Genomic DNA, 115,343 nt, shown 5'->3' on the forward strand with positions numbered 1-115,343 from the left:
AACATGGTGCCTTGTGAGCTGACCGCCATGACTTCAGATCCGGTTTGCAACGGCGCATACGATGACGCTACGGGCATCTGGACAATCGGCGATCTTGCCATGGGCGCGTCCGTAAGCCTTGAGATCACGGCTTCCGTCAACGCCACAGGCGACTACTTCAACGTAGCCGAAGTGAGCGAAGCGAACGAAGACGACACCGACTCGACACCAGACAACGACGACGGCGACCAGTCAGAGGACGACGAGGACAGCGCGGAGACTTCTCCGAACCCGGTCATCGACCTTGAGCTGACGAAAGTCGTAGACAATAGCACGCCAAACGTCGGCGAAGAAGTGACCTTCACAGTCACCGTAGAGAACCAGGGCCCGAGCGACGCCACGGGCGTAGCGGTGCGGGACAACCTGCCGAGCGGCTACACCTTTGTGAGCAGCAACGGCGCGTACGATGACGCTACGGGCATCTGGACAATCGGTGATCTGGCCAACGGCGCGTCCGTAAGCTTAGAGGTCACGGCTTCGGTGAACGCCACAGGCGACTACTTCAACGTAGCTGAAGTGAGCGAAGCGAACGAAGACGACACCGACTCGACACCAGATAACGACGACGGCGACCAGTCTGAGGACGATGAGGACAGCGCGGAGACGACTCCAAACCCAATCATCGACCTTGAGCTGACGAAAGTCGTAGACAACGCCACGCCGAACGTCGGCGAAGAAGTGACCTTCACAGTCACGGTAGAGAACCAGGGCCCGAGCGACGCCACGGGCGTAGCAGTGCGGGACAACCTGCCGAGCGGCTACACCTTTGTGAGCAGCAACGGCGCATACGATGACGCTACGGGCATCTGGACAATCGGCGATCTTGCCAACGGCGCGTCCGTAAGCTTAGAGATCACGGCTTCAGTGAACGCCACAGGCGACTACTTCAACGTAGCCGAAGTGAGCGAAGCGAACGAAGACGACACCGACTCCACACCAGACAACGACGACGGCGACCAGTCTGAGGACGATGAGGACAGCGCGGAGACCACTCCGAACCCGATCATCGACCTTGAGCTGACGAAAGTAGTGGACAACGCTACGCCGAACGTCGGCGAGGAAGTGACCTTCACGGTCACGGTAGAGAACCAGGGCCCAAGCGACGCCACCGGCGTAGCGGTGCGGGACAACCTTCCAAGCGGCTACACTTTTGTAAGCAGCAACGGCGCGTACGATGACGCCACGGGCATCTGGACAATCGGTGATCTTGCCAACGGCGCGTCCGTAAGCCTTGAGATCACGGCTTCGGTGAACGCCACAGGCGACTACTTCAACGTAGCCGAAGTGAGCGAAGCGAACGAAGACGACACCGACTCGACACCAGATAACGACGACGGCGACCAGTCGGAGGACGATGAGGACAGCGCGGAGACGACTCCAAACCCAATCATCGACCTTGAGCTGACGAAAGTAGTGGACAACGCTACGCCGAACGTCGGCGAGGAAGTGACCTTCACGGTCACGGTAGAGAACCAGGGCCCAAGCGACGCCACCGGCGTAGCAGTGCGCGACAACCTTCCAAGCGGCTACACGTTCGTAAGCAGCAACGGCGCGTACGATGACGCCACGGGCATCTGGACAATCGGTGATCTTGCCAACGGCGCGTCCGTAAGCTTAGAGATCACAGCGAGCGTTAACGCCACAGGCGACTACTTCAACGTAGCCGAAGTGAGCGAAGCGAACGAAGACGACACCGACTCCACACCAGACAACGACGACGGCGACCAGTCAGAGGACGACGAGGACAGCGCGGAGACCACTCCAAACCCAGTCATCGACCTTGAGCTGGACAAGCGAATCAACAATCAGTTCCCGGTTATTGGTGAGGAAATCACCTTTACGATTGAAGTGGTGAACCAGGGACCAAGTACCGCCACAGGTGTGGTCGTTGAAGACAAGCTTCCAAGTGGTTATATCTACACCGGCTTCTCAGCGGACCAAGGTGACTACAATGCAAACACAGGATTGTGGAACATTGGCACACTGCCCGCAGGTGAAATGGTGACGCTGCTGATTACTGCGGAAGTGAAATTCGGTGGCAACCACCTCAACCTGGCTGAAGTAGTAGACGCTAATGAAGACGATATTGATTCTACCCCTGATAATGGAGTAGATACCGATGGAGATAACAACGTACAGAACGACCCGGATGATGAAGACGATGGTGACGGCGTGCCTGTTAACGTTCAGAAACTCATTGACCTTGAGTTGACGAAAGTGGTAGACAACCCGAATCCAACCGTTGGTGAAACGGTGGCCTTCACGCTGACCCTGATCAACCAGGGACCAGATAATGCAACCGGTATCACGGTACGTGACAACCTGCCAAGTGGCTATAACTTCGTACAGTCTGGCGGAGGTAACTATGATGCAGCTACCGGCATCTGGCAAGTGCCAAACACCCCTCCAGGTGTGGAGCGTACACTGGTTATCCTGGCAACCGTCAATGCTGATGGAGATTACTTTAACATCGCTGAAGTGGCTTCTGCGAACGAGGACGATGTGGACTCCACGCCAGACAACGACGACGGCGACCAGTCGGAAGACGATGAGGATAGCGCGGAAGTGGAAATCGATGTGGTCATTGACCTGGAGCTCGAAAAGAGCATCCTGGGCAGCAGCAACGTAGAAGCTGGTGACCTTGTAACTTTCCAGATTGATCTGGTCAACCAGGGACCAAGTGAAGCCACCGGTGTTGTGGTTACCGACCAATTGCCTTCTGGCTACACTTACAATAGCGACTCCGGTAACGGTGCATACGACGCTTCCACAGGTGACTGGGAGGTTGGAACACTGGCAGCTGGCGAATCAGTCAGCCTGACCATCACAGCAACAGTTAACCTGACCGGTGATTACATCAACCTGGCAGAAGTGACCAATGCGAACGAGGATGACATCGACTCCACGCCAGACAACGGAGTGGATACCGATGGCGATGGTGACGTTGACGATGACAACGGTGACGAAGACGATGGCGACGGTGTTGAGGTCAATGTGGACTGCGACATTGAAGTGATCATTACGGATATTACCTGTGATGACAACGGTACCTCCTCAGACCCAACTGATGATGTGTACAGCTTCACGCTCGAAGTGGTTAATAACGGTGGTGCAGGCACAACCTGGACGACTATGATCAATGGTGCAGAGGTGTCGGGAAGCTACGGCGAACCTGTAACCTTCGGCCCATACAGCATTGCTCAGATAGGTGATCAGACGTTTATGGTCAACGATGAGGATGTAAATGGCTGCCTGACCATGGCGGTTGTAGAAGCACCTGAGCCTTGTTCCAATGACTGTGCTATTCAAATCACTCAATCTTCTACGGTTTGTGATGACAACGGCACGCCATCTGACCCAAGTGACGACCTGTTCTTCTTCACCGTCAAAGCCGGAGGCAATAACCTCAGCGGTGGCTTTAGCGTAAGCGTGAACGGAGAGGTCGCTGTACCGAGCGTGAGCTATGGCGGTGGTCAAATCCTTGCGGCAAATGTAGGCCCGTACGCAATCGCTGATGGCCCAATCGAAGTAACGGTTACAGACCTTGGCGACCCGGATTGCCAGGCTTCTGTTACACTTGATCCGCCGGCAACCTGCTCCGAGGAGTGTGGTATCCTGCCTGAGCTTGTGCTGACGAAGTGCGACGATAATGGTACACCATCAGATCCGTCTGATGATGTGTTTACAGCGACTATACTGGTGAATGCCAATAACCCGGCAGGAAATACCTGGGTGGCAAGTACTGGCGCAACCGGTACTTATGGTGCAACCTTCACCACGGTTTCCTTCCCAATTGCGGCAGGCGATGTGACGATTACCTTCAGTGATCAGGCGGATCCGAACTGCGTAGGCAGCCTGACGGTGACACCACCGGAAACTTGTTCAGATGCTTGTGACATCACTTCTGCTCAGGCTGTAAATGTCGAGTGCAGTGATAACGGCACGCCTTCAGATCCAAGCGACGACACCTTCACTTTTGAGGTCATCGTGACCGGTGTGAATACTTCAGCTACCTGGACGGACAACCTGGGCAACACAGGCACTTACGGTGTGCCGGTTTCCTACGGCCCATTCAGTATCGCTGCTAACCCAACCGTCACTCTGGATATTACAGACGCAGCGGATGGTATCTGCACCGCTCAGGTGGTTGCAGTTGCGCCTCCGACCTGCTCAGACGTTTGCGACATCAACGCGACAATCGTACAGGGGCCATACTGTAATGATAATGGCACCCCATCCAACCCGAATGACGATGTCTACTTCATTGATGTGCAAGTGACTGGTAATAATACAGGCTCAGGATGGAATGCTAACGGTTCCACAGCCGGTACAACTGCCGGTGGGTACGATCAGGTGGTCACTTTTGGCCCCTATCAGCCAGGTGCGAACGTCCTGATTAACTTCACAGATACGAACGATGGCGATTGCGTGGCCACCATTATGGAGAGCATTCCGGACGAGTCTTGCTCGGAAGAGTGTAACGTCTTCATCACAAGCGTCAACACCATCTGCCTGAATAACGGAACGCCATTCAATGGCAATGACGATCAGTTCTTTGTGACCTTGATCGTGAATGGCAGCAACACCAGCAATTCCTGGAACGGAACAGGCGGCGCAAGCGGTACCTATGGTATGCCAGCTTCCTTCGGTCCATTCCCGATTAGCATGGGGCAGGTATCCATTTCGGTGAATGACTCGAACGACCCAAGCTGTAATGCATCTGTCCTTGTAACAGCGCCACCGCCTTGCATCGACTGCGAGGTGACGCCAGAGTTGCTGAGCATTGACTGTGACGATAACGGCACATCGGCTGATCCTTCCGATGACCTGTACTATGCAACGGTGGAAGTGAGCAGTCAGGGCGCAACATCAAGCCTCGGCTGGCGCTACCGGGTACTGCCTACGGGCAGCTACGTGGGCCACTTCCCATACGATCAGCCTGTACAAATTGGTCCATTCTCCATTGAGGGTGGTAACGTCAATGTTCGCATTGCAGATGCTGGAGATGGTAGCTGCAACGAAACACTGTCTCTACAGGCTCCGGCACCATGTTCCGACCTGCCTTGTGAGCTGACCGCCATGACTTCAGATCCGGTTTGCAACAACAACGGCACACCAACGGATCCAAGTGACGATACGTACAGCTTCGAGCTGACTGTCACTGCAGTCAACACGTCAGCAGCTGAATTTACAGCCACTGTAAACGGAACCACGTATACCGAACCATTTGGTACGCTGATCATCACCGGAATCCCGGCAGACGAAGACGCCATTATTACCAACATCTCGGTAGTGGGCGAAGACGACTGCTCAGCTGAGGACATTACGGTGCCGGCTACCGGCGAATGCTCTGATGATTGCCTGATCGAAGTGGTCGCGGCTGATCCGGTATGTGATTTCAACGGCACTACTGACCCAGGTGACGATACGTACAGCTTCGAACTGACGGTAACTCCTGTCAATGAGACCGGGCAATTCTGGACCGCATCCATTAACGGGCAGGTCTTCACAGAGCCTTATGGTACAATTCTGATTACCGGAATCCCGGCAGATGAGAATACTGTGATTTCAGGCCTGGCCGATCTAGACAACAGCAGCTGTGTAGTCAACGATGTCGTCGTACAGGCTACTGGCGAGTGCTCGCCGGAGGAACCCTGCGAGATCACAGCCGAGCTGATCGCAGGCTCAGAGCTGTGCGATGACAACGGCACACCGGGTGATGGCGACGACGATACCTTCACCTTCGAGGTCCTTGTGACCAATGCGGGTGCAGGCACAGGCTGGACGGCTAACGATGGAACCACGGGCATCTATGGCGATACGATCACCTTCGGCCCTTACAGTGCGGCTGATATCGGTGATGTGTTGACCTTCACGATTACCGATAACGACGAGGCTGCTTGTGCTGATGCCTTTGAAGTAACGGTGCCTAATTGTACCAACGACTGTAACCTGACGGCTGATGTGCTGAATATGTCTTGCAATGACGAAGGCACGCCAAATGACCCAACCGACGATACCTATACTTTCGATCTGATCATCCATGGTACGCACGTTGGTGATACCTGGACCGCAGACGACGGTACTACGGGTAATTTCGGTGATACGATCAGCTTCGGCCCGTACCTCATCACAGATGGCAACACGACCTTCGATGTCGTGCCGGACGCGAATGACAACTGTGTGCTCACCGTACTGGTCACTGCGCCTCAGCCTTGTTCTGAAGCCTGTGATATCGAAGCAGCCATCTCTAATGTGACCTGCGACGACAACGGTACACCTGGAGACAGCAGCGATGATACCTTCAGCTTCACCGCACTGGTTACTGGCGATGATATCAGCAACAGCTGGATTGCGCTGGACGAAAATGGTATGCCTATTCAGTTTGGCATGACAGGAATGCCCACCGTATTCAACCTGGGCAGCCTGATTGCAGACGGGCCGGTCAGCATTACCTTCCGGGATATTAGCAACCCAGACTGTGAAGTGACGGTAGAAATCACACCTCCTGCACCATGCTCCGTCGCACCATGCACCATCTCCGCGGATGTGGCAATCGAATCCTGCGACAATAACGGCAATGCAGATCCCGCTGATGACACCTTCACCTTTACTATTACGGTTAACGGTGACGATGCGGACGGCAGCTGGACGGCAGACTTTGATAACCTGAGCGGTGAATACGGAACCACCTATACCTTCGGGCCATATCCTGTGGGTACAGACCTCGACTTCACCATCTCTAATGTTGGTAATGCCCTGTGCAGCTCGAATGTGTTGGTTGATGCACCAGATGAATGTCCTGAAACACTGGATTGTGACATCATCTCCGCATCTGCTTTCAATATCGAGTGTGATGACATGGGTACAGCAGCGCCTGAAGATGACATCTTTGTCTTCCAGGTACTGGTAGCCGCACTGGATGAGAATGGCATACCATCAACGGGGGCCTGGGCGATCGATTTCGCAGGCAGCACTTTCGAAGGTATTTACAATGTGCCTTCTCAGGTATTCGAAATCCCGGTTGATGCGACTTCTTCCGAGGCAGTAGACCTGAATGTAGTGGATGCGCTGTCTGAAGATTGCTTCACCAGCCTGTCGCTCATACTGCCGATTGTACCTGAAATTGACTGTCCGGACGATACCGACTTCGCTGTGCGCACACAGGATGTACAGTACATCGACGGGCAACTGAATACAGATGACGATACGCTGAGTACGATCTGCTGGGCTGAAGACCTGGCAGAAGGGCTCCGCTACTACGATACGACAACAGTAGTTGCTGAAGCTTCCGACATGTTCACCTTCGTATTGCTGAGCGATATGAACCAGGTGGTGGATATGGATGGCTACGGTGCCATTTTCGACGGAGTATACAACCACCTGATGCCTTGCTGCAACCTGGCGGATACCACACACCTGCCAGACCTCGACAATGAGCTGCTCAATCCAATGATTGACTTCAGCTCTTACAACCTGGGCGGCCTTGTGCCCGTGGGCAGTATGTCTGTGCAGCTGACAGGTGAAGTAGCGCATACCCTGATGGTGACCACCGTAACGGCCGCAGAGACGGGCAACTACCGCTGGTTGGTCTTCAGCCAGAATGGTACACAGCTACTGGATACGAATGGTCTGCCTTATCCGGCAGAAGCGACGCAAGTCAATTACGACCTGCTTTGCACAGATGTTGATTCCCTCATTAACAACCCACTGAGCCTGGTGCTCACTGGAGAAGCAACGGTTGAAGCGTTCTGCGGCATTGATAGCCTCTTCTTCACCGATCAGCTTGCCCCGGCTAGCGAAGATTGCCTGCCTAATGTCATTAACCGCAGTTTTGTGGTCACTGATGTCCGGGGCAACAGCTTCTCCTGTGCACAGGAAATTCAGATACAGGTGCCGGCACTGGAGGATGTGAAAATGCCTAAGCTTGCCGCTATGTTCGACTGCGAAGCGGAGTTCACCGGCGATGCCAATGGCAACCCCCACCCAAGTCTGACGGGCTACCCTTACGTTCAGTCTGCCTTCGATGTGCACCTGCTCAATGAGCCGTTCTGCAACATCTCTGCAGATTACGAAGACAGCGACCGCGAAGACATCTGCGCGGGTACCTACAGCTTCGAGCGGACCTGGACAATCACGGATCTTTGCACGCCTGATTCTGTACGGACCTTCGTACAAACGATCAAGGTAGGCGACCTGACCGGCCCGGTGGTAAGCTGCCCAATCAGCGACCACTATTGCCCGGTAGTCGAAGAGGACATCATGTTGTTCTCCACAGATCCGTTCGATTGCACCGCTACGATCGAAGTGCCAATGCCAGAAGTAACCGATGCCTGCTCTGATGAGTGGACCGTCATCACCGAAGTAGTCAGTGTGGATATGAGCAATGATACGGTCATATACACCATCATTGACACCCTTCTGGAAGACGACCTGCGCCTGATCACCGGGCTGGAAATTGGCGAGTACAAGTTCCGCTACACCGTAACGGACGACTGTGGCAACAGCACACAGCAACTCTGCCACTTCCGCGTAGCCGACCTGTCTGAGCCGGTAGCCATCTGTACAGGTGCACTCAATGTGTCTGTAGGCGGCTTTGGCCTGGCAAGGTTGTTTACGCACCACATCGATGCAGGCAGCTATGACAACTGCGGTATCGACAGTATGATGGTCCGCCGCGTTTACGAGCGCGATCCGGAAGATTGCAGCGACCTGAGCACACCGTACTACTCCGCATGGGGCAACTACGTGGAGTTCAACTGCTGCGATGCCGGCACCTATGTGACCGTCGAGCTCCGCGTAGTAGATGCCGCTGGCAATGTCAACATCTGCTGGCTGGATGTACTGGTGGAAGACAAGACAGCGCCACAGTGCATTGGACTGGAAGATGTGACGGTAGGCTGTGGCGACTTGCCGGAAGGCTTCGATCCATTCAGCCTTAACCAACTGGACAGCCTCTTCGGTGAGGTGCATGTGGTCGACAACTGCTCAGCAGATGCTATCGTCCTTGACCCGATCGTGGACATCAGCACTTGCGGCAGCGGTACCATCACACGCCGCTTCCTGGCAATCGACCTGGTGGGCAACATCTCTATGGATACCCTCACACAAGTGATCACTATTGGTGGAACCGGAGGCTTCAACGTACGCTTCCCCGCTGACATACAGGTATCTGCCGATGTTTATGCGACGGATACGCTGGAAGGCGTGGCCATCACTAACCTGGGTTGCGATTCCCTCTCCATAAGCTACACCGACTCGCTGGTGGCAGCCGTAGATGGCGAGTGTTCCCGCATCCTGCGTACCTGGGAGGTAACTAACTGGTGCGACTACGATGCGATTGACACCGCAGTGGTCATCCGCCGCGATGAAGATTGCGATGGCCTGATGGGCGAAGAGGATGTATGGCTCCTGGGCCGTCCGGATTCTATCTACGTCGATGCCGACAGTTCGGTACTGAACACCTTCCCAATGGCGGGTGTGAAAGATACCCTCTGTGACGGTACAACCAACCCGGAAGGCTACTGGAGAACAGTTGATAACACAGGACGCTGGGTTTACACGCAGGTGATCCGCATCGAAGACAACGGATTTGATGCTTACGCTATCTACCTGCCAGCAGACAGTACAGTATTCTGTGACGATCTGTCTGCGGATTCTGTCCGGGTGTACGGTTCAGCTTGTGACTCCATTACCATCAGCCATACGGATACGCTGATTGCGGGTGAGGGCGAAGCTTGCTACCGCATCCTGCGCACCTGGGAGGTGACCAACTGGGACGAGTACGATGGACTGTCTGATGCCATCAGTATCCGCCGCGATGAAGATTGTGACGGACAGCTGGGCGAAGATACCACATGGGTGCTCCGTCAGCTCGACACCACGTACGTTGATGCCGACAGCTTATTCCTGAACAACTTCCCGCTAGCGGGCGTTAAGGATACTATTTGCGACAGCACGACCAATCCGGAAGGCTACTGGCGTACAAGCGCCTCCACTGGCCGCTGGATTTACACCCAGATCCTGCACGTGATAGATGAGGAGGCACCGGTAGTAGCCTTCGAGCAGCCAGATCCATTCTGCAGCTTTGAAGGAGACACCTGCGATGCTAACGTTATCTATCCATTCGCATTGGACGGCAAGTGCCTGCCAGATACCCTGCTGCCAGACTCCATGGTGGAGATGACCTTCCGGGTATTCCTGGATGCAGGAGCTGATGGCATGCTGGATATGGATGTGACAGACTCTGTGGACATTACAGGCAGCTATCCGGATTACGTGATCAATGGCAAGTTCCCAATGGGCGAACATATCCTGGAACTTAACGTAGTGGATGCCTGCGGCAACTTCACAGCAGTGAACCTGCCATTCGAGGTGGTAGACTGCTTCGTGCGCGCACCACAGTGTTTCGATGACCTGTCTGTAGAACTGCAGCCGCTTGCCGAACCTATTGACATAGACGGTGACGGAACGATAGACCAGGCATTTGCTGATATTACGCTGGAATACCTGCTTGAAGCCATGCCAACAGATGATTGCAACGGTCCTGTGGGTTACGCCATGAATTTCATGGGCGAAGCCTTCAGTATGGAGCAGAACAAGCTCACGTTGACTTGCTCGGACAATGATACCTACGAGGTTGAGGTATGGGCATTCGATAAAGCAGAAAACCCATACGCACTGCAGCCCGATGGTTCTGTAGGAGGCCGCAACTCAGAGCGTTGTGTTACCCTCATCACCGTTACGAATTCTGATGCTTGTCTGGCAGGCTTGGCCGGAGCAGATAAGGATGAAGAAAAAGGCGTGGCGGCTGAGCAAGACGTTGCACCCGCACTGTACCAAAACGTGCCTAACCCGTTTGTTGACGCGACGCTGATTGACTTCTACCTGCCTCAGGCAGATGAAGTACAGTTTGAGGTACGCAATGCTGCCGGACAGGTAATGAAAGTAGTACAGGGATGGTACGATGCAGGCACGCATCAGGTACGCCTCGACCGCAGCGATTTGATAGCAACCGGAATTTACTACTACACCTTGCGCACCAGCAAGGGGGTACTGACGAAGCAGCTCATTATTGCTGAATAGTCAATAAAGGCATTACATTCCCCGTTTTAGATCTGAGGATTTGGTCCAATCGGACCATTTCCTCGGGCTTCGGGGAAAGAAAAAAGCAGCACCTGAAATGATCAGGCACTGCTCGTAAGAATTTTGTGCATATTTGTTTTTGTTGATGGGGTAGAGCTCAATGTTCTACCCCTCTTTTTTATTTTAGCGCGGCCTCCTTTACCGCATCGGCTACTTTCCAGGCTACCTGTTCCTGCAATGAAGCCGGAATGATCGACTCCCGGGTAGGGTTGGGGATGAAGTCTGCAATAGCGTACGCAGCAGCCAGCTTCATCGCCGGGGTGATCCGTTTGGCTCTTGCATCAAGTGCGCCCCTGAAAATGCCGGGGAAGCCAAGGACGTTATTGACCTGATTCGGTAAATCACTACGCCCGGTACCCACAATTGCCGCACCGCCCTTGTAAGCGTCTTCCGGCATGATCTCCGGATCGGGGTTCGCCAGAGCGAAGATGATGGAGTCTTTGGCCATGGTTTTGATATCCGCTGTAGTGAGCAGGTTGCCTACACTTACGCCGATGAATACATCAGCATCGACGATAGCGTCTTTCACCGAACCGGTTCTGTTGTTGGGGTTCGTAAAGGTGAGCACCTCCTGCTTGGAGCTGTTGAGATTGTCACGGCCGCTATGGAGGATACCCTTGCTGTCGCACATAATGACTTCCCGCACGGCAATGCATTCAGAAGAATTCTGATGATCCACACATTTCAGTAGCTTTGCGATGGCTACGCCGGCAGCCCCGGCCCCGTTGATCACAACCTTGAGGTCGAATAGGCTTTTGCCTACAAGTTTGGCTGCATTGATCAGCCCGGCCAGCACCACGATAGCCGTACCATGCTGGTCATCGTGGAATACCGGAATGCCAATATCCTGTAGCCGTTGCTCAATTTCAAAACTGCGGGGTGCCGAAATATCTTCCAGATTGATGCCCCCAAAGACCGGCGCGATCAGCTTCACGGTTTCGATGATCTTTTCTGTATCCTGCGTGTCCAGGCAAATCGGGAAGGCATCAATATTAGCAAAGCGCTTAAAAAGCATAGCTTTTCCTTCCATAACCGGGATGGCCGCATGTGGGCCAATATTGCCCAGCCCCAATACGGCTGAGCCATCAGAAACAATAGCTACGGTATTACTTTTGATGGTGTAATCATACACCTTTTCGGGATCGGCAGCGATGGCCCGGCAAGGCTCTGCAACACCCGGCGAGTACACCAAAGACAAGTCCTCTTTAGAGCGGACATCCATCTTGGGCGTCATCCTGATTTTCCCTTTCAGGTATTGGTGGAGGTACAGGGATTCTTTGAAGTAGTCCATATGTTTTGGTAATCTATGGTTACAAATTTGGTTACAGCACAATTAAAGGTAGCAGATTTTTAGAATTCCGGCCATCCCCATGACGTATTGAGCGGATAGCATGCCGCAATCAGTGCGCGGAAAATATTTACCTTGTGCGTTTCGTTATTTTCTTTTTGCAACTACATACCGAACATGATTAGAACGATTACGACTACTGTACTACTACTGCTGTTTTGTACACTGAATGCCTTTGCTCAGCCAGCCCGGGCTACTATAAATGTAAGTGGGCAGCAGGCTAATGCCAGCATCCGCATACCTCTGGCCAACCCTCAGCCCTTTCTGGCCTTTTCTGCCGTATGGAAAGGGCAGGAAGGCACCCTGAATGCCCGGTTTTCTCCTGATGGAGAGCGCTGGGGGGATTGGGTGGCTTTGGGAATGGATGGCCACGCTGAGCAGTCCTCTGAAAAATACATAAGTGAACTGCACTTTGCTCCTGCGGGTAGCCAATGGGTGGAAGTTCAGCCCGCTATTGGCATGGAAAATCTAGTCTTGCACTTTTTTAACCCCGGCCGTACAGACGAACTGGAACGCACAGGGTATCCCCCAGCCGTTACAGAGCGCTCCCCGGTCTACTGCCCCTGTGATCAGCCTGATTTTGAAGGCCGCGAGGACTGGTGCCCCGATGGCACCTGCCCGCCTGATGCAACACCCGTTGGTACCAATCCAACCCACCTGATCATCCATCATGCTGCCGGGACGAACAGCTCCAATGACTGGGCCGCTGTCGTCCGCGCCATATGGGATTTCCATACCGGCGTAAATGGCTGGGATGATGTAGGCTATAACTGGCTAATTGATCCCAACGGAGTGCTGTATGAAGGCCGGGGCGATGACCGCCTGGGCGCCCACTTCTGCGGTACCAATGGCGCTACGATGGGGGTCTGCATGCTCGGCGATTACACCAGCATTACACCTACTGCGGCAGCACGGGGCACCCTGGCTCACCTCATGGCCTGGAAGAGTTGTGATATTGGCGTAGATCCACTTGGAACAGCCTTTCACAGCAACTCCGGCCTGCAGCTGATGCGCATCTCCGGCCATCGCGATGGCTGCGCGACGGCCTGCCCTGGTGATGCTTTTTACCCACAATTACCCGATGTACGCAACGACGTTGTGGACTTCATCGCTAATCAGTGTGCGGCTATTGCGCCACCCCAGAACCTCACCGCACAAATGACTGCCGATACCGCCGTCCTACTGGAATGGGTGGATGAATCGGATAACGAAACCGCATTCCTCGTAGAACGGTCCAACTCTTTCTTTGGCACTTACGTACAAATTGGGGAAGCTCCTGCTAACGCGACGACCTATGAGGACTTCGATATAGAAATCGGGACCGGTTATTACTATCAGGTGAGGGCGACTACAGGTACGGATACTTCACTCTATACCAACAAGGCATTTGTGTTTACCAATGTGGTGAGCACGGACAATCTGCTACAGGGCCAAACGGTAAAGGTCTTCCCTAACCCGACTTCCGGTGCCCTGCAGTTGCAGTGGTCAACACCGCTTGATGGACAGGTCATGCTCCGGGTCTTAGACAGCAGAGGAGTGCCCGTACAAAGTCAGCAATTGCCCGGTCACCAACTTCAGCATCAGCTGGACCTGGGCGCGTTGCCTTCCGGGCTTTACATGGTAGAGCTCATCAATGAGTCGGAGCAGGCCATTTACCGGGTCTTCAGAAAATAATCTGGTCCGCCACACGTTTAAACCCTTTCCTACGGAGGTGCAAACGAACATCTATCCTAAGGAAAAGTTAGAATAGGAGGGACGAGTATTAAAAAGTGTTAACGCAAGCGGCGAATTTTCAGTTACCAGCGTTACTTGTTCCAGATGCCACGTCTATATGAGATGTAGGCATATCTACAAAAAACCGAAAACAATTTATTTTAAACAAAATCAAAATCCATCATGCAAAAATTGTTTCTGAAATTTTCCGGAGCTGCGATCCTGCTTACTCTTTTGATCGCTACCGGTTGCGGTGAAGATGATCCAATCGATCCAATCACTCAGCTGCCACCTGAGGTACGTCTGGTTGATGGTGTAGGATTTACTTCCACTGACGCTACCCTGGCTCCCGGAGAAACATTTACAGTGAATGTGGAGATACTAACGGGCGATAACCCACTTGAAACTTTCACCTTCCTGGTAGATGGTACTGCTATCAACAACACAAACATTGCTAACTACTACGCCAACGGTGAATTCGAAGTAGACGGAAGCGTGGAAACGGCCAACAACCCGGTCACGCTTTTTGGTGATGCGAAGCAGGGCGCTTCAATCGTAATTGAAGTCGTGCCATTCGAACAAATGGATGGTGAAGTCCGGACCTACACCTTCGAAGCTGCTGATGAAGCTGGCAACGTAGGTACTATTTCACTGGACATCACTGTTGTAGATCCTACCACACCAATTGATGCTACCCTAACTGGCGTACTCTTCAATCAGGCTGGCCCTACCGGTACCGGTGGTCTTAACCTCGATAACGGTGAAGGTACAGGCAGTGCCGATGCAGAGGCTGAAATCCGCGACCTTGGCCTGGATTGTACAGTTCCGGCTCCTGGCCTGAACTGGCGCCGTCAGATCGGTACCGTCAATGGTGCAGATATGGTAAAGGTAGACGAGACTCAGGTTGAAAACTTCACCTTCGATAACGTTTCTGTTAAGGAAGAAATCGAAGCTGCTTACGCTACAGGTGTAGAGCTGAGCGATGGTGCTTCCCGGAACTGCGCAACTGGCACCGACACCCCGGTTACAGATGTGACGGACGAATTGGTCGTAGGCGATATGTTTGTCGTCTTTGCCAACGATACCCACTATCTGATCCGCATTGACGCCATCAATGAGACAGATAACAATAACGCAGATAACTACGAGCTGTCCATCAAGTACTAAGCAACAACGCTTATCAACTACAGGAGAGCGCAGTTTCGGTCCGTCGAAGCTGCGCTCTTCCTGTTTTAAGATGCAATTATCAATTTCCACCTTCGTTTCATGTTGGTGAGTTCTGTACTTTTGTGGTCAAACCAGGAATGGCACCGTATGATGAAGAAGATTTTTTCCTACCTGTTACTGATTGGCACCCTCGGATTCTTGCTGCCACAAGCCTTGCAGGCGCAGTGTGAGTTCGCTGCAGATACTATAGACCCGTTCGATAGCACACGCCTGATCATTTCCAAGCCCATGCCCATCGGCTTGCTGATTCCAAGCCTCTACGAAACGGTGGATGGCCCTAAGATTATTGAGGAAGCGGAAGTCGCCTTTTCATTCATGGAAGGTGATGTGGACAATATCAATTCTTTTTTCCTCACCATTGCTACGCCGGAGTATGATTTCCAGAAAATCGAGGCCGGGCGCAACGTTATCATTGCTTTTGAGGACACCTCTGCCGTGCAGTTACTGAATTACCCGGACCGTGGCGTTTTCAGCAAGGAAACGAATATGCGCATTTACCAACATACCTGTATCGTGCCCATTGATGTGTTATACCGAATGGCCGGCTATGATATCTTAGGCATCCGAATAAGGTACGAAGGCAAAAAGCGCACGATTATGCTGAATGAAGCTCAACAGAAGGCACTCCGTCAGGCCGTAATCTGTGCCAGTGAAGCTGCCGGATTTTCCCCTTTAAATCCCTGACGAAACAAAAAAGATTAAATAATATTTTTTAACACCGTGCCCACGGTGTAACCAAGGCTGGCGTAACCAAAACCTATTACAAATGACTACTCCGAAAAGGATGGAAAAATTGTGAAAGAGCAGTTCTTCTATTCCTGGCCAGGATAGAATCTAACCGATTAAGCAAGTGTGGAGCGCTCTATCTGATGCCGGGTAAAGCGCTCCTTTCTTATGTCAGGATTGATGTCCAATGATAGCCTGCACACCAAGCGCATAGCCCTGTAGCCCCAGCCCCACGATAATGCCTGCACAGTGAGCAGAAAGGTAAGAATGATGCCGGAAAGCTTCCCGCCGGTGTACATTGGAAATATGCACTTCAATAACTGGCGTGGAAATTCCGGCTATCGCATCGCCCAGCGCAACGGAGGTGTGCGTGTAAGCGCCCGCATTAAACACAATCCCGTCGTAGGAAAAGCCCACCTCGTGTAGTTTGTCCAGCAGGGCCCCCTCATGATTGCTTTGAAAATACTCCAGCTTATGCTCATGGAACTGCGCCTGAAGCTCCCCGAAGTAGTCCTCAAAAGCCTTACGGCCATAGATTTCCGGCTCTCGCTTGCCCAGCAAGTTTAGGTTCGGCCCGTTCAGGATGAGAATACGCATTAGTTGGCTTTGTCAGACATGAACTTAATGCGGACGAGCTGTATCTCTTCCATCGTAATGTCTTCGTCCTGAAGCTCTTTGTAGGCTTCTTCAAGGGCATCGGTCTCTGCATCCATGAAGTAGTCCTCAATCTCTTCCCGCGCGTACTCATCCAGGTTTTCGTCAATGTAATAATCGATATTCACCTTTGTACCGGAAAGTACGATAGCGTACATCTCCTGATAGAGCTCCTCCATTGAGAGGTTATTGGCTTCGGCCAAATCTTCCATAGGCACCTTGCGGTCGATGCCCTGAATGATATTGATTTTGACTTTAGACTTATTGGCCACCTGCTTCATCACGAAGTCATTCGGGCGGTCAATATTGTTTTCTTCTACGTATTGCTTAATCAGTTCCAGGAAAGGACGCCCGTAGCGCATCGCTTTACCCTTGCTCACGCCTGAGATATTGCTCATATCATCCATCGTGATAGGGTAGTGGGTGGCCATATCCTCCAGAGAGGGATCCTGAAAGATTACAAATGGTGGTACATCATGTCGCTTGGACTCTTTACGGCGCAGGTCGCGCAGCATTTTGATCAGCGTCTCGTCGAGGACAGCGGAACTACCTTTAGATTCCTCTATATCTGCCGCTACCTCTGCATCGTAGTTGTGGTCGATAGGGATGTTGAATGGCTGTGGGTTTTTCAGAAAAGCTTTCCCTTCTTCGGTAATCTTGAGTAGCCCGTAGGTCTCGATGTCTTTGCGGAGGAGGTCGTTGAGAATGGTCTGCCGGAAAACGGAGCTCCAGTAGGTCGCGTCCTGTGCTTTGCCCGCTGCATAGAGGGGGCGTTTGTCAAAGCTGAAGTCTTTTATCACCTTCGAGGCATGCCCCCGGACGAAGTCCACCATTACCTTGATGTCGTAGTTTTCGTCCAGTTCATTCACGGCCTTGATGGCTAATACCACGTCCTCTTTAACATCGATCCGTTCTTTTGGATGCCGGCAATTGTCGCACATCTGGCTGCAATTGTCCTCGTCAAATTGCTCCCCAAAGTAGTGCAGCAGGAAGCGGCGGCGGCAGGAGGTGGTCTCAGAGTAAGACATCACTTCCTGCATCAACTGCATGCCCATTTCGCGTTCAGCCACGGGCTTGTCGCGCAGGAACTTCTCCAGGCGCAGAATATCCTTGTAGGAATAGAACGCCACACAGCGCCCTTCCAGCCCGTCCCGCCCGGCACGCCCGGTCTCCTGATAGTAATTTTCAATACTCTTCGGGATGTCATAGTGGATGACAAACCGCACATCGGGCTTATCAATACCCATGCCAAAGGCAATCGTGGCCACAATGACATCCACTTCCTCCATCAGGAAGTCATCCTGGGTTTTACTACGGGTTTTGGCATCCAAACCGGCATGGTAAGGTGCGGCTTTGATGTCATTCACCTTCAATGCCCCGGCAATCTCAGCTGCTGACTTTCGGCTTTGCACATAGATGATGCCCGACTGATCTGGTATTTCCTTAATGATCTGTACGATCTGCTTCAGCGTCTGCTCCTTTTTAAGCTTCGGACGCACCTCGTAGTAGAGGTTCTCCCGGTTGAAGGAGGAGATGAAGGTGTTGTGGTCCGTCATGTGAAGGTTCTTCACGATATCAGACTGTACCTTCGGCGTCGCTGTCGCGGTCAGGGCCACCACCGGGATATCGCCACCAATAGAATCAAGCATAACGCGGATACGGCGGTATTCCGGCCGGAAGTCATGCCCCCATTCTGAAATACAGTGGGCTTCATCAACGGCAACAAAGGATAAGTTGACCTGCTTAAAGAACTCAATATTCTCTTCCTTAGTCAGGGTCTCCGGTGCGATAAAGAGGAGCTTGGTCTTATTGTCCATAATGTCCTGCCGCACCTGTTTCATCTGAGATTTGGTGAGGGAGGAGTTCAGGAAGTGGGCCACATCATCGCTTTGGCTGTACCCGCGAATGGAGTCCACCTGATTTTTCATTAATGCGATCAGTGGCGAAATGACGATAGCCGTACCCTCCAGCATAAGCGCAGGCAGCTGGTAGCAAAGCGATTTGCCACCGCCGGTAGGCATAATGACAAAGGTGTCTTTGCCACCCAGTACACTCTTGATGATAGACTCCTGTCGGCCTTTAAAGCTATCAAAACCGAAGTATTGATGAAGGGCATCGTAAAGCGTTTCTTTCGTCGTCGTCATGGTTCGCCAGTTCTTTTTTACTTAGTTTTGCATCGGTTGTTTTGGGCAATCCGTCCTAATTTAGCCAATATTTTTCAGTTGGAATGGGTATTCAGAGCTTTTTCGACTTCCAGGAACAACTACAGGACCGATTCGTTCGATTAGGCGCTTTTTTCAAAAGCTTTCAAAAATACAAAAATCACGTGATAAGCGAAGGATTAATACGGAAAACTGCGCTGCGGACGCTGGAAATCGAGATGAAGGCGCTCCGGGCACTGCAGGAGAGCATCGATGGGGAGTTTGAGGCGTGTGTGAATGCAGTTTTTGCTTGTCAGGGGCGGTTGGTAGTGACAGGGATCGGCAAGAGTGCGCTGGTAGGTCAGAAAATCGTAGCTACCCTAAACTCCACAGGCACGCCGGCTCTGTTTATGCACGCTGCTGACGCCATCCACGGAGACCTCGGTATGATTCAGCCGGGAGACTTCGTCCTCTGCCTGTCCAAAAGCGGGGAGACACCTGAAATACGCGTACTGGTCCCGCTGCTCAAGAACCTTGGCAATCCCATTATAGGTATGGTGGGCAACCGGGCTTCTTACCTGGGCAGGCACGCAAGTTATGTGCTTTGCACGCCGGTGGATCAGGAGGCAGACCCCAATAATCTGGCACCTACCGCAAGCACTACCGCACAAATGGCGCTGGGGGATGCGCTGGCCACTTCCTTACTGGCATTACGCGGCTTTTCTCCTCAGGATTTCGCACAGTTCCATCCGGGGGGCGCACTCGGCAAGCAGCTCTATTTGCGCGTAAGCGACCTCTACCCACAGAATGAACGCCCTGCTGTACAGGAAGAAGACTCGCTGCAGCAAACCATTCTCGAAATGACTTCCAAACGCCTGGGCGCAACCGCCGTCCTGAACCCAACCGGGCAGCTTTCCGGAATCGTTACCGATGGCGACCTCCGCCGTATGCTCGAACGGGGCAATGGCTTCGACAACCTCCTGGCAAGAGATATCATGACTTCGGGCCCTAAAACCATTACCGAAAATGCGATGGCCGTCAAAGCGTTGCAGGTCATGCGCAAAAACAGCATCACGCAGCTGGTGGTCACCGATGAAGCAGGCACCTACAAAGGCTTTGTCCATTTGCATGACCTGATCCGGGAGGGGCTGATATGATCCGGTGGCTGAAATATGCATTCACCGGTGCTGTACTGCTCCTGCTGAGTGGGTGCCGTACGCCCTCCACTGCCACGGTGCATCCTGCCTTTTACCATTGGAAAACCACCTTCGACCCGGCGCCTGAGGCCCGGCAACTGGTGCGCGGACTGGCTACGGAGCGCATCTATTTGCGGTTGTTTGATGTAGACTGGGACGAAAACCTGAAGGCTCCGGCGCCCCTCGCTTACCTGGAGCCCAAGCAACCGCTGAACACCTTTGAGGTAGAGTGGGTGCCTACCATATTCATCACCAACCGCAGCCTCACCCTTCTGCCTGTACAGGATGTACCCCCTTTCGCAGAAAAGCTGGTCAGCAAAGTGCTGGAGCTCACCGAAACCTTCAACCTATCGGCCGTGCCCGAGGTGCAGCTGGACTGTGACTGGACGCAGAGTACCCGGGAGGTTTACTTTCGCCTGCTGAAAATCTGCCGGGAGCGGCTCTCAGAGCAGGGCATTGCGCTGTCTGCTACTATACGGCTGCATCAGCTGCGTTATCCGGAGCAGACCGGTGTGCCTCCAGTCGACCGCGGCATGCTCATGTACTACAATATGGGGGAGGTCCGCCAATGGGAGGAGCCCAATTCCATCCTCAATCCCGCGGCGGCTGCCCCTTATTTGCAAGCCCGTCCCTATGCGCTGCCCCTTGATCTGGCCCTGCCTGCTTTTCAGTGGGGCGTCTTGTTCCGGGAGGGCGCCATGATCCGCCTGTTGAGCGGCCTTTCGGCCAATGACTTGTCGGACCCGGAGCGTTTCTATGACATGAAAGGCGGGCGGTATGAAGTGGTGCAGGGGACTTTCCTTCAAGGTCACTATCTGTACGAAGGCGACCTCATCCGGTTGGAAACGGTAACGCAGGAAGCGCTGCACATTGCGGTGGAGCAGCTTCAGCGCTTTGAATGGCCAGAAAAAGTGTACCTCACGTTTTACGAGCTTGACAGCGCACCTGAGCTTGGGTTGGACGCTGCGGCTTTGGAGGCGGTAATCAAGGCATTTGAGGGGGAGTAGTTTGATGCTTCAAGGTCTTTTCCCGCCGGGTGCACTCGCCGTTCGACGTAGTTTTACAACGAAGTCGATTCCTTCACCCGGCGTGCTTAAAAACGAAACAGTTCATTCCTGTACGATCGGGCTGATTGAATTTATTTGTTTAAATTATTTTGGACCCTATTACAAGGTTTTGTATCTTAAGGGCGCTTAATCTCTGTACCATGCCCTCGAGACCCAAAATACATCAACCCGATGACCGCTTCTTCCGCCACGCTATGAGCAAGCCGGAGGTAGCAAAGCGGTATATTGAGCACTTCTATCCGGACATTGCCCGCATCACCGACCTTGGGAGCCTGAAGCTGGAAAGCAGCCTTAGCATTCAGCCCAACCTAAGAGAATTCCAAGCCGATGTCATCTACCGCTGCCGCCTCCTACAAGACGGGGAGAAGCATCTGTACTTTTGCCTGCTGCTTGAGCACAAATCACAGCCCGATAAATACGTGTCCGTACAGGTCGGGCTATACATCATGGAGCTGATGCTGCGCTCCGTAAAAGAAGCCGGGCGGGAACTGGAGCTGGTGCTCCCCATCATATGCTACAACGGGAAAGAAAAATGGCAGCCCCTGACGCTCGCAGAGCTTTTTGCCGGCCATCCGCAGCTCGGCCTGCTGCAACCCTATATCCCGAATTTCAGTTTTGTATTTCAGGACGTCTCCCAGCTCAGCACGGAGGAGCTGCTGCAGCTTGACCTGAGCTTTTTCAGGAGCGCCATCATGGCGTTATCCTTACGGCATCAGCCCTACTTGATTGTTAAATATCTTAGGCTTATTTTTGAAGGGGCAGACGGCAAGGCCAGTATCAGCGCACTGACCCATTACATCCTCGGGGTGGCAGAGCGCTCCGAACAAGAATTCAAAGCAATTATTGAAAATACGGACCTCGATATAATACCAGATGTCATGAGCACACTAGAGCAAATCCTGATCCGCGGCCGCAAAGAAGGCATGGAAAAGGGCATGGAAAAGGGTATGGAAAAAGGCAAACAAAAGGAGCGCATCTTCCACCTTTTGAAGACAGCACTCAAATTTCCGGAAATGTCGGCCGTTGACCTCGCCGACTTCACCGGGCTGCCTCAGGAAACAGTGCAGGATTTTATCGATATCACTGCAAAAGGCGACAAAGGCAAGCTCCTCAAATATGTGCAGGAAGAACTACTTGCCGATATCCCGCTCAATTCAGAAGAAATGGAGAAGCTGCAGGAGCTGGTGGAAAAGCTGCTGGCAGGCACAGACAGGTAAAGCCAAATTCTGATATTTCAGTCCCCCTATGGTAGCCCGACTTCGTAGAACCTGTCTACCCGGCGCAGGCAGGTAGAGCCGCATCCTAATCTCTCAGCCCCCCTATGACAGCCCGACTTCGTAGAAGTCACATCTTGATCTTTCAGGCATCCAAGGCAGCTCGACTTCGTAGAGTCGCATGTAGAACCCAGCCAGAACCAATGCTCCACCTACCCCCACCCAAACCCCAAAAAAACAACAATGTTTTCACGCCGCAACCTTGACATTACCACGGCCAAGTCGTATATTACCAATCCATTGCACGAATCACTGCGCGCAGCAACATAAAAACCGGCGCTCCCTGTGTAACCGCCACACTTATACCGACGATTAAGTGGTTTGCCGAGTCAAACCCACTTAATGCTTGCCCGTGTCTCATCGCCTTTAGGCTTTGACCACCTTAAAGGCAGGAGGGTCGGCATATACGCCTTGAAGCGGTATGCCTTGGAATAGCATACCACTTCGTCATGCGTATACTTGAACAAAAAACATAACCGCCCTGCTAAAGCCTTGAGCTATAGCAGTACTATTGGTACTGGCATTAAACAGATATGCCTGGGACAGCCGGTAGCTGAGTCCCTGCCCGTGCTATGCCCCGCTGGGCGCTTCCGGAAGCGCTACTTGCTACAGCGCCGTGACACGGGGTGCCCGTAGGGCGGGGGGGGATCCAAGTCAATTTCTATTTTTTAACACATAAAAACCTTTTCTCGCCGGGTGCACTACCTTCACCCGGCGTGCTTTTAAATCTTTTCTCGTCAGGTGCACTCGCCGCTCGACATAGTCTAACAACGAAGTCGATGTCCTTCACCCGGCGTACTAAAAAAATGAAACAGGCAATTCCTATTTATTCACACATAAAACCTTTCACTTATGAAAAACAAACTCCTACTCCTCACCTGGCTGCTCGCCGTGCCCCTGCTGTGGGTCGGGTGCAACAAGCCACTCTTTAAGACCGATGAAGCCTCCATCGCACAGCCCGATGAGCTGCCGCCCATCACCACGACCGGAGAGGGCACCTTCGCCTGCAAAATCAATGGGGTGAACTGGCAGCGCTGTGGGGGCGGGTTCCTTCAGAGTAGTATACTTGGAGAGTGGCACCCGGTTTATAAGATTTTTTAGATTTTTGGGATGAGACGAAGCTGTGAGGGCTTTGATGATTCGGTTTATATCGCTGCGTATGTAGATAGTGTAGGTAGATATAGCTTGCACGATGCATTCTATAACGATCGAAATCATCCTTGTCAAGAGTCAAGTGACCCTTCACGTCTGTTGGAAGGTGCTGACAACTGGGTAGAGATCCTCAATCTGGGCACCGAAGAATTTATCGTCTCTGGCACCTTTCAGTGCACAGTGGTCGATGATAACTGTGGCGACACGCTCTTTATCACCGATGGCCGTTTCGACTTCGATTGGGCTAACTAATTGAATTCATTTGTTTAATTTATTTTGGTTTTAATACAGTGTTATGTATTTTTAGGGTGTGCTTAACCTCTGTATCATGCCCCAAAACATAAATGTCCATCAACCGGATGACCGCTTCTTCAAGTCGGCTATGAGCGACCCGGAGGTGGTCAAAGCTTATCTTCAGCATTTCTATCCTAAAATTGCAACTATTGCAGATCTTGCAAGCTGGAAGCTGGAAAACAGTGTCAGTCTGCGCCCCAGCCTGAAGCGGTTCGAAGCGGACATCATTTACCGCTGCCGGTTTCAGGGAGAGGCGGATGACCACTTCTATTTCTGTTTGCTATTTGAGCACAAGTCCAAGCCCGATAAGTACGTTGCGGTGCAGGTTGGGCTGTACATCATGGAACTCTTATCGAGCATGGTGAAAAAACAGAGCAGGGAACTGGAGCCTGTACTGCCACTCATCTTTTACAATGGCAAGGAGAAGTGGGTGCCGCAAACCTTGGGCCAACTGTTCAAAGAGCACCCGCACCATGCTGTTTTGGAACCCTACATCCCCGACTTTCGTTTCCTTTTTCAGGACGCCACACGATTAAGCACGGAGGAGCTGCTAGAGCTTGTTGGGGTTTTGCTTTTGGAGCGAACGCAGCCAAATTTCGTTCTGATCGAGGCGCGATAAGGGAGAATAGCCATAGCTATGTGACCGAAGAGCAACGAAGAGCAGGGCGAAATTTGGCAAGAGCAGCCCAAAGGGTAAAATCCTAACAAGCTCTTTAAGCTTGACCTGAGCTACTTCCGCAGCGTACTGATGACGATGGCTTTCCGGCACCGGCAGCACTTGATATTCAAGTACCTTCAGCTTATCTTTGAAGGGACGGACGGGAAAGAAAAAGTCAGCGCAGTGACGACCTACATCCTGGGGGTGGCAGAGCGTTCGGAAGAAGAGTTCCTAAAGCAAATCCAAGACACAAAATTCACGATAAAACCAGAAGTCATGAGTACGTTGGAGCAAATTTTGGAAAGAGGTCGAAAAGAAGGGCTGGAGAAAGGCATGGAGAAGGGCATAGAAAAAGGCATGGACAGGGGGGCATACAAAAATAGTATTTTCAACCTGCTCAAAACCGCTGTGCGTTTTCCTCAACTAACTACCGAAGAGCTGTCTGATTTTACTGAAGTGGATTTAGAAACCGTCAACAAGTTACTGTCTGTCAAAGCACAGGGCGATGCAGCTGCGCTAAGCAATTACGTCCGCGAAGACCTGCTTGCCGATACCCCACTGAAGGCCGAAGATGAAGAAAAGCTGGATCAGCTGGTCGGGCAATTGATGGACATGTAGTGCGGGGACAAGCCATTTTTGTGAATAGCGGTCTTTTCCCTGTGACCCTTTTGAAACTACCCAGGATACTGGTGATTTTTTACGCTTTTCCCTCCTCCAGGCACTACATTTTTCTGCCTTTCTGAATGTGTACTTATTGTAAAAAGTACGGTAACAAAAATCACCCCCCAAAATGCCAAACCTTCCTTCCCTTTTATGCGCTTTATAAGTACTTTCGGCCAAACGGAATGAAATAATTACCATGAAATTTAATCCATCCTACACCGCTGTCAGCCCCGAGGAAGCGGTCGCATTAGTCAAAACCGGGGACAAGATTTTTATTCACAGTGCTACCGCAGCCCCCAAGACATTAATTGAGGCACTGGCCAAACGGTCAGAGGAGCTCCGGAATATCCAAATCATGCACCTGCATACTGATGCGCCGGCGCCTTACGCCGATGAAGGTATGGAAGACTCCTTCCGGGTGAATAACCTCTTCGTGGGAGGGAATCTGCGGAAAGCCGTACAAGCCGGCCGGGCAGATTATATCCCGATCTTCCTGAGTGAAGTGCCCCTGTTGTTCCGCCGAAAAATCCTTCCGTTAGATGTGGCGATGCTGCAGGTCTCTCCTCCGGATAAAAATGGTTTCTGTACACTCGGTGTTTCTGTGGATGCCAGCCTCGCCGCTGCGCAATCCGCCAAGACCGTGATCGCGGAGATCAATCCTCAAATGCCACGCACTCACGGTGATGGCGTTATTCATATCAGCAAGTTCGACCGGGTGACAGAGGTGGACTATGCACTCCCGCAAATTGCCCTGCCTGAGCCTACCGATATCGAAAAACGCATTGGTCAGCATATCGCCAACCTCGTTGAAGATGGCTCCACCCTTCAAATGGGCATTGGTACCATCCCCAATGCCGCGCTGGCTGCCATGAAAAACCATAAAGAACTGGGTATCCACACCGAGATGTTCTCCGATGGCGTCATTGAGCTGGTAGAGAAAGGGGTTATTACCAATCAGCATAAGGTAAAGCACCGCAACCACATCGTAACGGGCTTTCTGATGGGTACACAAAAAGTCTACGATTTCGTAGATGACAACCCTCTGGTCCGCTTCCTGGACATCGCTTATGTGAACGATACGGCTGTGATCCGCCAAAACCCCAAAGTTGTGGCCATCAACAGCGCCATTGAAATAGACCTGACCGGTCAGGTGTGTGCGGACTCGATCGGTACGCGCGTGTATTCCGGTGTGGGCGGGCAGATGGACTTTATACGGGGGGCTTCTCTTTCAGAGGGCGGTAAGCCGATTATTGCATTGCCTTCTGCGACCAACAAAGGCATCAGCCGTATCACTTGTATGCTGAAGCCAGGTGCAGGCGTTGTGACGACCCGTGCGCACGTGCACTATATCGTTACGGAATATGGCGTAGCCGAAATGTTCGGCCGCAACCTCCGTCAGCGGGCTCGTCAGCTGATTTCCATTGCGCACCCCGACCACCGGGAAGAGCTGGAGAAGCAGGCTTACGAGCATTTGCACCTGAAGACCTGGAAGTAGCCTACACTTTCCAGTCCTGACTTTTTCGGTACACCGTACCTTTAAATATTGCAGCCAATTGCCCATCGGCCTTACGGACTTCCACCCGGTAAAGGCCGATGCGGCGGCTGCACTGTTCTTCCGTAGCTGTGGCAGTAATGATATCTCCTGCCTTTAGGGGAGCCGTATGTGAAATGGAAGTTTCAATACTCAGCGCATGTCTGCCCTGTGAGTTGGAGGCAAAAGCCAGCGCGCTATCCGCAAGGCTGTAGCTGATCCCACCGTGCGCGATGCCAAAACCGTTGAGCATGGTTTCCCGTACCTCCATCCTTAGCACACAGTGGCCTGCTGCTACCGCTACTACTTCGATGCCCAACCACTGACTAAAAGCATCCTTACTGTACATCTGATCAACGATTCGTTCCGCTTTTTCCATAGTCATTGTTTTGTCCGGAGCCACCCCAGGTCCGGAGGCATAGGGAAAATATTGATTTGTTCCAGCATAATACCATAATATTCTGTATCTTGAGTTATATTTTTTTGAATATCCAGGCAGCGTTTCCCCTGACCAAGCCATCTTAATGATAGGTTTCGCCAAGCTTAACCTCCCGCTAACCTGGGTATTTTGAACAAACTATGGGTTCCTACATTAGGGGAAAATGCAGTGGTGTAGGGCGTATAGCTCAATAATTTCCTGTGACGGAAAAAGAGATTGTTCAAGGCTGTATAAAAGAAGACCGGCATTGTCAGCAAGCGCTTTTTGTGCGCTACGCTGGGAAGATGCTAGCGGTATGCATGCGGTATACCCGTCACCGGATGGAGGCGGAGGATATACTGCAGGACGCTTTCGTGAAGGTCTTTGATAATATCCATAAATTCCAATTCAAAGGCTCCTTTGAAGGCTGGATCCGGCGAATTGTCATCAACACCGCCCTGAAAAACTACAGCAAGAAAAGCTTTCAGCAAGAACAAATCGGTCTGGAAAACCAGCCCGAATATTCAACGGAACCAGAATCCTACAAAAACTTAGAACAAGAAGAAATGCTTCGCCTGATCAATCAGCTACCGGAAGGGTACCTCGTGGTCTTCAACCTCTACGCTATTGAGGGGTACAGCCACAAGGAAATTTCCGATATGCTGGGTATTCAGGAAAGCACATCACGATCCCAATTAGTCAAGGCCAGAAAAATGCTTCAAGGCATGATTGTTAAAATTCAAAAAATTGCAGTATGAACCGACAACATCCCCTGGATGATGCGTTTCGGGACAAATTGCAGGACCTGACCACCGAAACGCCAATGCATCTTTGGGAGCAAATAGACCAAAAACGCAATTGGAAGCACCGTTTCCTAAATCAGATCCGGCATTACAGACCATTCGCAACTGTGCTGGCCTCAATGGCCGCCGCAGGGGTAGCTCTGTTGCTTTGGAACAATCAGCAGCCCACACTCACTGCTTTTCCTGTTCTCGCAACACCACACCAACCACAGGTCGCCCTCCGGGCAGCGGCCTCACCTTCTGTTACAAAAACGATTGAACAACACAAAGAAACTGAAAGCACCGCTTTCGCAAACACCTCACGCCCTGCGGCGCGCAGCCCGCAATCCACACTCAACATTTCTGATGAGCCGTCCGTCATAGCAGTGCCTAAGGCTACTGTTGCCCAATCGGCAGCCATCACTACTCAACAATCCACTCAGCCATTGGCTTCTGCTGTATTGGATTATTCTAAAACGGAAGCCAACCCGCTAGCCACAGCGGAACAGACCACCCTTGCCGTTTCTGCATCGGTCCTGCCAAAGCCTGCGCATGAAGCGGCACTGCCCGGCATCGCTGCCGTATACGAGCGGGAGCAGAAGGCGGTGTTGCCTGCGCTGTTCAATCCTGAGCCTAAGTGCGCACAGTTTGGCAATGGCAATTGGGGGATTTACGTCGACCTGATGGTGTCGCCTGACCTGGCTTTTAGTGATCTCGAAGCCCGCAATGCCAACTTCGAAGACTATGCCAAGAGCCGGCGGGAAACGGAGTCTTTTGTCTTCGCCTACAGCGGTGGGGTACGCCTCTCCCTCGAAGCAGCAAACGGGCTGGCTTTCCGTACCGGGATCAACTACTCGCAGGTCAACGAAAAATTCACCTACTTTAATGGTACAGAACGCCGGGAAATCACCGAGCCGGTCCGTGACAATCAGGGGAATATCATTGGGTATGATACGATCGTAACGGTGGGCGAGCGCTACAAAGTGAGCCGCAATACCTACCGCATGCTCGATATCCCGTTTATCGTGGGCTACGAAATGGATATGGGCAAGTTTGGGCTGTCGGTTAACGGCGGTGCGTACCTGAACCTGCTCTTCCGCCAAAGTGGCGACTTCCTTTCACCGGAAACACTTACGCCCACTCCGCTTAACCCGGAGGACCCCAATACAGTTAGTGTATTCAAGCGGCAGGCTGGTGTAGGCTACTATGGTAGCGTTGCCCTGACCTATGCTACGAAGTCAGGACTTGAACTGCTGATTGAACCGCACTTCAAGATGTTCCCGAACTCGGTCACTCAAGATCAGTTCGCTGTGCAGCAGCGCCATATGAATGCGGGTATATTTATGGGCATTCGGAAACACCTGTAGGCTATCATTCATAAAGAGTAAAAATAGCAGCGCTGGTTTCAAACTACTGAAGCCAGCGCTGTTTGTGTTATATAACTTTCCTAAATTCGCTTTCTAACTGATAACACATCAATGAAGTATTCAGAACTTGGCCGCACCGGCCTTAAGGTGAGCAAAATTTGCCTGGGCACTATGACTTTTGGTGAGCAGAATACCGAAGCAGAAGGGCACGAGCAACTCAGTTACGCCGTTGATCAGGGCGTCAATTTTATCGATACTGCTGAAATGTACAGTGTGCCGGGCCGCCCGGAAACGCAGGGCAGCACTGAACGCATCATCGGCACCTGGCTCAAAGGCAGGGGCACGCGTGATGACGTTATCATAGCCACCAAGGTAACGGGCCCTTCCACCGGGCTTAAGCACATCCGCAACCCGCTGCGCTTCACGCCGGAGCAAATCCGTACCGCTATTGAGGGCAGCCTGAGCCGCCTGCAAACCGATTACGTGGACCTATACCAGCTGCACTGGCCGGAGCGCAATACCAATTGTTTCGGCAAGCGCGGCTATAAGCACAACCCCGATGAGGCATGGGAAGACAATCTGCCGCAAGTGCTGCAAACGCTGAATGAATTAAAGGAAGAGGGGAAGATTCGCCACTACGGAGTATCTAACGAAACGCCCTGGGGCCTCATGCGCTATCACCACCTTTCGGAAGTGCATAACCTGCCCCGCATGGTGAGTATTCAGAACCCCTACAGCTTACTCAACCGTACGTTCGAGGTCGGGCTTTCAGAGGTAGCTATGCGCGAACAAACCGGGCTGCTTGCCTACTCGCCTATGGCTTTCGGGTTGCTGTCGGGCAAGTACCACCGCAAACAGGATCAGCCGCGCGACCGCATCAATAAGTTCAAGCAGCTTTCCCGGTACAATAGCCAGAATTGCCAGGAAGCGACCGCCCGCTACCTCGCCATAGCCGAAGACTACGGGCTCAACATGGCACAAATGTCCCTCGCCTTTGTCAATCAACAGCCTTTTACAACGGCGAACATCATCGGAGCGACCACGATGGAACAACTGCGGGAAAATATCAGTAGTATTGAAGTCACGCTCAGTCAGGATGTACTGAACGAGATAGAAGCGGTGCACGAGGCGATTCCTAACCCTGCACCCTAAAAGTAAGCGGGTATTGGGCATATCAATTGCTCAGTACCCGATTTTTCTACCATTCCATGTTGGGATAGGCACGCTGCACGAATTGCAGCTCAGCCAGAATGTAGCCCAGGTATTCCGTATGCATGCGGCCATCCTTGCCACCGCTTTGCATGTACTTGACTTCCGGCTTTTGGAGGGTGGCTTGCTGCAGGATTTCGTCTATTTTGGCTTGATAGGGTGCCTGAAGCGCGGTAAGGTCCGGCCCAATTCCAGCTTCGAAGATCGTCTGATCCACGGCATCCGGGGTAAGGAGCTCACCGGTGTAGATGAAAAGATCGTCCAGTGCTGTCTGTATTTTTTGGTGGCTCTCTGCCGTCCCATCGCCCAGGCGGATCATCCACTCGGAGCTGTACCGCAGGTGATAGGTGATTTCCTTTAGTGACTTTTCAGCTATAGCTTTGAGGTGTTCGTCCTTGCTGTTGACGAGGCTTTTATGGAGGAGAAAGTTAAAGGCATCAAAGAGAAACTGCCGCACGATGGTATAGGCAAAGTTTTCATTGGGCTGTTCCACCAGGAGCACATTCCGGTATTCCATGACGTCCCGCTTGTAAGCCAAATTATCTTCCGTACGCCCTTTGCCCTCAAGCTGAGCGGCATACTGCAACAAGCTGCGTGCCTGCCCCACCTGATCAAGGGCGATGTTGGTAATTGCGATGTCCTGTTCGAGGATAGGGCCATGTCCGCACCATTCGGAAAGGCGGTGGCCAAGGATGAGGGCATTATCGCCCATGCGGAGCAGGTATTGGTATTTGGCGTCGGCTAATGTCATGATCAAACGGTCTGAGACTTACAGAATCAAAGGAGGAAAAGGCAGCCCGGAAGGAGCTCCGGGCTGACAAAGCACTTACATATGTTTCACTTCGTCCGGAAGATTGTAGAAGGTTGGATGGCGGTACACCTTATCATTGGCCGGGTCGAATAGAGATTCGCTTTGGTTAGGGCTTGAGGCCGTGATATGTTCGGATTCCACCACCCATATACTTATACCTTCCATACGGCGCGTGTAAACATCGCGGGCATTTTCAATCGCCATTTCAGCATCAGCAGCGTGGAGGCTGCCTACGTGCTTGTGGTTGAGGCCATTTTTGCTGCGGATAAAGATTTCCCACAGGGGCCAGTTTTTCTTTTCGCTCATTGGTTAGGCTACTTTTTGATCTTTTTTGGCAGCTTGGCGCTGTCGGCGTTTTTCAGCATGTGCCAGAGCGGCGTCGCGCACCCACTGCCCTTCCTCGTGGGCCCGGCGGCGTGCTTTCAGGCGCTGACGGTTGCAGGGGCCCTCACCGCTGACAACCTGCCAGAACTCGTCCCAGTTGATGGGCCCAAAGTCGTAGTGACCCGTTTCTTCGTTGTATTTCAAGTGCTCATCCGGTATCGTCAAACCAATAAATTCTGCCTGTGGCGCTGTGATGTCCACAAAGCGCTGCCGGAGCTCGTCATTGGTGAAGCGCTTGATTTTCCAAGCCATCGACTGAGCGGTGTGCTTAGACTCTGCATCGTTGGGGCCAAACATCATCAATGAAGGCCACCACCAGCGGTTAAGGGCATCTTGCGCCATCTTTTTCTGCGCTTCGGTGCCCCGGGCAAGGGTCAGCATGATTTCATAACCCTGACGTTGGTGAAAACTCTCTTCCTTACAGACGCGGACCATCGCACGGGCATACGGCCCGTAAGAACAGCGGCATAGTGGCACCTGATTCATAATGGCAGCGCCGTCTACCAGCCAGCCAATTGCTCCGATGTCCGCCCAGCTTAGAGTAGGGTAGTTGAAAATACTGCTGTACTTGGCGTTGCCGGTGTGGAGCTCGTCGAGGAGGTCATCCCGCTCTGCGCCCAGGGTCTCGGCAGCACCGTAGAGGTACAAGCCATGCCCTGCCTCATCCTGTACCTTCGCCAGAAGGGCGACTTTTCGGCGCAGGGAAGGGGCGCGGGTTACCCAGTTGCCTTCGGGCAGCATCCCTACAATTTCGGAGTGGGCATGCTGTGAAATCTGCCGGATCAGCGTCTTTCGGTACTTGTCCGGCATCCAGTCTTTAGGCTCTATTTTTTCTTCGGCATCAATGCGTGCCTGAAATTGATCTTCGAGGTGTGCGTAGTCTGCTGGCGCTTTCATGTCGTCATTAGGTTATATCAGACGGCAAAATAGCCTTTGCGATATGCAAATATAATAACTTGATACTATAAAAACGAACGTTTGTTCGTTTTTGTTCGCATAAAGCGCAGCTTCGTGTAAGCATCTGTCTGTCAGGCCTGTTAAGACTTGAAAGCCGTTCGCACCACATTAAGGAAATCGGTGGCAATAAGCGCATTGGAAGCGAGCATTTCTCCACCATGCAACCAGTTGCCCCCGCCTTGAAAATCAGTCACTATCCCACCGGCTTCCTGTACGATCAGGGCGCCGCCAGCTACATCGTAGGGCTGCAGGCTGTATTCAAAAAAGCCGTCGAAGCGGCCGCAGGCTACATAAGCCAGGTCGACTGCAGCCGAGCCAAACCGGCGGATGCCCCGGGTGTGCTGCATGAAGTGCTCCAGGGCCTTCAGGTAGGCTTGTGTCTGATCATAATCGTAGTAGGGGAAGCCGGTAGCCAGGAGCGACTCCGGCAGGCTTGGCCGCTGACTCACCCGGATAGAGCGCCCGTTGAGGTAGGCCCCGCCGTCTTTCCAGGCATAGAATGCTTCGCTTTGGTTGACTTCGTAAACGATGCCGAGCACAAGTTCCCCTTCCAATTCCAGCCCCAGGCTAATGGAGAACACCGGCAGCTGAAAAAGGAAATTGGTGGTGCCGTCAAGGGGGTCTACAATCCATCGCAATTCTCCTTCCGTATTCTCCACACTGTCTTCTTCAGTTAGAAAACTACAGCCGGGAGTGATGGCTTGCAGGCCTTCCACCAGCTGGACTTCAGCAGTCTTGTCGACGTAGGAAACCAGGCTGTTGAGCGCTTTTTCTTCGATTTGACTGGTGCTGACATTGCCCAGTTCCTGGCGAAGGAAGCGGGCGGTTTGTTCTGTAAGTAACACGGCTTGCCGGCAGATGTTAGATAGGTCCATGATTAGTCTTCGAGTTGATAAATGGCAGGCAGGTTGCGGCCGAGTTCATTGTAGTCGAGCCCGTACCCCACTACGAACTTATTGGGGATTTCAAACCCGGTGTAATCGGCCTCCAATGGTTTGACCCGTGCCTCAGGCTTGGAAAGCAGTGCGGCAATGCGCACCGAAGCCGGATTTTGTGCCTGCAGCTGGGGCAGGAAAGTATGCAGGGTGCGCCCCGTGTCGATGATGTCTTCCACCAGGATAAGGTACCGCCCTTCTACAGGCGCTTTCAAGCCAATCATGGTGATGACTTCCCCTGAGGAACTCGTCCCCTCGTAGGATTTCAGGCGCACAAAGGCAAAGTCAGCATCGAAATGGCAGGCTCGGGCCAGATCAGCGGTAAACATAAATGCGCCGTTGAGGATACCAATAAAGAGCGGCTTTTTATCCTGATAGTCTGCTGCAATCTCCTGCCCGAGTTCGCGTATGCGGGCTTGTATCTGAGCTTCGCTTAGGTAGGGCTTGAAATGGAGGTCGTGCAGTTGTATGCGTTCTGCCATGTAGTGGGCCGTTTTGCTACAGTAATGACTGAAAGTTAGGAATGGTTGCGGGCAACTTCCTTACCGCCCGGCGTTTTTTTAGTCCAGGCCGTACCGGTCAATGAGATATACCAAACTGAGCATAGAGGCCGCGCCCAGCTCTAACTCTCGTTTATTGACCACATCCGGCCCGTCAATAGGGGTGTGGTGGTAATCGAAATAGCGCTGTGAGTCCGGCTTGAAGCCAAAGAGCAACCCTTTTTGGCTTTTGAGGCCGGAGATGTCGGCACCGGAACCTCCTTTCTCAAAGTCCAGCCCATAAGGCGCAAGCAGAGGGATCCACTCGATGACCCGCTTGAATTTTTTAGTAAACACCTCATCGTGCCCGTCCGCCGTGAAGCCCCGTGGGGTGAAGCCGCCCCGGTCGGATTCAATGGCTGCCGTATGGTATTCTTTCTGCTCGTTTGACCATTTCCAGTAGGCCCGCCCGCCACGCAGCCCGTTTTCTTCATTCATGAAAAGCACGCAGCGGATCGTCCGTTTGGGCTGATAGCCCATTAGCCGGATTTGGCGTAATACCTCCATCGCATGTACGCAGCCGGCGCCGTCGTCGTGTGCGCCCGTGCCTACATCCCAGGAATCCAGGTGCCCGCCCACAAGTATGATCTCTTCCGGGTATTCCGAACCGCGGATTTCACCGATCACATTATAGGAAAGGGCCTCGCCGAGCATGCGGCTGTTGTTGCGCATGTACACGCGCACAGGCTCTTCCCGGAGCAGGCGGCTGAGGAGTTCTGCATCATTCGTGCTGATCGCAATGGCCGGGATGGGATCGGCCTGATCATCGTAGACTGTGGAGCCGGTATGTGGGATATCATCCAGGCGGGTGTTCAGGGAACGCACTAATGCCCCCACTGCACCGTAACGGGCCGCCCGGGATGCGCCATACACCCGCTGCCCGGCTGCCTTGCCATATGCAGCAAAAGTATTCAGCTCAGTGGGGTCCATCGGTTGATTGAAGAAGGCGATCTTGCCACGCAGTTGCTCGCCCAGGCTGTCTACCTCATCGAGGCTGCGCAATTCCACTACCTCCGCTGTGATACCGGCAGAGCCCGTACCTACCGAATTGCCCAGAGCCAAAGCATTCAGATCTACACTGCCCATCTTCATGGAGTTGACGATGCGCACCCGTTCCGGTTCGCCCCGCTCCCAGTGCGGTACCATGACTGGTTGCAGCCATACACTATCGAGCCCGAGGGTGTCCAGCATCTGACGGGTATACTCTACCGCTGCGGCAGCCTGTGGAGAGCCCGCCAGCCGCCCCCCGATGCGCCGGGTCAGGTATTGCAGCCAGTCGTAGCACTGACTGTTGGTGAGGGTGTGGTCGTAAATTTTTCGGATGAAGAAGGCGTCCTCGTCGGTGGGACTATCCTGTGCGTGTATTAAGGGTGCTGCCAAAAGGGACAATACCAATACGCTGAGCATGATTTTGGTAGATCTCATACCTCAAAGATAATTTTTTTCATTTTTTTTCAGGAAATCTTCCGGCAAGGCAGCTGAAAATCAAACAGAACGGGGTTCGGAAATTTATTTGGTTCGAATTTAATGACCGGAATTAAATTTTAGGAGGGCGCTTATTTTTTTATTAAAATATCTAGAAACCTATATATGTGCCTCTAGAATATAGTCAAATTTGATTAGAAAAGACCTTTTGTTTTAAGTTTTATAAACCCGGGCCTGCTTTTTTAACAATTTTGTTATTGTATTTTTTACACAAAGTACTTACCTTTGTAATATCGAAAGAGAGAAAAACAGAAAAGCGCTTTAAAGCTTTTCTTTGTTATAGAAGTTATAATTTGGTTTTATTTGGTTAGGGCTGAGGTAGTGCTGTGGTAGCGCTGCCTCTTTTTTTTTGTTCTGACTTTACGGCCGCTCATTGCCATTTCGCTTCCACCTCAATTTCCTGTTTTTCGGAGAGCACCGTTTCCTGAGTGGTCACTAACCGGTATCCTTGGCCGGGCTGAAAATGTAAATCCTGACGGACATCGGCAACGAGGCTGTTGGTACGGTTCTCAATGTAAATGTCTGAGACCTTTCCCTGTTCGTATTGTACGCGCAGCAGCCGGGTTTTAAGGTCTTCTCCGGTAGCCGTGTAGGCGACTTGCTTCAATTGGCTCCCCTCAAAGGTGCTGTCGGCTTTGTATTTGTCGACCCAGGCTTTACGGTTGATATCAGAGTTGAGAAAGGTCTTTAGCTCCGTCCGGTAATCGAGGGAGTCAAATTGCTGAGTTTCCTGTTGCCCTTCCACCGAGATGGTCTTGCGGACCTTGGGCTGTTTCTGGTTCAAGTCGGAGATTTGACCTTCGATGTAAGCTTCAAGGTCGAAGAAAGGATCAGGTTGGTTGGCCACAGCGGCGACCTGTTCTTCGCAGGAAGTGTGGAGTAACGTGGTGAGCAGTGCCAAAGCAAGCAAAGGAGCATATTTCATCTTGATAAAGGTCTGACGGTTTTTCATATCCTTTGAGAACGCTTTTCCGCCCATCAGGTTGCAGCATCGATAAACGGGTAACGGATATCCGTAAGGTAGAGCCCATCCGGAGGGGCGCTGAGGCTTTTGGGCAGGCGGGTTTGCTGCTCAAGCGCGGTGCGTACAGCTTCCAGGTCGAGCTTGCCCTGTGCGACATTCAGGCACATGCCCACGATAAGCCGTACCATACCCCTCAGAAAACGATCGGCAGCAATATGGAAGACCATGCTATGGGCTTCCCGGTCTATGATCCACTCGGCCCGGCGCAGGTCACAGCGCATCGTCTTTACATCGGTATTTGACTTGCAAAACGGGTAAAACTCCTGGTACTCCAACAGTAACTGCGCGGCTTCTTGTAAAAGCTCCTCGTCCAGTTGCCCGGTAAAGGGAAAGAAATACCGGGTGTCTTTCCCGAAAGGGTTTTTCCGAAAGTCGATGTGGTATTCATAAGCCCGGTGGGTAGCATCGAAGCGGGCATGCGCTTCCGGCCCCACTTCGATAAACCGGTATATGGCAATATCCGGGGGCAGGAATTTGTTGATCCGCCGGTCGAAGCCCTGAGGGAAGCTGCCTTCGAAATCAAAGTGCAGGAAGTATTGTTTGGCATGAACGCCGGCATCCGTCCGCCCGCAGCCCACGACCTCAATAGGCGTATTGAGAATGGTGCTCAGCGCTTCCTCAATAGTGCCCTGTACACTACGCTGCCCGGGCTGGGACTGCCAGCCTACGTAATTGGTGCCGTTATATGCCAGTTCTGCGAAGTACCTCATCGAATAGCTATGCCTGGCGCAAAGCTACAATTTAATCCCAATCCCAGTAACTGCCAAACCCGCCAAACCGGAAGGTAATGCCAACCGTTGGACTGCTGAAATCCTGATTGTCCAATCCCGGCAGGCGGCTGACGCCATTCACAATCCGGTAGCCGCCGGTCAGGCCAATGCGGAAAAACCTGGTCATGTTCAGTTCTATGCCAATCTCGGGGGTAAGGACAAAAAGGCGGTCCGAAGGCAGGTCGGCTATGTCGTGTTCCAGATCGGCCCGGCCCCAGCCCACTTTCAGGCTGGAATAGAGGTGCATCTTTTGTTCGATATCCCTCACATAGCCAAACCAAAGGCCACCGTGGCCGAAGTCAATATCCGCGTCAATTTCGGTCAGCTCCCCATCGATTGCTGTTTCAAAGTTGACTTCCGGGTAGTCGGTACCCATGCCGTAGCCGCCAATAAAGAATTCATCAAGAATAATTGCGCCGCCGCCGCCAACGTCAGCTACCAGTTGGCCGTTAATGGAGCTGAACTCAAGGATAGGGCCACCAAAAGCACCAAAAGACGATACATCATCAAAGAGGGCTTCGTGCTGTGCCTGAAGCAATGTTGTGGCCAGAATGCAAAGAGTGAATAAGGTCGGGTATTTCATATTGGTTGATTTTTAATCCTTAAAGCCGGGCGCTATCCGCCCTAAACATATCCTGCTTTTATGATGTATTTTAAGAGGATATACCCCTATTGACCGATCAAACCCTTTATTCATCAATCAAGTAGAGTATGAATTTTCAAGCCGAAGTCATTGAGAAAAGCCACGAAATGCCCGTAGTGGTGGACTTTTGGGCCTCCTGGTGCGGCCCGTGCCGGGTGTTAGGCCCGACTATTGAAGCGTTAGCCGAAGAGCAGTCCGACCGTTGGGCATTGGTGAAGGTCAATACCGAAGAGGAGCAGGCCCTGGCATCAGAATATCAGATCCGCAGTATCCCTAATGTCAAAATGTTCCACAAAGGGCGGGTGATCGCTGAATTTGCCGGCGCACTGCCCCGTACGCAGATCGAAAACTGGCTGGCGAATAACCTGCCGGATGGCAGAAAGGAAACCCTGGACCTTATCCTGGAGCGCCTGGACGGCGATGGCGATCTTTCTGAGCTGGAGGCCTTTGTAGCGCAGTACCCGGACATGAAGGATGCCCGCCTGGCTTTGGCAATGGCGCTGGCGGTGAGTGCACCCGACCGGGCGGAATCCTTGCTGCAGCCCATCAAAGCAGGGGAACCTTCTGCAGAACAGGCCGAAGCAGTCCGGACCATCGCCGAATTGATGAAACACGAAGCGGACGACTCTGCGCCCGGACAGTCCATCGCCAAAGCCCAGGCTGCATTGAAGCAGCGGGACTGGGAGAACGGCATCAAAGCCATCATCGAAGCGGCCGGTAAGGACAAGTCCTATGCGAAAGACCTGCCACGACGGGCAGCTATCGCCTGTTTTCATGCCTGGGGCAACGACCATCCGCTCACGAAAACCTACCGCCGGCAATTTGATATGGTACTCTATTAGTATCTTTAACGAACAGCAGGTTTAGTGATCGAATTTGGCTTTTTGATAGGCTAAAGACTGCTTACTTTCATTTTGAAAGGGGCCCGTGCTGACTTGTTGGCATGGGTTTTTGTTTTTTGGCAGGGGCGGAATAGATCACCCAAAAATCAAAGCAGTACTGACAAAAGTCATTTCACGGCCATAACCCCGCCATTACATTTGTAGTGCTTAATAAAACAACGAGCTACATGGCAACACAATCCTATTTAATGGGCGCTATTGCAGTACTGGCATCCGTTGCCGGGCAATGGTGGCTGGCTGTTTTAGCCGCATTGATGTTGCTCTACTTTGGTGTGCTGAATGCCAAGGTTTCGGAACGTCAGTCAGACTGACTTCCCGTAGCTGCATGTTATTGAGCCACAAGTTTTTCATACTGCTTTTTTCAGGCACCATCAGCGTGCTGAAAAAAATTTAGTGTTATCGGTTTTAGATAGAGCCCTTCATGCCAGCGAAGGGCTCTGTTTTTTTTTGCAGCTATTGAAGTCTGCCCAAGAGCACATAGTATTTTTCAATCTGCTTCGTTTACCACAATTTCCCTATCTTCAACCACAGAACTAATGCTCACCTTATGCACCAACAGTGGTATGTCATCGCTAACCCCGTCTCCGGACAGGGCAAAGCGGGCAACAACTGGACCGATTTACAGCAGAAGATAGCCAGCTACCTGCCGGTTAGTGACTGGGCGGTGACCACCGAAAACGGGCATGCCACGGAGCTGACCAAACAGGCGATCGCCCAGGGCTACCGCCGTATCCTTACCGTAGGAGGCGATGGGACCAACCACGAAGTAGCCAATGGGATACTTTCTCAATCGGTGGCCCGGTCGATTGATATTCACCATGCCCTGCTTCCCGCAGGCACCGGCAACGACTGGGCACGGACCCACAGCATCCCTACCAAACCGGATGACGCCTTGTCCATGATTGCCAAAGGGCATACCGCCTTGCAGGACGTGGGCCTGATCAACTACCAAAGCCATGACAAGCCGGCTTCCCGTTACTTTGTCAATGTAGCCGGACTAGCTTATGATGGTTATCTGGTGCAGCGCTCTATGCAGCGCAAGCCCGGAGAAGGCGGTAAGTTGTTTTACCTCTCGCTGGTTACAAAATGCCTGTTTGAATACTACCTGCAGGAAGCGGTGGTGGAAGCCAACGGGCAGTCCTATCAGGACTTCTTCTACACCATCAATTTCGGGATTGGGAAGTACTCCGGGGGCGGCATGCAGCTTGTGCCCCACGCGGAGCCGGATAAAGGAGCTTTTGCGGTCACCTTGGCCGGGCAGATCAGCCGGCTGGGCGTGCTGATGAATACCTATCGGTTTTATAATGGAACCATCGGGTCACACCCCAAAGTCACAACTTTCTTTGCGGAGGAGGCCGATGTGAAAGCCACGCCCGGCGCACCGCCCACCTTGCTGGAAGCCGATGGGGAATTCCTGGGCGAGACGCCCGCTCACTTCCAAATTGTGCCGAAAGCCCTGCGGATAGTGGTGCCGGAGTAGCGTGACTTATCGGCAAGAACCCGTCCTAACACCAAAACCTTACCATAATGATTCGTTTTATCTGGATTTCCATTTTCACCATTTGTGCGCTTCCCTTTACGCAGGCGCAAGTGGTGGAGCGCAGCGTGGGCATGAGTGCCGGCGTGCAAAATGCCTTAGTTCTTGAGGTCCCCGCCGTTGATGCCGGGCTGGTTTCTGACCTTTGGAAGGACTACATGAAGGATTTCTACCGCGAAAAGCCCAAATGGCAGCGCAAAGACAAAGAATGGCTCTCTGACGATGCAGACATCGCGGCTCTGGGCATGGGCAACACGGTGGACGTCATCGCCAAAACGGAGCAAAAGGGCGATAACACCTTTATATGTATGTGGATTGATCTGGGCGGGGCCTACCTGAATTCCAGTCAACACCGCGAGCGCTATACCGAAGCCGAGAAGATGCTGGTCCGGTTTGGGCTGGAAGTGGCCCGCGCCAAAGTCAAAATTGAACTGGAAGAACAAGAGGGTATGCTCAAGGACTTCAACCGCGACCTGGAGCGCCTCGCTGCCGACAAAGAGCGCTATGAGCGGGAAATACAACGCGCCAAAGAGACTATCGCCAAAGCCGAAAAGGACATCGAGGACAACCTTAAAGCACAGGAGGAGATGGCAGCGCGTATCAAAGCTCAGGAAGGCGTGATTAAGTCTGTGCAGAAGCGGTTGAATGATTTGTAAGGCGCCGCTATCTGTGCTGAGGTTGAGGTTGAGAACAGGCTGGGGCTGCCGGAGCGGGATGAATAGCTCGCTATTCCCGGCAGGAAGCCATAGCAGAGGCGCTCAGCCTCAACCTCAGCCATGCGAATACCCTGCCCCTGATTTCATGAGCAGCAAAGCCTCGCATTTTACCACACTGCGCATATGCCCGTTGCCCGCCCGTCCCCGATTTTCACTTCAGTAGCTACTACTTTCCCTAAAGTTTGTATTTAGCCGTTAAACCAACTACATTTGCATGGATTTTCGCGAAGGTAGCTTATCTTTGCGTCTCTTTAGCGTAAAGTGGAGCATTCACAAGCCGCTTCTAAACAGAAAACGCCTGTGGATGAGTAGAATTGAAACATTGATTTTCAAAAAACATCGGTCTTAAGATGGCTTTGATAAGTAAAATTAGAAAGAATTCCTGGCTGCTGGTCGTACTGATCGCACTGGGTCTGATCGGGTTCATTGTAATGGACATGACTTCTGGTCAGCAAAGTGTATTTGGCAGCTCTCAGACTATTGTGGGCGATATTGAGGGTAAAAAGCTGGACTGGAATCAGTTTTACCGCACAGAGCAGGTCTTGTACGGCAACTCTGGTGGTGACCTGTACAGCCGCCGCAGCCAACTGTGGAACTACTTCGTAGAAGAAGCACTGGTGAAGGAAGAAGCCGAAGCCCTTGGCCTCGGTGTGAGCAAAACCGAATTGCTGGACCTTCAGTTTGGCACCAACCCAAGCCCGGTCATTCAGCAGCGTTTCCGCAACCCACAAACGGGCCAGGTGGATTTTCAGCAGCTGAATCAGATTAAGACTGCTATCGAGGACGGCTCTATTGCGGAGGACCCCCGGCTGATGTCTTACTGGGCACACCAGGAGAACGAAATCATCAAGGAGCGCCTGCAGAGCAAAATCAATACCCTGGTATCCAAGGCTATCTATACCCCAACCTGGATGGCAGAAATGGGCCATGCCGAGCAAAATGCACCCATCAGCCTCGCTTATGTAAAGGTGCCTTTTGATGAGGTGGACAATGCCGAAGTGACGCTTTCGGATGCGGACTACGAGGCCTACCTGAAGGAAAATGCGGAGCAGTATAAGAATGACGAAGAGACGCGTATCCTGGAGTACGTGGTTTTTGAAGTAAAGCCAACGGTTGAAGACTCCGCAGCACTGCGCAACCGACTGGCGGAACTGCTTCCCGAGTTTGAAACAACCGAAGACGATACCGCCTTCACGGAGCGCAATTATGGCGTGCCGCCGAGCACTTTCCTCACAGAGGATGCCATTAGCGCATCAATCAAGGATACGGTAATGAATATGCCGGAAGGCAGCGTTTACGGCCCTTACATCGATCAGGGCAAGTACCGTGCCGTGAAGCTGGTGGAGCGCCGTATGATCGCAGACTCTGCGGATACCCGCCACATCCTGATTCAGGCACAGGCACCCGAGCAGTTTGTATCGGCTGAGAAAACCATCGACAGCCTGCAAAACCTGCTGGAAACCAATCGGGCAAGCTTCGATTCTCTGGCAATCAGATTCAGTCAGGACCCAGGCAGTGCTTCCGATGGTGGTAAGTACGAGGGCGTGACTCCTGGTCAGTTCGTACCTGAATTCAACGAAGTCCTCTTCATTACTGGCGATATTGGCAAACTGTACAAAGTACGGACTTCTTATGGCTGGCACCTGGTTGAAGTACTGAGCCGCAGCGCTTCCACTACACCCCGTGTGAAGGTAGCCTACCTGGAAGAGTCTATCGTTCCACTGGAAGAGACACAAGAGAATATTGAAGCGGACGTCCTGGCCTTTATCGGTGAGAACCGCGACCTGGAAACACTGCGGGAAAACGCTGCTGCCCGTGGACTGGATATGAAGACCTCCACTGGCCTGACGCGCAATGCCTTCTCCATCGGTGAGCTGGGCGGTGGGCAGGCGAGCCGCGACATCGTTCGCTGGGCCTTCAACGCAGATGTGGGTGAAGTTTCCCCTGAGCTTTATGGCTATCAGGACCCGGTAGACTACTATACCAACAAGTATGTGGTAGTTGGTCTTCGTGCCCGTCAGGCTGCTGGCCTGCCTGCGGTGGCGAATATCAAGAGCCAAATCGAACAGCAAGTCATCAACAAGAAAAAAGCAGAAATGCTGGCCGGAAAGATTAGCGGTACTGATCTGCAATCTATTGCTCAGCAGTTTGGTACGCAGGTGGATACTGCTCGCAATGTAGCTTTCAATGCGACATTCGTACCCAGTCTGGGCTTCGAACCTAAGGTGATCGGAAAAGCATATACTATGGAGCAGGGCAGCGTTTCTGCACCAATCGAAGGCAAGACAGGCGTGTTTGTCGTGCAAGTCCTCAGCAAGCCTGCTGCAGGTCAGGCCAGCAACATCCCTGAGCTGCGCCGCACCATGTCTTCTCCGGTACAACAGCAAGTACCTGCCCGCCTGATTCAGGCGATGAAGAAAAACGCGGATATCGAGGACAACCGTTCTCGCTTTTACTAGGATTAGTCTCTTTGAGGACCGATCCGCAGAAAGCCGGCCTGTTGCCAATCAGATGCAGCAGGCCGGCTTTTTAGATTTGGCAGGCCTTGACCCTTGCTTTGTTCACCTCAATGGGCATCAAGGCGCACAGCGGACTTTGTCATTTTTAGATTTTTGTCCATCTTTGCAGGCAGAATAACCATTAACACAAAAAATAGCCATCATGGGTGATGAAATAAGAAATTCAGGAAAAAAAGGATACATGATACTCGGTGCCTTTATTTTCTTCCTGCTGTTTGTCATACTTGTCGTTAGCATCTACCAGTACAACTTCAAGTATATTGGTTAATTGGGGCCGGGCCTACAGGCTGGCTTCGGCAAGTCCGGGTAAGTATGCCCTGTCAGATGCCGCCGCTCGTTCCTGTTAATCTTTAAGTCGGTGTTAGGAAATCGCTCCAAAGGGTGAAACCCCGTCACCGTTTCCTACTGCTCAGGTCGGTATCGCATCAGGTATGCGGTACCGATTTGTTGTTAGTGACGGAAGTAAATGATCAAGTGAAGAATTACGCTTTCCCCTTCTTTTGGTAGGCATCATGCAGCCCTTCCCCGTTCATGATTTTGTCCACACACTTTTCGATACGGGAAATCCGGGTTTTGGACTGCTTGGGGGCGGAAAAATAAAGGACATACCCTCTCTGCCTGCCTGGGGTGAGCGCTTCAAAGGCGTCTTTGAGGACAGGGTCCTGCTCCAGCCACTCCTGCAGCTCTTCCGGCCAGGGCTCCGGGCTTTTATTGAGCTCGATTTGTAAGCCCGCATTTTCGATTGCAATAGCCTGTTGAATGAAATCATGGGTGGCTTCCCTTAGTGCCTCGACAGCATCCGGGCTGGTAAACTTCAGCAAGCGGGAGGCTTGGGAGTTAGGGCCGGGGGTGGAAAGGAGCCCTGCATCATCTTTGAGCAGCGCCCCTTTGAAGAAGCTGATCGCGCAGTGGTTTTTGAAAGCACTGAGCAAGAGCACGTTTTTGCCATTGAGGGTGTAGCAGGGCACGCCCCACTTTGCCGTTTCTATTAAGCCGCTTTTGGACAAGATGCCCCGGAGCGCGTGCAGTTCAGCGCTCCAGGCATGCACTTTGCATCCGGGTGTACCGCCCAACGGGCACCGGCCACAGCCTTCCGTAAGGTAACCCTCTACAGTCGTCTGCATCATGTTTAGCGCTTCCGGCGTTTGTTGCGGTTATGGCTTTTGCCGTTGTTGCCGCCACTGCCCGCAGGCACGGTTTCTTCCCGCACCCAATCCATTTCGATTTGCCGCTTGGCGAGGTCAGCCCGGGCGATGCGCACCCGTACGCGCTGTCCCATTTTGTACTCCTTTTTGGAAAAGGCCCCAACCATGCGCAGGCGGGAATCCGATACATCAAATGGTTCATCCAGCGTTTCAAAAGGCACCATGCCTTCGATCAGGCCGGCTTCCAGCTCCACAAAGAAGCCCCGGTCCATCATGCCATTGATAAAGCCATCGAATTCTTCGCCAATGTGCTTCTCAATGTACTCCACCTGCTTGTACTTGATGGACTCGCGCTCGGCGGTGATGGCGTTGCGCTCCTTTTTGGAAATGTGGCTGCACTGATCTTCCAGGCGCGATTTGTTGACGCGGTAGAAGTCGTTGTGGCTTAGGTTTGGCTCCAGCAATCGGTGCGCCAGTACATCAGAATAGCGCCGGATAGGGGAGGTGAAGTGGGTGTAATACTCAAAGCCCAGCCCGTAGTGCCCGATATTTTCGGTGGAGTAGGCGGCCTTGGCCATGGTACGGATGGCCAATGGGCTCAGCAGGCGCAGTTCAGGGCGCTTTTGTACTTCCTGTGCCAGGCGGTTGTAAGCTTTGGCAACCTGCTCCGGAGAACTGATATTCATATCGAAGCCCATCTCGCGGGCAAAGCGGGAAAGCTCCATGACTTTGTCCGGGTCAGGCTCATCGTGGATACGATAGACATAGGGGATTTCCTGGTCCCGTCCTTTCAGGCTAATAAACTGTGCCACCTCCCGGTTGGCCAGCAGCATGAAGTCCTCAATCATCATGTGCGCTTCCTTGCGCTCTTTGATATAAACCTCCACGGGAACGGCGTCTTTGTCCAGTCGGAATTTTACCTCCTCTGTCTCAAAATTGATAGCGCCTTCCTTGTAGCGTTGCTTCCGCAAATGACGGGCGAGCTTAGCCAGTTGCTGAATTTCCTGGGCAAAACTGCCGCCCTGTCCTTCAATGCGCTCCTGTGCCTCTTCGTAGGTGAACCGCTGATCCGAGTGGATGACCGTTTTGCCAAACCACCGGTTAATGATCTTATTGCTCTTATTAAAGACAAACAGAGCAGAAAAAGCCAGCCGGTCGACATTAGGGCGCAAAGAGCACAGGTCATTAGACAGGCGCTCGGGCAGCATTGGCAGCACCCGGTCCACCAGATAAACGGAGGTGGAACGGTTGAAGGCTTCCTTGTCCAGCGGATTGCCTTCCTTGACGTAGTGCGTGACATCCGCAATGTGCACGCCAACTTCTATCTCCCCGTTTTCCAGGTGGCGGATGGACAGGGCATCGTCAAAGTCCTTGGCATCCTCGGGGTCAACGGTGATAGTGGTTACCTCCCGCAGGTCGCGGCGGCGCTTGATTTCCTCTTCGCTGATCCGCGCGGGCAGGTACTCGGCTTCCCGTTTGACATCTTGCGGGAATTCCAGGTCAAAGCCGTTGTTGACCAAAATGGTCTTCATCTCAATATCGCTGCTGCCGGCTTTGCCCAGTACCGTTGTGATTGTACCTTTCGGGTTGTGCTTGTGGCGGTCGGGCCACTCGTCTATACGTACGACTACCCGGTCCTCATCGCTAGCCTGTGGCATATCCTTCATGTTCACCTCCACATCAATAGGGGGCACGATATCAATGGTTACTACCGCGTGCTTGGGGTACATCCAAAGCGTGCCGATGAAGTGGTCGCGGGCACGCTCCAGGATTTGCTCGACTTCGCCTTCCGGTTTGCGGCGGCCCGAGGGCGTCCAGGTTCGAATTTTGACTTTGTCGCCATTCATAGCTGTATTCAGGTACTTGGCAGAAACGTGGACGTCCTGCTCCTGCCCTTCACAGACAATATAAGCATCGCCACTGCGAGTCATATCCACTATGCCAGTGGCGTACTGCCCATTGCTACGGGCGGCGTGGTCCTGCCGGTTGAGCTTGAACTTGTAGTCGCCGGTGGGCTTCAGTTCGTTGCTTTCGGAAAGCTTTTCCAGCGCATCCTGCACAGAATCTCTGTTGTTGGCGACTTTTAACTTTCGGACAATCTGTTTGGGGTTCAGTTGTTTCTTTGGGTGGCGGCGGAAGAGCTTCAAAACTTCTTCGCGCAGCTGACTGGCGCTGAGTTTACGGCCAGTCTTTTTGGAGTTGTGTTTTCTGTTTTTACTCATGATATTTTTGGGTGTTTAGAAAATCGTTGTCCGGTCCTTGGCGAGGTTGGCAAGCGCAGGGCTACAGGACCGGAAATTTGTGGGTAAGTCAGTAATAAATTAAATGTGTTCTGTGATTTGCCCTTCAGGCAAGAGCTCCAAACGGTTGGCAGTGCTCTTAGCCGGGTCAAACCCTTTATTTTGATTCGCCTGGCTCTGACCAGAAACGATGTAAATCTTCCAATCGTCTTCGATTGTAGCTACTGAGGTGGTCAACGTGCCGCCCTGTGAGATGGTTCCCGCGATGACCCGTTTGTCGATTAGCTCGCCTTTTTTGTTGAAGGTCACCAGAGAATACTGATAAGACATCAGCATCGCCCGCCAGTAAATGATCGCATGAAAATCATGGGTGTCGGGGATGCGCATACAGGGCACAAACTCTGTATAGTCGTCCATCGGCTGCCCTTCAATGGGAAGGATGAACTGCTCGATCATCACGGCCGGCAGCGGATCGTTTTTCTGACTAAAAGCATGGTGGGCTTCCTCTGCGAGCGTAATGGGCAGGGGAACTTCAGGGAACTTATCTAGAAAGTGGGAAAAACTAACTTTAGGTTGCCGTTTTGGCTTGTCCATAAAAATTGTAACTATTGGCAGCCGGGGCTATTTCCTGAGGAATCGGACTGCCACGATTTTCGTTTTTTTGTCTTTATTCTATCTATAGAACGATGCCAGATAGTGTTTTTGTTTGCACCCGCCCCGAGTTTAAGCATACTAATCCTGTATAATTTGAAACGATTCTAAATAACTTTTGTGATTTAAGTCAACCAAACAATACTTGGTGGTCTTTGTCAATATCCATAGATTTTGTTACTACTTTTACGAGACTAACTAAAACGCTAAACAAGCCTCTTAGCAGGCTGCACACAACTGAAAAAGCAAAAAACATGAGCTGGTTTTCAAATTTTTTGACATCTTCAATTGGCAGGAAGGTAGTGATGAGTCTGACCGGATTGTTTCTCATCGTTTTCCTGGTCGTTCACCTTGTTGGTAACCTGCAGCTATTGGCAGGGGACGGGGGCAAGGCGTTCAACCTTTACGCCGAGTTTATGACGACCAATCCGCTAATCAAGACAACTTCCTATTTGCTGTACGCGGGTATTTTGCTCCACGCCATTCAGGGCTGGGCACTTTGGCGCAAAAACCGGAAAGCCCGGGGCGCTGAGCGTTATGCCGTGAAGGTAAACAAGGTGGCAGGCACCAACAGCTTTGCGGCAAGCAACATGGGCTGGCTGGGTACGATTATTTTTGTATTCATTGCCGTGCACATGTATCAGTTCTGGCTGCAAATGAAGCTCGGTGCAACACCAATGGCTACCTACGATGGTAAGGAAGTGAAGGACTTGTACGCGCTGGTATCCACGGCTTACGAAAATATCGGCTTTGTCATTTTTTACGTCGTATCTATGGTCGTGATCGGGTACCACCTGGTCCACGGTTTCCAGTCGGCTTTTCAGACGCTGGGCATCAACCATCGCAAGTACACCCCGTTTATTCAGGGGCTTGGCAAAGCTTACGCTATACTCATCCCACTTGGTTTCGCGGTCATTCCTATCGTGATGTACCTCAGGGGTTAATTTATCTGACAACTGCAAAACTTGATTGATATGCCTTTTCAAAGTAATACTCCTCCGGGGCCATTAGCGGAGAAATGGACGCGTTACCGCGGTACCATGAATCTGGTGGCACCCAACAACAAACGCCGCATCGAAGTCATCGTTGTCGGTACAGGTCTTGCGGGCGCTGCTGCGGCAGCTACACTGGGCGAGCTGGGCTACAAGGTGAAAGCGTTCACGTTCCACGACAGCCCCCGCCGGGCGCACAGTATCGCCGCTCAGGGTGGTATTAATGCCGCCAAAAACTACCAAAATGACGGTGATAGCGTCTATCGCCTGTTTTACGATACCATCAAGGGGGGCGACTACCGTTCCCGGGAAGCAAATGTGCACCGCCTGGCAGAGGTGAGCCGCAATATCATCGATCAGGCGGTGGCGCAGGGCGTGCCTTTCGCCCGCGAATACGGCGGACTCCTGGCCAACCGCTCTTTCGGCGGGGTGCAGGTAAGCCGGACGTTCTACGCACGGGGACAGACCGGACAGCAGCTGTTGCTCGGTGCCTATCAGTCCCTGTCGCGGCAGATTTCCAAAGGCAGCGTGAAAATGTACAACCGCCATGAAATGCTGGACGTTGTCATTCAGGATGGCAAGGCGCGGGGTATCATTGCCCGTAACCTGCTTACCGGTGAACTGGAGCGCCACGCAGCCCACTGTGTGGTGTTGGCCTCCGGTGGCTATGGCAACGTTTTCTACCTGTCTACCAACGCCATGAATTCCAACGGTACCGCCGCATGGCGTGCGGTGCGCCGCGGAGCCTACATGGCAAACCCTTGCTTTACGCAAATCCACCCGACCTGTATCCCGCAGTCTGGGGAGTATCAGTCCAAGCTGACGCTCATGTCGGAGTCGCTGCGTAATGACGGCCGGGTTTGGGTACCGAAAAAGCAGGAGGACGCACAAGCCATCCGCGAGGGTCGAAAAACCGGAAACGATATTCCGGAGGCAGACCGCGATTACTACCTGGAGCGCCGCTACCCGGCATTCGGTAACCTCGTACCACGTGACGTAGCTTCCCGCGCGGCCAAAGTAGCCTGTGACGAAGGGCTTGGCGTGGCACCAACCGGACTGGCGGTATTCCTCGATTTCGAATCGGCGATCATGCGCTACGGTCAGGCAGAAGCCAATACCAAAGGCATCAGTAATCCAAGCGAAGCTAAAATCAAAGAGCTGGGCGAAAAGGTGGTTGAGGAAAAGTACGGTAACCTCTTCGAGATGTACGAAAAGATTACCGGCGAGAATCCTTATCAAACGCCTATGAAAATCTATCCGGCAGTACACTACACCATGGGCGGTCTTTGGGTAGACTACAATCTGGAGACGAATATCCCGGGCCTCTTCGCTACCGGAGAAGCCAACTTCTCCGACCACGGTGCCAATCGCCTGGGTGCCTCCGCGCTCATGCAGGGACTGGCAGACGGTTACTTCGTACTGCCTTACACCATTGGCCAATTCCTCAGCCAGGAAATCCGTACGCCGATGATCGATCCGAACAGCCCGGAATTCGAGCAGACGGAGAAAGACGTGGAAAACCGCCTCAATCAGCTGATGAACATCAAGGGCAATCAGTCTGTAGAGAGCTTCCACCGCCGCCTGGGTAAAATCATGTGGGAATACTGCGGCATGTCGCGCAATGCAGATGGCCTCAAGAAAGCCCGCAAGATGATTCAGGAGCTGCGCGAAGAGTTTTACAAAGACGTCTTCATCCCCGGTGACGCGAAGGACTACAACCCTGAGCTGGAGAAAGCTCACCGCGTGGCGGACTTCTTTGAACTGGGCGAGTTGATGGTCGTAGATGCCCTTGACCGTCAGGAGTCCTGCGGCGGTCACTTCCGTGAGGAATACCAAACAGAAGAAGGCGAGGCACTGCGTGATGATGAGAACTACGCCTATGTGTCTGCCTGGGAGTATACCGGTTGGGACGAAGACCCGAAACTCCACAAGGAAGAGCTGGTATTTGAAAATGTAGAGTTGAAGACCCGGAGCTATAAATAAGCTTCCTGACACCCAATTGCTTCAACTACAAAATCAAAGAACATGAAACTCACATTAAAAATATGGCGCCAGAAAAGCGCCAACGCTAAGGGGAAGTTTGAAACCTACACGGTAGAGGCGACCCCCCACATGTCATTCCTGGAAATGCTGGACGTCCTTAACGAGGACCTGATCTCCAAAAAAGAGGAGCCCGTTGCCTTTGAGCACGATTGCCGGGAGGGCATCTGTGGTACCTGCAGCATGGTGATCAACGGAGAGCCGCACGGTCCTATGCAAGGTACGACTACCTGTCAGCTGCACATGCGCCACTTTAAGGACGGAGAAACCATTGTGATCGAGCCGTTCCGCGCCAGTGCATTCCCGGTCATCAAGGACCTCGTGGTTACCCGCGATTCCTTTGACCGCATCATTCAGGCAGGTGGGTACATTTCCATCAACACCGGTCAGGCACAGGACGGCAATGCCATTCCAATTGAGAAGGAAACGGCTGCCAGTGCCTTTGATGCTGCAGCGTGTATTGGCTGCGGTGCCTGTGTGGCCGCTTGCCCAAATGCTTCGGCTATGTTGTTCGTCAGTGCCAAAGTCGCGCACCTGGGCCGTTTGCCACAGGGTGAAGTAGAGGCCAAGCGCCGCGCTCAGGCGATGGTCAAGCAGATGGACGACGAAGGCTTTGGCATGTGCTCCAACATCACCGCATGTGAAGCAGAGTGCCCCAAAGGCATCTCCGTAGAGAATATCGCTAAGCTGAACCGCGAGTACCTGTCCTCCGCACTGGGGTCAGAGACCACGGTCTAGCAAGCCGACGAAAATTTAAGTGAATTCGCAGAAAAGCCGCTGTCTGTTTTGGGCAGCGGCTTTTGTTTTTGGTGTGTTACTTGGATTTAATCTTTACCCTTAGCAGCCCTACCGCTGAATCATAAGCGGAATAACGTTTTGCTCCCCTTCCGCCCGGAGGCTCAGCTGATACCAGCCTTCCGGCAAGTGGTCCAGTTGGAAGGTGGCATTGCCGCCGAAGAGCTCCAGGGTACGTTGCCAAACCGGCTGCCCAAGGGCATTAAACAGTATGGCCTCTGCCGTATTGGCTTCCGTCCAGCCGGTTTGAAGATGGATAGCCTCCCCTGACGAAGGATTGGGGAAAAGGGAAATGCCCTTCGCAGGAAGCAGTGTGCTGGAACTGTTGACAATACCTGGGTCACAGGGCTCACCTGGATTATCAATGGGCCCAAGGCGGTAGTTGGGGTAAATAGAGTTTGAATGTTGCCGCATGCCAAAAGGCAGCTGGATGGCATTTTGCTCGAAGTTGCAGTCTGTTCCTCCTTCGTCCGGATTATGGATGACGTGGATCGTAGTACAACTTGCACAGAAGACATAAATCCGGCAGTCCGGCCCTAATTGCATGTTTGAAAAGTGAGTAGGTACGGGGTAGGCGTACCCATCGTAAGTATCAATGAGAATGCGGCTGGCCTCAATATCAGGTGCCCAAAGGTCGTATTGGTACAGCTCAAACTTGTAGCTTGCGTAGAGGTACTGACCGCTCGGGGAAAAAGCAGTACCGGCCTGGAACCCGTCATCCTCAGGCATTGGAAAAAACCTGGAGTTGCTGAACAGCCCGGTAGCACGATTAAAGTCAAAAAGGCGGACTCCTTCATTTTCGTTATTGACGCAGTAGGCAAACTGAGACCAGCGATTCTCGGTTTGAAATAAAATTTGGTTAAAAAGTCAAAGAATATTAAGCTGCATCCAAAAAGTTGGATGTTTGATTACTTGACAAAACAATTGGGCCAATTTTTTGGCCAGATTAAAGACCACAGGCGTTCAAATGCGAGCTATATGCTGGCCGACGTTTTAAAAGGTGCATTTGCCATGTTTTCGCTCAAATCGCCTTCGTTGCTGATGTTTCGGCAGAATTTCCAGTGTGAAGTTCGTAAGCATAACCTGCGCACGGTCTATGGTGTTGAGCAAATACCAGAAGACACGGCTCTTCGCGAAACTATTGACGGGGTTAATCCGACGCAATTGCATCCGGCCTTCCCTGTACTCATTGATGAGTTACGCAGCGAGGGCCTTTGGGAATCTCGTCAGGTTCTTGATGGTTATACCTCTATTAGCATCGACGGCACCGGCTATTTTTGCTCTGGTAAAAAGTCCTGTCCTCATTGTTTGGTTAAAACCCTACGCAACGGAGAAAAACGTTATTATCACCAGATGTTGGGTGCCGTACAAATGCATCCAGATGTAAAGACCGTTTTTCCTGTAGGCGGCGAAGCCATTGTCCGTCAAGATGGAGCCACTAAAAATGATTGCGAGCAAAATGCAGCAAAACGCCTTATTCCAAGAATATGCAAAGAGCTAAAGCAAGATAAATTGCTCTTTGTGCTGGATGGGCTTTATGCTACTGGCCCCATGGTTAAACTGATCAAAGAACATCAGGCCAGCTTTGTTATTGCCATCAAAGAGGGCTATGTCTTGGCCCAGGCTCAGCGCCTGGCTGAGCAAAATAAGCTGGAGCAACATTCCTGGTCAAACGGAAAAACGAAGAGCACCGTTCGATTTGTCAATGGCTTGATTCTCAATGGCCAGCATCAGGAACAATTGGTCAACTATGTGGAATACCAGCAAGTAGACATCAAAACGGGTAAAACCGTTTATGCCAATAGCTGGATTACAGATATTCCAATTACTAAAGCCAATGTCAAAGAGGTCGTAGCCGTAGGTCGTTCGCGGTGGAAAATTGAAAATGAAACTTTCAACACCTTGAAAAATCAAGGGTACCATCTGGAACATAACTATGGGCATGGTAAAAAATATCTGGCTACCAATTTTGCCCTACTCATGCTACTGGCGTTTTTGGTCGACCAAATTAGTCAGGCTTTGGATTTTGTTTTTCGAAAAGCCTGGCAAAAAAGTGGTTCCAAAAAGAACCTGTGGCAAAAAGTCCGACAAGTCTTTGATCTTATGCCTGCTTTGTCAATGAACGCTATTTATAAATTTATCGCAAAAGGACCTTCTTTAGATTTCCCTTTGCTAGAATAATATTCTAAACCGAGAATCGCTGAACTGCGATAAGTCATGCGAGTAGCTCAAATCATGTTGGTTTCATTATTGTTTATAGGGTGTTATAAACCTGAAAGTAAAATCACAGGTAAATGGTATGCGCCAAATTTTGGAGTAATAACAGCATCAGATAATTTTATTGAATTTTTTGGCTCTTCGCCATATTTAGTGGATTTTCAAATCAAGTCCTCCGAGTTTGAAATAGATCATAAGGATGAAATTGTGTGGGTTCCGATAGCCTCTGGCAATTCTCTTTATTTCCTGAATCTTTAGGTTTACCCCCTCAGCGAAAGCATTATTAGCCAATCTTTTGAAGTAGGTCTTTATACCGTACCAATGGTCATGGAGCATATTGACAAACTCCTGGATGGGCTTGATCCCGCTGTCCCAAGCCATCTTTATCCACTCATTGAGCGGCTTGAGGCGCTTGGTGAACTGAGCCGCATCGAAAACTTCCCGGAATAGCTCTTTAAGACGGTAGGCCTGGCCCAGGTTAGGGAATGCTTCTTTTAACAAGTCCAGGCGCTGTTGCTGCTTTTGAGATAACTTGCTGGCATTGCGCAGCCATAAATACCGGCTGTGCTTGAGCGCCTCCTTGAACTGCTTTTGTTCTGCCCTTCGAATAGTATCAATGGCTTCATTAAGCTTTTTGACTAAATGAAAGCGGTCAAAAACCATCTCGGCTTGTGGCATGTAGGATTCGCAGGCTGCGATGTAGGAGCGTGACATATCTAGAGTCACCGACCGTACTGTGGTTCTGTCTGCGCCACGAGCTTCCATATCGATAAGTGCTTCGCCTACAGCTTTTTGGTCTTTGCCCAGAGATACGCCTACTACCTTTTTAGCTTGCCGGTCACATAGGATGGTCAGGTAGTTGTGCCCTTTCTTTCGTGAGGTCTCATCGACAGATAGGTCCTTGACCGCTCTTAGCTCCTGAGTAGCCAAAGCGTTGCTTACATGGCGGCCCACTATACGGCTAGCTATACGGGAATCAAAGCTGTAGTGGCGGCCAACTGCAGAGGCGCTCATGCCTTTATCCATAAGCTTTAGAACGTCAAGCTCAAACAAAAGGGTAAAGGAGCTGCCCGGCTCAGCCCAGGGCACAGCTACCAGGCGTACCTCTCCTGACTCCGTCTTCACCCGCGGCACACGTGCGTGCAGATAGCAGTCATGTTGGAAAAAACGCAGATGCCGCCAACTCCGCAATTGATGATCGTGCACAGGGCACAGCTCGCCCTCGTACTCAAATTTGACCCGCTTATGGTGGTCTACTTCAATATGGAGCTCCTTTTCTCCTTGTGCTGCATCTCGAAAGTCAATTTTCTTGATATACCACGGTGACTTTAGCGCTAGGGCTGCTGCAAATAGTTCGGTGTCTTTCATCTGCTAAAAATACAAAACCCACTATTAATGGCGAAGAGCCAATTTTTTCCCCTAAACACTCCTCCGGAAAAATGGATGTACGACGAAAAGACAAAGGCATACAAGTACGAGGGGACTTATTATCGACATTGTGATATCGATCAGTCCTCAAATTTATTGATAAGAGTGAAAGATGTGGATTCCCAAACCATACAATTACATGCTGAAGACAGCTGTTTGCTGGCAACTCCATTTACATCAGATTTAATTCTGCATAGAATTCCAAATGAGATAATACTTGATTTTAATTATTTATCTAATATCCAATTTGAAGATGGAAAGTTCAATGAAATTAGATTGTCTCCAAAAGATATCACCATAAGCGACACCAGCTGTGGCAGTTTTTCATTAGAAGAAAAGCTATGGATTATGTTTTCCAGCGGGGTAATTAATAACTCAAATGGAAATAGGTTTGAAACAATTGAGGTTAAACTGGTTGGTGACGGATTTATTATTAAGAAAAGGGTTAGCATCGCGGAGTTGCCATGTTATCTAAAAGGGCTCATCAACAATGTTAATCAATAGTTCTCTGGAGGTACTCTTACTCTAACCCCCACCAAGAGCTATTGACGCTTAATCCAAATTTATCTTTAGGATGTTAAGACTCATTTGCCTAATCGGACTAACGGTTTGCTTAAGTGCTTGTTATTCAGGGAGTGGAGGTGTCAATCCATTGATAGAGCAAATAATAGAAGATATTGTTATTGAGGGCAAAAGTAAGTTTAGGATAAGGAAAGACCTGGCTAAGCAGTCGTCTGCACGAATCGGTTTGGTAAATGTGTTGATACGTAAGGACTCTTCTATGCTTTCCGGTTTGCTAGGTTTATCCAACTATGACTTTTCTATATCTTCTTTTAATATTGAGGCGCTTAATGCACGATTTAAAGAGGTTGAGATTATTGAAGTCTCCGCAGATGACTTTGAGGAAAAAGGCTTTGATTACTACACGGCCTCCTTTATGATGCAAAATAGGCTGAATGCAATATTAGTATGCTCTGACCGCTATCGTATAGAAGATGCAGCAGACGATGGTACCTCATTCATTAATGCCTGCTTTTTTTGGAATAAAAACGTGCGGCTTATTCAGTATGAAGTCCTGAGTGAAAATGGGGGCTATCGATTAGGAGAGAGCAGGTTTTTGAATTGAGATACCTTTTTAGGGTTGGACAAATCTAGGGACAACTGCATTAAATTAGGCTTCAAGTCAGGTGGCGACATAAGAATCGCAACCTGACTAAGCGGTCTTAGCATAACATAATAGTGAACCCATCAGGGTGTAGCATGAAATCAGCTCAAAGCACAGTATTATGGATCATTGCCCTTCTGATCATAGTCGAGGCAGGTTGCCAATCTTCTCCTTTGCCTTCCTCGCACTGGGTATCCAGCGATTTGGCAACCCTAACCTTTTCAACCAATGAGGTGGTCATTACAGAAAACACAATTTCCAGGACTTTTCCCTACACTATTAAAGGCGGTCAGCTCCAAATTATGTATGGACAAGACACTGCGATTTTCCACTTCACCCAAACCAATGACTCCCTGTTTTTGGAGCTTTTAGCGGTCAACCCGTCCAAACACCGAAACCTGTTTGAGTACCTGGGAGGGCAACAGTTTGTAAGGTTATCCAGTTGGAACGGACAAACGAATTGGGATTCTGTTTTGGTGGAACGGCACTACTGGATTAATCAAAAGAAAGCATCACTGGCGGAAAAGATAGTGCTATATCCAAACGGACATGCACAAATACAGTCCGTGTTGAAGGAGCATTTGAAGCCAGGCACGACTATTCACACCTGCAAAGTTCGCGATGAAATAAAGGAACAACTTTCAACAGAACTGAGCCGAATCAACCCAACTACTTTCCATCTTTGGCAGGGGCCAGCCGAGGATGCATTACTGATGAATACGGTTACCCTCTACAGCTCCTCCGGGGTTGATACCTTTTCCGGCTTCGATGTGCCCTTAGCGTACCCACTGCTCCATGATTTGCTCAGCCGGATGCCGGAAATATTGTATTGTGAAAAGTAGACCCCCGTATTGAGGATCAACGCATCACCACCTTTTCCACCCATATCCCCATTTCCATCCGCGCCCGGAGAGTATAAAGCCCCGCCGGCAGCCCGCTCAAATCCAGCGTATGCTGCTCATGGAAGGGGCCCTGCGCGCGGCGAACAGCCTGTCCGGTGCTGTTCCAGACTTCCAGTTGTTCCACCTGCTGCCCGGGGAATTGTACGTGGAGCTGCCCGATGGTGGGGTTGGGGAAGAGGTGGAGGGGAGCGATTTGTTCATTATCGGTGGAGATCGGCTGTTCTTCTGTGAAAAAAGTCCGGGTATTGGCACCGAGAAGAATATACGTCCCGTCAAACATAATACCCCAAGGGTTTTTGATGCGGAATTCTACCTGGTCTCCGGGGAGGTCTTCTTCCGGGAGCAGACTTAGAAAAATCCTGATGATTTCACCGGAGAGAGGGACCGATTCGTCCGGGTGTGCTACTGCAATATCTATTGCGCCCTCTTCAATCCGTTCCCGGTAAAACAAGGTCCGGTCGGGCTCAATCCTGATGGGGAAGAAGTCTTCATCCAGATAGAGGGTTGAAATGTTTTTCACATAGCCCGTATCAAACTCCAGCGTGAAAGCCAGCGCGGCAAGCCCGGGAATCTCCCGCAAGTCAATGTTTATTTTGTTGGCTAGTTGATTGTTTTGATTAAATACATCACTCCAGGGCGGAGCGTTCCCAAATCCCTTGATGAGGAGGTCGGGACCGGAGGGGTAGTTAGCGGCAGGTGGTATATAATCTGATAGGGCCTTGCCTAGGTTGAGCCCACAAACCCGGGCGTCTTGCAGGTCAATAGTGCCATCACCATTAGCATCAGCGTGTTTGAGGTTTTGTCCCGAAACCTGTGTCCCCGACCATGGAGCCGCAAGCTGAGGCGCCCAGAAGAAGCCGCTACGCTCCGGACCTGTGGTGCCCTGCCAGGCAGCAATAGGGAGCAAGTCGTAATGGTTTGCAATACCGTCTTTATTGGTGTCTCCGGGCCAGACACAGTCTGTTTCGCAAATCTGTTGTTCACAGGCTGTTGCGAACCGGTCGGCATAACCTTCGTGTAATGCATCAAGCTGCCCGTACATCGCGTTGACATTTTCCATGTGGTTCAACCCAGGCTCCCTTACGTACAACCGGGCAGTATGCACCTCCTTTGCTTCTCCTGGTGCCAGGCTTCCGAGCCAGGTACTGCCTACACCTTTGAAGTTTGAATAATCATTGTAGATGGTTTCGGATCTCATAGACCATTCAGAAAGGTTGTTAGGGTTCCCGTAGAAAGCAAAACTGGTAACAGGTGCAGTGCCCCAATAGCCATCGCCGATAGCTGTGAGAGGTGTGCCATCCCGCCATCGGGCTGTCATATAGTTGAAGCAGTGTTGTGATTTTTTAGGTCTCGATTTTTCAGAATGCTTATTGAGGTTGTGATAAGTAAAGGATGTCATCGGATGGTTCAGAAATACTGTTGCTAAAACGGGTGGATTTTCCCCAAATCCAGGATGTTCATTTTGCCCACACTCAACAGGCTGGGTATTTTGCCAGTCGTAGGTAAAAAATGCATGATGGTCAGGAGAGGATCCAACATATTCAATTAAAGAACAGCCAATTTTAAAGGAATTGAAAATTGCCAGATGCATAGAATCCAGTGTCGTAGGACTACGATTAATGACCTTAAAGTCAACAAATATAGTCCGGTCTAGCGGATGCCCTCCGCAGCCAAGGGTCCAAACGGTGCGCTGTACCTCCATATTCATAGGTGGTGTATCTACAATACTGGATTGTCCCTGAGCATCGTTAAAGACCGTCCAGATGATTTGAGCAGGGATTGCATCTGTTGCCTCAACAGAGGGGTAGTCTCCCTCCATAGGCTCATACCATCCGTCTTCATCAAGATCAGCAAATGGAGCAAGCCCATTTTCATCTTCTGGCAGCTCAAAGCCAAACTGTTCCAAAAAATGAGGATTGCCCCGTGCGGGCCATTGTAAAATAGCATCAATGGGTTCGTCAATAATGCCATTATCTTCAAAGTCGGCAATGTGTGCCTGTATGTCCATGCCCCGGACACTCCATAGCCGGTCCCACTGCGCACAATAAGCAGAATCAAGTGGGCCTTCTCCTTGGGGAAGTGGCCCTGGGTGGTAGCCGTGCTGCCCGTTTTTTCTTCCAAAAGTTTGGGCTGCTACACGGAGTTGTCCATCGGGTGTTTTCCCTCCCAGCCAAAGAGCTTCAGACTCTAGTGGACTAGCCTGATTGAATAGTGCGGCATCGTAGAATTTAAATCCCCAAAATCCATCTCCGCCACTCTTAATCATAGCCTGCATCTCATTTCCAAACAGAAGGGCCTCGGCCTCAGGCGGGGCACACTGCGCCCGCAAAAAAGCAGGCAATAATAGCCCCAATAAAAACAAACTGTAAATTCTCATCATGCAAAGCTTACTTTATTGTATACTATCAAGGCTGTACCACCACCTTCTCTACCCGCATCCCTGTTGCCATCCGCGCCCGCAGGGTATAAAGCCCCGCCGGCAGCCCGCTCAAATCCAGCGTATGTTGCTCATGGAAGGGCCCCTGCGCGCGGCGTACAGCCTGTCCGGTGCTGTTCCAGACTTCCAGTTGTTCCACCTGCTGCCCGGGGAAGTTTACGTGCAATTGCCCGGTAGTGGGGTTGGGGAAAACCTGAAGCTGCTCTTGCGCTGGCACATCTTCTGTGTCCACAAAGACCCCGTTAAAGATCACGGGTACGGTCATGCCGCCAATGGGGATCAGGCTGCCATCTTCCCGCACTGCAACGATATCCCGAAAGCGCAGGTAGGAGGTATCTGAAGGGACTGGAATGTCGAAATATTCCCGGACTTGCATCGTGAAGAGTTCGTAGGTGCCGGTGCCCTCAATTAAGGTGCCTGGTGCCATTTTATACCGGGCGAAGCCAATAAGTCCTTCCTCATTGAGGGGCATCCTGGCGTATAGTTCTTCCGAACTGCCAGAAATAGTAGCAGGATGGATGGTCCCATCAAAGTATCGGGTATCAAATTCGATGGAAAAGGACAATCCTTTGAGCTCCGAAACGTCAGCCAGAGAAATACGCGTAAGTACGATACTACCCGCATTTACACCGTTAAAACCATTTGGGAAAGCCGGGCCAACCTGTAATTCCGGGCCTTCCACGTAAGTCGGGCTTTCCACATAGTCGGGCCGCCGCAGATTGTAGTTGAGGTGGGTGACTTCCACATCAGCGGTGTCAATACTGCCATTTCCATCGGTATCGGCATGTTTGACCAAATCGGTGGACCAGTCATCGGCTACTTTGGGGCCCCAGAACAAACCGCCATCGCGGGTAGGGCCCGTGGTTGTTGCGTTCAGCCCGATAGCGAGCAGGTCCTCCTGATTGGCAATACCATCGGCATTGGCATCCCCGGGCCAGACGCAGTCGTTGGTGCAAAGCGGCTGTTGCGGGCAGGCATCTTCAAAGCCATTGGCGTAAGCCTCGTGCAGGGCATCAAGTTCGCCGTACATAGCGGAGACGTTTTCGAGGAAGTCATTGCCGGGCACGCGGGTGTAGAGCCGGGCGGTGGCAACAGTTACCGATTCGTTTGGGCTTAAGCTGCCCAGTCGTACGCCACCTACGCCACGCCAGTCTCGACCCATAAGCTGTTCTGAATACAAAGACCATCCCTCCGGATCGTTCGGGTCATCAGGGAACATAAAAGTGGTTTCTTCTGTAGAACTCATATAACCATTGCCTCCCACAGTGATGGGTGTATCATCCAGCCATCTGCCATTCATATAATGGTAATAGCTTGTCGGCTGTCCGGGGTTGCTTGTACCAGGCGGACCATTACCGCCAGTGAAGAGTATATAGGATGACAGTGGGTGACTGAGGATAACCGAGGATTGCACGGGCGGATTTTCTCCAAAACTGTCTACGCCCTGCGGGCATGGGTTTTGGTCAATGGGATTGTCGTTGTACACAAAGAAAGCATTGTATTCGGGAGCGGAGCCGACATAATCATCGGTATAGCAACCCAGGTCAAAGTCAGTCCAAATGGCAAACCGTAAAGAGTCCAGCAATTCCACTCCGCGGTTGATGAGTTGGTACTGAACAAAAACCGTCCGGTCCAGGATGCTGCCTCCGCAACTGACGGCCCAGGAAGTCCGCTGTATCTCCATGTTTAGCGGATTTCCTAATGTCTGACCATGAACATCGCCAGCATCATTGAATACACTCCAAATCATTTGCTCAGGTGTCACCGCCACTTCTTCCAGGGCCGGATAGTCCCCCGCCATGGGGTCGTACAGCCCATCGCCATCGGTATCGGCAAAGGGGGCGAGACCGTGCTCGTCATTAGGCAGAGGGAAGCCAAACGCCTCCTCGAAGTAAGGGTTGCCCTTGCCTGGCCATTCCAGGATAGCGGGTTGGGGAGTGTCAACTGTACCGTTGTCGGCAAAGTCGGCAAGGTGAGCCTCAATTTCATACCTGCGCACACTCCAGGTGCGGTCCCAGTTGGCACAGGCATCGGCATCGATGGCGCCACCGCTAGGCAATGGGCCCGGAAAGTAATCGCTCTCTCCACTGGCTCTGCCATAGGTTTGAGCAGATACCTTCAGGTTGCCGGCGGGGTCAATACCGCCCAGCCACAGCCCTTCCGCAAAAATAGTACTGGGCATACCCGGAGTGCTTGTAATGCGAAATCTCGCATCGTTGCCATCCCAAAACAGGTCGCCACCCGTAGTGATCCGGGCCTGGATTTCATTCCCAAACAAGTCGCTCATATTTTCAGGCGGCCCGCACTGTGCATTCAGGAGGTGGTGCAAGCCTAAGGCGGTAAGAAGTAGAAGTATCCGGGTCTGCATACGCTGGTATTTTTGATGTGTATTCCAATATGGCCATTTTCCCTGGCGGCTGCCATCTGCAATGAGTGAGTGCTTCTCTGGAATGGCTGAATGAGTGCTTTCAGGGTGTAAGTTTACCTTGCCACCTGGTTGGATCAGCATTCAGCATCGGTACGAACTACGGGTTTTCCAACTGAAAGATACTGGTTTTTCGGACAAACAGGCAATGTGGAGTTGTGAAGTCATATTTTGACTTCGTGCGTACAGTCCCTGAATGTGTGAGCAACGCAATTTTCCTACCTTCGCGAAAAGTAACGTTTTCAAATGCTAGCCAAACGCATCATACCTTGCCTGGATATCAAGGACGGGCGCACCGTAAAGGGTGTCAATTTTGTCAACCTGCGCGATGCAGGTGACCCTGTGGAACTGGGCGCCCTCTACAGCGAACAGGGGGCCGACGAACTGGTCTTCCTGGATATCACCGCCACGCACGAAAAACGCAAAACCCTGGCGGCGCTGGCCCACGATATCGCCGAGCACCTGAGCATCCCCTTCACCATCGGCGGGGGCATCAAATCCGTTGAGGATGTGGACGTCCTCCTGGCCTCCGGGGCAGATAAGATTTCCATCAACTCGGCAGCAGTGCGTAACCCGCAGCTGATCGAAGACCTCGCGAAGCGCTTTGGGAGTCAGTTTGTGGTGGTAGCCGTGGATGCCAAGTCTATTGATGGCGACTGGTTTGTCCACCTCAACGGGGGACGGCTCGCTACCGAGGTGCGGCTGCTCGATTGGGTAAAGGAAGCCGAAGACCGGGGGGCGGGGGAAATCCTCTTCACCTCCATGAACCACGATGGCACTAAGAATGGCTTTGCCAATGGTATCACCGCCCGGGTATCCGAAACGGTTTCCATTCCGGTCATTGCTTCAGGCGGTGCCGGGAACATGGAGCACTTCTATGATGTTTTCACGGAAGGTAAGGCCGATGCCGGGCTGGCGGCTAGTATTTTCCACTTTCGTGAAATCGGCATCACCGACCTGAAGTCCTATCTTAGGGATAAGGGTGTGACGGTGCGGCTTTAAAACCCGAATAACCTGTTGCCTTCGAAGATAAAATGGGATTCGCAATGAAATACAGATGGGACCAGGGGCGGTTATTATACTTCCAATATAATGTCCTTAGGGATATAGCTTCGGTTTTTGATAGTTTGGAAGGTATAAGCCCCAATCAAGACGATAATCTTTTCAGAAGAGCTCTTGAAAATACTACGGGAATGCCATTTTCCCCAAGTTCGTATAAAGTTTGGCGTAATTATAAGAGAGTTTTTGAGTGCTCAATGCTTGGAACTACCATTGGTGGTAACCTTTTTGTTTCTAACGTAGCAAAATCAATTATTAACAGTGATTTTGATGTTGATTCATATTTGGCAGAAGTAATAAGGCGATTTAGGTATCCGTTTCCTGCGTTTACCGAAACGTATAAAATAGACCGTCCGGTTTATCCATTCTGCGCCTTTATTAAGTTTATGATCAGTCAGAGATTAAACTTGGATCAAAATGGATTCGAGCTTAAAGACTTTTTTCAATTTGTTATTGGGAATAATCTTAGAGGAACAGAGAACTTAAGTGAATATGCCAAATTAACAAGAACCAACCGAAGCCCAATAGGTGATGAAAAAAGACAGGTCCGCGAGATGCTAATGTTCTTGGGGCAAATGAGCATTTTTAAAATTATCAACCGCAAAATCTACTTAGATTTTACAGCGGAGGACTTGGGGCTAAACAATAATTTCATTGACCTTGCTAGTCCAATAGTAACAGAAATAAGTGAGAACAGGGAAATAGATTTTACAAACATAACAAGCACCGTCGCTGAAGATATTAATGTAGCTGTAAGTTCAAGAGAAAATATTCATGACAACAGATTTATAGAGGGTAAAAAACGGCGGGTAACTCATCTTAAAATTGAAAGAAGCCCTTTGTTGAGAAAAATGTATTTTAAAGACAATCCACATGCAACTTGTGATATGTGTAGTATTGACACGAAAAAAAGGTATCCTTGGACTAACAATTTGTTGGAATTGCATCATATATTACCACTTTCTGCTTCATTGAGTATTGAGCATCACGGAACTGCATTGGTAGATGTAGTTCCGTTGTGCCCAAATTGCCATAGAGCTGTACATAGCTACTACAGGTATTGGTTCAGAAGTAGGGATTTTGATGATTTTGTCTCAAAAAAGCAGGCTATTGAGGTGTATCAAGAAGCAAAAACAAGAGTAGTATGAGTGGTTTTAAAACATTCGAAGAACAATACAGCTTTTTACTGTCTGTAAAAGAAAAGGGCGGCAGGCTAGATATCGCTTTGCGTAATCGCGGCTTAACTTATGATGATTTGATTTACGAAGAAAAATCAAACGATGCTCTAATAACAGACAGAGAGAGTAATTTTGAGTGTATCGATGATTTACCAAATGAGAAACCTTCGATTCCCTGCATCAGTTTTTTCTCAGGCGCGGGTGGCTTTGATATTGGATTTAAAAAAGCAGGTTTTTTTACATTAGCTTGTATTGAATATGAAGAAGTATTCTGTAAAACCTTACGAACCAATTTTCCTGATACGCTAGTTATTGGTCCACCCGAATTTACTGGTGATGTAAAAAATAAAGAAGAAGTTCATGCAGCCCTTGAAGACTGCTTAAAACATGATAGGCCATTCGAAGGCGTATTCTTTGGTGGGCCACCATGCCAACCCTTTAGTATCGCAGCGAATCAGCGATTCAGTAAAAATGGAGATAATTTTAAAAGGACAGGCTTTCAAAATAAGCAGTTGGGTAATTTGCTTCAAACTTATGTTGACTACATAATTAAATTTAGGCCAAAAGTATTTGTCATCGAAAATGTCATAGGGCTTATTGATATGGATAAAGGAGTAGGCCTTAGTGTAGAAATAAAAAAACTGGAAGAAGCGGGTTATCAGGTTAGTCCTCCAAAAAAGGTCAACATGGCAAATTACGGGATTCCGCAAAATAGGAATAGGGTCTTTGTAATCGGTTGCAGAGATGTGAAAAAAAGATTTGCTTTTATGGATGAATCAAGTAAACTGGTGCCTTTATATCATGCATTGAACAGACCTATAAATGGATGCAGCAATCATGAAACAAGGCTTCATAAGATAGATAGTATTCTTAGATACTGTAAACTTGGTATCGGAAGAAGAGATCAACTAGGCCGAGTAGATCGCTTAGACCCTGGAAAGCCCTCAAAAACAATTATAGCCGGGGGTAAAAAGGGAGGTGGTCGATCTCATTTACATCCATTTATTCCAAGGACTCTTTCAGTTAGGGAGTCGGCTCGGCTTCAAACGTTTCCTGATGACTACACATTTGTTGGCTCTACCGCACGACAGTTTACTCAGGTAGGTAACGCTGTTCCACCTCTTTTTGCTTATAAATTGGCTAAAGAAATAAGGGATCAAATATATATGGGAAAAGAAAAAAAGGTGATCTACGAAGCAAGTCACCAATTAAAGCTCGCAATGGATCAATAGCTTCGTCATGGACAATCAAAAATCATCAAAGATGGCTATAGACCCAAAAACCATAGATTTTCAAAAAGGCGATGGCCTTGTGCCCGCTATTGTACAGGATGCCACCACTGGGCGGGTGCTCATGCAGGGGTATATGAATGAGGAGGCGCTGCAGAAAACCCTCGATACGAAGCAGGTCACCTTTTTCAGCCGCAGCAAAAACCGCTTGTGGACTAAAGGCGAGACTTCCGGCAATACACTTTCGCTGGTAGATATCAAGGCTGATTGTGATCAGGATTCCCTGTTGGTCTATGCCCATCCGGCGGGTCCGGTTTGCCACAAAGGCACTGACACCTGCTGGGCGGAAGACAACTACCCGGCAGGCTTTCTCGGCCATCTGGAGTCGGTCATCCAAAGCCGGAAAAATGCCGATCCGGATACTTCCTACACCGCCCGCCTCTTTGCCCGCGGCATGAATAAGGTCGCCCAAAAGGTAGGAGAGGAAGCCGTGGAGCTGGTCATCGAAGCCAAAGACGATAACGAAGCGCTCTTCCTCAATGAAGCGGCTGACCTGATGTACCACTACCTGGTCTTACTGGTCGCCAAGGGTTACGAGCTGAAGGATGTGCTGAAAGTTTTAGAAGAGCGCCACCGGTAAGATCAGGCAGTCTTCGGGAGGCTAAATTCCGGAAACATACGCGCAATACTATCTTCTGTAGCTTCGCAAATTCCCCGCTCGGTAATCAGCCCCGAGACCAGCCGTGCCGGCGTGACATCAAAGGCGTAGTTGGCTGCCGGGCTGTCGACCGGTGTGAGCAGGACTTTGAAGACTTTCCCATTGCGCATCCCCTGAATGTAGCGCACTTCATCCGCTGAGCGCTCCTCAATCGGGATTTCCAGTACGCCATCAACCACTTCAAAGTCGAAGGTGGAAGAGGGGAGTGCGACGTAAAAGGGGACGCCATTGTCTTTGGCTGCCAAAGCCTTGAGGTAGGTGCCGATTTTATTCGCCACATCGCCCTGCCGGGTGGTGCGGTCGCTGCCTACGATGGCGAGGTCGACCTGCCCGTGCTGCATGAGGTGCCCACCGGTGTTGTCGGCAATTACCGTATGCGGCACACCGTGCTGCAGCAGTTCAAAGGCAGTGATGCGTGCGCCCTGATTGCGGGGGCGGGTTTCATCTACCCAAACATGCACCGGGATGCCGGCATCGTGGGCGGCATAGATTGGCGCTGTAGCCGTGCCGTGGTCAATACAGGCGATCCAACCGGCATTGCAGTGGGTGAGGATGTTAACAGGCGCTCCGTTTTTCCGCTTGCTGATGGCTTCGATAAGGGGTAGGCCGTGTTGCCCGATGAGGCGGCAGTGCTCCACGCTTTCCTCGGTGATATCCCGGGCGGCCTGCAGGGCGGCGGCTGTCTTGCCTTCCAAATCAGCCTGCGTATCTATTTTTTGCAGGCTGTAGCGAATAGCGTAGGCGAGGTTGACCGCAGTAGGGCGGGTCTGCAGCAGGGTATCAGCTGCCTTTCGGATGTATTTAGGCAGGCGGCGCTTATCTGCCGGGGCTTCAAGCATAGCGCTGTAGAGCCCGTAGGCAGCCGTGGCACCAATGAGGGGCGCTCCCCGCACGTGCATATCTTTGATGGCTTTCGCAAAATCGCTGAGCCGCCGCAGGTTTTCAATCATCAGCTGATGCGGCAGGTGACGCTGATCGATAATCTGAATAACGCCGGGCTCATCGGCTTTTTCCCAGATTGTACGGAAGGGCTGGCCATCAATTTTCATATCGGAGGAGGTTTTGCGAGCCCTGAAAATAGGGTGCATTAGGGAGAATTTTGACCTCTTAGGAAAAATTGATGTAGAATTAATACCGGCAGGCCCTTTTCGGAGTGGCTACATCGCACTTTGCCACATTAACCATGCAAGGATATAATGGGCGCTACCCGCTACGGCGTTTACGGAATAATTGGCGTAAGCCCTTTACAATTCGTCCCAGCCCTTTTACCAGGAAAAGGACGGCAAAGACGGCTGCGAGAATTAGAATAGGAAAGCCCAGCCATGAGTTGTAGACTGCCAGGACAAGTGCGCCCAGATAAAGGCCCGATAGCCCAATCAGCCCCGACCACAGGAGTTGCAGGAAACCGCTCAGTGTAGTGTTTAGAGCGAGGGTTTTGGGCCAGGCTTCCCGCCGGATATCTTTGCGGCTTTTTACTGTTCCATCGGCATAACGGATCCGGTGTATCTTGCTAACAGGAATGCGGCTTTTTCTTCCATCCTTGCAGTATTGAATGACGTAGGCTTTTTCCTCCAGTTTGATGACTTTCGCATAGAGCTCAAAGCCTGCTCTCATTTCTAAAGTATCACAACGGGCAGTGTCAGGGTAAATGGGCAGTGCGCTTGCCTGAACCTGGCAGGCAAGGCCAAGGGTGAGAATGAGGATAGCTAGAGTTTTCATTGGGGTTTTGCCGTCTAAAATAGGGCGTTTGGGGTCAGTCAGGCAAATTTATACAGGCTGTATCTTGCAACATGCCCTTAATTCGACTTCCAAAAATAAGGCGTAAACAGCACCAAAATCGTAAACAGCTCCAGGCGGCCAAGCAGCATCAGAATAGAAAGCACAAACTTAATCGGCGGGCTCAGCCAGGCGAAGTTGTCGACCGGGCCAACGCCACCAATGCCGGGGCCAACGTTGCCCAGGGCCGTGGCGGTAGCGCCTACCGCAGTGGTGAATTCCAGGCCCAGAGCGGCTACAACGATAGACCCTATGACGAATAAGATCATGTACAGTAGCAGGAAGATAATGATGTGGGTTAGAATCCTCCCGGTCACGACCTGACCGTTCAGCTTCAACGGGATAACCGCACGGGGGTGCAGAATGCGCTTGAACTCCAGGAAGGAGTTTTTGAAAAACACCAGATGCCGTATCAGCTTGATGCCCCCACTCGTGGAGCCCGCACAGGCGCCCAGGAAAAGCAGAACAAAAAACAGCATTGTCAGGGCATTTCCCCAGGAGGTATAGTCAGCCGAGACAAAGCCCGTTGTGGTGATAATAGAAACGATCTGAAAGAGGCTGTCCCGGAACGCTTTCTCCCATGACAGGTCGGTGTTGTTGTGCACGGCCAGGGTGACAATGACGGCCAGTAAGCCTACAATAGTCAGGTAGGCCCGGAACTCATCGCTCTGCCATACATTCTTGAACTTCCCTTTCAGCCCGAAATAGATGACCGTATAGTTGGTACCTGCCAGGAACATGAAGAAAATGATAGGGTATTGCACCTGCGGCAGGTCGTAATAAGCCATGCTGGCATTCTTGGTAGAGAAGCCGCCGGTCGCCATCGTAGTGAGGGCATGGTTGATGGCTTCATAGAAATCGAGGCCAGCAATCAGTAGTACAATGCACAAGAGCCCGGTCAGACCCACATAAATCTGCCACAGCCGCTTGGCCGTTTCCCGTATGCGGGGGTGAAGTTTGTCGGAGGTTGGGCCGGGCGCTTCCGCTACAAATAGCTCAATGCCACCGATGCCAAGCAGTGGGAAGATAGCCACTGTAAGCACGATGATCCCCATGCCCCCAATCCATTGCGTTAAGCTGCGCCAGAATAAAATACCCTTAGGTACTGACTCAATATCAGTGAGGACAGACGCACCGGTGGTGGTCATCCCTGAGACCGTTTCAAAGAACGCTCCGATTACGTCAGGGATCACCCCGCTGAGCAGGTAGGGCAGCATCCCAAAGGTGACCATGGCCAGCCAGCCCAGGGCAACGATCAGATAGCCCTCTCTTTTTTTGATATTAGTCGTGCCGGGTATAGGGATAAGCCAAAGAGCCCCTCCTGTAATAATACTAATCAGACCGCTGTTGAGCAGTGCCCAGAAGTCCCCGCTTTCGTAGTAGAGCGAAAAGGGAATACCGAACAGCATCATGCCCCCGATGAGCATAAGAAGTACGGCAATAACGCGGGCGATAGGTCTGAAATTAATCATGAGCAGCGGCTGTTGGTGCTGAGCTTAGTGGAATAACTGTTCAAGTTTGTCAATAGCCTCGGGCAACGCAAACACAATAACCTTGTCGTTGAGCTGCAATTGGAACTCCCCATCCGGGATAAGGGCTTCTTCTCCCCGGATGACCCCGCCGATGAGCGCAGTATCCGGGAAGTGCAAGTCTTTCAATGGTTTGCGGGTGGTCTTATTCGATTTGTGGATAAGGTATTCGATGACCTCCGCATCCACACCGTGCAGGCTGGTAATGGCTTCTACTTTGCCTTTGCGGATAAACCGGAAAATATTATTGGCTGCAATCAGTTTTTTATTGATAAGCGTATCTACGCCAATGTTTTGGGAAATATGGATGTACTCTTTGTTCTCTACCTGAGCGATGGTTTTGTACACGCCGTGGTTCTTAGCGGTAAGACTGGCAATAATATTGGTCTCAGAGTTGCTGCTCAATGCGACAAAAGCATCCATGTTGTTTAGCCCTTCTTCCACCAAAAGGTCAATATTGCTGGCATCGCCGTTAATGATGAGGCTGTTGTTGAGCTGTTCGGCCAGGACTTTACAGCGCTCCTTATCGCTTTCGATCACCGTGATATTATACTCGTTCTCCAGCTGTTTCGCAGTGGCCAGCCCCAGAGGGGTGCCGCCGAGTATCATCACGTTTTTGACCTTGTACTTCTGTTTGCCGATCAGATTATTGAGTTTCTCCATGTTTTTCTTCTTGGTGATAAAGTAAACATGGTCACCTCTTCTGAGAATGGTTTTGCCCCTTGGGATGATGGTCCGGTGGCCCCGCAGGATAGCGATAGGACGAAGGTTGAGGTCCGTGTCCTGCTCGTCATCAATATTGAACAGTTGCTGGTTGACCAGCGGGCTGTATTCGTCCAGGGTAACGCCAATAAGGTTGATTTTGCCATCCTCAAATGCGAAGTGGTCTGTAAAGGAACACTCCCGGATCAGGCGCCGGATTTCCTCCCCTGCCAGCAGTACCGGAGAGATGAGAGAGTCTACACCCAATTCCCGGAAGGTCTCCCTTTGAGAGTCCTCAAGGTATTCGTGATTGCTCACCCGTGCGATGGTCTGACGTGCACCCATCTTCTTGGCCAGGATAGCAGTGACAAGGTTGGTTTTTTCAGAAGTCGTGACTGCCAGTACCAGGCGGGCACGGTTGACATCGGCCTGCCGGAGGATGTCAATGGAGGAGGCGTCGCCGCGCAGGGTCATGACATCCAGGTGGGTGGCTGCATAGTCGAGCACCTCCTGATTGGTGTCAATGAGGACGATATCCTGCTTTTCAAAGGACAGCAGCTCGGCCAGGTGGAAACCTATGTCGCCGGCTCCTGCGATTACAATCTTCATGATTAGAACTTTTCAAAATCGAGGGCAGTTGTTTGTACAACGAGCCTTTCCAAGCTGCAAATATAGGCAGGGTAGTGGAAAGTAAGATTACTTTGGGTTTTAAATGCTGGTCTCTATGAGAATCTTGATGGTTTGTTTGGGAAATATCTGCCGTTCCCCACTGGCACAGGGGATTTTGGAACGTAAAGTTGCGGCCCAGGGTTTAGATTGGGAAATTGAATCCGCCGGTACCGGCTCCTGGCACATCGGCGAACAGCCAGACCCTCGCTCGGTTTACACGGCGGGGCAGCACGGGCTTGATATCTCCGCACAGCGTGCCCGGCAGTTCGGCCGACAGGACCTGAAAGACTTCGACCTCATCCTGGCGATGGACCAGTCGAATTACCGGGATATCCTCCGTTTAGCTCAATCGCCGGCCGAAGCAAAAAAAGTTAAAAAAATACTGGACTACACTTCTGATGAAAACGGCGGAGACGTGCCTGACCCCTATTGGGATGACGATGGCTTTGAGAAAGTGTATCAAATGCTGGATCAGGCTTGTGATGCCCTGATCGAGGCTCACCGGTAGGTAGGAAATGGGGGATTCCGGCGAATGCTGCCTTGCTGTAGGCCAATCAAAAACGGCTGGTAGATGCGTTAAGCCTGTACCAGCCGTTTCTTTTTCCAGACAGGTGGGAAAGGATGCCTTTACCGGGCTTTAGCTGTCAGGTCAATGACAAGGGCCACTTCATCCTTAATGATGTTGTCCTTGACCACGCCAAGAGCGGATGCACCGTACATGACTTCCCACTGTGTACGATCGATGACAAACTGGGGCGTAATTGCCTTGATCATGCCGTCTTCCATACTGATGTTGGCAGGAATAGTTACGCTTTTGGTAATGCCCTTCATCATCAGGTTGCCTGTGATGGTATGAGTGGCATCTGGTTTATCCGGAGCTGGTTCTACCTGGGCGATTTCAAAGGTAGCAGTAGGGTGGGCGCCAACGTTGAAGAAATCATCACTCTTCAGGTGCCCTTCCAGGTCCTGGCGCTTCTCCGGGTTCTCTATATCCGTATCCGTAATGGTATTCATGTCTATCACAAACTTGCCGCCTGTCAGGTTCCCTCCCTCGACGTTGAGCTGGCCTTCTTTCAGTTGGATATAGCCTGTGTGTGAATTGCCCACGAGTTTGCCGCCTGTCCAGGTGATTTTGCTGGCTTCAGTATCTACACTGTATGCCTGGCCCGAAGTATTTTCAGAGGTAGTGGTTTCCACCTTTTCCTGCGCTTCTACTTTTTCGCCTTCAGGCGTTTGTCCGCAGGATACGAATACTGCGCTCAGCAACAGTGCTGCGCCGTAAAGGAGCATTGCCTTTTTCATAATAGAGATTTAAAGTGTTGAACAATTATAAAAGGAAAGGTCAGTTGTCTGAAATAGGTTTTAGTGGCGGGCTTTTATTTTTTCTCCACTGGCCTGCAGCGTTTCCAGGAAAGACATCGTTTGATCAAGACTCTTCAGTATTTCTATATTTTCGGACCGCTCCACTTTCTGGGCCACTACCTGATACCCGGAAAGGAGAATGCGGCAATCCTTAAAGTTTTCTGCAAGCCGGTCCACATATTGCTGCAAAGGCTCTCTGGAGAAAGTCTCCGTGATCATCGTGAAAATGAAGTCCGGCTGGTAAATAGTGCAGGCGTCCTTGAGATCGGCAAGGGTAATGTCCTGTCCGATATAAGCAACGTGGTTGCCTCTGGATTTTAGCAGATAGTGCATGAACAGCATGCTAAGCTCCTGCTTCTCACCTTCCGGTAAATAGATGAGGAACCGCTTCACATCCTTGCCACTAACCAAAGTCTCATTGTCAATAGCAACAACGATTTTCTGCCGGATCAGGTAACTCATGAAATTCTCCTGCACCGGGTTGATAGAGCCGGTAAGCCATAAAACACTGAGCTTATCCAGGAAAGGGTAAATAATCTCAAGCATGGTCCGCTCAAAACCAAGTTGCTGGATATTGGTACTAATGATCCGGTCAAATTTGTACTCGTCCATTTCAATCATCGAAATGGTGAGCGCATCGAGCTGAGTGCCATACTCAAAATTGATTTCAGAAATAGCAGCTACTTTTTCTGCAATCTCCTCACGGCTCATCTCCGCTATTTTGGAGATTTTGATACCGTTTTTGTTAAGCAGCGCAATATTCAGGATGAATTTCAAATCATCGTCCAAATAATACCGGATATTTGTTTTAGTCCGTTTTGGCTTGATGATATCATAGCGTTGCTCCCACACCCGCAAGGTATGCGCCTTGATGCCCGAAAGCTTTTCTAAATCTTTTATAGAATAAACGGCCACGCTATAATTTCTTTTAAATCAGTGTCTTAAGCTGCTGCAGAAGCTGTGGTTTACAGACCCTCCTGCTGAACAAAAATCCTAACATTAAACAAGATAAAAGGTTTAAATAAAATCATTTTCAATGAATTCCTACTGCTTTGGCAGGCAGGTGACGTGAAGAGGCTTAAGGGTATTGGAATTTTTGCTTAATTTTAGCACTCCTATAACAGGGCAAGAAATATGGTGGTTGAAGGTGCCGCGAAGGCGGGCTAAAACCATATTGCATAGCTGCTATAAGACTTATCAAAAGTTAAAAAGAAAACTATATGAAGCGGAGTTTTACCCTGCGCCCCTTTTGGTTCATCCTGTTGCCGTTTTTGTTAGGCAGCAGCACCCTGAACGCCCAAACATCCTGTGAATATACGCTCAATCTATTCGATAGCTTCGGTGATGGCTGGAATGGCGGCTTCCTTGATGTAACGATCGGGAATACCACCACCACCTACACCCTTGATAATTTCAATGATGACGGTAGTTTCAACTCCTTTGCGCTGACCGTAACGGAAGGAGATACGATTATACTGGACTTCACAGTTGGCGGGTTCGGTCCGGAGGTTTCCTATAACCTCGTCGACGCCGAGTTTACTGTTATTTTTGAGGATGGTCTGGTTGGTGCCCCTTTGTCTGGTGTTGCCTTTACTGCCAGTGCGGTGTGCCCTTCCTGCCCGCCGCCGCCTACCGGGGGGATTGATATTGAGAATATCCGCGCCTTTCGTGCCGATGTCTCTTTGATCCCTTCTGACCCGGAAGGCTCCACGATCATTGAGCTTGGCGAAGCGGGCTTTATGCCGGGCATGGGCACTTTCAAAACTATATCCGGGGCTTCCACAACTCTTTTCAACCTTTCGGAAAATACCGGTTACGAAGTATACCTGTCCGCTGCATGTGCGAATGGTGATACAAGCATTACAATTGGCCCCTACCCTTTTTTCACTCCATTTGCGAATGACGTGGGGGTAGTGGAATTGCTTGACCCGGTTACCGCTTGCAACCTGGGGATAGCAGACAGCATTACTTTAGCCATTTCCAATTTTGGAGGTGCGCCTCAGACACTCATCCCTTACAACTTTGCCGTCAATGGCATTCCCGGCGGCGTGAATATGCCCACGGATGGCCTCTTCACTGGTGTGATTGGGACGGATAGTACGGATATCGCTCAGTTTGATGCACCTTATGACCTGTCCGAGCCCGGCGAGTACTTATTTGAAATCTGGACGGACCTGGAAGGTGATAGCGTACGTACAAATGATACCACCCGTGTCCTTATTGTCAATATTCCGGAGGTAACGACTTACCCTTACTACCAAACTTTCGAAGAGTGGGGCGGTGGATGGACCGTTGAACAGAATGGCACCGGCGAGGCTACCTGGGAATACGGCGTGCCGGCTGGTACGCTGATCAATAGTGCTGTAAGCGGCGAAAATGCCTGGGTGACCAACCTGGATGGAGACTACAATAACAGCGAGATTTCCTATCTGATTTCTCCCTGCCTTGATTTCAGTTCGCTGGATGAAGACCCCCGCATCGCCTTCTTTATGAATTTCGAGTCAGAGTCTTGCTGCGATGAGCTTTGGCTGGAAGTTTCCACTGATGATGGCGAGACCTGGTCTAAAGTCGGTGTGGCAGGTACTGGTGTGAACTGGTACAATGATACGTTCAACAACTGGTGGGATGGCACTGCTGGATTTGAGGGATGGGCGTATGTACAAAATATCCTCGCAAATACTGCGGGAGAAGCTGATGTAAAGGTGCGTTTCGTTTTCTCTTCTGATGGTTCTGTTCCGCGTGAGGGGATTGGGCTCGACAATATCCTGATCGGGCCAACAATTGCAGATGATATGGCCGCTTCCGGTATCACAACGCTGGAAGATGTAGCCTGCGGTAGCCCTGACGATCAGGTGACGTTCACCATCCGGAATGTGGGTGATGAACCTCAGCAAAATATTCCGGTAGCCTACTCCGTGAACGGCGGCCCTGTGGTGATGGAAACCACTGGCTTGCCTATCGTTTTCCCGGGGGATCAGTTTGTTTATACTTTCGAACAAACCTTCGACTCTTCCGTGCCGGGCATCTACGAAGTCCGCGCCTGGGCCATGCTCGACGGTGACGGCTTCCTGGCCAATGACACGACTATGTACCGTTTCCAAACGGCTTCTCAACTGCCTTACAAACAGGACTTTGAAGCAGGAGGTGTGCCGGATGACTGGGAGGTTAGCCCAAGTGTGACGGTTTCTAACGGGCACAATAACGCCACTTTTGCCATCCATGCCAATATCTGGTCCTTCAATGATTCTATCTCCTTGGAAATGCCGGTCCTGGGGCCCGTGGAAGCTGGTGACACCCTCCGCTTTGATTACCGGTACGTTGAATATTTCGCAGGTACAGAGCCAACAGTGCTCACAGATATGGACAGCCTTAAGGTAGGCGTCTCTACAGACTGTGGAGAAACCTATACAACTGTTTTTACGGTTTCTGACTCTCTGCATGTTCCATCCGTAGATATGACAACCGTGACGCTTCCACTGGAAGAATATGCCGGGGAGTATATCCGCGTTCGCTTCCAGGGTATCTGGGGTGAAGGTGACTACTGGCTGGATATCGACAACATCAATATCCGCCGTTGTAGTGGTATTACCATTGATTCCACCATCACTGGTGCCAGTGCAGCGGATATGACAGATGGCAGCATAGCTGTCCTGCCAACAAGCTCCGAAGGCCCTTACATCTACGAGTGGAGCACCGGCGATTCGACCCGGGTGGTTTCTGACCTGGGCGTTGGCGAATACACCGTAACGATTACAGATGGGTTTGGCTGTCAGGACGTCAAAACATTCGTAGTGGATGTAATGGTCGGTACGATTGAACTGGACAACATCGGCAGCGTCAACCTGGCGCCTAATCCGACCTCCGGGCAGAGTACCCTGACCGTAGCCTTCAAGCAGCCGGTAGATGCGCGCATTCAGGTGCTGAATACCATGGGGCAACTGCTTTATGAAACTGTAGACCAGCAGGTGACAGAGGGGACCTACCCCATTGACCTGAGCCGCTACAACAGCGGTATGTACTGGGTGCGTATTTTCGCCAACGGGCAGGTCAAAACGGCTAAGCTGATCAAAGCCGGGCTGTAGTTTTAGTCCCTGATGAAATGTAACGGGGCGTTTCTGCTGAATGAGGCAGGAACGCCCCGTTGTTGTTAAAAAATAAACTATTTAAGCCCCCAAACGTATCAATCCTTAGCAAATCAAAACTTCAACCTGCTGCCCCGCGGCAGCGGGGCATGTCACCGCTTATGAAAATAGGGATTGTCTGTTACCCCACCTACGGAGGAAGTGGCGTTGTCGCTACAGAGCTTGGCCTTGGGCTTGCCCGCAAGGGGCACGAAGTCCACTTCATCACCTACAAACGCCCTGCACGCCTGTCGGCATTCCACGAAAATGTAGTTTTCCACGAGGTCGCTACCGAAGACTATCCGCTGTTTGAGTATACCCCCTATGATACCTCGCTGGCCAGTAAGCTGGTGGATGTGGTGAAGTTTGCCCACCTGGACTTGCTGCACGTCCACTACGCCATTCCGCACGCAGCAGTGGCTTATATGGCCAAAAAAATTCTGCTCACCGAAGGCAAGTACATCCCAGTGATCACTACCCTGCATGGTACTGATATTACCCTGGTGGGCAATAACAACGCTTTCGCGCCGGTGGTGGCTTTCTCCATCAATAAATCAGATGGTGTCACTGCGGTGTCTGAAAGCCTCAAGCAACAAACCTATGAGTACTTCGATATCCATAACGATATCAGAGTGATCAATAACTTCATTGACTTTGAGCGCTTCCGAAAGGTCAACAAAGACCACTTTAAAAAGGCAATTGCGCCAAACGGAGAGCGGATTCTGGTGCATGTGTCCAACTTCCGAAAGGTAAAACGCGTAGAGGATGTACTCAAGGTATTCGCTAAAGTCTACAAGGAAATACCTTCCAAGCTGCTGCTTATTGGTGACGGCCCGGAGCGGCACAACCTCGAAGAGCTCTGCCGCAAGATGGAGCTTTGCCATGAAACCCGCTTCCTGGGAAAGCAGGACGCCGTGGAAGAGCTGCTGGCGATTGCGGACCTGTTTATCATGCCTTCGGGCAGTGAGAGTTTCGGTCTGGCTGCACTTGAGGCCATGGCTTGTGAAGTCCCTGTCATTTCTTCTGATGTAGGAGGCCTGCCGGAAGTGAATATTCATGGTAAAACCGGTTACCTTAGCCCGGTTGGTGATGTGGAGGATATGGCCCGTAATGCCCTTAGCATACTCCAGGATGATAAAAAACTACAGACCTTCCGTCGCCACGCTTTGGCACAGGCCAAACGTTTTGATATCGATAATATCCTCCCGCAATACGAAGCTTACTACGAAGAAATTGTCAAGACAGCTGTTTACTAAGGGGTGCCGGGCAACAAACCCGGCAGCGGATCATCTCAATTGATGACCATAATCTTAGCCACTGCTGCATCTGGCCGGGCGTTCAGGCTGGTATTGCGGGCATTGCTGCTACTAAATACCAGGTATACACCGGTTTGTACCCGCCGCCCGTTGTAGTCCCTGCCATTCCAGACCGCCTGCCCGCCCAGGGCATTGGTCTCAAAAACCAGCTTGCCCGTCACGTCTGTAATTTTAACTACCGCATCCCGGGCCAGCCCGTTGATGGCGATCGGGCCCTCATAGTCCTCTCGTACCGGATTGGGGTAAACCAGAATGTCCGAGCGGTGCACCCGGCCCCCTTCCACCGCATCGCTTTGGTAGGAGATAATGCCCTTTGCCGTACCGATAAAGACCTCTCCGGTTTGCTGATCTACGGCAATGTCTACAATATTGTTGTCGAAAAGTGGGCTGTTGGCTACCGTAAACCGGTCGACTTGTTCCTCACCAGAGGGAGAAAGCAGGAAAACACCATTCTGTGTCCCTATCCACTTCCGGTTAGCACCGTCAACGGCTATATCGATTACATTTTCGGTCTCCAGAAGGCGGGCGCCAAAGCCATCCTGCTCAACGATACGCCTTGTACCAATACAGGACTCATCGAAGGCACTGCTGCCGCATTCAAAAATCACAACGCCTTCTGTCGTGCCCACCCAGATATCCCCGTCTATATCAGCAGTCACGCAATTGACATCATTACTGGGCAATTCGCTGTTGTTAGCGGTGAAGACGCGGCACCGGTCATCATTGGGGTCTTCCATATCGCCTTCATCAAAGAGGAGGAGGCCGGCACTGCTGCTGCCGAGGCGTATCCATTTGTACCCACTGCCATCTATGGCAATATCAAGCACTGAGTTTTGGGAACAACCGGGCTGAAAGCTCCGCCATTCCCCACCAGGCATCAATACGGACAGTGGGGCAGGAGCCGAGTTGTTGCTTACCCAGAGGTTATTGTCTTCGTCAAACGCAAGCCCGCCCACGCGCACGCGAATATCTTGCTGGGCAATTTGCAGAGTGGAATTATCCGTGTTGTAGGCGGTGATCTCGTCAGAAGCAGGATCGACTTCCACCAGGCCTTCGATGTAGCTGCCCATGTAGACTTTACTGTTCCCCGGGTTGATGGCAGAGGTGACAAAAACCTGAATGTCATCATCAGAACTGTTGAGGTCATCCCCCTTGAGTTCGTCCCTCAGATCCCGGTTGTATACCGTCCATTGCCCGTTGATAAGAGACGCAAATCCATCCCGGATGAAGATTGGGCCCAGGGTTTGGTCAAGTCCCCCGGAGGCCATCCAAAGCTGTCCGTTGGCAATGGACATATTCCAGACGGCTTCTGAAAAGGGCGAATTAAAGTTCAGGGATTCGCAGAAGCCTTGTTCAAAGTTTTCGGCGTAGCGGAAATCAGAACCAACGGCTTCATTACCGTACCAAAGCCGCCCCCGCTCATCTTCTATGGCATAATTGGGTGTGAAAATGCAGTTGAATGGCAAAGGGCCCGTCCGCCCGTCCGGATGCAAATAGACCACCCGCCCCGGGCGGAAGCCTACCAGCAGCAGCGTGCCCTCGTGCGACATGAACTGCAGCGTACTGCCTGTTTCGGCATAAAAGTATTCCAACTGCTGATTTTCATACCGAAAGGCCGTGTCATTAACGCCCACATAAAGCGCGCCCTCAAATGTCTCGAAACCCTGCGCGCTGTAGTCCATTGGGAAGCCCTCCGAAGGGCCCAGCAAGTCCCAGTTGCCAAAGTCATCCGGGTTGACGTTGTTGGTGGAAATGCGGTAGATGCCTTCTTCTGTAGCGGCGTAGAGGTCTTCTTCAAAAACATGCACGCTGCTGACTTCCACCCCTGTTAGTGTGGTGGACCGGAATTCCGTATTCAGAATGTCCAGCTCCGATACCCCGTAGGTGGCTGCCAGATAGACGATGCTGTCATTGAGAATGTGCATGTCATTGATCCGCTTCTCTCCGGAGAAGTTCTGGAAGTTTCGGATTTGATTGAGGGTCACCACCTCTCCGTCTTCGTAAAGGAGATCGATCACCGCATTTTGATAAACGATGATCAAAATGTTGCTGAACGAATTGTAACGAATGAACTCCACACCGGCATTGCTCAGCCCATCCACGGTGGAGAGAAAGTCAACAGCAAAGTCAGTCTTGTCTACAGAAAGCACAGATAATTCGGTGGAGAAGTAGATTTTTTCGGCACTCTGGGTAACATATTGCCCGGTCTGATAGGGTAGGTGGCTCCTCCACTGACCAATGGGCAGCGGGTTTTGGCTATGAGCAAATGTGCAAGTCAAACAAAGACCAAACGTCCACAGTAGAAATTGGCGCATCACATTGATGTTTATTGGTTTTCCGGCCTGTCTCGCCGTAAAAAAGCGGAAAAAGCTTCTTTTTACTGAAAAAGTCAATAAGGACTACAACAACTGACGTTGCATGAAGCCTTATATTGTACCTCGCCGCTAATTTAAGTAAACAATAGAAAGGAGCTGTTCAAACTATCAAGGGCTTCCATACCTTTAATAGAAGGGCTACCGGAAACAAATACGCACAATTGTGAAACCAACGTAGTACCCCTGATTTTTAAAACTAAACCAATCCTGAATCATGAAAATCATCATTCCCATGGCAGGCCGCGGATCCCGCCTGCGCCCACACACCCTTACCATCCCCAAGCCCTTGTTGCCGGTAAGCGGTAAGCCTATTGTACAGCGTATCGTGGAAGACCTGGCCGAAGCACTGGACGAACCGGTGGAAGAAGTCGCATTTGTCATTGGCGACTTCGGCGCAGAAGCGGAAGCGCAGTTGCAGGAAATTGCTGCTAAAGTTGGGGCCAAATGCTCCATTTACACACAGGATATCCCTCACGGGCCGGGCCATGCGATACTGTGTGCCAAGCCGAGCCTGAGCGGCAACTGTATTGTAGCTTTTGCGGATACGCTCTTCAAGGCCAACTTTTCCTTCGATCCTAAAGAGGACGGTATCATTTGGTGCCAGAAAGTTGAGGACCCTTCCTCATTCGGAGTAGTAAAGACCGACGAAAATAATGTTATTACGGAGTTTGTGGAAAAGTCGCCCACCTTTGTTTCTGACCTGGCGATTGTCGGGCTGTACTACGTGCGGGACGGTGAGCGCCTTCGTGACACCCTTCAGCATATGGTGGACAACGACATTCGGGACAAAGGGGAATTTCAGATTACCACGGCCCTGGAGCTGCTCAAAAATAACGGCGTGAAGTTTCGCTCGGCTCAGATTGAGGAATGGCTGGACTGTGGCAATAAGGACAACGTGGTGGCTACCAACCGCCGTATGCTGCAGCTCAAGCAGGATAAGGAAAAATTGGTTGCCGACAGCGTAACGCTGGATAATGCCGTTATTATCCCGCCTTGTTTTATCGGAGAAAATACAGTAATTCGCAACAGTGTTGTAGGGCCTCATGTATCTTTGGGCCACAATTCAACGGTGGAACAATCCGTTATCAGTGATGCAGTCATACAGAATGACACCGTAGTCCGCCACGCCAACCTCAGCCATTCCATGCTGGGCAACAAAGTCGACTACGAGGGGAATAAGTCAGAAATTAGTATCGGCGACTATTCCGAATACAAGTAACAGAACGCTATGAGGAAAAAAATCCTAAAGGAAGGGACCGCAAACAGAATTGGATTGGCTGGCCTTTTCGGGCTGATTGCCCTGATGTTGCTGAGTACTGCTCCGGGGCTTATGGCTCAGGTAGACCGGGTAGATGAAGAAGCCGTCAAAATACAGGAGCTGTTTATCGATGCGAGCCGGGAGAAGCTTCTGGGCAACTATGATGAAGCGATTAGTATGCTGGAGAATATTTTGCGTAAGGATCGTGAAAATGCTACTGCTGCTTTTGAAATGGCTCGCATTTATGAAGCCCAAAGCGACCGCGACAAGAGCCTGAAATACGCCAAAGATGCTACCGAATGGGATGCAGATAACATTTGGTACCACAAATTTCTGGCCGATTTGCAACAGCAGGCCGGACAATTTGAAGAGGCTGCTGCAACCTACGAGCGCGTGGTGGAGCTGGAGCCCAACGACGAGCAAAGCTACTATCGCCTCGCCTTCCTTTTGGTCAAAGCCAACGAGATTAAGGACGCCCTGAAGGTCTATGACGACCTGGAAACCCGCCTGGGGCTTAACGAGGAAGTCATCCGCCGCAAGCATACTTTATACCTGAGCCAACGGCAGGATAAAAAAGCGGCGGAAGAACTCCTGCGCCTCATTGAGGCTTTTCCGGACAACGTGCAGTACCGGCATCTGCTGGCGGGGTTTTACGAGCAAATTGGGGAGGGCCAAAAAGCACGCTCGGTCTATAGCGATATCCTCAATATTGACCCGGACAACGCCAAAGCCAAAATGGCACTCGCCGGGCAGTCCGGCCAGGAAACAGACGAAATCCGCTTTCTTAATCAATTAAAGGAACCTTTTTACAGCCCGGATACAGATATTGATGTCAAAATCAGGAAAATCATACCTTTCATTCAGAAAGTAGCGGACACCGGAGATCAAAGCCTGGCTGATGCGTTGCTGGAGCTTACTGATATCCTGGAGGAAGTCCATCCCGGCAGTGCAAAAGCGTCCTCAGCAGCGGGCGATTTGCTCTATCATTCGGGCCGTAAGGCAGAAGCCCTGCCCAAGTACCTGCAAACGATAGAAGAAGACAACGCCAACTTCATGGTTTGGGAGCAAATCATGCAACTCTACGAAGAAACTTTTCAGTTTGAAGCCCTAAGGGGTTTTAGCGAGCGCGCCATGGACTACTACCCCAATCAGCCTGTTGTGTACTATATGAATGCGCTGGCGGACTATCATCTGGGCAATCATGATGCTGCTCTTTCCACCTTGCAGCAGGCAGGTTTTATGGCCGGGGGGAATGTCAGGGCGATGGTGCTGATCTACTCTTTGCAAGGCTTACTGTATCAGGCCACCGGTGATACAGGCGCTGCTGACGAAGCATTTGGCAAAGCGCTGGCTACCGATGATACCGCACCACCTGCATTGTCCCGTTATGCCTATGCCCTGGCACAGCGGGAGGAACGCCTAAAGGATGCTGAACAAATGGCCCGAAAAGCCAACGAGCTGTTGCCCGGTCAGGCCGCTTTCCAAATGCAGCTTGGGTGGGTACTTTACAAACGGGGCGACTATCAGGAAGCTCGCGCATGGTTGCAGTGTGCCGCAGAAAACGAGGGGAGTGCCAGCCCGGTCATCCTGGAACACCTGGGCGATACCCTCTATCAACTTGGTAAAGTCGAAGAGGCCGTAGCAAACTGGAAGAAAGCACGGGCTGCTGGCGCCGGTTCTTCCGCGCTGGAACAGAAAATTGAGCAGCGAAAGCTGGTAGAGTAACCCAAACCACTCTCGCCCCGTCGGTATTCATAAAGCCGTAAGCCGGCTTTTTTTCATCAACAAACGCTAACATGAAGTATACTTCTTATGCCATTTTGCTGCTGGCTGTCCTCTCGCTAAACAGTTGCGCTTCTATCCGAAAATCCAAAGGCGTTGCCGATAAAGATATGACGGCATCCGGTCTGCTAAAGCGCATGGAAAAACAACGCTTATCGCCGGATTGGTTTGAGAGCCGCCTGCGTTTAGATTATGCTGATGAAGACATGTCGGTGTCTGCCAGTGCTACAATTCGCATGAAAAAGGACAGCCTCCTCTGGTTAAGTGTGAAAAAGCTGGGCTTTGAGGTTGCCCGGGTGCAGGTTACCCCCGACTCCGTCTACGTAGTGGACCGCTTCAACAAGGAATATACCATAGAGGGGCTGGCTTATCTGGCGGAGTCCTACGGCCTGCCGGCAGGGAGCTTATCCGAACTTCAGGATTTTATACTTGGTAACCCCGTCTTTTTTGGCGGCGATGAACTGGGTATCGAGCCGCTGGGGCCTACTTATCGCCTTAGGGGCGGGAGCGACGAAATGTCGGCTGAGTACCTGATCGGCACTTCTGACTTTTTGCTAAAAAAAATGGTATTTAAGGACTTGCGCAACGAGCAGGAAATGAGCGCCTTACTGGAAGGATACGAGGAGCTGGAAGGGGAACAGAAATTTCCCTATATTCGTAACCTTATGCTGGAAAGCAAGTATTCGGGTCAGGCGAATGTGACCTTGCAGTTCAGCAACATAGAACTAAATGTCCCAAAACCAATTAAATTTGATATCCCATCCAGATATACACGGGCCAAATAAACTGATGCACAGGCTGCCTTTCAGGTGTGGCATATTACTCGCCCTGGTACTGCTTTGCCTTCCGGTGCTGCTTAGCGGGCAAAACCGGGAAGAGCTGGAGCGTAAGCGGGAGCGCCTGCTGCAGGAAATAAAGGCCACCGAAACGGCCCTCAACAATACCAAAAAGGATAAGGAAGCAACCCTTGAGCAATACATTGCTATAAGGACCCAGATCCGCAACCGGCAGGAACTGGTCCGTACCCTGGAGCAGGAGCTGAAGCAGGTAGATGCCAGTATTCGCCGGTCTGAGGTGGTGCTTCTGGCGCTGCAGGGCGATATTGAACGCCTCAAGAAAGAGTATGCCCACACTATGCGGGTCGCCTACCGGCACAAGCTTAGTCAGAGTATGCTCGTCTTTCTGTTCTCAGCCGAGAGTTTCAACGATGCCTTCAGCCGCTGGCAGTATATTCGGCAGTACGACCGCTTCCGCAAAAAGCAGGCGGTCAACATCATCGAAACCCAGGAGATGCTCACTGAGCGCACGGCACAACTCGAAGCCCGGCGGGTAGAGCAACAGCAGCTGCTGGCGGCACAACAACGGCAGACGGATCTGTTGCAGGAAGAATTCCAGGAAAAAAACCGCCTTCTGAAGAAACTTAAAACCAGTGAACAGCAGTTAATGGCTAAACTGGACGAGCAACAGGCTGCGCATGAAGGGCTCAATCAGGCGATCGAGGAAATCATTGTCGCCGAGATGTCCCGAAAACGGCGGGAAGCCCGGGAGCGTGTTCCGGCTGGTGCCACCTCAACAGCGCCGGAGGCCCCGGCTGCCACAGTGGAAGCCGCTGCAACGCTTTCCCGTAATTTTAGCAATCAGCGCGGGCGTTTACCGTGGCCCGTCCGGTCTGGCCAGGTAAGTAAATCCTTTGGCAACGCAATCGTCATGGAGGATACCGGGCTAAAGCTGCCTAATAATGGCATTGAAATACAGGCTCAAAACGGAGCGGATATTTTCCCGGTCTTCGAAGGGGAAGTGACACACATCACCTTCGTACCCGTATATCAAAATGCTATATTGGTTAACCACGGGGATTTCTTCACGTTGTACTACCGTATTGAAGAAGTGCTTGTGGAGAAAGGGCAGCCCGTTGGGCCCAATCAGCCGATAGGCCGCCTGGCAGATGATAACAATACGGTGCATTTCGAAATTTGGAAGGGCACTCAGAAGCTAAATCCGGAAACCTGGTTACAAAACCGGTAAACTCAAAGTACAGGCAATACCCTGTACCCATTATTCACGACAAAGATTTTATGGCACACGACTGGACAATAGGTACAAAAGACAAGAAAGGTTTAAAGCAGAATAAAGAGTATGCCATTTTGGTAGGCGTAGTCCGTCAGCTGCAAACCGAAGAAGAGGTAGAGGAGTACCTGGACGAGCTGGAATTCCTGGCCCTTACTGCTGGTGCGAAAACCCGAAAGCGTTATATTCAAAAACTCAGCCAACCCGATAAGCGGACCTTTGTAGGTAAGGGTAAGCTGGAAGAAATCAAAGAATATATTGACGCTCACGAGGAGGTCAGCATGGTTATTTTTGATGATGACCTATCCGGTAAGCAGGTGAATATACTCGAGGAGTTTCTCAAACTGAAAATTGTAGACCGCAGTACTCTCATTCTGGATATTTTCGCCAGCCGTGCGCAAACGGCTCAGGCTAAAACACAGGTGGAGCTGGCGCAGTTGCAGTACCTCCTGCCACGGTTGAGGGGGCTTTGGACCCACCTTGAGCGGCAGCGTGGTGGTATCGGTATGCGGGGCCCGGGTGAAAAGGAGATCGAAACGGACCGCCGTATTGTGCGGGATAAAATCTCCCTGCTTAAGAAGAAGCTGGAGAAAATTGATCAGCAAAATCAGACTCAACGCAAACAGCGCGGTGAAATGATCCGCGTAGCCCTGGTCGGTTACACCAACGTAGGCAAGTCGACCCTCATGAATCTGTTGAGCAAGTCAGAGGTGTTTGCCGAAAATAAGCTCTTCGCTACGTTGGATACTACGGTCCGGAAAGTGGTCATTGACCGTATGCCTTTTCTGCTTTCTGACACCGTTGGGTTTATCCGGAAGCTTCCGCACCATTTGGTGGAAAGCTTTAAATCTACCCTGGATGAGGTGCGGGAGAGTGATATCCTCCTTCATGTTGTAGATGTAGCGCACCCACTGCATGAAGATCATATCCGTACCGTAAACAGCACCCTGAAAGACCTGCAGGCCGTTGATAAACCTACCCTGCTGGTCTTTAATAAAATTGACTTGTACCGGGAGCGCAATTACGATGATTTGCTGACGGAAGAGGGCAAGCGCGAGATTGAAGAAGGACTGCTCGGTAACCTGCGCTACATGTTTGACCAGGAATGTATGTTCGTTTCTGCTGCTACCGGTGAGCATATTGATGAACTCCGCAAAAAGCTTCAGCAGATGGTGCACGAACAGTATATGATACGGTACCCCTATAGGGCCAAGCAGTGGTAGATGCCGCTGTTTTGGTGCCAAACTGCAACATTCTAACTCAGGCAGTCGTAAAAAGCGAAGTGTAGCTGGCTTTAGTTTCAGCTCAGCAATATGCACACAACCTGGGTAAACAGGAAGAAACTAAGGGGCCTGGAGCCCATAGCGAAACTTGTTTGTCCCCCCATAATCCCAGTCAGACTATGAGAAGAGAAATGCAAAAACTTACCGCATTGGCCATTGGGCTGATGCTTGTTTACTGTTCCGCCTCGGGCCAGGGGCGCTATGTCCGGCTACATGGGCATATTTTAAGCAGCATGCCCGGTGCTGAGTCAACGCCTTTCCACCTTGATGCCTATAAAATTTCCGGAGACGGGCAGCGGCAGCTTGTCCGGCTGAGCCGGTTTGCCGGGCCGGACTATCATTTATACCTCGAAACCGGCTCTGATCACGAAGTTCTGATTCAAATGGCGGATCATCCTCCATATTCGGTACATATCCCAGCCATTCACCCGGCTCCGGGGACTACCGGTCAGTTGGTGATGGAAAAGAACTTCTTAGTACCAACGGCTGAGGAGGCCAGCATGCCGGCCATTGCCAGCAGCGCCCCACCGCCTCCTGGCCTGCCGGAACCGAAGATCCATCCAATACTTATTGAGGCAGAGCCCCCGGGCTTGTTGCTGGTTTGGGGCGATACTAATGCAGTAACGGTGCCGGTTCCCAACGAGCTGGTCCGGCCTTTAGAGATCGCCTTTGAGGAGGAGGGCTTAAATACAGGCTTGGGTTATCCGGTTGAGGCGGGTCTGCCCAGGCATCAAACATCTAACTCGGTTCCCCCGCCCACCTTGTCTGAGGAACCGGTCTCATCGGTTTTTATCGAAGAGGAAAGGCTATCCTCAGCGGACTACGGCCCTTCAGTAGCGCATTCGTCGGGGGAATTGGCAGATACCAGCCAGGATTTTCAGGTTGTTGCAACTATTAAAATCGCGACCGATAGAGACGCTCCTGAACATCCAGGCATGCTGCAGCATATTACTGATGCAGGTCTGCCCCCCGCGCCACGGCGGGTCCGCCTTCGTAACCCTGCCAATATGGTAGCGGGGCTAGTGGGGCATCAGCAGGGGCAGTGCATTGCCCGCTTACCGGAAGGACAGGAAATACAGGTGATAGAGTATACCACACCAGATTGGTGGATGGTCGCCCATGGCTCCGTGATTGGGTGGGTGAAGGCGCAATACCTGGAGTAGGGCAGAGCTGTTGGTGCAATTAGAGATTCGAAGTAATCAGGAGGTCCAAATCTGTAGACTTGATCGAGAAGCGTTCTCCCAGGTAGCTGTTGGTTAGGCAACCTTTGTAGGTGTAGACACCGTGGCGTAGCCCATGGTTATTGAAAAGCAAATGTTCAATACTGCCTGTACTGCCCGCTTTAAGAAGAATAGGCGTCAGGATATTACTTACAGCCACCGATGCAGTCCGGGATACCCTGGAAGCAATATTAGGCACGCAGTAGTGAATGACTTCGTGCTTGCTAAAAGTAGGGTGGTCAAAGGTCGTCACCTCAGAAGTAGCGAAGCACCCGCCCTGATCAATGCTCACATCGATAATAACGGCTCCGGGTTTCATGTTCATCACCATTTCTTCACTCACAACGATGGGCGTGCGGCCCGATTTAGAGTGCATGGCTCCGATGGCCACATCGGCATAGATGAGTTCTGCTTCCAGATAGTGCGGGTTGATAGCAGAGGTATATAGAGGGCGGCCTACCTGGTTTTGCAGGCGCTTCAGTTTGTAGATGTTGTTGTCAAAAATGCGGACTTCCGCACCTAGTCCCAGAGCCGTTCGCGTAGCGTACTCGGCCACGATACCAGCACCCAGGATGACCACCTTAGCGCTGGGTACACCAGAAATACCGCCGAGCAAGACCCCTTTGCCACCACTTGTTGTAGCCATCAGCTCCGCTGCCGTCAACATAGCACTAATACCGGCCATCTCGCTCATGATACGCACGATCGGGAAGGTATCAGACTCATCCTTGATATACTCCATTGCGAGCGCAATGACCCGTTTTTGCCGGAGCTTATTGATGTAGTCTGCATTGATAATGGGAAGCTGAAGGGGCGAAATCAGGATTTGATTGGGGTGCATAAGCTCAATCTCTGCCTGCGTGGGGGGAGCTACCTTAATGATAACATCAGCTTTATAAACCTGCTCAGCACTATAGGCAATATCAGCGCCCGTTTCGGAATAGTCGTGGTCAGAATAGCTGGACTCCTGACCTGCCCCTGATTCTACAACCACGCGGTGCCCATGCCCGATAAGCGTTGCAACCGAAGAAGGGACAAGGGCTACCCGGTTCTCCTGCATAGTGATTTCCTTCGGGATACCAATATAGAGTTTATTGGGCTTGTTGCTGACCTGCAGCATTTCTGCCTGAGGCATAAACTGCTGTTCGGTGAACTCCTTAGGAATAGGGATCTTCTTCTTTTGCTTATCGCTCATAAAAGGCTTGGCTTTCCTGAGAGACGGAAACAAAACAAGTGGATCCATTTTTGAGTTTGTGTCCCGGTTTGACCGGGATCATAAGCAACTGACAACCTTAGAGTTGCGTTGAGATGTCACAAAAGCTTTAAGAAAAAATGGATCCGCTTGTTTCCGTCAAACTACTTATAGCTTACAAAAATATAATTTTCCGGCTGGAATCAGACCCTATCTCAAGCTTTATTCGGAAAGTATCTTCCGGGAGCAAATGCTCAATCAGGCCAGGCCACTCAATCAGGCAGCGCCGGCCACTGTCGAGGTACTCTTCGATTCCGATGTCCAGAGCTTCCTCCACGTCATTTAAGCGGTAGAGGTCCATATGGTAGAAAGTTTCCCCCATCTGGTCTTCGTATTCATTGACGAGGGAGAAGGTAGGGCTGCTGATTGTCTCTTCGGAGCCCAGTGTACGGCATATCGCCTTGATCAGTGTCGTTTTGCCTGCGCCGATTTCTCCGGTGAAAGTCCAGATGGACTGTTCAGGAGCCGCTGCCTTCAGTAGCCTTTTGGCAATTTCTTCAACCTCCTCCAATGAGTATACGATCGTATTTGGCATAAAGCAGTTCAACCGTTTTATGGTGAATTTAGCAGGCAAATGCTGCAGAATGCTCCCTGCAGCTATGAGAGAACAGTAGTAGCCTGATGGAGGTTTAATCATTTTATGCTAAAAGGCCTTGCAATTTTAACAGGTGTCATTTCAGCACTCTATCATCAGGCAAAAGCGGCTGTTTACTTGTGTTCATTGCTTTTGTGAGGCAACCTGCCCAATCAAATTTTAGCCTTTTTGAAAAAATATTCCTATTATTATGGTCATATAGCGGGCAAAACCTTAGATTTGAATCCCGACTGAGAGAGAGATTATAATTAGCTGACTATCTATATGAGCCGAAAAATCCGTATGGGAATGGTGGGTGGCGGTCGCGGTGCCTTTATCGGTGCTGTGCATAGGATGGCTGCTACCCTGGATGGTGAAATAGAGCTGGTTTGCGGAGCTTTTAGCAGCGACCCGGAAAAGTCTAAAGCTTCCGGTGCTGACCTTTATCTTCCTCCTGACCGGGTATACGGCAGTTTCGGGGAAATGATCCTGAAGGAAAAAGCCCTGCCCGAAGGCAAGCGTATGGATTTTGTGTCTATCGTTACACCTAACCACGTACATTTCCCACCGGCAAAAATGGCCCTGGAGAACGGCTTCTCTGTTGTATGCGATAAACCTCTTTCCTTCAATACTGACGAAGCCCTTGAGCTGCAACAACTTGTCGAATCGACAGGGTTGTTGTTTGCATTAACCCACAATTATACCGGGTACCCTATGGTCAAACAGGCGCGGGCAATGGTCCGCAACGGTGAGTTTGGGGCTATCCGAAAAGTTATTGTCGCCTACCCGCAGGGGTGGCTTTCCACTCGTCTGGAAGCGACGAACCAAAAACAAGCCTCCTGGCGTACCGACCCTAAGCGTTCGGGTGCAGCAGGGGCAATGGGCGATATAGGGACCCACGCAGAAAACCTGGCAGAGTACATTTCAGGGCTTCGGATCACCAAATTGTGCGCAGACCTTCACACTTTCGTGGAAGGGCGGCAGCTGGATGATGACGGTAGCGTATTGCTCCGCTTCGATAACGGCGCCCGGGGGATTCTTTACGCGACTCAGGTTGCGGCCGGAGAAGAAAACGCCCTGCATATCCGTGTGTATGGAGAAAAAGGCGGCCTGGAATGGCACCAAATGTACCCCAACGACCTGAAGGTGCGCTGGCTCGATAAGCCCGAGCAACTGCTTCGTACCGGTGTGGGAGACCTCTATCCTGCCGCTCAGGCTGGTGCGCGCATTCCAGCCGGGCACCCGGAAGGCTACCTGGAGGCTTTCGCAAACATTTACCGGAATTTTGCCCATTGCCTGCGCGCTAAACTATCCGGGCAAAAAGCAGACCCGGTGTATGAAGATTTCCCAACCGTTGAAGATGGCGTCCGCGGTATGAAGTTTATCGACCGGGTCATTGAATCTTCTGCGAGCGATCAGAAATGGCTACCGGTATAATACCCTGAAGCTGTGATTAAAAACCGATTAATAGCAGGTCATGAAAAACCTGTAGCATATAAAGCACAAACATTAGTATGAAAAAAAGCTACACTTTCTTCTTCCTGATTGGATTGATGAGTTTCACCCTGAATGCGCAGGTCACTTGTGATGAGCCGGGAGTTTTATTGATGGATGACCTGTCGGCCTATGCCACAGGCGATATTACCTTTCAGTCAGACGACTGGGATACCTGGCCAGGTGCAACCGTCGGGGCAGAAGTCTCTGCCGAACAAGCCAATACAGGCAGTAATTCCATCAAAATTGATGGAAACATCGATGGGCAGGATGCTCTGCTGCTGCTTGGCGGGCAGGAAAGCGGGCACTACGTCCTGTCCTGGTCAATGTTCGTATACGACAGCACAAGTGCCTATTTCAACCTGCAGCACGAAGCCCCGACCGATACAGAGGGGTTTTGGGCGTTTGATGTACTCTTCGAAGGCGGGAAAGGCATACTCGAAAAGTATGATGGCAGCGACGACGCCTCCTTTGTATACCCATCCGGTACATGGTTTCCGGTGTATCTTTTTATAGATATAGACAGCGACTACGCCCGCCTCGTCATTAATGAAAGAACAGTAGACACCTGGCCGTTCAGCAGCGGGAGTACGGAATCAAGCCAGATGCACAGTATCAACTTTTACCCGCAGAATACCGGACATTCTTACTTCATCGATGATATTAGTTTGCTGGAAATTCCGGCAGCGGAAGCAGGGCAATACTGTTACACGGCCGAAGTTCTGGAAGAGCCCGGCTTCTATGCTGTACCGGAGCTGACTTGTTATGGAGGCAGTTATGATCAGGGCGGCAGCGGCAGTGGCTTCAAAGCTCACTGGTATCAATATACGCCTTCCACAGATGGCATCATGTCTGTTTCCAGTTGTGGGGGTGGAGTAGATAGCCGGGTTTGGATCTTTAAAGGTGCTGATTGTGAAAATCTAGGCATCGTTGGTGTGAACGACGACCGCTGCGATACAGGTGATGGTGATGATTACGCCTCCTACAGAGAGGCCGTGGTCACGGCAGGTGATACCTACTACATTATGTTTGATGATGCCTGGTCTGAGGCTGGTTTTGGGTTTGAACTTGCATTGGTCGAAGAAGCTCCTGCTGAAGGTCAATTCTGCGAATCTGCTGAAGACATCGAGCCGGGTGAACACGAAGTGGGCGCTATTGATGGCGAATCTGCGGTGGCTGGCCCCAATATCAACAACACCTCTGGTTCTACGACCAACTACGCACAATCCAAGTGGTATCAGTTTACGCCTGGCTCAGACGGCTATATGAGCATTTCCGCCTGTGATTTTGCAGCAAGTGATACGCACTTTTTTGTGTATACCGGGGATTGCTCCACTTTCGAGGGGCTCAACCTGGTGGCTCAGAATGACAATGGATGCGGAGAAGGTTTGCTGACCTCCAGCCTGGACAGCATTGAGGTCACAGGTGGCGAAACCTACTACATCGAGTGGATCGACCGCTGGATGGACGGGCCCGGCGACGAGCTCTACATCTGGGAGCTTGGCTTCGATGCGTTCGTGGGTGTGGAGCAGGATGAAGTTCTTAAGCAGAGCTTTACCGTTTTCCCAAATCCGGCATCAGATGTGCTGAACATCCGGCTGGAGCAAAGTCAGTTCAAGGGGCGCACACAAGTCACCCTGCTGAACATGCTGGGGCAGCCGCTAGCCGAAAGGCAACTGGACGGCGGAGAGGTACAGCTTCAGCTGCCTGTCCATAGTATTCCTGCAGGCACCTATCAGTTACGTGTACTGATGGGAGACCGGCAGGCGACGCAAACGGTGCTAATTAAATGATAACCCAGGGGTGCAGGGGTACGTACATATATGGACTCGGCACCCTTAAAGATAAACAGCGGAGCATGCAGGCCTTGTCCTGTATTTCCGCTGTTCAACCGATTGTTAACTTTTATTCCATTCACTCAATTCAATACGTTTCGTATGAAAAAAACTTACATGAACAAGCTGCTTGCACTGGTAGCAGTCATGGCTTTTGCGATGACCTCTGTGCAGGCACAATCGTTTACTGTAGATGCTCCGGCAAGTGTTGCTGGTAGCTACAATCATGGTATTGCGGTGTTTACGAACCCCACTGCCACACCAAGCTTCTCTGGCCCTGTTACTGTTGTGTCAGATGCAGACGGCCTTTCGACCGCCTGTGTTGAAATCACTGATGACCTGTCTGGTTCTGTAGCCTTGATTGACCGCGGTGCTTGCGGCTTCGATGCCAAAGTAGCCAATGCACAGGCTGCGGGTGCCGTAGGTGTAATTCTTTGTAATAATGACACCGCTAACCCAGATGCTATCCTGAACGTAGCAAGTGGTGCTGGCTGCCGCCCGGATATCACCATCCCTACGGTGGTGCTGAGCTACAACAACTGCCAGACCATCCGCATGGAAACTGGTTTGACAGTAACCTATGATGTGCCTGCAGGCAGTACCTTTGAATCAGCTATTGAGATCGGCGAAGGCACCTTTACTGTTGATGAGATCCCTATGGACTCCAGCAACACTTTCGTAGGGGCTACCGGCGAAGTTTGGTACAAGTATACGCCTTCTGCAACTGGTGTGGTAACCGTTAGCTCCTGTGGAAGCGCAGCCGCCACACGTTTGCTGTTCAACAGCGTTACAGATTGCCGTGCGACTTTGACCAACCTTATATTTAACCAGGGTGGCTGCCCAGACGATGATGGCTCCACACTGGACTGGCTGGTATTTGAAGGCGAGGAATATTACATCCTCTGGGATGATGCGAACTCTTCTGACGGCTTTGACTTCACCGTCAGCCTGGGTGATCCTGAGCCTGTTGATGTTACGCTGAATGTAGACATGCAGAACGAAACGGTAGCAGCAGAAGGTGTTAGCGTGGTTGTTGGCGGTCCTGGTGTAGCTGACCTCAACGAGGTGATCATTCAGGCGATGTCTGACGATGATGGCGATGGTATCTACTCAACAACTATTCAGGTAACGACACTGGATACTATTGGCTATGCTTTTGTGAACGGCGGCGTAGACCCTGCTAACCTGGAAGTTGTCCCTGATTCCTGTGGCGTGCCAAGCGGCTTTGGCTTCAATGTGCGTCCGTTCATCAATACTTCAATTTTCCCGGTAGAGGTTGATGCGGTATGTTTCGCTGCTTGCGAAGCTTGTCCGCTGGACATGGCTACCTGCGACGAGCCTACTGTAATCTGGACTGAAGACTTTGAGGGGCAGACCGTAGGTGCACCACCGGTGAACAACTTCATTATCCCCTGGCCTGCTGCTGGTATCATCCTTGGTGATGTAAGCTCTGATCAGGCGGCAAGTGGTTCTAACTCTCACCTTATCACGGGTGACGGTACAGACGTAGACCCGGTTTACCTGTTATCTAACCAGACATTGACTACCGGTCACTATGTCGTTAGCTGGAACATGTACATACCTGCCGATTCCACAGCCTACTTTAACTTCCAGAAGGATGCAACACCAGCCGTAGAATGGGCAGTAGAGGTGTTCTTCAATGGTGATGGCACTGGCGACCTCAATGCAGGTGCAGCTGACCCTCGTGCTAACTTTACCTACCCGGAAGGAGAATGGTTCTCGATTGTAACGGTGATTGATATCGATAATGACCTCATCCGCATGCATATTGATGGGCAGTGGGTATCCAGCTGGCCGCTGAACTTTGATGCCAGCAGTACCGGAAACTTGCAGTCAATAGGCGCAGTGAACTACTACCCAAGACCAAACGAACCTGATTTTTGGTATGTAGACGACTTCACGGTAGCGCTGATCCCTGAGCCAGGTGACGGACTGTACTGCCAGACGGCTACAGTTGTGGAGCCAGGTGTCATTACAGCAGAAGAACTGGACTGCTTTGGTGGTGGTCTGTTCTATGATCCATCTGACGGAGCTGGTCTGCAGGCCCGTTGGTTCAGCTATACCGCTACCGCTGATGGCTACATTAGTGTAAGCGCTTGCGGAGGCGGTGTGGATACCCGCGCATGGATCCTGGCGGGTGACTGTGGTGATCTTACACCAGTAGGTGTGAATGATGACCGCTGTGAAATTTCCGCTGGCGGCAGTGCATGGGCTACTTACCGTGAGGTGCCAGTTACTTCCGGCGAAACCTACTACATCGTTTGGGATGATACCTGGGAAGCTGCCGGCTTTGACTGGGAACTGACGCTCAACGAAGGCGATCTGCCTGTGGGCGATTTCTGTGAGTCTGCTGAAGCTGTTGATCCAGGTACCTACACTGTAGAGGAGTTCGGTGAAGCTTCTGTTGGTGGCTATCGCCCGGGTTACTTCACGACTTCTACTACTCCATACTCTGGTGGCGCATGGTACTCCTTCACGCCTGATAGCGATGGCACTATGAGCATCAACTCTTGTGGTACTGACGCTGATACCTGGTTGTTCGTTTACACTGGCGATTGTGGTTTACAGTCTCTGGAGCTGATCGCTGAAAGTGATGACGACTGTATCATCGCTTCAAGTGTGGAAGACATCGAAGTGACGGCAGGTACGACTTACTACATTGAGTGGATCGACCGGAATGACGCTGCTGGTTTTGACTGGGAGCTGATCTTCAACCCACCAACTGTAAACGTACAGATGGCTGTTGATGTATCCCTGCTCGTAGAAGCTGGCGAACTCAGCCCGGACGGTGTATTCCTGGCCGGTAGCTTCAGCGATTTCAATAACGTTGAGATGTCTGACCTGGATGGAGATAACATCTACACGGTTACTGTACAGATTCCTGAAAACTCTACTGCGACTTACAAGTTCAAGAACGGTCCTGACGGATGGGAGAACATCGATACCAGCATTGGTGACGACTGTACGACCGGCGAGTTTAACGACCGCTTTGTGGAAACCGGTACCATGAACATTCCGCTTGATCCGGTTTGCTTCGGCTACTGTGTTTCCTGCCAGACGGTTGATGTGAGCGATGTAGCGCTGGAGCAGGGCGTATCTGTATTCCCTAATCCTGCGAAGGATGTGCTGAATGTACAGATCGATCTGCCGGAAGTAGCCAGCCGCCTGAACATCCGCCTGGTGAATGCATTGGGTCAGGTGGTACTGAGCCGCGACCTTGGTACACTTCAGAGCGACAACATCGAGCTTGACGTACGCAACCTCGCTGCCGGCACTTACATGCTGCAGGTGGTTGATGGACAGGCGCAGTTCACGCAGTCTGTTATCATTAAGTAATAGCCTTTGGGCATGCTGAATAATTAAGTTCAGCGACTCATTGACTACAATAGAAAAGCGCCGCCCGGCCGCTCTCGTAGCGTGCCGGGCGGCGCTCTTTTATATGCTGCAGTAGCCCCTGTAATTTACACCACTGGTGCTGCAGTAGCCCGAACTTTTACCCTGAGCAACAAAAGCAGCCCAACCAAAAAGAATCCGCTTAGCACCAGCATACTCAGCCGCATACTGCCGGTAATCTGCTCCATTAACCCAAAGGTGAACGTGCCGATAATAATAGCTACCTTTTCCAGTACATCATAAAAACTAAAGTAAGAAGTCGTATCATCGGAGCTCTCGGGGATTAGCTTGGAGTAAGTAGACCGGGACAGGGACTGTATCCCTCCCATAACGAGCCCAACGGCTGCCGCGATGGCGTAAAACTGAGCTTTCTCCTGCACAAGGTACCCTACAATACAAATCGCCATCCAAATCAGCAGCATGGTAATCAAAGATATTTTATTGCCTTTCCATTCTGAGAGGCGGGCGAAGCTATAAGCCCCCAGGATGGCGACGACTTGGAGCAGCAGGATGATGATGATCAGCTCGGAAGTCTCAAAGTTAAGCTCTTTGCTGGCGAAGGTGCTGGCCAGGAATAGCACCGTCTGCACGCCGGCGCTGTAAAAGAAAAAGGAAAACAGGAAGGAACGAATGTTTTGCTCCCCCTTCACCGCACGCCAGACCTTTTTCAGTTCCTGAAACCCTTTGCGCAGCATTTCAGGAGATGCCTTTTGCTTTTCATCCGAAGGAAGCCGCCGGAACGGGATAAGTGCAAAGCCGATCCACCACAGCCCTACGGAAAGAAAGGCATAGCGTGTGGCCGTGCCCTGATCAGGAAAACCCAAACCTTCCCAAAACTGCACCATCACCAGGTTGATAATGAGCAAAATAACACTCCCGATATAGCCAAAGGAGAACCCCCGTGCACTCACCCGGTCGTAGAGGTCCTCGGTGACGATCACGGGCAAAAAGGCATTGTAAAATACCAGCCCGCCGGCAAAACCAATCATAGACAGCATGAAGCCGACCGTCCCCAGTTCGAGCTGATCCATACCTTTAAAGAAAAACAGGGAAAGGCAGGATAAGGAACCCAAAATGGTAAAAAACTTAAGGAAAAACTTCCGCCGGCCCCCATAGTCTGCTATGCCGGATAAGAAAGGGGAGAAGAGGGCAATGATGAAGTACGAAGCCGATATGGCAAAAGTATACAGGGAACTATTGGACATTTCCATCCCAAGGACGGAGAGGTCCTCATCCGTTACCGCCACAAAGTAAGCCGGGAAAATTGCAGCGGTAATCACCAGCGCAAAAGCGGAATTGGCCCAGTCAAAAATGGCCCAGCCATTGATGATGCGCTTGTCATTAATCGGGAAATCTGTAGAAGATGGAGCCATAAGATGTGGTGAGCGTGAGGAAAATTGGATTACCTTTGATCAGTGCGTAAATTACGAATAACCATTCGGAATTATGAAAATCGCGATTCTTTCCCGTGGCCCGCAGTTGTATTCCACCCAGAGTCTGATCAGGGCAGGGATCAAAAGAGGGCACGAAATGCATGTTGTTGATCATACCCGCTGTTCTTTAGTACTGGAGCGCGACCGCCCCCGTATCCTCTATCAGGGGTATCGGTTGGAACGGTTTGATGCGGTCATTCCCCGTATTGGAGCTTCCGTAACTTCCATCGGAGCTTCTGTCATCAGCCAGTTTGAGAATATGAATGTCTTTGTGGCCGCTAATGCCGCCGCCCTGATTGAAGCCCGGGACAAACTGCGCTGCCTGCACCGCCTTGCGCAACATGGTATACAGATCCCTAAAACGGTCTTCGTCGCTTCCGGCCAGAATATGCAGGCGGCGGTCAGTCAGCTGGGGGGATTGCCGGTAGTCGTCAAGCTTTTGGAGGGTACTCATGGCATAGGGGTCATACTTGCAGAAACCTTCCGTACGGTAGAATCTACCGTGGAAGCTTTTCAGCGGTTGAACAATCGCGTGATGCTGCAGGAGTTTATCCGGGAGGCAAGGGGCAGGGATGTCCGGGTGCTTGTGGTCAATAATCAGGTGGTGGCTGCCATGGAACGGCAGGCCCGGCCCGGTGAGTTTCGCTCCAACCTGCACCGCGGCGGCTCTGCAAGGCAGGTGAAGCTTACCCCCGAAGAGCAGGAGCTGGCCGTAAGAGTTGTACAAATTATGGGGCTCCATGTCGGTGGGGTGGATTTTTTGCGTTCAGAGCGCGGCCCACTGATTATGGAGGTAAACGCCTCTCCCGGGCTGGAAGGGATAGAAACCGTCACCGGTATAAACGTTGCCGGAAGAATCATTCAATTTATCGAAGAAACCTTAGCGCAATCATCCTGACTATGAGTGAAGCCCTGCCATTAGAAATCCACAAGTCAAGTATCGCTCCGGGGGAGGATGAAGTGGTTAAAATTCCGGTTGGCCAGTTACCCTCCGGCAACCCTATCCGGATCGAGGCGCATGTCTTTCGTGCGGAGGCCCCCGGCCCGGCCCTGCTGGTTATGGCAGGTATCCACGGGGATGAGATCAATGGGGTGGAGATCGTGCGCCGGGCACTTCAAAACGGGCGCTTTGCTGAACTGCAAAAAGGAAGTGTCGTAGCGATTCCACTGGTGAATGTCTATGGTTTTGTAAACCGGTCGCGGGAAGTGCCGGATGGTAAAGACATCAACCGCTCTTTTCCGGGCAGCAGCCGGGGCTCTCTGGCCTCCCGCCTGGCGAATGCCCTGGCTAAAAAGGTGCTGCCTGGTGTCGATATTATACTCGATTACCACACAGGCGGAGCTAATTTGTACAACTACCCGCAGATACGCTACAGCAAAGGCGATGAGCGCAGCGAGGAACTTGCTAAAGTATTCGGTGCACCCTTTAGTGTGGCCAAAGCGCCCATTCAGAAGTCTTTCCGGAAAATTGCCCTGGAGTACGGCAAGCCCGCCCTGATCTTCGAAGGTGGAGAAAGCCAACGCTATGATGCCGCCTCCATCGAGTATGGCCTGGCGGGGCTCGACCGCCTGCTGAGCTACCTGGGTATGGTTCCGGGGGAAGCAGCCGGGCAGCCCTATCTGCGGCAACACTTCAGCCACCAAAGCTGGGTACGTTCGCCTAAAGCCGGGCTCTTCCTCTGGGAAAAGTCATCAGGGGATCAGGTGGAGAAAGGAGAAGAGATCGGATGGATTAACGATCCCTACGGCAGCAAAGACAGTAAAGCGGTCAAAGCCTCTCATACCGGCTGCATCATAGGGCACAGTAATGCTGCTGTGGTTAATCAGGGGGATGCACTATTTCATATCGCCTACGAATAACAACAGGCTTTACTCAATAACCCGTTTTTCAATATAGTCGGAATTAAGCAGGCTCAGCGCGCCCATGTATTTGAGCTGAAAGGATATCTCATCGCCTACCTTGTAGTTGGGGCTTTTGTCACCCAGGTCTACCACCAGCATATCTGAGCTGGCATTGACGATATTGATGTCTTCATCATCCGGAATGAGGTACTCCACAGAAATATCGAGCGTACCGATATCCAGTATAGCCCGGTAGGACTCCTTGCCATAGTCCTCTTCATTTACTTCAAAGACATCACCGGATGGGTTGGCAGCCAACTGTCCGATGGGAACTTTAGGCTTTTTAGTGATCTCGATAATCTGTGTGAACAACCGCAGCACATCGGGCTTCATCGCTTTTATAGGCTTTTCCTCAAACAGGTCCACTCCAAAGTAAAGCGTTTCGCCAATACGGAAGTGGTTGATGCCCGAGGGTATCTGCTGACGGAACAACAGCGGCAGCACTACAGAAGTACCACCGGTAATCCATTGAATTTTCTTATTGAACTTGGCTTCCACGAGCTGTTTGTAAAGGCTAAGCTGTATCAGCTTGTCTTCTGAGGGCATAACACCGTGCAGGCAGTTCAGGTTAGAACCGATAGCGACGATTTCGATATTCGGCAGTTCGAAGATTTTCTCATAAAATTCGATGAGGTTTTCTCCCATAATGCCCTCCCGCAGGTCACCGAGCTCAATCATGATGGTCACGCGGTGCACCTTGCCCTGCCGCTGTGCCTCTTCGGACAGAAGTTTAATTGTTGCGCTTTCTGAGTTGAAGCTTACATCTGCGTAGCGGATCACATCCTCCACTTCACCCATAGCTGGCGGTTTAATATACACCGTTTGCATATCCGGGGCCACCTTCTTAATCTTGGCAAGGTTGAAAATCCGGCTGTCGCAGACCTCTTTGATGCCCAGATTGACCACCTCTTTCAGGAAGTCCTCGTTACCGCACAGGAGTTTGGTAACGATTGCCCAGTCAATATCATGCTTTTTGAATATCCTGTCAAGGTACTCATAATTGTGCCGAAGGTGACTTTTGTTAAGTGTCAGGTAAGCCATGGTGATTTAGTGAAGTTATAAAGTGAGTGGCTTTACCGGCAGGCGCAGAGGCCATGGGTTAAAGCAGAATTTCCGGAAAAAGCAAAGGAATAGTGCTTCCGCTGAGCGGAAAATGGAATGGACAGCGTGTTGTAAAAAGCTTCGATTACTGTAAGGCTTAATTTAAAGATTGCTTTCTATCTTCAAATTGGTAAACAAACGTATGTTATCTAGGTTTAATCATGTTAGGCTAATCTACAATTTCCCGGGGGATATCCATAGGCAGGCGGGTCAGCAACTCGTAGTTGACTTGCTGGGAAAACTCTCCAAATGCAGAGACGCCAAGCTCCAGTTCTCCCTGATTGCCGATGATAACCACCTCATCACCTCGTTCCACGTGATCCACCTGGGAAATGTCCACCGTAATGGCATTCATGTTGACCATGCCAATGACGCCCACCCGCTTGCCCCTGATGAGGACCCGCCCGGCGTTGCTTAGCGAGCGGGTGAAGCCGTGGCCGTAGCCAATCGGGATGGTGGCTACTTTCATCTCCTTTGTTGCCATGTAAGAGGTGCCATAGCCTACGTATTCTCCGGTTTTTACCGTTTTGGTGTCCATCACCTGGCTTTTCCAGGAGATCAGGCGTTCCAGCGGGTTGTCCTGCCGGTTGACTTTGCTGTTGTGCTCAATGAGGGTTTCCCGGCTGGGCCAAAAACCATACTGCAGAATGCCGATCCGGACCATATCCAGCCGGGTGGGCGGATAGCGTATTGCTGCGGCTGAGCAGGCCACATGCTTGATATCCGGCTGCAGCCCCTGATTGGCAAACCAGTTGAGAATGCGCTTGTAGGTCTTGCGCTGTTGCGTGACCCGTACGTAGTTCGCAATGCTCTCTGCCCCGGCAAAGTGGGTGCAGAGCCCCTGAAACTGCAGGAGGTCCGGGTGTTTCAGCAGCAGTTCTGCCACATGAGGCAGCTCATGCGCTTCGTAGCCAATACGGTTCATGCCTGTTTCAACCTCAACGTGAACTTTTGCTTTTTTGCCAACTTTACGCGCAGCCCGCACAGCGGCCTCCAGCCGCTCCGGCTCAAAAACATAAAACTCGATGTTGTTCTCGATTGCCCATTCCAGATGCTGGTCTTCCACCATCCCCATGATCATAATTTGCACTTCTTTGTCCTGAAGGCTTTTCCTGACCCGATAGGCCTCACTGGCATCAAACACACTAAAGTGCTCTGCGCCGCAAGCCACGGCAAGCGGGGCGAACATTTCGATACCGTGGCCGTAGGCATTTCCCTTGACCACCCACGAGATATTGGCATCATCGCCAATCTGATTGCGGATAAACCGGTAGTTGCTTTCCAGTGCCTTTCGGCTGATAGTAATTTTTGATGTCGCTAGCATGGGCAGAGTTGTTGAGCGTAAATTAAGGAACCTGGCTGAGTTTTACAGCGGCGGGGAGCTCCTTATTTTGTGTTTATTTCTGACGTTAAAGCTGCCCTTTGTGTTCGAACAAGACTTGTCTGTTTTCTGATAGCAATAGAAATGTTTTAATTTTGATCAGTCTGTGCGCTCTAGCAGATGCTCCAGAATGCGCCGGTACATGTCAATGCCAACCGGGGTGATGGCGTCGGGGAAATCGTAATCAGGGTTATGCAGTGCAGGGTGGTCCTCTCCCGCCCCAATGCCAAACATGGCCCCTTTGAATTGTTGTGTGAATGCCCCAAAGTCTTCTCCCCACTTGAATGCCCAGTCTTTGGCATGGTACTCCAATCCGTTATCCGCGGCAGCTTGCTGAATGATGCCGGCCACTTCGGGGTCATTTTGTGTTGTCCGGAATACATTGGTCCACTCCGTATCGAGCTGCAATCCATACTTTTGGGAAACCCGCCCGGCGTAGCTCAGCAGCCGGTCACTCAGGGCCTGCATTTCCTCCTCTGTTTTTGTCCTGATGGTCAGGTGTATTTCACCATAGCCGGCAGAAACACCGTATGCGACTTCGCCCATGTGTATGTGCACCGGGGTCAGGATAGCAAAGCCTTCTTCCTCAATATTGGGCTGGCAGGCAATGTCCGCTTCTTTGATAATTTCGGCAATAGCCATGGCTGGATTGATGCCGTTTTCCGGTTCTCCGGCGTGGGAGGTCTTGCCATTGAGGCGGATAATGAGGCTTTGGACTGAAGAGCTGAACGGGCCTTCTTTGCAAACGATAGTACCTAGCGGAAAACCGGGTAAATTGTGGAAAGCTACTGCGTAGTCAATGGGCAATACCTGATCGAAAGTTTCGTCTTTCAGCATCCATTCGGCACCGGCTCCAATCTCTTCGGCAGGTTGAAAAAGGAGCAGAGCCCGCCCTTTCTCCGGTGGATGGTGATACAGGGCTCTTGCAAACCCCATCATGACCGCCATATGCCCATCGTGCCCGCATTTGTGCGCGATATTTTCCTTCGTAGACCGATAGTCGAAGTCATTAACCTCCTGAATAGGCAGGGCATCCAGCTCTGTCCGGAACAGTACGGAAGGGCCAGGGTGCCCACTGTCGAAAACAGCAACCATGCCACAGCCACCTATGCCTTCAATGAGTTGTGCAGGCTCCAGTTTCTGAAGAGACCTGGCCAGAAATGCCGCTGTTTCATGCTCCTCGCCACTTAGCTCAGGGTACTGATGCAGGTAGCGCCGTAGCTGATCAATATCACTCATCCAGGAAGGCTTGGTTTGGGTCATAGCGTACGGGTTGTATCAGATAGTTTTACCGCAGCCGGTATATCCGGCGGGGTGGTTACGTAGCTCAATATTATGAAGGATAGGGCAGAAATAGAAATCCCCGCAATATTCGCATCCAAATCGTAAGGCAGCTGCCAACTGGTCAGAATAAGCAGGAGGGTAGTGCCCCCGCCCAGGAGCATGGCCCAAAACGCTGCAGTCGGCGTTGCTCGTTTCCAGTACATACCACCAATGACCGGCACAAAGAGCCCGGATACCATGAAGGCATAAGAGAGCAACATAAGCTCCAGCACATTTTGCATACTCATGGCAATAAGCAGGGCGACTGCACCGATCGCAAAGGTAGCAACCTGAGAATAACGCAGGATTTTCTTTTCATCCCCTTTTAATGGCAGGAAGCGCTCCAGGATATCCGTGACCACATTACCGGAGGCTGCCATCAGGCAACTGTCTGCCGTAGACATGATCGCGGAGAAATAGGCAGAAAGCATAAGCCCGGTCAGCCCGGCAGGCAGCACCGTCCGCAGCAAGAGTGGCAGCCCCATCTCCGCGTCCATCGCCTCAGGATCGGTGTACCCCAGGTCCACAAACATACCCTGATCGGCACCCACCCGGGCAAACAGCCCCAGCAGAACGCCCATAAAAGCCATAATCGGGTACTCAAAAAGCCCGGCGGTATACCAGGCCCGCTTTGCCGTCTGCTCGTCACGGCAGGCATAAATCCGCTGGTAGAGCGTCATGCCTACAAACCAAATGGGGATGATGGTAACGCCCCAGTTGACCAGTTGCGACCAGGAGACGTTGGTCAGCTGCAAAAACTCTGGCCGGACCACCTCCCGTATACCCTCCATACCACCAACAGCGAAGTAACCCAATGGGATACCGATGAACACCAGGCCTGCCATCAGGATAATCCACTGTACCGTATCCGTATAAATAACAGCTTTCAAACCGCCTGCTACGGTATAGACCACCGCAATCACGCCCATAATTACAAGAGCCTGAGTCAGGCTGAGGCCCGTAAAGGTAGCTGAGGCTAATTTGGCCCCTGCCAGCAGTTGCGAACTGGTGAAACCCAGGTAGCCAATAGCAGAAATAATGCCTGCGAGAAGGGCTACGTTTGGGTTGAAAAGGAAGTCAAAAAGTTGCGGAAAGGTCAGCAGGTTCACCTTCTTGGAAAGCCGGTTGACCTTTGGGATGAGAAAGACGGCGCTCAGCCACGCACCAATAAGCCCTGTGAATAGCATCCAGGAGCCGGAAATGCCCATCAGGAAGCCCAGCCCACCAAGGCCAATGGAAAAACCGCCCCCAACATCGGTAGCGACCACGGACAGACCGATGTGCAGGCTGCCCATATCCCGGCCACCCACATAGTAGTCGTCGGAGTTTTTATTTTGCTTGAAAAAGAAAAAACCTATCCCCAGCATCGCCAGGAAGTAGACGATGAAAATAACAATATCAATCCAATGCATAAAATGGGTTTACTTGTTCTTAAGGCGCATTTCCAGGTACTTATTCGTGAAGCCCAGCTTCTCATAAAGGTGGCGCGCCGGGTTGTCCGGCTCTACATGAAGGGCAATATCCCCCTGTGCCAGGTCGATGGCTTTTTGCATGAGGGCCTTACCGATACCTTTGCCGCGCTGACTACCGTCGACAGCGATGTACACCAGGATATTTTCAGGAATATACCCTTCCATACCTGTACGGTTGATGACCACCGCCCCCACAATCTCGCCCTCCAGTTCTCCGGCAATGACAAAGCCGCCATGGGAAGCGGTTTCCTTCAAAGCATATTGGATAGCTTTGTGGATGTCCTCCCGGGCATCGCCGTATTGATCGAGGTGATGGAACAGAAAATTGACGATATGTTCCTTTTCCGAAATAGTGGCAGGTTCAAAAGGGGTATATACCTTAATATTCATAAGTGGTTGTAAATGATTTAATTCAATGATAGAACGTTGCCTGCGCCCTCAGGTTGAGGAGCATCAGGCATATGGCGGAATATAAGGAATATCAGCTGAGGATAAAAGCTCGGAGGGAAAGGGCCTGGCTTTAGGGCTCAAAACTTAAATCAGGTCCCGAAGTACGAATGAGGTCTTGATGCGCTCCTTATCCCGTCTGACCACAATGCGCAAACGTTTACCGGAAGGTTTCTGCAGCCGGTTGATGATACTGCTCAGCGTAAGGAATGAGGTGGGGACCCAGTTGATGCGCCTGATCTCATCACCAGGCTTCAATCCGGCTTCATGAGCCGGGCTGCCTTCAATAACGCTGTAGATTAAGAAGTCTCGAAGCCCGGGCCCCGTGGCGATGACGAGCATACCACTGCGGTCTACCTTAAATTCGTCATCATAGTTTTTATTGGGCTCAAGGTAGACTTCCTCCCGAACGTAATCCAAAATAACAGTAAACCGCCTTAATATTTCATTGCCCAGAATGCCGTTGCGCTGGTCCAGGCTGCTACTGTCTATTGCCGTTCCCAGCATGATTTCCTGATAGCTGGTGACCACGCTTGAGAATTGATAGGGCGGGATTTCCAGGCTGGAGACTTTGCCCTGATAGCCCCTCAGGAAGCCACCCAGCCCTGCACCGAGATTACTGGGGATGACCCGCTCGGGAAGCACCAGCCCCGGGTCGCTGTCGGTGTTGATGAGCAACGGAAGGGCAGCTCCGGTATCGAGAAGCAGCTTCAGCGTACTAGTGTCTCCCTGCCGCAGGGCCACCTCAGGAAAAACGTAGGGCTTGCTTTTTCTGAAATTCGCTGCAACCGGAGTAAAACCCTTTCCGGGCTTTACAAATTCCCGCGGATCATACAGCGTAATGAGCTGCCGGCGATAGTCGATCTCCACTACAAACCTCCGGAAAAAATCAGCCCCCAGAATACCGTGGATTTCCACACCCGTGTAATCTTCAAACCTTAGGTAGTCTTCCTCCAGTACCAGAATGGACCGGTTTTTGGCCAGTACCGAGCCAGCCTGCAAATTGATGCCTGAAACCAAATAGGCATAAAACTCGCGGCTCAGGTCGGAGCCAATCAGGGTAAAACGCCGGCGGTATTCGAGTTGAAGCAGATCGGTGATTTCCCGTTGGCTGAGAATGGTATGCTCGGCTCCCGTATCAAAGATGAAGTTTAGCGGGAACCAGTTTTCGAACACAACCGGAACAACTATAAAGCCATTGGTATACCGGAACGGAAGATCGATTTTTGTTTTCCCGCCGGTGATTTCCAGATCGGTGTACTGTGCATATGAAACGGGGCCGCCTGCCAGCCAGAGCGCCGTCAGCACCACCCGAAGGCAACGGAGGAACGGAGTTGCAAACAAATCGTTGGGTTTTGGCATGTGGCAGGTATTCTTTGCTAAGATTCAGAACAGTATATTTCCGTAGGAGTTCCGGTATGCCCGACATTTGCTCAGCATCTGCAGATATCTTTTTTGCGCAGGCAGCGGAAAATAAAATTGGGGCGTTTTCCTTGCAGGAACAAGCGGTTAACGTTATTTTAACATCATAATTTAATTTGGTTTGAAGCTTATTTGTAAAAAACTGTTTGCTGATCTTTGTTTTTTCCTGCTAAATTGAGACTTTTACGGACTAGTTAGTGTAAAACAGACACAATTTGTCTATGACCTTGATTTTTATCCCATTGATCCCATTGAACAAATGAAGCCCCGGCTTCAGCAAAGAAATTGCAAGCGCTGCCCTCAGGGTTTGACGGCTTCGTTTGCAGTAACAGGATTTATTAATCAGACATAGTTTTTACTAACTAAACCAAAGTAGTGTATGAAACTTAACATCAACTCCATGACAAGGGGCGGTCTCCTTGTCTTGGCGCTCCTGCTGTGTAATTTCACTTTTGCACAGCGTACCATCACCGGTACGGTTACGGATGCTGAGACGGGTGAGCCTCTAATCGGGGCAAACATACTCGTTGTTGGCTCCAGCACTGGTACCATTACGGACTTTGATGGTGCTTATTCCCTTAACGTTTCAGAAAATGCCAAAGAGCTGGAATTCTCTTACACAGGATACAGCTCTCAGCGCGTTGAAATTGGCAGCCAAACCAAGATCGACGTTACCCTCTCTGCTGGTCAGCAGCTGGAGGAGGTCGTTGTTGTAGGTTATGGTTCTCAGAAGGAGAAGGAAATTACTTCTGCGGTTACTTCAGTGAGCGCTGAAGATTTCAACCAGGGGCCTATCACCGACCCTTCCCAGTTATTACAGGGTAAGGTGGCTGGCCTTCAGGTGTACAACCGGGGTGGTGACCCCAACGGGCAGAGCGTTATCCGCCTGCGCGGTATCTCTACTGTAGGTGCCAACACTGAGCCACTTGTAGTGGTAGACGGTATCATTGGTGCTTCTCTTGATAACGTTGACCCCAACGATATTGAGAACGTAACCGTCCTGAAGGACGGCTCTGCCGCTGCGATCTACGGTTCACGGGGTTCCTCAGGGGTTATCCTGGTGACTACCCGCTCCGGTAGCCAAAGCAAGGGCGTCGAGTTCTCTTATAATGGTCAGACTGCTGCCTCAACGGCATTCAACAGTGTGCCGGTTATGAGCCCTGACGAATTCGTTGCAGCCGGAGGTACAGACCTGGGCAGCCAAACCGATTGGATCGATGAAGTGACGCGCGTTGGTATTAGCAACGTACACAGCTTGTCTGCTTCCGGGGGATCAGGGAATACCACTTACCGTGTTTCCGGTAACTATCGTAATGTGGATGGTATCCTGAAGAACTCTGGTTTTGAGCAGTTCAACGGGCGTGTGAACCTTTCTACAAAAGCTTTCAACGAGAAAGTTAGCATCGACTTCAACTCTTCATTTACCAACCGGAATTCTGATTTTGGCTTCAACGAAGCCCTCCGCTATGGTGTACTGTACAACCCTACTGCTCCGGTCCTTGGTGCCAACGCGCCATTCCCATTTGCAAGCGAGCAGTATGGCGGCTTTTTCGAGACACTGGGCTTGTTTGATAGCTTCAACCCGGTTTCTATCATCGAGCAAAACCGCAATCAGGGACAACGTACAGAAGTTACTTATGGTGCACGGGTAGGCTACGACATTACGCCTAATCTGGAAATTGCTGGCCGCGTGGCAAACCAAAAGACTACTGTGGCTAACGAAGAGTACTATCCCACTACTTCACTGTTCAGAGGTAACGCAACCAGCCCAACCCGCAAGGGCCTTGCTGAGTTTTACGATGAGATCACCTCTTTCCAGTTGTTTGAAGGTTACCTGACTTATGTTGCAGATGTAGGCAGCCGTTCTAACCTGCGTGTTACAGGTGGTTACTCTTATCAGCAGAACAACTTCGAGTCTAAGTTCCTCAGCCTGGGTGACTTCCCGGACAATACGCTGGACTTTGGCAACTTGATTCAGACTTCTCAGGACTTGCAGAACGCTGGCTTTATTCAGGCCAACAGTGCTGTTTCTCCTGATGAGAAAATCATTGCCTTCTTCGCCCGTGCGAACATGACAATTGATGATGCGATCTTCCTGAACGCATCTGTTCGACGTGAAGGTTCTACCAAGCTTGGTGCAGACAACCGCTGGGGTATTTTCCCTGCGCTGGGTGTAGGTGTCGACGTTAACCGCTACCTTGATATCAATAACGTAGACCTCCTGAAAGTGCGGGTAGGTTACGGTGTAACAGGTGCCCTGCCTGGACCAAACGGACTATCTCAGCCCATCCGCCAAGTTGTAAACGGAGACGACGGAAGTGTCTCCACAGAATTGATCCGTGCTGCTAACCCTGAACTCAAGTGGGAGGAAAAAGGGGAGCTGAACCTCGGTGTGGAATTCACAATGGGGCGCTTCAATGCTACTTTAGACCTGTATGATCGTAATATTCAGGACTTCATCCTGGAGCGTACGGTTGATGTAGCTGTATTTGGTACAGACCGCCGGTTTGAGAATGCTGGCTTGCTCACTACTCAGGGCGCTGAGCTGACACTGGGTTATGATGTGGTCCGCAAGGATAATATGATTTGGAACACGGGCCTGATCCTTAGCACTTACAAAACTACACTCGAAGAATACGTAGTACCTGAAGAGCAGCGCGCTAACCTCGGTGCACCTGGTCAGAACGGAACCAACATGGTTGTCATCCGTGAAGGTCAGGAGATCGGTCAGATCTGGGGGCCTGTTTTTGAAGGTGTAGGTGAAGATGGATCTCCAATCCTTCAAGACATCAATGGTGACGGCCAGGTGATTGGTGATCAGGGTAATGCTTTGAACCCTGACGCAGACTTTACCACATTGGGCAATGGTATCCCCGATTTGGAATTCGGCTGGACAAACCAACTTTCCTTCGGTGATTGGTCGGTAAATGCCTTCTTCCGTGGGGCATTAGGCCATAGCCTTGTTAATACTTTCCGTGCGTTCTACGAGCCTCGCATTTCTTCGCAGACTTCTTATAACTTTGTTAATACAGAGTTAGCAGAGCCAGGATTGACTTCTGCTCAATTCAGCTCACTCTATGTGGAAGAGGCTGACTTCTTCAAGCTGGATAACCTGACGATCTCCAGAAGATTCAGCTTTGAGAAAGGAAGCGCGATTCGCGGTCTTACAGTGTCGCTTACCGGACAAAACCTGTTCGTACTGACGAACTATACCGGTACAGACCCTGAACCATCATTAGTAGACTATGGTTCATCAGATAACGGTGGAGAAGTAGACTTCTCTAATCCTGATGTGCTTAGCCCTGGTATCGACCGCCGCTACAGCTACTTTGCTTCGCGGACATTCACACTGGGCGTAAATCTTAATTTCTAACTTGAAAACTAAAAAGTAATGAAAAGACTTTTTAAATATTCGTTAATCGTATGCCTGGGTTTTTCTATGGCGGCTTGTACCGACCTGGAAGAAGATCTGGTAGGCGATATCACTGAAGATATCGTTGTGGAAGGCATCAATATAGGAGGCCCCGGCAGTAGTGACGGGGCGCTGACCGCCCTTTATGGTGAGCTCCGTAACGCCGGTACAGCTAACCACGGTGGATATTACTCCATTCAGGAAATCACCACTGATGAAATGTTCATCGGTGCGAAAGGTGGTGACTGGTTTGATGGTGGTGACTTGATTCGCTTGCACCAGCATACTTACACACCAAACCATCCATTTATTAACGGTACATGGGTGCAAACCTACAACGCTATTGCTACTGCCAATGATAACCTGGGTAGTGGTAACCTGAGCGATGCAGAAGTCGCACAAGCCCGTGCAGTACGTGCCTATTTCTACTGGCGCTTACTGGACTCCTATGGTCGGGTGAAGCTGGCAACTGAGACCAATCAGGACCCACCACAAGCTTCCCGTCAGGAGGTTTTTAACTTTGTTGAAAGTGAACTCCTCGCAGCCCTGGGCATATCTGAAGTAAGTGAGTCTATGGATTTGTCCAACAGCCAGCTTGCCGACGGTGGCTCTGCTTACTCCATGAATCGCTATGGTGCTATGGGAATCCTTGCTAAGTTGTACCTCAATGCAGAAGTATACACGGGTACGCCTATGTATGACAAAGCTGAGATTGCAGCTTCGTATATTATCGACAGCGGTCAGTACGTACTTTGCGGTGAAGGCTGCTCTGTACCTAACCTGGGCAAGCGCCCACGGGTAGACTCAGACCCTGCTGAACTGGAAGGTTATGCAGCTGTTTTTGCAGCTAATAACGAAGGTAACCCAGAGCATATCTTCTCTGTACGCTATGACGAAGCTACTGGTGCCGGTATGAACTTTAGCCAGATGAACCTGCACTATTCCAGCCAGTTTACCTGGAACTTCCAGGAGCAGCCCTGGAACGGATATGCTACCCTCGAGGAATTCTACAATTCCTACGAAGATGGTGATGCCCGTAAGGAGAATAACTTCATCGTTGGTCCTCAGCTGGACTTCAGTGGTTCTGCCTTGCTGGACTACGCTGCTGATGATGATGATATTCAGCTGAACTATACGCCGGAAATCAACGAGCTGGCTCCAAACTCACTGCGCGAAGCTGGCGCTCGTCCGGCGAAGTTTAGCTACAAGCAGTTTGGTCGTTCAGATATGGACAATGACTTCCCCATCGTTCGTTTGGGCGAAGTTTACCTGATCCGCGCAGAAGCGGTAGCTCGTCAGGCTGGCAACTGGACAGCTGCTGAAGCAGACGTAAACGTGCTTCGTGCACGTGCTGGTGTTTCTGAGTACAATGGCAACCTGACTGAAGAGGAATTCCTCGCAGAGCGTGGCCGTGAAATGTTCCAGGAAACTGCCCGCCGTACTGACCTTATCCGTTTTGGTAAGTACAACGACGAATGGTGGGAGAAGCCTGCTTCTGAGCCATACTTAAATATTTTCCCAATCCCGCAGGAGCAGATCAATGCTGGTGGAGGATTGACGCAGAACCCTGGGTACTAAGCCTGGTGGTTTAATAAATGTTCATATCCCGGGCTCTTCCTTAGGAGGAGCCCGGGATACTTTTTGATACCCTAACCATCGTGGTTTATGCACAGCTTTATTCTTAGAAAGGCTTCGGGAAAAGTGTTTTGTGTAAAAGGGATCACTATTCTGCTCGCTGCTGTATCCCTGTTCACTGGCTGCTCTGATCAGCCTGCAACAGTCTTTTCTGCTCTCGGTCCTGAGTCTACAGGCATTCAATTCTCCAATGACCTCTATTATACGGAGGACTACAACCCCTATACCTACCGAAACTTTTACAATGGCGGCGGCGTCGCTGTAGGCGATATCAATAACGATGGCTTACAGGATCTCTACTTCGCCGGCAACCTGGTCTCCAACAAATTATACCTCAATAAAGGTGGGTTGCAATTTGAAGACATCACCGAGCAGGCAGGCATAGCTTGTGCTGATGTTTGGACATCCGGCATCAACTTTGTTGATATCAACGGGGATGGCTGGCTCGATATCTATGTCTGCAAAGCCGGAAAACCAGGCGGCCCAAAACGCCATAATGAACTGTTCATCAATCAGGGCGACCTCACCTTTACAGAGGAGTCCAAAAAGTATGGCCTGGACTTTACCGGCCTGTCTATTCAGTCCGCTTTCTTTGATTACGATCTCGACGGCGACCTTGATTGTTACCTGCTCAACAACTCCCTGCGCTCCGTAGGCGGCTTTGATATGCAGGAAGGGCTGCGTGATGTTTACGACCCGGAAGGCAACAAATTGCTGGAAAACCGAAATGGCACCTTTGTCGATGTGACCCGGGAAGCCGGGATTTTTGCCAGCCGAATTGGCTATGGGCTGGGTATCACCCTGGCCGATTTCAATCAGGATGGCTGGCCGGATATTTTCCTGTCCAATGATTTTTTCGAGAAAGACTACCTCTACTTCAATAATCAGGATGGCACCTTTACCGAAACTTCAGACTCCAGCTTTATGTCCTTGTCTATGGGGTCTATGGGGGCTGATGCCTGCGACCTGGACAACGATCTGCTCTCCGAAATATTCGTCACCGAAATGCTTCCCCGCGATGACGACCGCAAGAAGACCAAGACCGTCTACGAAGAGTGGGACAAATACCAGCTTAGTGTAAAGAAAGGCTACCATCATCAATTCGCCCGCAACGTCCTGCATAAAAACCTAAACGGACAGGAGTTCATCGAATTAGGCCGGGCCGCCGGTGTGGAAAGCACCGACTGGAGCTGGTCCGCCCTAATGCAGGATTATGATGCCGATGGGTTGCGGGACATCTTCGTTAGCAATGGTATCCGTTCTGACCTACTCGATAAAGACTACCTCAACTACATGGCCAATGAGACCCACGTGCGTGCCATGATCAACGAAGACGAAGAGGTCCTCAAAAAGCTGATCGACATTATGCCCTCCTCCCCGGTCCGCAACGCCCTCTTCCGCAATGAAGGCAACCTGCAGTTTTCCTACCAAAGCATAGACTGGGGCTTTGAAACCCCAACCTTTAGTAACGGCAGCGCCTACGGCGATCTGGATAACGACGGCGACCTGGATCTGGTCGTCAACAACATCGATCAGCCGGCAACGATCTACCGCAATAATACCCCGCGCAGTCAGGCCCACAGCATCGCTTTCCGGCTGGAGTTCACCGGTGGCAACCGGCAGGCCATTGGCGCCAAAGTGCTGATCGTAGCAGATAGCCTGCGCAGCCTGTTTGAGTATTTTCCAACCAAAGGCTTTCAGAGTAGCTCCGCTGGCCCCGTTTTCTTTGGGCTGGGAGCACGTACACAAGTGGATAGCCTTTATGTGATCTGGCCTAACGGAGAGGTGAGCATCCGCACGGGCCTGGAGGCTGATCAGATTTATGGCATCCGTTATGATTCGGCAAAGGTGACCGGTCAACGGCCTGCTCTGTGGGCCTCGCCCGATCCAGTTTGGAAAGCGATAGAGCCCCCCGTCCCTTTTGAACACGAAGAGGTGAACATCAACTTCTTTGGCCGGGAGCGTATGTTGCTCACGATGCCTGGAGGCATGGGGCCCGTCCTGGCACGTGCAGATGTGAACGGTGATGGCCGGCAGGATTTTTTTGCCGGAGGTGGGAAGAATCAGGAATCGGTATTATACCTTTCGACAGCGGACGGCTTTTGGGAACAAGCCTTGTTTAGCGATACCCGCCGGTCTGAGGTGACAGATGCCATCTTTTTTGACAGCGATATGGATGGGGACCCCGACCTGTACATAGGGCATGGGGGCAAAGCCTTTTCGGAGTATTCCCCGGAATTGCACGACGCCCTTTACCTTAATGATGGCGAGGGGCGCTTCGAGCAGGCAGAAGGCGCACTTGACTTTCCCTATCCGCTCTCCACCGGTGCCATAGGCGTAGCTGATTTTGATCAGGATGGGCTGCCCGATATCGTAGTGGCAGAGGCCATGAAGACCAATGTGCACGGTCTGCCGGGGAGCTGCCTGATTTGGCGCAACCGGGGAGATAATCAGTTTGAATTACTGGACACAGAAGCCGGTCAGGATATAGGCATGATCACAGCCCTGTCTACCGCCGATATTGATGGCAATGGATGGGTGGATATACTACTGGCTGGAGCGTATATGCCCTTGACAGTTCTGTACAATGAAGAAGGCGCTTTCCGAAAAGCGGTAATCTCCGGTACGGATGGCTGGTGGCAAGTCATAGAATTAGCGGACCTGGACGAAGACGGCGACCCTGACTTTATCCTGGGCAATATGGGCATCAACAACTTTTTCCGGAGCGGGCACATGGTATTTATCGCAGATTTTGACCAAAACGGAACGCCCGAGCAGATTGCCTGCACCAAAAGGGCGGACGGGCATTATCCTATTCAGGCCATTGACGAGCTGTACATGCAAATGCCAGTCCTCAAGAAAAAGTACCGCCGCTACGAAGCCTTCTCGAAAGCTCCGCTGGAAGCCCTGATTCCCGAGGAAAGACTCGCTGAGGCAAGACAGCTCCACCTGAGAGAGAGGCGTAGTGTCGTCTTGTGGAATGACAATGGGGAACTACGCCTTCAGCCATTACCAGCCGAAGCGCAGTATAGTAGTGTGCATGCCATCATGGTCAAAGATATGGATGAGGACGGCACTCCGGATTTGCTGCTCGGTGGTAACGACTACCGGGTCAAGCCGCAGTTTGGCCGTCAGGATGCCTCCAAAGGCTGCCTCTGCAAAGGGCGCAGGGCAGGAGAGGCCATTGTGTTTGAAGAATGTCGGATGCTGAGCCTCAGCGGACAGGTGAGAAGTTTTTTAGGCATCAACGAAAATCAAATTATTATTGGCTTAAACGATGATAAAATTCAGTGGTATGAGTTGGATTAAGGGCTTCTCGAAAAAGAAAATCCACAACGG

85 protein-coding genes (1 of these 85 running past the window's edge) are annotated in these 115,343 nt (G+C 51.2%); 49 read left to right on the plus strand and 36 right to left on the minus strand.

The features are described 5' to 3' along the window. The first annotated feature begins 3 nt into the window (after positions 1 to 3). A complete protein-coding gene (locus tag IX84_RS11235; protein ID WP_262501634.1) occupies positions 4 to 11,124 on the plus strand; it encodes a T9SS type A sorting domain-containing protein in 11,121 nt (3,706 codons plus the stop codon). 178 nt (positions 11,125 to 11,302) lie between these two features. Here the strand turns inward: IX84_RS11235 and IX84_RS11240 are convergent, their stop codons facing one another. Further along, positions 11,303 to 12,475, minus strand: coding sequence for an NAD(P)-dependent malic enzyme (locus tag IX84_RS11240; protein ID WP_044220308.1), 1,173 nt, complete (start codon positions 12,473 to 12,475; stop codon positions 11,303 to 11,305). 174 nt (positions 12,476 to 12,649) lie between these two features. Here IX84_RS11240 and IX84_RS11245 point away from each other — a divergent pair, with 174 nt between their 5' ends. The 3 genes from IX84_RS11245 to IX84_RS11255 all read left to right on the plus strand — a co-directional run bounded on the left by IX84_RS11245 (position 12,650) and on the right by IX84_RS11255 (position 16,156). Further along, complete coding sequence (locus tag IX84_RS11245; protein WP_044220310.1) at positions 12,650 to 14,206, plus strand: N-acetylmuramoyl-L-alanine amidase; 1,557 nt, start codon at positions 12,650 to 12,652, stop codon at positions 14,204 to 14,206. Between the two features lie 222 nt (positions 14,207 to 14,428). Next, positions 14,429 to 15,412, plus strand: a complete 984-nt coding sequence (locus tag IX84_RS11250; RefSeq protein WP_044220312.1) for a hypothetical protein — start codon at positions 14,429 to 14,431, stop codon at positions 15,410 to 15,412. A 147-nt stretch (positions 15,413 to 15,559) separates the two neighbouring features. Continuing rightward, a complete protein-coding gene (locus IX84_RS11255; protein ID WP_044220314.1) occupies positions 15,560 to 16,156 on the plus strand; it encodes a hypothetical protein in 597 nt (198 codons plus the stop codon). A gap of 213 nt (positions 16,157 to 16,369) precedes the next feature. Here IX84_RS11255 and aroQ read toward each other — a convergent pair whose 3' ends face one another. Continuing rightward, positions 16,370 to 16,795: a type II 3-dehydroquinate dehydratase gene (gene aroQ, locus IX84_RS11260; protein ID WP_044220317.1), complete on the minus strand. Its 426-nt coding sequence runs from the start codon at positions 16,793 to 16,795 to the stop codon at positions 16,370 to 16,372. Continuing rightward, positions 16,795 to 18,996: a DNA helicase RecQ gene (gene recQ, locus IX84_RS11265; protein ID WP_044220319.1), complete on the minus strand. Its 2,202-nt coding sequence runs from the start codon at positions 18,994 to 18,996 to the stop codon at positions 16,795 to 16,797. The genes aroQ and recQ overlap by 1 nt, the downstream gene beginning before the upstream one ends. 182 nt (positions 18,997 to 19,178) lie before the next feature. Between recQ and IX84_RS11270 the strand changes: the two genes are divergently transcribed. The 8 genes from IX84_RS11270 to IX84_RS11300 all read left to right on the plus strand — a co-directional run bounded on the left by IX84_RS11270 (position 19,179) and on the right by IX84_RS11300 (position 26,792). Further along, positions 19,179 to 20,150 carry a KpsF/GutQ family sugar-phosphate isomerase gene (locus tag IX84_RS11270; protein ID WP_238578264.1) on the plus strand — a complete coding sequence of 324 codons (972 nt, stop codon included), beginning with the start codon at positions 19,179 to 19,181 and terminating at the stop codon, positions 20,148 to 20,150. Continuing rightward, the gene (locus IX84_RS11275) at positions 20,147 to 21,196 is read left to right on the plus strand and encodes a hypothetical protein (protein ID WP_052515955.1); all 1,050 of its coding nucleotides are present in this window, start codon (positions 20,147 to 20,149) and stop codon (positions 21,194 to 21,196) included. Before IX84_RS11270 ends, IX84_RS11275 begins: the two co-directional genes overlap by 4 nt. 200 nt (positions 21,197 to 21,396) lie before the next feature. Next, on the plus strand, positions 21,397 to 22,473 hold the full coding sequence (locus IX84_RS11280; protein WP_081968712.1) for an Rpn family recombination-promoting nuclease/putative transposase: 1,077 nt from the start codon (positions 21,397 to 21,399) through the stop codon (positions 22,471 to 22,473). Between the two features lie 909 nt (positions 22,474 to 23,382). Then, positions 23,383 to 23,631 (plus strand): hypothetical protein, encoded by a 249-nt coding sequence (locus tag IX84_RS11285; RefSeq protein ID WP_044220325.1) that lies wholly within the window; start codon positions 23,383 to 23,385, stop codon positions 23,629 to 23,631. Positions 23,632 to 23,640: 9 nt separating this feature from the next. Beyond that, a complete protein-coding gene (locus tag IX84_RS32880; RefSeq protein WP_152605007.1) occupies positions 23,641 to 23,934 on the plus strand; it encodes a hypothetical protein in 294 nt (97 codons plus the stop codon). Between the two features lie 76 nt (positions 23,935 to 24,010). Further along, entirely contained in the window at positions 24,011 to 24,595 is a 585-nt protein-coding gene (locus IX84_RS11290; protein ID WP_044220328.1) for an Rpn family recombination-promoting nuclease/putative transposase, read from the plus strand. 135 nt (positions 24,596 to 24,730) lie between these two features. Then, complete coding sequence (locus IX84_RS11295) at positions 24,731 to 25,252, plus strand: RpnC/YadD family protein (RefSeq protein WP_152605008.1); 522 nt, start codon at positions 24,731 to 24,733, stop codon at positions 25,250 to 25,252. Positions 25,253 to 25,493: 241 nt separating this feature from the next. Then, on the plus strand, positions 25,494 to 26,792 hold the full coding sequence (locus IX84_RS11300; RefSeq protein ID WP_044220333.1) for an acetyl-CoA hydrolase/transferase family protein: 1,299 nt from the start codon (positions 25,494 to 25,496) through the stop codon (positions 26,790 to 26,792). Position 26,793: 1 nt separating this feature from the next. On the opposite strand, the gene paaI is transcribed toward IX84_RS11300, so the two are convergent. Continuing rightward, a complete protein-coding gene (gene paaI / locus IX84_RS11305; protein WP_238578265.1) occupies positions 26,794 to 27,207 on the minus strand; it encodes a hydroxyphenylacetyl-CoA thioesterase PaaI in 414 nt (137 codons plus the stop codon). Positions 27,208 to 27,467: 260 nt separating this feature from the next. On the opposite strand from paaI, the gene IX84_RS11310 reads away from it, so the two are divergent. From IX84_RS11310 to IX84_RS11320, 3 genes are all read left to right on the plus strand, one after another. After that, positions 27,468 to 28,004: an RNA polymerase sigma factor gene (locus tag IX84_RS11310; RefSeq protein WP_044220336.1), complete on the plus strand. Its 537-nt coding sequence runs from the start codon at positions 27,468 to 27,470 to the stop codon at positions 28,002 to 28,004. Beyond that, positions 28,001 to 29,395: a hypothetical protein gene (locus IX84_RS11315; RefSeq protein ID WP_044220339.1), complete on the plus strand. Its 1,395-nt coding sequence runs from the start codon at positions 28,001 to 28,003 to the stop codon at positions 29,393 to 29,395. Before IX84_RS11310 ends, IX84_RS11315 begins: the two co-directional genes overlap by 4 nt. A gap of 111 nt (positions 29,396 to 29,506) precedes the next feature. Further along, complete coding sequence (locus IX84_RS11320; protein ID WP_044220341.1) at positions 29,507 to 30,547, plus strand: NADP(H)-dependent aldo-keto reductase; 1,041 nt, start codon at positions 29,507 to 29,509, stop codon at positions 30,545 to 30,547. Positions 30,548 to 30,593: 46 nt separating this feature from the next. On the opposite strand, the gene paaC is transcribed toward IX84_RS11320, so the two are convergent. From paaC to IX84_RS11365, 9 genes are all read right to left on the minus strand, one after another. Beyond that, the gene (gene paaC, locus IX84_RS11325) at positions 30,594 to 31,355 is read right to left on the minus strand and encodes a 1,2-phenylacetyl-CoA epoxidase subunit PaaC (protein WP_044220344.1); all 762 of its coding nucleotides are present in this window, start codon (positions 31,353 to 31,355) and stop codon (positions 30,594 to 30,596) included. Between the two features lie 75 nt (positions 31,356 to 31,430). Further along, a complete protein-coding gene (gene paaB, locus IX84_RS11330) occupies positions 31,431 to 31,721 on the minus strand; it encodes a 1,2-phenylacetyl-CoA epoxidase subunit PaaB (protein ID WP_039722707.1) in 291 nt (96 codons plus the stop codon). Positions 31,722 to 31,724: 3 nt separating this feature from the next. Beyond that, on the minus strand, positions 31,725 to 32,696 hold the full coding sequence (paaA, locus tag IX84_RS11335; RefSeq protein ID WP_044220350.1) for a 1,2-phenylacetyl-CoA epoxidase subunit PaaA: 972 nt from the start codon (positions 32,694 to 32,696) through the stop codon (positions 31,725 to 31,727). A 140-nt stretch (positions 32,697 to 32,836) separates the two neighbouring features. After that, on the minus strand, positions 32,837 to 33,631 hold the full coding sequence (locus tag IX84_RS11340) for an inositol monophosphatase family protein (protein ID WP_044220353.1): 795 nt from the start codon (positions 33,629 to 33,631) through the stop codon (positions 32,837 to 32,839). Between the two features lie 2 nt (positions 33,632 to 33,633). Next, complete coding sequence (gene hpt / locus IX84_RS11345) at positions 33,634 to 34,173, minus strand: hypoxanthine phosphoribosyltransferase (protein WP_044220355.1); 540 nt, start codon at positions 34,171 to 34,173, stop codon at positions 33,634 to 33,636. 78 nt (positions 34,174 to 34,251) lie between these two features. After that, on the minus strand, positions 34,252 to 35,655 hold the full coding sequence (locus IX84_RS11350; protein ID WP_044220357.1) for a M28 family peptidase: 1,404 nt from the start codon (positions 35,653 to 35,655) through the stop codon (positions 34,252 to 34,254). Between the two features lie 430 nt (positions 35,656 to 36,085). Then, entirely contained in the window at positions 36,086 to 36,667 is a 582-nt protein-coding gene (locus IX84_RS11355) for a hypothetical protein (RefSeq protein ID WP_044220359.1), read from the minus strand. Positions 36,668 to 36,693: 26 nt separating this feature from the next. Further along, positions 36,694 to 37,449 carry a tRNA pseudouridine(38-40) synthase TruA gene (gene truA, locus IX84_RS11360; protein WP_044220361.1) on the minus strand — a complete coding sequence of 252 codons (756 nt, stop codon included), beginning with the start codon at positions 37,447 to 37,449 and terminating at the stop codon, positions 36,694 to 36,696. 31 nt (positions 37,450 to 37,480) lie between these two features. Further along, positions 37,481 to 38,092 (minus strand): hypothetical protein, encoded by a 612-nt coding sequence (locus IX84_RS11365; RefSeq protein ID WP_044220363.1) that lies wholly within the window; start codon positions 38,090 to 38,092, stop codon positions 37,481 to 37,483. Between the two features lie 128 nt (positions 38,093 to 38,220). Between IX84_RS11365 and trxA the strand changes: the two genes are divergently transcribed. The 5 genes from trxA (at position 38,221) to IX84_RS11385 (ending at position 43,766) form a co-directional block, all read left to right on the plus strand. Then, positions 38,221 to 38,994 carry a thioredoxin gene (trxA, locus tag IX84_RS11370; protein ID WP_044220365.1) on the plus strand — a complete coding sequence of 258 codons (774 nt, stop codon included), beginning with the start codon at positions 38,221 to 38,223 and terminating at the stop codon, positions 38,992 to 38,994. A gap of 227 nt (positions 38,995 to 39,221) precedes the next feature. After that, the gene (locus tag IX84_RS33325; RefSeq protein WP_160213737.1) at positions 39,222 to 39,365 is read left to right on the plus strand and encodes a hypothetical protein; all 144 of its coding nucleotides are present in this window, start codon (positions 39,222 to 39,224) and stop codon (positions 39,363 to 39,365) included. Positions 39,366 to 39,601: 236 nt separating this feature from the next. After that, on the plus strand, positions 39,602 to 40,534 hold the full coding sequence (locus IX84_RS11375) for a diacylglycerol/lipid kinase family protein (protein ID WP_044220367.1): 933 nt from the start codon (positions 39,602 to 39,604) through the stop codon (positions 40,532 to 40,534). 47 nt (positions 40,535 to 40,581) lie between these two features. Continuing rightward, on the plus strand, positions 40,582 to 41,247 hold the full coding sequence (locus IX84_RS11380; protein ID WP_044220369.1) for a hypothetical protein: 666 nt from the start codon (positions 40,582 to 40,584) through the stop codon (positions 41,245 to 41,247). Positions 41,248 to 41,657: 410 nt separating this feature from the next. Beyond that, on the plus strand, positions 41,658 to 43,766 hold the full coding sequence (locus tag IX84_RS11385; RefSeq protein ID WP_044220371.1) for a peptidylprolyl isomerase: 2,109 nt from the start codon (positions 41,658 to 41,660) through the stop codon (positions 43,764 to 43,766). Between the two features lie 542 nt (positions 43,767 to 44,308). Here IX84_RS11385 and IX84_RS11390 read toward each other — a convergent pair. The 3 genes from IX84_RS11390 to IX84_RS11400 all read right to left on the minus strand — a co-directional run bounded on the left by IX84_RS11390 (position 44,309) and on the right by IX84_RS11400 (position 47,805). After that, positions 44,309 to 44,953 (minus strand): YdeI/OmpD-associated family protein, encoded by a 645-nt coding sequence (locus IX84_RS11390; RefSeq protein WP_202965237.1) that lies wholly within the window; start codon positions 44,951 to 44,953, stop codon positions 44,309 to 44,311. A 2-nt stretch (positions 44,954 to 44,955) separates the two neighbouring features. Beyond that, on the minus strand, positions 44,956 to 47,193 hold the full coding sequence (gene rnr, locus IX84_RS11395; protein ID WP_044220373.1) for a ribonuclease R: 2,238 nt from the start codon (positions 47,191 to 47,193) through the stop codon (positions 44,956 to 44,958). A gap of 99 nt (positions 47,194 to 47,292) precedes the next feature. Then, a complete protein-coding gene (locus IX84_RS11400; RefSeq protein WP_044220374.1) occupies positions 47,293 to 47,805 on the minus strand; it encodes a hypothetical protein in 513 nt (170 codons plus the stop codon). A gap of 311 nt (positions 47,806 to 48,116) precedes the next feature. Between IX84_RS11400 and IX84_RS11405 the strand changes: the two genes are divergently transcribed. From IX84_RS11405 to IX84_RS11415, 3 genes are read left to right on the plus strand one after another with little or no spacing between them, the layout of a single operon-like run. Then, the gene (locus IX84_RS11405) at positions 48,117 to 48,806 is read left to right on the plus strand and encodes a succinate dehydrogenase cytochrome b subunit (RefSeq protein WP_044145673.1); all 690 of its coding nucleotides are present in this window, start codon (positions 48,117 to 48,119) and stop codon (positions 48,804 to 48,806) included. 30 nt (positions 48,807 to 48,836) lie between these two features. Next, the gene (locus IX84_RS11410; protein ID WP_044220376.1) at positions 48,837 to 50,837 is read left to right on the plus strand and encodes a fumarate reductase/succinate dehydrogenase flavoprotein subunit; all 2,001 of its coding nucleotides are present in this window, start codon (positions 48,837 to 48,839) and stop codon (positions 50,835 to 50,837) included. 42 nt (positions 50,838 to 50,879) lie between these two features. Next, a complete protein-coding gene (locus IX84_RS11415; protein ID WP_044220378.1) occupies positions 50,880 to 51,632 on the plus strand; it encodes a succinate dehydrogenase/fumarate reductase iron-sulfur subunit in 753 nt (250 codons plus the stop codon). 108 nt (positions 51,633 to 51,740) lie between these two features. Here IX84_RS11415 and IX84_RS11420 read toward each other — a convergent pair whose 3' ends face one another. Then, a complete protein-coding gene (locus IX84_RS11420; protein WP_044220380.1) occupies positions 51,741 to 52,418 on the minus strand; it encodes a T9SS type A sorting domain-containing protein in 678 nt (225 codons plus the stop codon). Between the two features lie 171 nt (positions 52,419 to 52,589). On the opposite strand from IX84_RS11420, the gene IX84_RS11425 reads away from it, so the two are divergent. Next, positions 52,590 to 53,870, plus strand: a complete 1,281-nt coding sequence (locus IX84_RS11425; RefSeq protein ID WP_052515752.1) for a transposase — start codon at positions 52,590 to 52,592, stop codon at positions 53,868 to 53,870. Between the two features lie 186 nt (positions 53,871 to 54,056). Here IX84_RS11425 and IX84_RS11430 read toward each other — a convergent pair whose 3' ends face one another. Next, the gene (locus IX84_RS11430) at positions 54,057 to 55,274 is read right to left on the minus strand and encodes an ISL3 family transposase (RefSeq protein ID WP_044220381.1); all 1,218 of its coding nucleotides are present in this window, start codon (positions 55,272 to 55,274) and stop codon (positions 54,057 to 54,059) included. 27 nt (positions 55,275 to 55,301) lie between these two features. On the opposite strand from IX84_RS11430, the gene IX84_RS11435 reads away from it, so the two are divergent. From IX84_RS11435 to IX84_RS11445, 3 genes are all read left to right on the plus strand, one after another. Next, positions 55,302 to 55,838, plus strand: a complete 537-nt coding sequence (locus IX84_RS11435) for a hypothetical protein (protein ID WP_044220382.1) — start codon at positions 55,302 to 55,304, stop codon at positions 55,836 to 55,838. Positions 55,839 to 55,908: 70 nt separating this feature from the next. After that, positions 55,909 to 56,460: a hypothetical protein gene (locus IX84_RS32885; protein WP_152605009.1), complete on the plus strand. Its 552-nt coding sequence runs from the start codon at positions 55,909 to 55,911 to the stop codon at positions 56,458 to 56,460. 134 nt (positions 56,461 to 56,594) lie between these two features. Beyond that, entirely contained in the window at positions 56,595 to 57,341 is a 747-nt protein-coding gene (locus IX84_RS11445) for a hypothetical protein (RefSeq protein ID WP_044220384.1), read from the plus strand. A gap of 16 nt (positions 57,342 to 57,357) precedes the next feature. Here IX84_RS11445 and IX84_RS11450 read toward each other — a convergent pair whose 3' ends face one another. Further along, on the minus strand, positions 57,358 to 59,781 hold the full coding sequence (locus tag IX84_RS11450) for a T9SS type A sorting domain-containing protein (protein ID WP_044220385.1): 2,424 nt from the start codon (positions 59,779 to 59,781) through the stop codon (positions 57,358 to 57,360). Positions 59,782 to 59,806: 25 nt separating this feature from the next. Beyond that, complete coding sequence (locus tag IX84_RS11455) at positions 59,807 to 62,206, minus strand: T9SS type A sorting domain-containing protein (RefSeq protein WP_160213739.1); 2,400 nt, start codon at positions 62,204 to 62,206, stop codon at positions 59,807 to 59,809. Positions 62,207 to 62,509: 303 nt separating this feature from the next. Between IX84_RS11455 and hisF the strand changes: the two genes are divergently transcribed. From hisF to hisIE, 4 genes are read left to right on the plus strand one after another with little or no spacing between them, the layout of a single operon-like run. Next, positions 62,510 to 63,265 (plus strand): imidazole glycerol phosphate synthase subunit HisF, encoded by a 756-nt coding sequence (hisF, locus tag IX84_RS11460; protein WP_044220387.1) that lies wholly within the window; start codon positions 62,510 to 62,512, stop codon positions 63,263 to 63,265. Positions 63,266 to 63,309: 44 nt separating this feature from the next. Beyond that, positions 63,310 to 64,470 carry an HNH endonuclease gene (locus IX84_RS11465; protein ID WP_044220759.1) on the plus strand — a complete coding sequence of 387 codons (1,161 nt, stop codon included), beginning with the start codon at positions 63,310 to 63,312 and terminating at the stop codon, positions 64,468 to 64,470. Then, positions 64,467 to 65,732 (plus strand): DNA cytosine methyltransferase, encoded by a 1,266-nt coding sequence (locus IX84_RS11470; RefSeq protein ID WP_052515957.1) that lies wholly within the window; start codon positions 64,467 to 64,469, stop codon positions 65,730 to 65,732. The genes IX84_RS11465 and IX84_RS11470 overlap by 4 nt, the downstream gene beginning before the upstream one ends. A gap of 31 nt (positions 65,733 to 65,763) precedes the next feature. Then, positions 65,764 to 66,369: a bifunctional phosphoribosyl-AMP cyclohydrolase/phosphoribosyl-ATP diphosphatase HisIE gene (gene hisIE, locus IX84_RS11475; protein ID WP_044220388.1), complete on the plus strand. Its 606-nt coding sequence runs from the start codon at positions 65,764 to 65,766 to the stop codon at positions 66,367 to 66,369. 2 nt (positions 66,370 to 66,371) lie between these two features. On the opposite strand, the gene mtnA is transcribed toward hisIE, so the two are convergent. From mtnA to trkA, 4 genes are all read right to left on the minus strand, one after another. Next, complete coding sequence (gene mtnA, locus IX84_RS11480; protein WP_044220765.1) at positions 66,372 to 67,496, minus strand: S-methyl-5-thioribose-1-phosphate isomerase; 1,125 nt, start codon at positions 67,494 to 67,496, stop codon at positions 66,372 to 66,374. Positions 67,497 to 67,650: 154 nt separating this feature from the next. Continuing rightward, entirely contained in the window at positions 67,651 to 68,166 is a 516-nt protein-coding gene (locus IX84_RS11485) for a hypothetical protein (protein WP_044220391.1), read from the minus strand. 77 nt (positions 68,167 to 68,243) lie between these two features. Next, complete coding sequence (locus IX84_RS11490; RefSeq protein WP_044220394.1) at positions 68,244 to 69,695, minus strand: TrkH family potassium uptake protein; 1,452 nt, start codon at positions 69,693 to 69,695, stop codon at positions 68,244 to 68,246. A gap of 24 nt (positions 69,696 to 69,719) precedes the next feature. Then, positions 69,720 to 71,063: a Trk system potassium transporter TrkA gene (trkA, locus tag IX84_RS11495; protein WP_044220396.1), complete on the minus strand. Its 1,344-nt coding sequence runs from the start codon at positions 71,061 to 71,063 to the stop codon at positions 69,720 to 69,722. Between the two features lie 115 nt (positions 71,064 to 71,178). Between trkA and IX84_RS11500 the strand changes: the two genes are divergently transcribed. Beyond that, entirely contained in the window at positions 71,179 to 71,631 is a 453-nt protein-coding gene (locus tag IX84_RS11500) for a low molecular weight protein-tyrosine-phosphatase (protein ID WP_044220399.1), read from the plus strand. 119 nt (positions 71,632 to 71,750) lie between these two features. Here the strand turns inward: IX84_RS11500 and IX84_RS11505 are convergent, their stop codons facing one another. Further along, positions 71,751 to 72,425 carry a YceI family protein gene (locus tag IX84_RS11505; protein WP_052515958.1) on the minus strand — a complete coding sequence of 225 codons (675 nt, stop codon included), beginning with the start codon at positions 72,423 to 72,425 and terminating at the stop codon, positions 71,751 to 71,753. A 60-nt stretch (positions 72,426 to 72,485) separates the two neighbouring features. After that, the gene (locus tag IX84_RS11510; protein WP_044220401.1) at positions 72,486 to 73,400 is read right to left on the minus strand and encodes a MerR family transcriptional regulator; all 915 of its coding nucleotides are present in this window, start codon (positions 73,398 to 73,400) and stop codon (positions 72,486 to 72,488) included. A gap of 305 nt (positions 73,401 to 73,705) precedes the next feature. Here IX84_RS11510 and IX84_RS11515 point away from each other — a divergent pair, with 305 nt between their 5' ends. Beyond that, positions 73,706 to 76,567, plus strand: a complete 2,862-nt coding sequence (locus tag IX84_RS11515; RefSeq protein ID WP_044220404.1) for a T9SS type A sorting domain-containing protein — start codon at positions 73,706 to 73,708, stop codon at positions 76,565 to 76,567. Between the two features lie 161 nt (positions 76,568 to 76,728). After that, entirely contained in the window at positions 76,729 to 77,862 is a 1,134-nt protein-coding gene (bshA, locus tag IX84_RS11520) for an N-acetyl-alpha-D-glucosaminyl L-malate synthase BshA (RefSeq protein ID WP_044220771.1), read from the plus strand. A gap of 35 nt (positions 77,863 to 77,897) precedes the next feature. On the opposite strand, the gene porZ is transcribed toward bshA, so the two are convergent. Further along, complete coding sequence (gene porZ, locus IX84_RS11525; protein WP_081968713.1) at positions 77,898 to 80,237, minus strand: type IX secretion system anionic LPS delivery protein PorZ; 2,340 nt, start codon at positions 80,235 to 80,237, stop codon at positions 77,898 to 77,900. A 274-nt stretch (positions 80,238 to 80,511) separates the two neighbouring features. On the opposite strand from porZ, the gene IX84_RS11530 reads away from it, so the two are divergent. The 6 genes from IX84_RS11530 (at position 80,512) to IX84_RS11555 (ending at position 87,850) form a co-directional block, all read left to right on the plus strand. Beyond that, positions 80,512 to 81,516, plus strand: a complete 1,005-nt coding sequence (locus tag IX84_RS11530) for a sugar phosphate nucleotidyltransferase (RefSeq protein WP_044220408.1) — start codon at positions 80,512 to 80,514, stop codon at positions 81,514 to 81,516. Between the two features lie 9 nt (positions 81,517 to 81,525). After that, entirely contained in the window at positions 81,526 to 83,280 is a 1,755-nt protein-coding gene (locus IX84_RS11535) for a tetratricopeptide repeat protein (RefSeq protein WP_081968714.1), read from the plus strand. Between the two features lie 71 nt (positions 83,281 to 83,351). After that, positions 83,352 to 84,122, plus strand: a complete 771-nt coding sequence (locus IX84_RS11540; RefSeq protein WP_044220414.1) for a DUF4292 domain-containing protein — start codon at positions 83,352 to 83,354, stop codon at positions 84,120 to 84,122. A gap of 4 nt (positions 84,123 to 84,126) precedes the next feature. Continuing rightward, complete coding sequence (locus IX84_RS11545) at positions 84,127 to 85,362, plus strand: murein hydrolase activator EnvC family protein (protein WP_044220415.1); 1,236 nt, start codon at positions 84,127 to 84,129, stop codon at positions 85,360 to 85,362. 50 nt (positions 85,363 to 85,412) lie between these two features. After that, complete coding sequence (hflX, locus tag IX84_RS11550) at positions 85,413 to 86,627, plus strand: GTPase HflX (RefSeq protein ID WP_044220418.1); 1,215 nt, start codon at positions 85,413 to 85,415, stop codon at positions 86,625 to 86,627. Positions 86,628 to 86,806: 179 nt separating this feature from the next. Beyond that, positions 86,807 to 87,850: an SH3 domain-containing protein gene (locus IX84_RS11555; RefSeq protein WP_152605010.1), complete on the plus strand. Its 1,044-nt coding sequence runs from the start codon at positions 86,807 to 86,809 to the stop codon at positions 87,848 to 87,850. A 19-nt stretch (positions 87,851 to 87,869) separates the two neighbouring features. Here the strand turns inward: IX84_RS11555 and IX84_RS11560 are convergent, their stop codons facing one another. Both IX84_RS11560 and tsaE read right to left on the minus strand, forming a co-directional pair. Further along, complete coding sequence (locus IX84_RS11560) at positions 87,870 to 89,102, minus strand: alanine dehydrogenase (protein WP_044220773.1); 1,233 nt, start codon at positions 89,100 to 89,102, stop codon at positions 87,870 to 87,872. 172 nt (positions 89,103 to 89,274) lie between these two features. Then, positions 89,275 to 89,694 carry a tRNA (adenosine(37)-N6)-threonylcarbamoyltransferase complex ATPase subunit type 1 TsaE gene (gene tsaE, locus IX84_RS11565; protein ID WP_044220776.1) on the minus strand — a complete coding sequence of 140 codons (420 nt, stop codon included), beginning with the start codon at positions 89,692 to 89,694 and terminating at the stop codon, positions 89,275 to 89,277. A 324-nt stretch (positions 89,695 to 90,018) separates the two neighbouring features. Between tsaE and IX84_RS11570 the strand changes: the two genes are divergently transcribed. The 3 genes from IX84_RS11570 (at position 90,019) to IX84_RS34425 (ending at position 96,419) form a co-directional block, all read left to right on the plus strand. Continuing rightward, the gene (locus tag IX84_RS11570; RefSeq protein ID WP_044220423.1) at positions 90,019 to 91,170 is read left to right on the plus strand and encodes a Gfo/Idh/MocA family protein; all 1,152 of its coding nucleotides are present in this window, start codon (positions 90,019 to 90,021) and stop codon (positions 91,168 to 91,170) included. Between the two features lie 77 nt (positions 91,171 to 91,247). Next, positions 91,248 to 93,020 carry a T9SS type A sorting domain-containing protein gene (locus tag IX84_RS11575; RefSeq protein WP_044220426.1) on the plus strand — a complete coding sequence of 591 codons (1,773 nt, stop codon included), beginning with the start codon at positions 91,248 to 91,250 and terminating at the stop codon, positions 93,018 to 93,020. Positions 93,021 to 93,164: 144 nt separating this feature from the next. Beyond that, on the plus strand, positions 93,165 to 96,419 hold the full coding sequence (locus IX84_RS34425; protein WP_044220429.1) for a T9SS type A sorting domain-containing protein: 3,255 nt from the start codon (positions 93,165 to 93,167) through the stop codon (positions 96,417 to 96,419). A 125-nt stretch (positions 96,420 to 96,544) separates the two neighbouring features. Here IX84_RS34425 and IX84_RS11585 read toward each other — a convergent pair whose 3' ends face one another. Further along, on the minus strand, positions 96,545 to 97,849 hold the full coding sequence (locus IX84_RS11585; RefSeq protein WP_044220431.1) for an MFS transporter: 1,305 nt from the start codon (positions 97,847 to 97,849) through the stop codon (positions 96,545 to 96,547). Positions 97,850 to 97,922: 73 nt separating this feature from the next. Here IX84_RS11585 and rimK point away from each other — a divergent pair, with 73 nt between their 5' ends. Beyond that, complete coding sequence (gene rimK / locus IX84_RS11590) at positions 97,923 to 98,807, plus strand: 30S ribosomal protein S6--L-glutamate ligase (RefSeq protein ID WP_044220433.1); 885 nt, start codon at positions 97,923 to 97,925, stop codon at positions 98,805 to 98,807. A 2-nt stretch (positions 98,808 to 98,809) separates the two neighbouring features. After that, on the plus strand, positions 98,810 to 99,769 hold the full coding sequence (locus IX84_RS11595) for a succinylglutamate desuccinylase/aspartoacylase family protein (protein ID WP_044220435.1): 960 nt from the start codon (positions 98,810 to 98,812) through the stop codon (positions 99,767 to 99,769). 9 nt (positions 99,770 to 99,778) lie between these two features. Here the strand turns inward: IX84_RS11595 and IX84_RS11600 are convergent, their stop codons facing one another. From IX84_RS11600 to IX84_RS11625, 6 genes are all read right to left on the minus strand, one after another. Beyond that, positions 99,779 to 100,852, minus strand: a complete 1,074-nt coding sequence (locus IX84_RS11600; protein WP_044220438.1) for an alanine racemase — start codon at positions 100,850 to 100,852, stop codon at positions 99,779 to 99,781. Between the two features lie 229 nt (positions 100,853 to 101,081). After that, positions 101,082 to 102,236 carry an alanine racemase gene (alr, locus tag IX84_RS11605; RefSeq protein ID WP_044220440.1) on the minus strand — a complete coding sequence of 385 codons (1,155 nt, stop codon included), beginning with the start codon at positions 102,234 to 102,236 and terminating at the stop codon, positions 101,082 to 101,084. A 156-nt stretch (positions 102,237 to 102,392) separates the two neighbouring features. Beyond that, positions 102,393 to 103,556 carry an amidohydrolase gene (locus IX84_RS11610; RefSeq protein ID WP_052515959.1) on the minus strand — a complete coding sequence of 388 codons (1,164 nt, stop codon included), beginning with the start codon at positions 103,554 to 103,556 and terminating at the stop codon, positions 102,393 to 102,395. After that, positions 103,553 to 105,028: a sodium:solute symporter family protein gene (locus tag IX84_RS11615; RefSeq protein WP_044220442.1), complete on the minus strand. Its 1,476-nt coding sequence runs from the start codon at positions 105,026 to 105,028 to the stop codon at positions 103,553 to 103,555. Before IX84_RS11615 ends, IX84_RS11610 begins: the two co-directional genes overlap by 4 nt. Positions 105,029 to 105,037: 9 nt before the next feature. Further along, the gene (locus IX84_RS11620; protein WP_044220445.1) at positions 105,038 to 105,478 is read right to left on the minus strand and encodes a GNAT family N-acetyltransferase; all 441 of its coding nucleotides are present in this window, start codon (positions 105,476 to 105,478) and stop codon (positions 105,038 to 105,040) included. 144 nt (positions 105,479 to 105,622) lie between these two features. Beyond that, positions 105,623 to 106,897: a PDZ domain-containing protein gene (locus IX84_RS11625; RefSeq protein ID WP_081968718.1), complete on the minus strand. Its 1,275-nt coding sequence runs from the start codon at positions 106,895 to 106,897 to the stop codon at positions 105,623 to 105,625. Between the two features lie 439 nt (positions 106,898 to 107,336). Between IX84_RS11625 and IX84_RS11630 the strand changes: the two genes are divergently transcribed. The 4 genes from IX84_RS11630 to IX84_RS11645 form a co-directional block, all read left to right on the plus strand. Next, the gene (locus tag IX84_RS11630) at positions 107,337 to 110,330 is read left to right on the plus strand and encodes a SusC/RagA family TonB-linked outer membrane protein (RefSeq protein WP_044220452.1); all 2,994 of its coding nucleotides are present in this window, start codon (positions 107,337 to 107,339) and stop codon (positions 110,328 to 110,330) included. Positions 110,331 to 110,348: 18 nt separating this feature from the next. Continuing rightward, complete coding sequence (locus IX84_RS11635; protein ID WP_044220454.1) at positions 110,349 to 111,947, plus strand: RagB/SusD family nutrient uptake outer membrane protein; 1,599 nt, start codon at positions 110,349 to 110,351, stop codon at positions 111,945 to 111,947. An 87-nt stretch (positions 111,948 to 112,034) separates the two neighbouring features. Then, positions 112,035 to 115,313 carry a VCBS repeat-containing protein gene (locus tag IX84_RS11640; RefSeq protein WP_063978266.1) on the plus strand — a complete coding sequence of 1,093 codons (3,279 nt, stop codon included), beginning with the start codon at positions 112,035 to 112,037 and terminating at the stop codon, positions 115,311 to 115,313. Continuing rightward, positions 115,300 to 115,343 carry the start of a hypothetical protein gene (locus tag IX84_RS11645; RefSeq protein ID WP_044220457.1) on the plus strand. Its footprint extends 586 nt past the window's final position, so the window shows 44 of its 630 coding nt (coding positions 1–44); it begins with the start codon at positions 115,300 to 115,302; its stop codon lies off the right edge, out of view. Before IX84_RS11640 ends, IX84_RS11645 begins: the two co-directional genes overlap by 14 nt.

This window comes from Phaeodactylibacter xiamenensis, from assembly GCF_000759025.1.
GTDB lineage: Bacteria > Bacteroidota > Bacteroidia > Chitinophagales > Saprospiraceae > Phaeodactylibacter > Phaeodactylibacter xiamenensis.

Excerpts from the sequence above, each read along its gene's own strand:
- IX84_RS11540 (WP_044220414.1), top strand. The coding sequence starts at position 83,352 with ATGAAGTATACTTCTTATGCCATTTTGCTGCTGGCTGTCCTCTCGCTA.
- IX84_RS11410 (WP_044220376.1), top strand. The coding sequence starts at position 48,837 with ATGCCTTTTCAAAGTAATACTCCTCCGGGGCCATTAGCGGAGAAATGG.
- IX84_RS11415 (WP_044220378.1), top strand. The coding sequence starts at position 50,880 with ATGAAACTCACATTAAAAATATGGCGCCAGAAAAGCGCCAACGCTAAG.
- IX84_RS11380 (WP_044220369.1), top strand. The coding sequence starts at position 40,582 with ATGATTCGTTTTATCTGGATTTCCATTTTCACCATTTGTGCGCTTCCC.
- IX84_RS11320 (WP_044220341.1), top strand. The coding sequence starts at position 29,507 with ATGAAGTATTCAGAACTTGGCCGCACCGGCCTTAAGGTGAGCAAAATT.
- IX84_RS34425 (WP_044220429.1), top strand. The coding sequence starts at position 93,165 with ATGAAAAAAACTTACATGAACAAGCTGCTTGCACTGGTAGCAGTCATG.
- IX84_RS11390 (WP_202965237.1), bottom strand. The coding sequence starts at position 44,953 with ATGATGCAGACGACTGTAGAGGGTTACCTTACGGAAGGCTGTGGCCGG.
- IX84_RS11240 (WP_044220308.1), bottom strand. The coding sequence starts at position 12,475 with ATGGACTACTTCAAAGAATCCCTGTACCTCCACCAATACCTGAAAGGG.
- IX84_RS11365 (WP_044220363.1), bottom strand. The coding sequence starts at position 38,092 with ATGAAATACCCGACCTTATTCACTCTTTGCATTCTGGCCACAACATTG.
- IX84_RS11445 (WP_044220384.1), top strand. The coding sequence starts at position 56,595 with ATGAAATCAGCTCAAAGCACAGTATTATGGATCATTGCCCTTCTGATC.
- IX84_RS11640 (WP_063978266.1), top strand. The coding sequence starts at position 112,035 with ATGCACAGCTTTATTCTTAGAAAGGCTTCGGGAAAAGTGTTTTGTGTA.
- IX84_RS11355 (WP_044220359.1), bottom strand. The coding sequence starts at position 36,667 with ATGAAAAACCGTCAGACCTTTATCAAGATGAAATATGCTCCTTTGCTT.
- hpt (WP_044220355.1), bottom strand. The coding sequence starts at position 34,173 with ATGGCAGAACGCATACAACTGCACGACCTCCATTTCAAGCCCTACCTA.
- IX84_RS11500 (WP_044220399.1), top strand. The coding sequence starts at position 71,179 with ATGAGAATCTTGATGGTTTGTTTGGGAAATATCTGCCGTTCCCCACTG.
- IX84_RS11615 (WP_044220442.1), bottom strand. The coding sequence starts at position 105,028 with ATGCATTGGATTGATATTGTTATTTTCATCGTCTACTTCCTGGCGATG.
- paaI (WP_238578265.1), bottom strand. The coding sequence starts at position 27,207 with ATGGAAAAAGCGGAACGAATCGTTGATCAGATGTACAGTAAGGATGCT.
- IX84_RS11535 (WP_081968714.1), top strand. The coding sequence starts at position 81,526 with ATGAGGAAAAAAATCCTAAAGGAAGGGACCGCAAACAGAATTGGATTG.
- alr (WP_044220440.1), bottom strand. The coding sequence starts at position 102,236 with ATGCTAGCGACATCAAAAATTACTATCAGCCGAAAGGCACTGGAAAGC.
- rnr (WP_044220373.1), bottom strand. The coding sequence starts at position 47,193 with ATGAGTAAAAACAGAAAACACAACTCCAAAAAGACTGGCCGTAAACTC.
- IX84_RS33325 (WP_160213737.1), top strand. The coding sequence starts at position 39,222 with ATGGCAACACAATCCTATTTAATGGGCGCTATTGCAGTACTGGCATCC.
- IX84_RS11375 (WP_044220367.1), top strand. The coding sequence starts at position 39,602 with ATGCACCAACAGTGGTATGTCATCGCTAACCCCGTCTCCGGACAGGGC.
- IX84_RS32885 (WP_152605009.1), top strand. The coding sequence starts at position 55,909 with ATGTTAAGACTCATTTGCCTAATCGGACTAACGGTTTGCTTAAGTGCT.
- IX84_RS11420 (WP_044220380.1), bottom strand. The coding sequence starts at position 52,418 with ATGCCTGAGGATGACGGGTTCCAGGCCGGTACTGCTTTTTCCCCGAGC.
- tsaE (WP_044220776.1), bottom strand. The coding sequence starts at position 89,694 with ATGCCAAATACGATCGTATACTCATTGGAGGAGGTTGAAGAAATTGCC.
- IX84_RS11275 (WP_052515955.1), top strand. The coding sequence starts at position 20,147 with ATGATCCGGTGGCTGAAATATGCATTCACCGGTGCTGTACTGCTCCTG.
- IX84_RS11285 (WP_044220325.1), top strand. The coding sequence starts at position 23,383 with ATGAAAAACAAACTCCTACTCCTCACCTGGCTGCTCGCCGTGCCCCTG.
- recQ (WP_044220319.1), bottom strand. The coding sequence starts at position 18,996 with ATGACGACGACGAAAGAAACGCTTTACGATGCCCTTCATCAATACTTC.
- IX84_RS11430 (WP_044220381.1), bottom strand. The coding sequence starts at position 55,274 with ATGAAAGACACCGAACTATTTGCAGCAGCCCTAGCGCTAAAGTCACCG.
- IX84_RS11620 (WP_044220445.1), bottom strand. The coding sequence starts at position 105,478 with ATGAATATTAAGGTATATACCCCTTTTGAACCTGCCACTATTTCGGAA.
- IX84_RS11290 (WP_044220328.1), top strand. The coding sequence starts at position 24,011 with ATGCCCCAAAACATAAATGTCCATCAACCGGATGACCGCTTCTTCAAG.
- IX84_RS11610 (WP_052515959.1), bottom strand. The coding sequence starts at position 103,556 with ATGACCCAAACCAAGCCTTCCTGGATGAGTGATATTGATCAGCTACGG.
- hflX (WP_044220418.1), top strand. The coding sequence starts at position 85,413 with ATGGCACACGACTGGACAATAGGTACAAAAGACAAGAAAGGTTTAAAG.
- IX84_RS11555 (WP_152605010.1), top strand. The coding sequence starts at position 86,807 with ATGAGAAGAGAAATGCAAAAACTTACCGCATTGGCCATTGGGCTGATG.
- IX84_RS11435 (WP_044220382.1), top strand. The coding sequence starts at position 55,302 with ATGGCGAAGAGCCAATTTTTTCCCCTAAACACTCCTCCGGAAAAATGG.
- trkA (WP_044220396.1), bottom strand. The coding sequence starts at position 71,063 with ATGAAGATTGTAATCGCAGGAGCCGGCGACATAGGTTTCCACCTGGCC.
- IX84_RS11300 (WP_044220333.1), top strand. The coding sequence starts at position 25,494 with ATGAAATTTAATCCATCCTACACCGCTGTCAGCCCCGAGGAAGCGGTC.
- hisIE (WP_044220388.1), top strand. The coding sequence starts at position 65,764 with ATGGCTATAGACCCAAAAACCATAGATTTTCAAAAAGGCGATGGCCTT.
- IX84_RS11425 (WP_052515752.1), top strand. The coding sequence starts at position 52,590 with ATGTTTGATTACTTGACAAAACAATTGGGCCAATTTTTTGGCCAGATT.
- aroQ (WP_044220317.1), bottom strand. The coding sequence starts at position 16,795 with ATGCGTATTCTCATCCTGAACGGGCCGAACCTAAACTTGCTGGGCAAG.
- IX84_RS11250 (WP_044220312.1), top strand. The coding sequence starts at position 14,429 with ATGCAAAAATTGTTTCTGAAATTTTCCGGAGCTGCGATCCTGCTTACT.
- paaB (WP_039722707.1), bottom strand. The coding sequence starts at position 31,721 with ATGAGCGAAAAGAAAAACTGGCCCCTGTGGGAAATCTTTATCCGCAGC.
- hisF (WP_044220387.1), top strand. The coding sequence starts at position 62,510 with ATGCTAGCCAAACGCATCATACCTTGCCTGGATATCAAGGACGGGCGC.
- rimK (WP_044220433.1), top strand. The coding sequence starts at position 97,923 with ATGAAAATCGCGATTCTTTCCCGTGGCCCGCAGTTGTATTCCACCCAG.
- IX84_RS11630 (WP_044220452.1), top strand. The coding sequence starts at position 107,337 with ATGAAACTTAACATCAACTCCATGACAAGGGGCGGTCTCCTTGTCTTG.
- IX84_RS11245 (WP_044220310.1), top strand. The coding sequence starts at position 12,650 with ATGATTAGAACGATTACGACTACTGTACTACTACTGCTGTTTTGTACA.
- IX84_RS11350 (WP_044220357.1), bottom strand. The coding sequence starts at position 35,655 with ATGAGATCTACCAAAATCATGCTCAGCGTATTGGTATTGTCCCTTTTG.
- IX84_RS11400 (WP_044220374.1), bottom strand. The coding sequence starts at position 47,805 with ATGGACAAGCCAAAACGGCAACCTAAAGTTAGTTTTTCCCACTTTCTA.
- IX84_RS11455 (WP_160213739.1), bottom strand. The coding sequence starts at position 62,206 with ATGCAGACCCGGATACTTCTACTTCTTACCGCCTTAGGCTTGCACCAC.
- IX84_RS11575 (WP_044220426.1), top strand. The coding sequence starts at position 91,248 with ATGAAAAAAAGCTACACTTTCTTCTTCCTGATTGGATTGATGAGTTTC.
- trxA (WP_044220365.1), top strand. The coding sequence starts at position 38,221 with ATGAATTTTCAAGCCGAAGTCATTGAGAAAAGCCACGAAATGCCCGTA.
- IX84_RS11545 (WP_044220415.1), top strand. The coding sequence starts at position 84,127 with ATGCACAGGCTGCCTTTCAGGTGTGGCATATTACTCGCCCTGGTACTG.
- IX84_RS11255 (WP_044220314.1), top strand. The coding sequence starts at position 15,560 with ATGATGAAGAAGATTTTTTCCTACCTGTTACTGATTGGCACCCTCGGA.
- mtnA (WP_044220765.1), bottom strand. The coding sequence starts at position 67,496 with ATGAAAATTGATGGCCAGCCCTTCCGTACAATCTGGGAAAAAGCCGAT.
- IX84_RS11595 (WP_044220435.1), top strand. The coding sequence starts at position 98,810 with ATGAGTGAAGCCCTGCCATTAGAAATCCACAAGTCAAGTATCGCTCCG.
- IX84_RS11295 (WP_152605008.1), top strand. The coding sequence starts at position 24,731 with ATGGCTTTCCGGCACCGGCAGCACTTGATATTCAAGTACCTTCAGCTT.
- IX84_RS11490 (WP_044220394.1), bottom strand. The coding sequence starts at position 69,695 with ATGATTAATTTCAGACCTATCGCCCGCGTTATTGCCGTACTTCTTATG.
- IX84_RS11340 (WP_044220353.1), bottom strand. The coding sequence starts at position 33,631 with ATGGACCTATCTAACATCTGCCGGCAAGCCGTGTTACTTACAGAACAA.
- IX84_RS11560 (WP_044220773.1), bottom strand. The coding sequence starts at position 89,102 with ATGAGCGATAAGCAAAAGAAGAAGATCCCTATTCCTAAGGAGTTCACC.
- IX84_RS11235 (WP_262501634.1), top strand. The coding sequence starts at position 4 with ATGGTGCCTTGTGAGCTGACCGCCATGACTTCAGATCCGGTTTGCAAC.
- paaC (WP_044220344.1), bottom strand. The coding sequence starts at position 31,355 with ATGACATTAGCCGACGCCAAATACCAATACCTGCTCCGCATGGGCGAT.
- IX84_RS11450 (WP_044220385.1), bottom strand. The coding sequence starts at position 59,781 with ATGATGAGAATTTACAGTTTGTTTTTATTGGGGCTATTATTGCCTGCT.
- bshA (WP_044220771.1), top strand. The coding sequence starts at position 76,729 with ATGAAAATAGGGATTGTCTGTTACCCCACCTACGGAGGAAGTGGCGTT.
- IX84_RS11600 (WP_044220438.1), bottom strand. The coding sequence starts at position 100,852 with ATGGCTTACCTGACACTTAACAAAAGTCACCTTCGGCACAATTATGAG.
- paaA (WP_044220350.1), bottom strand. The coding sequence starts at position 32,696 with ATGAAAGCGCCAGCAGACTACGCACACCTCGAAGATCAATTTCAGGCA.
- IX84_RS11405 (WP_044145673.1), top strand. The coding sequence starts at position 48,117 with ATGAGCTGGTTTTCAAATTTTTTGACATCTTCAATTGGCAGGAAGGTA.
- IX84_RS11625 (WP_081968718.1), bottom strand. The coding sequence starts at position 106,897 with ATGCCAAAACCCAACGATTTGTTTGCAACTCCGTTCCTCCGTTGCCTT.
- IX84_RS11485 (WP_044220391.1), bottom strand. The coding sequence starts at position 68,166 with ATGAAAACTCTAGCTATCCTCATTCTCACCCTTGGCCTTGCCTGCCAG.
- IX84_RS11530 (WP_044220408.1), top strand. The coding sequence starts at position 80,512 with ATGAAAATCATCATTCCCATGGCAGGCCGCGGATCCCGCCTGCGCCCA.
- IX84_RS11515 (WP_044220404.1), top strand. The coding sequence starts at position 73,706 with ATGAAGCGGAGTTTTACCCTGCGCCCCTTTTGGTTCATCCTGTTGCCG.
- IX84_RS11570 (WP_044220423.1), top strand. The coding sequence starts at position 90,019 with ATGAGCCGAAAAATCCGTATGGGAATGGTGGGTGGCGGTCGCGGTGCC.
- IX84_RS11315 (WP_044220339.1), top strand. The coding sequence starts at position 28,001 with ATGAACCGACAACATCCCCTGGATGATGCGTTTCGGGACAAATTGCAG.
- IX84_RS11505 (WP_052515958.1), bottom strand. The coding sequence starts at position 72,425 with ATGAAAAAGGCAATGCTCCTTTACGGCGCAGCACTGTTGCTGAGCGCA.
- IX84_RS11280 (WP_081968712.1), top strand. The coding sequence starts at position 21,397 with ATGCCCTCGAGACCCAAAATACATCAACCCGATGACCGCTTCTTCCGC.
- IX84_RS32880 (WP_152605007.1), top strand. The coding sequence starts at position 23,641 with ATGAGACGAAGCTGTGAGGGCTTTGATGATTCGGTTTATATCGCTGCG.
- IX84_RS11635 (WP_044220454.1), top strand. The coding sequence starts at position 110,349 with ATGAAAAGACTTTTTAAATATTCGTTAATCGTATGCCTGGGTTTTTCT.
- IX84_RS11585 (WP_044220431.1), bottom strand. The coding sequence starts at position 97,849 with ATGGCTCCATCTTCTACAGATTTCCCGATTAATGACAAGCGCATCATC.
- IX84_RS11470 (WP_052515957.1), top strand. The coding sequence starts at position 64,467 with ATGAGTGGTTTTAAAACATTCGAAGAACAATACAGCTTTTTACTGTCT.
- IX84_RS11385 (WP_044220371.1), top strand. The coding sequence starts at position 41,658 with ATGGCTTTGATAAGTAAAATTAGAAAGAATTCCTGGCTGCTGGTCGTA.
- IX84_RS11465 (WP_044220759.1), top strand. The coding sequence starts at position 63,310 with ATGAAATACAGATGGGACCAGGGGCGGTTATTATACTTCCAATATAAT.
- porZ (WP_081968713.1), bottom strand. The coding sequence starts at position 80,237 with ATGCGCCAATTTCTACTGTGGACGTTTGGTCTTTGTTTGACTTGCACA.
- truA (WP_044220361.1), bottom strand. The coding sequence starts at position 37,449 with ATGAGGTACTTCGCAGAACTGGCATATAACGGCACCAATTACGTAGGC.